Origin of the sequence: Frankia sp. AvcI1 (assembly GCF_001420875.1) — a bacterium.
Taxonomy (GTDB): Bacteria; Actinomycetota; Actinomycetes; order Frankiales; family Frankiaceae; genus Frankia; species Frankia alni.
Genome location: NZ_LJFZ01000015.1, coordinates 56,300 through 166,257, shown reverse-complemented (window position 1 = coordinate 166,257; position 109,958 = coordinate 56,300). Strand labels below are relative to the sequence as shown.

Sequence of the window (109,958 nt, the reverse complement as noted above, 5' to 3'; positions counted from 1 at the left end):
CACGACGGCTCCGGACGGCCGGATGGACCCGGGTACCGGCGCGGCAGGCGGCGCGGCGCTGCCGGGCCGCCCCGGGAGCGAGTCCGACACCGCCCCGCCACGGTTGCCTCCGGCTGGTCGACGGGCGCCCCGACCACCGACCTCTCCTACGCCGCGCGTCGCGGGCCGGCCAGCGCGCCCGCCGCCCGCGGCCTGGCGCCCGGGACCGGCCAGGAGCAGGACCGAGACCGGGAGCAGGACCGGGAGCAGGACCGGGAGCATCTGCCCGATCCCGGCCACGGCGTCGCGGCGGAACACGTCGCCCCCGAGCGGGACGCGGCCACCGGCCAGGTTCCGTCCCGCCGGCGACGGAGCGGCCCGTGACCCCCGAGGGGGAGGGCGGCTCGGGTCCCCGGCACCGCCGGGGAGGCACCGGCCCCCGGGCGGGCCGTGGCAGTCGTGGTCGCGATCCGTGGCAGGACAACGCCGGCGACCCGGACCACCGGGCGGACGAGTGGCCCGACGGCGCCGGCCAGCCCCACCTCGACCCCGACCGCTCCTATCCGGGCAGCGACCAGCGGTACCCGGGCGGCGGCCGATCCTTCCCGGGAGACGGCCGCTCCCATCCCGACCCTGGTGGGCCGCACCCGGACNGCGACGAGCNATACCCGAGCCTCGACCAGCGGTATCTCGATCCAGCCGATCGGTACCCCNGTCCCGACGGCCAGCCCGGCATCCCGGACGACATTTACCGGGATCGGCACGACGGCTACCGCCGCCGGGACGGCGACTACACGCATCAGTCCTATGGCGACGGACCGTACTCAGAACGGCCGAACGCAGGTGGGCCGCACGGAGATGAGCCGTACGCCGGCGATTCCTACGTCGACGCTTCCTACGTCGACGACTCGTACGCCGATGGTGCGTACGCCGAAGGGCCGCCTACGGACGGGCAGTACCCCGGGCGGGCACGGCGGGCGGCCTACCCCGAGCGTCGATTCGGCGATCACGACCCTGCCGGGCGGTTCGACGCGCCCCGCGGCGGCGACGACCGATGGGCCGACCCCCGGGACGGCGCCGCGGCGCGCCCGGTCCCATCCCCCGGTTCCCCGCGGGCCGCGGCTGCGGAGGCGACCCGGAAGTTGCCGTCCTCGCCGCGGACACCACCGCCTCCCCCCGGGGTGCCCCCCCCGTCCGAGCGAGGTCCTGGCTCCGCGGCACCTGGGCGGGTCCAGCCCGCCGCGCCCGTCGACGGGACGCGAACCACCAGGCTGCCCACCCCGCCCAGCCCGCAGCCGGCAGGTCCGATGCCCGGACGAAGGCCGCAGGCGGAACCCGGCCCGCCGCCCGCACAGGTCGGCCGACTCACCGGTCCAGGCTCCGCTGGTCCAGGTCCCGCCGGTTCAGGTCCCGCCGGACCGGGTTCCATCGATGCGGGTTCCATCGATGCGGGTTCCGCCGGTTCGGACTTCACCGGGCGTGGGTCGCGGGAGCAGCAGCCGGATCCCGACGACCGCCCCCGGCGCTTCGCCGGCGAACGGCGCCGGCCGTCGCTCGGCGAGTCCCGGCCGACGGTCGCGCTTCCGCGCAGCAACGTCCGGCGCATCCCCCCGGAGTCGCACCAGCACGGCCGCGCACGGGACGGCGGCCGCGGACGGGACACCGCCCTGCCTCCCGAGGCTCGGGACGGCCGCGCAGGCCGGGACCCCCGCTCCCGTGACCGTCGCGACGAAACCCGCCGCGGCGAAGCCCGCCGCGGCGCTGAGCGCGACGGCGCCCTCGGCGGTTGGCGCGACGATCCGGTCGCCGACCCGCGGGCCGGCGGCCGTGTCGGCGAGGTCAGCGACGGCGGCGGCCGCGGGGACGGCGGCAACGTGGGCTACGGCGGCGGCGTCGGGCAGGACGACCTCAGGGACGTCCGCGCCGCCCGCCCCCGCACCCCGACCCCCCGCGAGACGGGCGGACGGACCGCCCGGCGCGACCCGTCCCGTCGACGGAACCCGCGCCCCGCCGATGCGGCGGCCACCACCGCGCTCGCGAAGCCGTCCACCGCGAAAGCGGCGACCCCACCACCCCCGAGCGCCCAGTCCACCAGGGCGCCGTCGACGCGGGCACAGCCGACGCGGGCACAGCCGACGACCGCCCGTCGGGGGAAGTCCGGCGCGGGGAAGTCCGGGCCGAGCCTCGGCCAGGCCAGCGGGATCATGGCGATCGGCACGATCGTCTCCCGGGCGTCCGGCTTCCTGCGTACGGTCGCGATCGCCGCCGCGCTGGGCACCAGCGGGGTCAGCCAGGCCTACAACGTCGCCAACACCACCCCGAACGTCCTCTACGACCTGCTCCTCGGCGGCATCCTGACCAGCGTCATCGTCCCGGTGATGGTGCGCGCGGCCAAGGAGGACCCGGACGGCGGGGACAGGTTCGCCTCCTCGCTGCTGACCATCATGATCCTCGGGCTGGGCGCGGCGGTGGCGGTCGGCATGCTGGTCGCGCCCTGGATCACCGACGCCTACCTGCACGCGGGGTCGGCGGAGCGCGCGCTGGGCACCGAGATGCTGCGCTGGTTCCTCCCCCAGATCGTCTTCTACGGGGTGGGCGCGACGATCGGCGCGATCCTCAACGTCAGGCAGTCCTTCGCCGCGCCGATGTTCGCGCCGATCCTGAACAACCTGATCGTCATCGCGACGTGCGTGGCCTTCGTCTACGTCGTGTCGGGACCGCACCCACCCGGGGTGGACGGGCCGAAGGCCATCAGCAACGCGCAGATCACCGTGCTCGCCGGCGGGACAACGCTGGGCGTGGTCGCCATGACGCTCGCCCTGCTGCCGTCGCTGCGCAAGGTCGGTTTCCGGTACCGCCCGCGGCTGGACCTGCGCCATCCCGAACTGCGCTCGGCGGCCCGGCTGGCCGGCTGGACGCTGCTGTTCGTCATCGTCAGCCAGATCGGCTATCTGGTGATCGTCAATCTGTCGACGGCGTCGACCGCCTACACGATCTACACCTACGGCTACCAGATCTTCCAGCTTCCCTACGCGATCATCGGCGTCTCGGTGATCACGGCGCTGCTGCCGCGGATGAGCGGGCACGCCGCCCAGGGCCGCCGGGATCTGGTCCGGGCGGACATCTCGACCGCGACCCGGGTCGCGGTCACGGCCATCGTGCCGGCGGCCCTGTTCATCCTCGCCCTGGGGCGCCCGATCGCCGTCGCGGTCTTCTACCACGGCGCGGTCCGGTACCACGCCGCGGTGGACATCGGCGACACGCTCAGCGCCTTCGCGCTGGCGCTGGTGCCGTTCTCGCTGTTCCAGGTGCAGTTGCGGGCCTTCTACGCCTACCAGGACAGCCGGACGCCGGCGCTGGTCAACATGGGCGTCGTCGCGGTGAACGTGCTGGGCGCGGTGGTGCTCACCGTGCTGGTGCCCGAGCAGCACCGCGCGCCGGCGCTGGCTCTCGCCTTCGCCTTCGCCTACCTGGTCGGGCTCGCGGCCACGACGATCCTGCTGCGCCGACGGCTGGGCGGCGTCGACGGCAACCGCACCGCCCGGGTGATCACCCAGGTCGCGGTGGCCGCGGGTTTCGGCGCCGTCATCGCGTCCCTGCTGGCCCGAGGAATCCGAGCGGTGATCGGGACGGGCTGGCTCAGTTCCGGGATCGCGGTGGTGATCGCGGCCGTCGTGGGCGGCGCGCTGTTCATCGCGGTCGCCAGACGGATGAACGTGCACGAGGTCAACGCGCTGACCGAGGTCGTCAACGGCCGCCTGCGTCGCGGGCGGGGCAGGCCCGGCGGGCCGACCGCCGCGCCGACAGCCGCCGGCCGGACCGGGCGGCCGGCCCGCGCGGACCGGACCGACCGGACCGACCGCGCGGGCCGCCGGGAGCCGTCGTCGCGGACCGGGGCACGCGCCCCCACGCCACCGCGGCGGGACGACCCGGACGACCGGTCGGGACCTGCGACGGGCACGCGCCGGAACGGGCGGACGCCGCGGCGGCGCTGACCGCGCGGAGCCCGCGCCGGCCCGGCCCGGCCCGCGCCGGCCCGGCCCGGGCCGGCGCAGACGGCCGACCGACACCCGCGGCGGGCACCAACGGGCCAGCCCGACCCGGCGAATTCCTGCTGACCACGGTCGGGCAATGCCCGTGTGGGCGAGGCCGGCAGTACCCGCCGACCCTTTCGTCAACCTAACGCGGTGTAGTCGAGTAACACCCAGGGATTACACTACTGATACGTAGGTATACGGCGGATATTCGCCGCGACGCGCATGGCTGGACGAGAGCCCGACGACCGCCGGCGGCTCCGTCGTCGTCGGGGGAAACGTCCTTCNGGCCCCCGTGGGGGCCTATCCGGACCCGGCCGGGCCGGCGGCCCCGAAGGCCGACCAGAGGCGACTTGGCGGCCATCGTCACAGCCGGTACACAAGGGCGGGTTGTCCCAAGACATTCGCGAGATCCTCCGGCCATCCTCGTACACTGGACACGCTGTGCGCGGGCCCCGCCCAACGTCGCCGGTGAACCAGGCGCAGCCTCCGCTCGTCACGTCGTTCACCGTGGCGACAAGCTCCGGGCGACGAAGGATTTCGGGGTCTCCNCCCACGGTCACGGCACACTGGGNGGACCCCTGCCCGGGTGAGGTAGGGAAGCCCGACGGCGGATCGTCCCCGTCTGGCCCGTGGACGACGGAGGCGCTGTGGTCGACGGAAGTAACCGACCGCAGGCTGAGGACGTCGACGACGTGACGCTGACCGCCGCCGATGCTCGGAGCTCCGCGACCCCCGCCGGCACCACGGTCCTCGCCGAGACCGTCCTCGACCGCCGCTACCGCCTGCTTTCCGCGCTCACCAGTCGCGGGCCGGTCACCCTCTGGCGCGGCGACGACAACGTGCTCGCCCGGCCGGTCGCGGTACGCATCGTCGAGCACGGCCCGACGAGCCCGGGCGACAACGGCGCCGCCGCGGACCCGAACCGGGAACAGGCCGCCCGGCGCCTGCTCGCCGCGGCCATCAACTCCGGCCGGCTCGTGCACCCGGGTGCCGCCTCCACCTACGACGCCACGACGACGACCACCGGATCACGCCGCATCTCCTACGTCGTCTCCGAGTGGGTCGACGGCAGGACGCTGCGCCAGCTCACGGCCCAGGGGGCGCTGCGCCCCGAGCAGGCCGGCGCCGTGGTGCTCGCCGCGGCCAGGGTCATCGCCGCGGCCCACGAGCGGGGCATCCATCACGGCGATCTCAACCCCGGTGACGTCATCGTCTCCAGCCACGGCACCGTGAAGATCATCGATCTGGAGATCGGCGGCGTGCTCGCCGAGCTGGAGCGGTCGGGGACGCCCGCAGAGCTCGACGGCCCCGACCGCGCCGGGACCGGCGATGACGGGGAGGACGCCGAGGCCACCAGGGTGGTGGGCACGGCTGCGGGAGACGACGCCGCGGCCGATCTGCGGGCGCTCGGCGGCCTGCTGTACGCGGGGCTCACCGGCCACTGGCCCCTCGGTGGGGACCGCGGCCTGNCCACCGCGCCGACCTCGGGCGGGCGGCTGCGCACCCCCCGGCAGGTCACCTCGTCGGTGCCGCGCGACCTGGACGCCATCACCATGGCCACCCTCGGCGACGAGCGTGCCGGCACCCCCATCGCCACGGCGGCGGAGCTCGTCGACGAGCTGGAGTCGATCAACCCGGTCGACGCCGTGCTCGACACCGGCCTGATGAGCCTGGGTGAGTACGCCGCCAGCACCGAGGCGATGGACGTCAACCGCCTCGATTCCACCGACTACGGGACCACCGCGGACTACGGGNCCAGCGCCGACTACGGGGCCACCGCCGACTATCCCGCCCCGGGCCGCTACGCCGACACCGGCGGCTACCCCGCCGGGGCCCAGGAGGGTCGCAACGCCCGGTACGGCCCGCAGGCAGGCGGCGCCGGTCGGGGCGGCGGCTTCGACACGCGTGGCGGCTACGACGACCGCGACCGCGACAGTCGCGGCTACCCCGAGGGCCGCGCCGGCTATCCGCCGTCGGACCGTCGTCCGTCCGGCCCGGGGCGGGAACGCGGCCAGGAGAGGTCCTCGTGGGGCCGCATGGTGCCGTGGATCGCTCTCGTCGTCGTCGCCGTCGTCGCCGTGGTGGCGGTGATCGTGTCGCAGAGCGGCGGGCACGGGGGCGGCGCCTCGCCCACCGCGACCGCTCCGGCCCAGGCACTTCCGAGCGGCACCGTCCTGAGGCCGGTCAGGGTCAACTCCTTCGATCCCCCCGCGGACAACGGCGACGGCAGTGAGAGGGACAGCGAGGTCGGGAACGTCGTCGACGGCAACCCGTCCACGGTCTGNCACACCGAGGGCTACACAACCAGCAACTTCGGTGGTCTGAAGTCAGGCGTCGGTCTGCAGCTGAACTTCGACAAGCCCATCAGCCCCACGTCGGTGACGGTGCAGGTGGCCGGCGGGCCGGTGTCGTTCGACCTGCGCAGCGCCGCCTCCCCGGCCGACTCGATCGAGGGCTACCAGACCGTGGTGTCCAAGGCCGGNGCCGTCGGCCCGGTCAGCCTGGCCATGCCCTCCGACCTGACCCAGGCCCAGTACTGGGTCCTGTGGGTGACCTCGCTGCCGCGGATCTCCCCGACTCCCGCTGACGGCAAGCCGTACCGCGGCGCCATAGCCGAGGTCACCTTCCGCTACTGACCGCGCACGTGCAGCCCGAAACCCGTGCGACCCGCGGGTTCCAGCCCCTCCTTCAGGTGCAGCGAGCCGAGGTCGTAGTCGCCGAAGTTCTGCGGCCGGAACGCGATCGGCTCGGTGNACTCCAGGGTGAGCAGGCGCTGCTCCCAGGCCCTGGCGACGTCCGGGTAGTCCTCGCCGGTCATCCGGTCGGTGCCGTACAGCACGAACGGCGGCANCACCTCGATGCCCGGGTAGTAGAGGATGCCGTGCTGGATCGGGAACAGCAGGTCGTCGATGGGCCCGTTGATCCCGCGAGCGGCGTAGTGCGACTGCGGGCCGCCGGTGGTCACCGACAGCAGGGCCCTGNGGCCCGCGAGGGTGCCCTCGCCGAAACGCTCGCCGTACCTGGTGTCGCTGTGCTCGCCGACGCCGTAGGCGAAGTGGTAGGTGAACACCCGGTCCACCCAGCCCTTGAGGATCGCGGGCATCGTGTACCACCACAGCGGAAACTGGAAGATGATCGTGTCAGCCCACCGCAGCTTCTCCTGCTCGGCGAGAACATCCGGGGTGAGTGTCCCGGCGTCGAAGGCCCGNCCCGAGTCCAGGGCGACCTTCAGCGGGCGGGAGGCGTCGGGGCCGTAGTCCGCGGCGTCCACGACCGCCTTCCAGTTCATCGCGTACAGATCGCTGACCCGCACCTCGTGCCCGTCGGTCGCCAGGGTGGACACCGCGAGGTCCTTCAGCGAGCCGTTGAGNGACGTCGGCTCCGGGTGGGCGTAGACGATCAGGGTCTTCACGGGAACTCCTTCGGATCGGGTGCAGTCGATCGTGGGCGCCGCGGCGCCCGGCGTTCAGGGGCGCCTCGTCCGTCGGACGGGACTTCCTGGTAGCGACAGGACCACCTGCACGGACACCACCGAGGCCATACTCGGAGGCATGGACGATCTTGCGGGCTTCCTGCGGACCCGGCGTTCCCGGGTCGACCCGGCGGTCGTCGGCATCCCCACCGACCGCCGCCGCCGGGTCGAGGGGCTGCGCCGCGAGGAGATCGCGCTGCTGTCCGGAGTCAGCGTCGACTACTACGTACGCCTGGAGCAGGGCCGCGCGACCCAGCCCTCCGAGCAGGTCCTCGACGCGCTCGCCCGCGTCCTCGGCCTCGACGAGACCGAACGCGGCCACCTCCACCGGCTCGCCCGACAGCGCCGGCGCCGCGCGAAGGCGCCGAGCGGGCGAGTCCGGCCGGAGCTGGCGCGCGTCCTCGACCTGATCACCGACGCACCCGCACTGATCATGGATGACCGCCTGGACGTGCTCGCCGGGAACCGCCTCGCCGGGCTCCTGTTCGGCCGGCCGATACCGGGCCTGAACACCGCCCGGCACATCTTCCTCGACGAGGCCGAGCGCGGCCTCTACGCGGACTGGGAGAACTGCACCCTCGACGTCGTCGGGCACCTGCGCCTGGCCGCCGGCAGGTACCCCGAGGACCCCCGCCTGGCCTCGCTCATCGGCGAGCTGGCGATGGGCAGCGAGCGCTTCCGCCGCCTCTGGGCCCGCGCGGACGTGCGCGCCCGCACACACGGACGCAAGGCGTACCGGCACCCGGTGGTCGGACTGCTGGAACTACACCAGGAGAACTTCGCCCTGCCAGACGCGTCAGGCCTGGAGCTGCTGGTGCTGTCCGCGGCCCCCGACAGCCCCGCCGAGGACGGGCTGCGCCTGCTCGCAGGCCTGGATGCGGACACGGCGGTGGATCCGCGCCGGAAGGCCGTGGGGTAGGGCCATCCTGAGGCCGTGAGGCCGTGGGTTGAGGCCGTGAGGCCTGTTGAGGCCGTGGGGCCGTGGGTTGAGGCCGTGGGGCCGTGGGTTGAGGCCGTGGGGCCGGATGTCGAGGGCGCGGGCGGTGCGGCGATGATGGGTGTGGCCGGGCAGCACCCAGGGTGACGATGTCTCGGCTCGACGTCGGGTTCGGCCGGGCGCTCTGGCGTCCGCCCGGCCGTGGTGCTGACGGGCGGGGCGGGAACCGCTTTTCGCGGACGGTGCTCGGCTGGTCGATGTGCCTGTCCGCACGGCGAAAAGTCGCTGTTCGTGGGGTCGGGCGCGCCTCGCCCTGTTCCTCGGTCACCCGCCGCTCGGGAACCCCGGGGCGCCGCCCACCGTCTCAGAGGTAGGACACCACGATGCGGCGGCCACCTCGAAGCGGCCGCCGGACGCCCGCAGTCGGTCCGCCGGCCGCAGTCCCCACCACGCGGCCCACAGCGCCCGGACCCGCCGGAGGAGGTGATCGACAATGACGACCGACCCGCCGGACGACCGTCACCGGCCCGCCCACGCGCGCCCCGCCTTCCCACTCGGCCGCCGGTCCCGCGGGCACGACCACCATCCCGACGTGGAGCTGCTCGACGCCGTCGCCGGTGGTGAGCCGGTCACCCGCTCGACTCGTGACCACGTCGAGACCTGCCCGGTGTGCCGGGAGTCGATCGCCGCGCTCCGCAAGGTCCGCGCCGACCTGTCCCGGCTGGCCGCGATGACGATGCCGGGCGACGTCGCCGAGCGCATCCAGGCGGCGCTGGCCGCGCGGATGCCTCCCCAGCCCCACCCGCCGCACGATCCCGCGGCCCGCCCCGGTGCCGAGGCGACCACGACCGACGCGCCCGCGCCACGCCCGGCCCCCGACGCGGGCCGCTCCCCCACCGGCCCGACGGCCGCGGCGCCGACCGGCGCTCCTCCAACCGGCGCTTCCCAGACCGGCGCCGCCCAGACCGGCACCCCTCAGACCGGCGCGCGGACCCGGGGCGGTGGGCCCACCGGCGACACAGGCGGCGGCGGGCGCGAAATCCGACCCGTCCGGGGTCCGGCGCGGATCGGCCCCGGCCGGCGGCCCGCGGCCCGCCCGGAGCGGCGACCAGCGCCGGGCGTGGGGGCGGCCCCGGGGTGGGACTGGGTGTCGATCGCGGCCGTCTGCGCGGCGTTCGTCACCTTCGGTGCGGCGGTCCTCGCCTTCTACGGACTTCGGGTGGTGGCCGCCGACCATCCGGTCGCGGCATCGAGCGTCGCGCAGGGCCGGCATGCGACCGCCGCGGCCGCCGGAGCCGGGCCGGGCCGGCTGACCATGATGGCGGATTCGCGGACGACCGTCGCCCCGGCTGATGTCGGCCAGCACGGCAGGGAGCTGCTCACGGGCCAGATCGCGGGTTCGGTGGCGCTGCCCCTGCCGCTGACCGGCCCGACGGGGGGCGCCGAGGCGGATGCCGCGGCGACGGGCGCCGTGCCGCTCCAGGCGGTCGCCCCGGCCGCCGCACGCCACCCCGCCGCCGTGGTGGCGGCACCGCCGGCCACGGCCGGCCAACGGCTGCGCACCCTGCTCGACACCCCGGACCTGCGCTCCTGCTACCAGAGCCTCATCGCCCAGTCGGGCGGCGAGATCCTCGCGGTCGACCTCGTCCGGTACGACGGGCAGCCGGCGCTGCTGGTCGTGCTGTCGATCCCCATGCAACCGGCGGCGGCACGGGTGCTCGTCGTCGACGCGCACTGCGGCGTCGTCAGCGTCTCCGCCGCACTGTGGTACAGCGCGACCACGTTGCGCAGGTAGCGTGACCAGCAACACCGGTGGTCACTGGCTGCTCGGCACCGGCGGGCACACGATGGAATCAGACGCCCTCGAAGACCGTTGTCGCTCTCGGACACCGTCTTCACGGATCAGACCTACGACCAGGGATCGCGAAGCACCACCGAGGCCGATGGGCACCGGCGGGGTCCACCCCGGCTGACGGGGAATCGCGCAGCGTGAAAGGAGCGGGTGTGACAGCCCAGCAGCAGGTCCAGGACGTCACCGGTCACGGTGATCGACCGGCAGACGACGTGCGCGATGTCATCATCGTCGGCTCGGGGCCGGCGGGCTACACGGCCGCCATCTACACCGCCCGGGCCAACCTGCGGCCCCTCGTCTTCGAGGGCGCGGTCNCCGCCGGCGGCGCGCTCATGAACACCACCGAGGTCGAGAACTTCCCCGGCTTCCCCGAGGGCGTGCAGGGCCCGGAGCTGATGGAGAAGCTGCGCCAGCAGGCGGAGCGCTTCGGCGCCGAGCTGGTCGCCGACGACGTGACCGAGCTCGACCTCACCGCCAACCCGAAGGTCGTCCGGGTCGAGGACCAGACGTTCCTCGCCCGTACCGTCATCGTCGCCACCGGCTCGGCCTACCGCAAGCTCGGCGTCGAGCATGAGGAGCGGCTACTCGGGCGCGGGGTGTCGGCGTGCGCGACCTGTGACGGCTTCTTCTTCCGCGACCACGACATCGCCGTCGTCGGCGGCGGTGACTCGGCGATGGAGGAAGCGACGTTCCTGACCCGGTTCGCCCGGTCGGTCACTCTGATCCACCGGCGGGACAAGCTGCGGGCCAGCGCGATCATGCAGGAGCGGGCCTTCTCCAACGACAAGATCCGGTTCCGGTGGAACGCCGACGTCGCCGAGATCCTCGGCGAGGACAAGCTCACCGGCGTCCGGCTGCGGGACACGGTCACCGGGGAGACCGACGAACTCGAAGTCACCGGCCTGTTCGTCGCGATCGGCCACGAGCCGCGCACCGAGCTGCTCCGCGGCCAGCTCGAACTGGACGACGCCGGTTACGTCAAGGTCGCGCATCCCACCACGAAGACGAACCTCGACGGCGTGTTCGCCTGTGGCGACGTGGTCGACCACACCTACCGGCAGGCCATCACCGCCGCCGGCACGGGGTGTGCCGCCGCCCTCGACGCGGAGCGCTTCATCGCCGCCGGCGAGGGTCCCGGCGAGACGACCACCGAGGCCCCGCGGGTCTCCACCCCGGCGCCGCAGCCGGCCTGACGCCGCCCCCGCGGGTCGGACCCCACGACCACTCACTTCCAGCCGCCACCACATCCAGCAGGGAGAACAGCAATGGCAGGCACCACCCCCGTGACCGACAGCACCTTCACCGCCGAGGTCCTCCAGAGCGACGTACCGGTCCTCGTGGACTTCTGGGCCGAGTGGTGCGGCCCGTGCAAGATGGTCGGGCCGGTCCTCGAGGAGATCGCCAAGGAGCACGGCGAGAAGCTGCGGATCGTCAAGCTGAACATCGACGAGAACCCGGAGACGGCGCGGAACTACCAGATCATGTCGATCCCGACCATGGCGGTCTTCGTCAAGGGCGAGGTGGACAAGAGCATCGTCGGCGCGAAGCCGAAGGCCGCTCTGCTGCGCGACCTCTCCGCGTACATCTGATCGTTTCCTGACCACCGGCCCTTCTCCGCGGCCACGCGGTGCGCTCACCCTGGCGGGTGGGCGCCCTGCGGGCCGCCCCCGACGGCCCGCCGCGCGTTCCCGCCGGCGGGCCGTCTGCGTGTCCGGGGGACGGCGCCTGGCCGGCGGGACCGGCGGGGGGTCGGCGGCGGGAATGGGGATTTCACAGCACAGCGTGGCCGAGTCGGTCACGCTGGGTCAATGACGGAGGATCCCGTTCGCGGCCAGTCGGGACCACGCGGGCATGCCCTAGGCTTGAGATTCAGCAATCGGCAGTCGCGAAACAGTTCGTCGACGCGGCGGCCCCGACCACCGGGTTCCGCCGGGGAACACGTTGGGGGCAGGCAAGCTGAAAGGTACACGTTTGTGAAGCTGTTGCGGCTGGGAGACCAAGATTCCGCCGTCGCCGAGGTTCGGGCGGCCCTGACCTATCTCGGTTTTCTTCCCGTGACCCCCCGGCAGAGCGGGGAACGGGGCGAGGCAGCGCCGGCCGTGGCCCGTCCCGGGGAGTCGAAGGGGGTCGGGCTGCCCGCCGCGGCCGCCGACCCGGCCGCCGCGGTGGGCGTGCACAGCCCGGCTGAGGAACCGGCCGGCGGCGCGGGCGGTGCGGCGCCCGCTCCCCCCGACCGGTTCGATCGCGACCTCGACAATGCGCTGCGGGCCTTCCAGCAGAGTCGTGGGCTGTCCGTCGACGGGATACTCGGTCCGAATACGGCGCGGGCGCTCGAGGAGGNCCGGCACAATCTCGGCGACAGGTTGCTCTATTTCAGCGCCGCGCACCCCTTCGTCGGCGACGACGTGGCCGCGCTGCAGGAGCGCCTGTTCAACATGGGCTTCGACATCGGCCGGACCGACGGCATCTTCGGCCCCCGCACCGAGAGCGCGGTGCGCGACTTCCAGCGCAACCGCGGCCTGGATCCGGACGGCCGCTGCGGCCCGCGGACGCTGCGTGAGCTCAAGCGGCTGCGCCGCACCGTGACCGGTGGTCGTCCCGATGTGCTGCGCGAATCCGTCCGCCTGCTCGCCCGCGGCACCTCACTGCTGGGGGTGGTTGTCGCCCTCGATCCCGGGCACGGTGGCGACGACCTCGGCATCGTCAGCGGCGGCCTGTGCGAGCGGGACCTGATGGCCGATCTCGCCGCCCGGCTCACCACCCGCCTGCTCGACTCGGGCCTGGAGTCCCACCTCATCCACGGCCCGGACGAGTCGCCGAGCGAGGAGGAACGCGCCGCCCGCGCGAACGAGCTGGAAGCCGACCTCCTGATCTCCCTGCACGCGGAAGGCAGCACCTCCCGCCACGCGCAGGGGGTATCGGCCTACTACTACGGAAACGCCCGCGGATCCTCGGCCGTCGGTGAGCGCTTCGCCCAGCTCGTCCAGCGCGAGATCGTCTCCCGTACCGACATGCTGGACTGCCGCACCCATCCGAAGGTCTGGGATCTGCTCCGCCGCACCCGGATGCCGACGGTCCGGCTCGACCTCGGCTACCTGACCAACGATCACGACGCCCGCGCGCTCGGTTCGACCGATTTCCGGGCCGCGGTCGCCGAGGCGGTTCTCGCGGCGACGCAGCGGCTGTTCCTCCCGCCGGAGCTGGACGCCCCGACGGGCCAGCTCCACGTCCCCCGGCTTGCCGGTCGCGCCTGACGGGTCCGCCGGCCCCTCGTCGACGGGGATGGAGAAGCGCCGGCCCNCCGGCCCGCCGCCACCCGGCTCCGGACACACTCCGGGTGCGAGAGGGGTTTCACGTGAAACGGAAGCGGTGCGTCGAGGGTTGATCCGCGCCGGTCGGCCTAGGCTGAGGCCAACACGGCCGCCGTCCCCGCAACCGCTGCGGACGGCGGCCCGGTGGCCGACCGCGGGAGTGCCCTTTCGATGAGCCGTCGCATCGCGAACATCACCTTGGACAACATCGACGACATGCCGCTGCCCTGCCGCCGCTGCGTGTTCTGGGAGCTCGATCCGGTCGCGCGCAGTCGCGCGGAGGAGACCGGAGCCACCGACCTGGAGAAGGAGGCCTGGGTTTCCGCGNCGCTTCTCGAATGGGGAAGCTGCGGGAAAATCGTCTATATCGATGACGTCCCGGCCGGCTTCGTCATGTTCGCNCCGCCCGCGTACGTGCCGCGCTCGGTCGCCTTCCCCACCAGCCCAGTGTCACCGGACGCGGTCCTGCTGATGACGGCGCTCATCGTGGAGGAGTTCGCCGGCCAGGGCCTTGGACGCATCCTCATCCAGTCCGTCACCAAGGAGATCCTGCGGCGGGGGNTCAAGGCGGNGGAGGCGTTCGGTGACCTGCAGGACTCGGGCACCCGGTGCGTGGTGCCGGCCGACTACCTGCTGGCCGTCGGATTCAAGACGGTCCGTCCCCATCACCGGTGGCCTCGGTTGCGTCTCGAGGTGAAGAACACGGTGAGCTGGCGCGAGGACGTCGAGGTCGCGCTGGAACGNCTGCTCGGTTCGATGACGCCGGAGGGCGTGCTCCGCAAGGTCGGCCAAGCCGGCAACCCCGCCTGACCGCCGCCGGGACGCCGCGCCCCCGCGTCCCGTACCGGCGGTCCTCGCCACTTCCCGCGTATCCTCCCGCCGGGCCGTCAGCGCGATTCTCCAGGAACCGGCGGTCCTCGCGCTTCCCGCGCGTCCCCCGTCGGGCGACATAGCGGGATCAAACCCGGTTCGCCGCCACCGCCACCGCCGGTACCGCGGCGTCGAACGGCACCGCGACGACGCGTTCCCGTCGGGTCGGCCGGCCCAGCCGCGCCCGACCAGGCCGCGCCTCGGACCGGTTCGTAGGCAGGCGCGGGCGTCATGGGCCCGCCGTCGTGGCGAGGACGCGACGACGGCGACGCGGCCGGGACGACTAACGCGGCGAAGNGGCGTCCGACGCGGTCGCGGGGGACATCACCGCGACGATCCGCTCCAGGTCCTCAAGCGAGCCGAACTCAACCGTGATCTTTCCCTTGGTGCGACCCATGTCGACCTTCACCCGCGTCTCGAAGCGGTCCGAAAGCTGGTCGGCGAGTCGCGACAGGGTGGGTGGGGTCGAGCGTGGGCCGCGCGGAGCGCGCTTGCGCGGCGTGTCCTCGTCCAGCGCGACGATCTCCTCGACGGCCCGGACGGACAGCCCCTCCGCGACGATGCGGGTGGCGAGCCGGTCCTGGGCCTCGGGATCCCGCAGCGAGAGCAGCGCCCGCGCATGCCCCGCCGAGAGCACGCCGGCCGCGACGCGCCGCTGCACCGCCGGCGACAGGCCGAGCAGGCGGATGGTGTTGGTGACGTGCGAGCGGGACCGGCCGAGCCGGCCGGCGAGCTCCTCGTGGGTCGCCCCGAAGTCCTTGAGGAGCTGTTCGTACGCCGCCGCCTCCTCCAGCGGGTTGAGCTGCTGGCGGTGCAGGTTCTCCAGCAGGGCATCGCGCAGCATGGCGTCGTCGGCGGTCTCCCGCACGATCGCGGGGATGCGGGTCAGCTCGGCGAGCTGGGACGCCCGCCAGCGCCGCTCTCCCATCACGAGCTCGTACTGCTCCCGCGCCACCTGCCGGACCACGACCGGCTGAAGCAGGCCGACCTCGCGCAGGCTCGCCGCGAGTTCCTCCAGCGCGTCCTCGTCGAAGTGCGTCCGAGGCTGGCGCGGGTTCGGGACGATCCACCCGACCTCCAGCTCGCGGAAGGTGGCGCCGTGGACGGGCAGCGGACCGGTGCTGTCCCCACCCCGCAGGCCGAAGGCGCCGAGGGGCCCGCCCCCGCCGTCGGGACGGCCTCCGTCGGCCGCGAGGCGAACGGCGTCGGGCCCGTCCGCGGGCGGGGGGGCGACGGGGATGAGCGCCCCGAGCCCGCGCCCCAGTCCGCTGCGGCGCGCGCTCACCTGACCGCACCGTTCGGCTCGAAGCCCCGCTCGGCGAGCTCACGGGCCGCGGCCAGGTAGGACAGGGAGCCGCGGGAGGTCGGGTCGTAGGTCAGCGCCGACTGCCCGTAGCTCGGGGCCTCCGCGAGCCGGACGTTACGGGGGATCGTCGTGCCCAGCACCCGGTCCCCGAAGTGCTCCTTGACCTCGTGCACGACCTGATCGGCCAGCCTGGTGCGCGAGTCATACATGGTCAACAGAATCGTCGACAGGCGCAGGTCCTGGTTGAGGTGGGCCTGGACGANCTCCACGTTGCGCAACAGCATGCCGAGTCCCTCCAGCGCGTAGTACTCGCACTGGATCGGGATGAGCAGCTCCCGCGCCGCCACCAGCGCGTTGACGGTCAACAGGCCCAGCGACGGAGGACAGTCGATGAGGACGTAGTCGACCTCACGCTGCATGCTCTGGATGGCCCGGTGCAGGCGGTTCTCCCGCGCCACGAGCGAGACGAGCTCGATCTCGGCACCGGCCAGGTCGATCGTCGCCGGGGCACAGAACAGCGCGGGTGCCTCGGCCGAGGCCACGATGACCTCGTCAAGCGGACGGTCCCCGAGCAGCACCTCGTAGATGGAGGGGACGCCGGAGTGGTGGTCGATGCCGAGCGCCGTCGACGCGTTTCCCTGCGGATCGAGATCGATCACCAGGACACGGATGCCGTGCGACGCCAGGGCCGCGNCCAGGTTGACCGTCGTCGTCGTCTTGCCCACGCCGCCCTTCTGGTTGGCCACCGAGATGATGCGCCGCCGAGTGGGACGGGGGAATGGTTGTCGTCGTTCTGCCGCCAAGGCTTCCACTGCTGCTGCCGCCGCCGCTCCGATCGGGGTCGACCGGTCGAGCGGGTCCAGCGGGGGAATGACGGAGTCGTGACCCCGATATCCCCCGCCCACGGATCCGCCTCGGCCCGTCGACGCTGTTTCACGTGGAACGAGACTGCCCACGCGTCGGCTGGTCACGATCGACCTCCCGTGATCGTCGTGAGTCCCGCGCCGTTCGTCTGACCTGTCTGCCATCGTGCCGCTCACCGTCGCCGCGCCCTTTCCTGCCTTCGGCCCGGGAGAGCTGGGATGACCGCACGGCTCGGAGGACGCGAGTGGGTTCGTCCACCCGTCCCTCTCCACACACCACGACATCCACGGGATGCCACCCCTGGGTTCNGAGACTGCCGCGCGCGTCCNGCAACTCCTCCAGGATCCGCGAACCGCGCATCGCCAGCATGACACCACCCGGTTGCAGCATCGGAAGGAGGATTGCGCCCAGCCGCTCGAGCGGGGCGACCGCGCGTGCGACGGCAACCCCGAATCTACGACCCTCCGGGCCGATTCCGGCATCCGGCGCGCGGCCACGCAGGACGGAAACCTGCTCCTCCAGACCCACGGCAGCCACAACCTCCTGCAGAAAGCGGCAGCGTCGTTCCATCGGTTCGAGCAGCACGACCCGCACGTCCGGGCGGGCCAGCGCGAGGGGAATTCCCGGCAGACCGGCGCCGCTGCCCACGTCAACGGCGTCGGCACCCTCGGGAACGACCTCGGCGAGAACCCCACAGTTGATCACATGCCGCTCCCACAGCCGGTCGGTCTCCCGCGGACCGATCAGCCCGCGTTCCACTCCCGCGGTCGCCAGCAGCTCGGTGAAACGCTCCGCCGCCGCGAGACGCGGGCCGAACAGCTCGGCCGCGGCCGCCGGTGCCGCTGGCGGGGGACCCACGGGACGCACCGGACGCGAGGGGTCCGAGTCGGTCATCGCACACCCACCCGGGCCAGTCCGGTGGTGCCATCCCCGCCGTCGGCACCATCCCCGCCGTCGGCACCACCGTCGCCGTCTGAGCCACCACCGACAGTGGCGGCGGTGCCGGCGCCGGGTGGGCGGGGCCGGCCGGACCCCGGCCGAGGCAGCCGGCCGGGTGGACCGCCGCCGGGGACCGCGGGTCGGGAGAGGCAGGACGACAGCAGCAGAGGATCGCGCACCCGACAAGCATCCCCGCTGCACCGGGCGGGGCATACGCCGCGGTGCCGTCGGGTCCCGTCGGCCCGCATCAGCCGCCGCTGCGAGCCCGGGGCCACCGCGGGCCGAGGTCACCGCGGGCCGAGGTCACCGACGTAGCGCCGCTCGGGCGTGACGTCGGACGCCGAGCCCCGACACCGATGGTCGGGGTCACCGGCGGAGGCCGGGTCAGTGGTAGGCGACGATGACCCGCCGGGGCGGCGGGGTGCCTGCGGAGNAACGGTCATAGCGGGTCAGCACGCCGGTCAGCCGNAAGGTCCAGTCCTCGGTCGCGCACCAGCCGGCCCGGTGCAACGGCGCGAGCTGACCAGCCAGGCCCGTCCGCTCGATGTCGAAGACGAAGACGAGCAGGTGCCCGGGCGGAACGGGGCGCTGCGCAAGCTGGCGCAGCAGCGCGGGCGCGGCGCCGCCGAAGAAGACGGTGTCCCGTCGGGGGATCCGGGCGGGCGTACCTGCCCCGCCGCTTCCGGCCGCCCGGGCATCCGCCGCACGTCCCGCGGGCCGGTGGCCATCGACGACGCTCACCCCGTCGGCCCCCGAACGGCCGACGAGGACGGCGCGGCGCGGCGCGGGTATCGCCACCCGGGCGCCACCGGCGGACCCTCCACCCGCGGACACCCCGTCCGCGGACACCTCGCCGGCGGACGTCTCAGTCGCGGGACTCTCGCCGGCAGACCTCTCGCCGGCAGACCTCTCGCCGGCAGACCTCTCGCCGGCGGCGGAGTCGGCCGTGCCGCCGGCGCCGCTTCGCCGCGGGCGGCCATCCCCTGCGGGGCCGGGCTGGAGATCGCTGGGCTCGCGCGGCCCGTCGTCGCTGGCCTCCATCGCGTAGAGCCAACCCGGACGGGCCAGTCTGCCGCCGACCGCGACGACGTCACCGGGCCGGGCCACCCGTCGGGTGACGATGGCCGCGTCGACCATCAGGTCCAGGCCGCGCAGGCGGTCCCGGTGTTCCCAGAGTGGACGGCTGCCCGACACCGACGTCTGCATGAGCAGCACCCCGCAGCCGGTGATCGCGACGACCGCCGCGAGGGGGAGCGCTACCGCGGCCCGGGCGAGGNCGACTCGCGAGACCGCGAGTCCAGGCACCGGCGTGGCGCCGACCGGGGGTGAAGGCGGCGGAGAAGCCGGGGACACAGGAGAAGCCGGAGAGGCGGGAGAGGCCGGGGGAGTCGGGACCAGCGTCCCGGAGAGTGCAAGCGTACCGTCGCCTTCCGTCACCACCCTCGGCGAGAAGACGGAATGTGAGCGCTCGGCCACGGATCCCGGCAGGGTGAGGGTTGGGGGACTACCCTTCGAGCGCCCAGCGGCCCGCTGGGGCCCGCCGCGGGGCAGATGGCCTCGCACCGCCGACAGGAGGGACCGAATCACCCGCTCGGCACCCACCACCACCACAACAACGAGCAGTGGCACCACGTACAGGTTGGTCCGGGTCGGTCCGAACGGCCAGTACCGAGCGGCGCTCGCGCCGAGCATCATCAGCTCCGCGCCGCCGAGCGCGGCGAGCAGAGTCCGGCCCTGCCGGTGACGGGCGAGCGCCACGACGCCGGTTCCGCCCGCCACGACGACCGCGACCGCGATCAGGACGGCCGGTGCGGAACCGAACGGCCCGGCGGGCACCGTGCCGTGGACGAGGCTCGGGTCGAAGCGGTCGATTCCCGGCGGCGAGCCGGTGACGGTGGCACGGACCTGATCGGCGACGAACCGCAGTGCCGCCCACGGCCCGCGGCCGGCGAGGAACTGGCGATCCCAGTAGTCGCCATTGCGCTGACTGGACTGGTGGGCGACGAACCCGACGGTGTGCACGGTGCTGAGGGCGAGCGCGGGCAGGCACTCGACCAGCCGCCACCGCCGCGCCGGGCCCCGCCACACGTCGACCGCAACCAGCGGGAGCACCACGAAGATCCCAGGCACGGCGACGAGCGCCAGCACCCCCGCCGCCGTCCGCCGGACCAGGCGGCCACGGTCGGGCCCTCGCGCGGCCCCGGCGGCCGGGACCTCGTCGGGCGGCTCGCGCGGGTCCGAGGTCCAGACGACGACGATGCACACCGCGGCGAGCGCCTCGACCGTGTACGGTTTGAGCTGGGTGGCGAGGTCCAGAAACGTCGTGTTCAGGCACAGCCAGCCGGCGGCGAACACCGCCGAGGTCGTCCCGGCGAACCTGCGGGTGAGCACGACGATCGCGGCCCCGAGCAGGGGCAGCGCGACGAAGCCGGGCAGCCGCAGCGACCACGAGTGCCAACCGAACGCCTCGCCCGCGAGCCGGGTGATCCCGAGCCAGCCGAGCGCGGACGGGGTGTNGGCGACCGTCAGCTCCGACCAGAACGACGCCAGCGGCTCGCTGACGAAGTGCGCCCGCCAGATCTCGTCGTACCAGAGTGGCCTGGTCAGGTAGGCGTGCAACAGGCCCAGGACGCCGGCCAGGCCGAGCGCGACCGCGCCGGCCGCCACCACCGTGGACCGCCCAGGCCGACGACGGCCCGCAGGCGGCACGGCATCCCCCGATCAGCAGCGGCGCCTACCGCCGCACCTCCAGCCCGAATCTAGCGCCCGACACCGACCCCCATCGCGGGGGAGGTCGTTGTGCCCGCCCGGCGAGGTCCGCGCGCAACACTCCGCATGAGACGCCCGCGCGCCGGTCGTCCCCATGCCGGGCGGCCGAGTGCCGGTCGAGCGGGGGCCGGGGCAGCCAGGGGCCGGGTCAGCCGAGCAGGATGACGACCCGCCGGCTCGGCTCCTCGCCCTCGGACTCACTGTGGACGCCGTCGATCTCGGCGATGGCGTCGTGGACGACCTTGCGCTCGAACGGGGTCATCGGGGCGAGCGTCTCGGGCTTGCCCCGTTCGATCGCGCGCTCCGCCGCCGCCGTCGCGATCTTACGGAGTTCGACCCGACGCCGCGCTCGGTGACCGCCGACGTCGAGCATGAGGCGGCTACGGTTCCCGGTCTTCTGCAGGACGGCGAGCCTGGTGAGTTCCTGCAGCGCCTCGAGGGTCTCACCGCCGGTCCCGATCAGCTTGTCGAGCCTCTCGCCGACCACCGCGACGACAGCCCGACCACCCTCGACGTCGAGATCGAGGTCGCCGTCCATGTCGACGATGTCGAGCAGGCCCTCGATGTAGTCGGCGGCGATCTCCCCCTCCTGTTCGAGGTCGACGAGTCGCCGCTCCTGCGGGCTGAGCCCGGCCTCCTCCGGGGAGCCTTGCTCTTCGGAGACTCCAGCTCCATCCACAGCCAGGTCAGGTGCCGAACCGGTCATCAGCGCTTCTCCAGGGGAACAGGGGGCGGCGGAGCAGAGATTACGGGATGCCCCCGCATCGTGACGAAATCAGGGGGACCGGCGAGTTCGCCCGCCGGCCGGGGAAGGGCTCCCCGGGTCAACGCCGCCCGCCGGGCCGCTTGCCCTTGCCTCGCCGCTTGGCGGGACGGGAACCACCGACCTGGCGGCGGACGCCGGCGGGAGCCGGGACGGGGCGGGTCGCCGCGCCGTCGCCCGCCGCGGGCACGGCCGCGGGTTCCGCACCGCTGCCGGCCGCTGCGGCGGCCTTGCCCGGTGAGCTCTTACGGCCGCCCGACGAGGCCTTCCCTCCCGCAGTCTTCCCCCCCGCGGCCGTGGAACGCGCCGCTGCGGGGACGTCATCGGCTCCCCCGGCCGCGCCCGCGACCGGCGGGGCGGCAGGCGGCTGCGAGGGCTTTGCCGCAGCCGACGCGCCGCTGCGGGACCGGGTCCCGGGCGGGGCCGACGACGAGCCTCGCCCTGCCTTCGCCGCACCGCCCTTGACCCCGGCACCCTTCGCCGCGGTCGAACCGCCGCCCGTCGCGGCCATCGCCCCCGCGCCGGAGTCGCCGCTCTTGGCCAGGCTCGGGCCGCCCGCAGCCGCCGGCCGCGCGCGGTTCCTGGACTTGGCACCGGCACGCACGCCGGGCGCCGGACGCGCCGGAGTGGGCGCTGCATCGGCGCCGGTGCGAGCACCGGGGAGCCGGCCACCGGCGGCGAGTGGGCGGACCGGCGGCATCCTCTTGATCACGAAGAACTGCTGGCCCATGCTCCACAGGTTGGTCGTCAGCCAGTAGAGCAGCACCGCGATCGGGAACCGGAAACCGAAGATCGCGAGCATCAGCGGGGAGNCGTAGAGCAGAACCTTCTGGACGATCGCCTGCTGCGGATCCACCGNCCCGGTACGAGNCATGATCTGCCGCTGGGTCATGAAGGTGGTCAGACNCATCAGCACGATCAGCACGACCGCGAGGATCTTGACGTGGGTGCTGTTCACCCCGAGGAAGTGCACGAAGTCGCTGTCGGAACCGAACTCGCTGGCGAGCGAGATCCCGAAGACCTTGGCCGAGGCGATCTGCTCGACCTGGTCCGCGGACAGCCCCACCCGGGGCCGCCAGACAAGGGCGCCGTTCGGGCCCTCGTTCATCGGGGCCAGGTGGGTGAACACGTGGAACAGCGAGATGAACAACGGGATCTGGAGCAGAATCGGCAGGCAGCCGAGAAGCGGGTTGCCGTGCTCCTTCTGCAGCGCCATGATCTCTTGCTGCATGCGGGGCTTGTCGTGNCCGTACTTCTCCCGGATCTCCTTGATCCGAGGCTGCATCATCTGCATCGTCCGCTGCGACTTCACCTGCTTGACGAACAGCGGGAAGATCAGGACACGCACCGCGATGACGAGCAGGACGACCGAGAAGGCCCAGGCGAAGAAGCTGTCGGCGCCGAAGATCGGCGCGAACCCCTTGTGGAAGAAGACGATCGCGTTCGCCGCGAGATGGTAAAGGGGATTCAACAACGTTCGGACTCCTCACGCCCACGGTCCGCGACCGGAACCGACGATCTCGGCCCGCGTCCCCTCGGCCGGAGACGGAAAGCCATGCCTGTGGGCCGGCGCGACCGCACCGGTGATCCGGGCGCGACCGCGCGGTTACCACGCCCGGAGACGGTCGTCACCCCTCTGGGTTTGCGAACGACTCCCGGCCCCGCGCTGGTTCCCGGATCGGCGGTCGTTCCGGGATCCGTCCCGATACCCGGCGGCCTGCCGGTGGGCGCAGGCCGATCGGAGGGCACATGCCGGTCGGTGGGCTCGCCGGGGACCGGGTCGTACCCGCCGGCCGAGAGCGGCTGGCAGCGCAGCAGCCGGCCGACGGCCAACGCCCCACCGCGCATGCCGCCATGGCGGCGAACCGCCGTCAGCGCGTAGGCGCTGCACGACGGCTCGAACCGGCACATGCCGGCGTTGCGGCCCGACCAGCCGGCCCGATAGAGCCGCACGAGCCCGGCGAACACCCAGGCCAGCGGCCCTCGGACCGCCCCGTCGGCGGTGCGGGCCACGGTCGGCAGGCGCCTGCGGGCCAGCCCGGAGGCCAGCACAAGATCAAGGACAAGGGCCACGGCCAGCGCCACGAGCAGGAACATCCCGACGGTCATCGGCCGCTTCCCACCACGAGCCGCGCCGGTCGGGCCGGCTGCGCACGCGCGCCGTCGCCCCGACCGTCCGAACCCCGACCATCCGCGGCCGGGCGGGCACGCAGGGCCCGCGCAATCGCGTCGTCCAGGGCCTGACCGAGCCGCTCGGAGCTGGCCGAGGCCGCCTCCGGCAGGGCGCGGACGACGACCATCGTTCCCGGGGGCAGCCGGTCCAACCGGGCCCGCACCTGCTCTCGCAGGCGGCGACGCACCCGGTTGCGCACCACGGCCTTGCCGACCCGGCGTCCGACGACGAAACCCGCGCGTGGGGGCTCCCCACTGGTTGTCCACACGCTGTGGACAACCAGTGGACCGGACCTGGTCCNCCGGCCCGCGGTCCCCACGTGGGCATGCTCGCCCCGGGTCCGCACGCGGGAGACCTCGGGAAGCATGTCAGCCGGGGTACAGCAGGAACCCGCCGTCAGGCGGAGAGCTCGCTGCGGCCCTTGCGACGGCGGGCAGAGACGATGGAACGACCAGCGCGGGTCCGCATGCGCAGCCGGAACCCGTGCGTGCGGGCCCGCCGGCGGTTGTTCGGCTGGAAGGTGCGCTTACTCACGTGAAGACTCCGTCTGCAAGATGGACGCGGGCGGTGATCTCCGCCGCCGAGGGGTGGGCCCCACACGGCCCGCGCAAGCGCATCCCACGACAAACGAAGCGGTCTAACACCGCGGTTCGACCTAGCGTACACATGCCGGTGCCGCGGACGACCCGGCGACCGCACCCCGCCCGCCGTCATCGGCGAGCCCGGCCCGTCCCGCGGCCCCTCCCCGACCGCGACCCAACCTGGGCGACCGACTCGGTCCAGACGCAACCGCAGGCCGCCATCGTCCACCCGAAGCCACCGTGGGACCGACCGCGACCCACGGCAAGCCGGGGCCGGACACCGCGATGACTGCTGGTAAGCAAATGCCACACGGCCGGGTCCGCCGACCCGGCCGGCCCCGCCCGCCGTGCCGGGGCCGGACATTCCCGTCCGGCCCCGGCACGGCGGTGCGGGCGGCGCCTTACGATCCTTGGACGACATCCCGCGCACGCGGGTGCCGGACGGTGCCGGGCAGACCCGCGTCCGGGGGGCGCCGCCGGCCGGGTGCACTCTGGCCTGTGGAAAACGCCTGTGGAGAGGGCGATCGGCGGGGGACGAGGCAGATCCGGACGACGGCCCGCGGTAGGGCGCCGTACCGGGGGTGAGCCGGTTCCGCCACGCCGGAGGCCCTGCCGTGTCCATGCACAGGTTGTGGACGACGATGTGGAGAACCATCGGGACGAGGCGTCCCGGTCGCGGCCGGACCGGGACCACATCAACATCCGCGACGTACCCCCACCCATGGGGCCAGCACCGCCCGCAAACCGTACCGAACTGCCCGAGGAGCCCCCGTGTCCAACCCCCGCGCCGACTCCGTCGCCGGTCTACCTTTCGGGGAGGAACCCGCGGGTGACCCGGACCTGGCCGCGGTCTGGAGCCAGGCCGTCGCCGGGGTCGCCGACGGCACGCTGTCCGCGCAGCAGCGTGCATGGCTGCGGCTGACCCGTCCGCTCGGCCTTGTGCAGGACACGGCCCTGCTCGCCGCCCCGAACGAGTTCACCAAGGAGCTTCTCGACTCGCGGCTGCGGCCGTTCCTGTCCACAGCGTTGTCCACAGCGTATGGACGGGAGATCCGGGTCGCGGTCACCGTCGAGCACCTGCCCGACCCGGAGCCGATGAGCGGTCCGATCAGGATCGTCCGGCCGGGGGAGGGCGACGGCGGCGCGCCGCGGGACGCGGGCGGTTCCCGAGGACGTGGGTCGGGCGGCGCGGCGGCGGACACCGGCCGGCGGGCGGGCGAGGCCGGCGCGCCGGTGAACGGCGAGCTGCCCTTCCCCGACTCCGCCGAGAGCACCCCGCCGATGCGGGTGGGGGCGGGGCTCGGCCGCGACGCCGCGCCGCTGGAGACCGAGCCGGCGCAGGCCCGGCTGAACCCGCGCTACGTCTTCGAGACCTTCGTCATCGGAGACAGCAACCGGTTTCCCCACGCCGCCGCGGTGGCGGTCGCCGAGGCACCGGCGAAGGCGTACAACCCGTTGTTCATCTACGGGGACTCCGGGCTCGGNAAGACCCACCTGCTGCATGCGATCGGCCACTACGCGCTGAAGCTGTACCCGAACACCCGGGTGAAGTACGTGAGCTCGGAGGAGTTCACCAACGACTTCATCAACTCGATCCGGGACGACCGTCAGCAGGCCTTCCAGCGTCGCTACCGGGACATCGACGTCCTGCTCGTGGACGACATCCAGTTCCTGGAGAACAAGGAGCGGACGCAGGAGGAGTTCTTCCACACGTTCAACGTCCTGCACGACGGTGAGAAGCNGATCGTCATCAGCTCCGACCNCTCGCCCAAGCAGCTCTCTGCACTGGAGGACCGGCTGCGCAGCCGGTTCGAGTGGGGCCTGATGACCGACATCACCCCGCCGGACCTCGAGACCCGCATCGCGATCCTGTCGAAGAAGGCCGCCACCGAGCGCCTGCCCGTGCCGCCCGACGTGCTCGAGTACATCGCCACGCACATCGAGCGCAACATCCGCGAGCTCGAGGGGGCGCTGATCCGGGTCGCGGCGTTCGCGAGCCTGAACAAGTCCCACGTCGACCGCACGCTCGCCGAGATCGTGCTGCGCGACCTGATCCCGGACGCCGGGAACCCGGANATCACCGCGGCCGCCATCATGAACGCGACCGCGGCGTACTTCGGCGTCTCCATGGACGACCTGTGCGGCACCTCCCGCAGCCGGGTACTGGTGACGGCCCGGCAGATCGCCATGTACCTGTGCCGCGAACTGACCGACCTGTCGCTCCCCAAGATCGGCCAGCACTTCGGCGGCCGCGACCACACGACCGTCATGCACGCCGACCGCAAGATCCGCGGCTTGATGGCCGAACGGCGCGCGATCTACAACCAGGTCACCGAACTGACCAACCGCATCCGGGTCCAGGCCCGCCAGCCCTGACTCGGGCACCCCCGAGCCCCGGCCCGACTCCCGACTCCCGAGCCCCGACTCAAGCCCCGGCTCCCGGCTCCCGGGCCCCGGCCCGAGCCCCGACCGCAGGCGGACGGGCGGNCACCGACCGCTGCACCCAGACGGCCGTGGCGCCCATGACGTAGCTCGCCGCGCCCCGATGCGGGACCGGGTCGACTCCGGCTGGCCGGACTGCGATGCGTTCCGCCGGTCTGCGACTCGAACCGTCCAGAACGCACCGCAACAGGCGTCGGCCCGGGGCGGCGGGGCCGGGTTCCGGCACTCCCGCGTCGGGGTGGGTGGCAGGGGCGTCGGCCGGCCGGTGGTCGGTCGGGGATCCCGGGGGACGGCTGTCACAGCCTGTGGACGGCCGTCGCGGAGGTCGACACGGCGACGCGTCCTGTAGCACACCCGGCCGGCGGCCTCGAGCCCACGGGGTGGTTCCGCCCACAGCTTGTGGAAAACCTTGTGGACATCCTGGGGGTGGACCGGTGGAGGAAGGCGTGGACAGCCTGTGGATAACTCGGGGACGGCCTGTGGAGGGACAAAGTGGTCCCTGGGGACAGNTGCTCGGCATGTGGATATCCACTGCGGAAACCCACAGCTCCACCCACAGGTTTTGCACCGGCTCCTCAGGCCTCTGACCTGCGAAAACAGCGGTTATCCCCAGCATCCACAGCCCCTACTACCACCACGAACTTCAATTTCTTCTAAGAAGATCAAAAGCTTGAAGTACTAGGGGGTGTGGACAACTTTTCGCGATCTTGAGCGAGCGCGATCTGTGCCACTTCGTGGGCTCCGGGTGAGCGTTCGTGGTGGGGCCGACCGCCCGCCGAGGCCGCCTGNCACTCTGGGATGCTGATCGGTGTTCCCGACGGGCTGACTCCGAACACCGGAGGGGACGAAGGAGGGCTAACCATGAAGTTCCGGGTGGAACGGGACGAATTCACCGAAGCGGTCGCCTGGACCGCCNGCACGCTGCCGAGCCGGCCGACCACGCAGTTGCAGGTGCTGTCGGGCCTCCTTCTCGACGCGACCGGGCCGATGCTCAAGGTCGCCGCCTACGACTACGAGGTGGCCGCCCAGGGCACAGTGCACGCGACGGTGTCGGAGGAGGGCCGCGCCCTCGTCAACGGCAAGCTGCTCGCGGAGATCACCCGGGCGCTGCCGGCCGCGCCGGTGGACCTCGGCATCGACGGCACCCGGCTCGTGATCACCTGTGGTAACGCCCGGTTCGCACTGCCGATGCTGCCGGTGGACGACTACCCGGCACTGCCGGCCATGCCCCCCGTCACCGGCCACATCGAGGGATCTGCCTTCGCGGCCGCGGTCGCGCAGGTGGCGATCGCGGCCGGGCGCGACGACACCCTCCCGGTCCTCACCGGCGTCCGGATCGAGATCGAGGGCGACACCCTCACCCTCGCCGCGACCGACCGCTACCGGCTCGCCGTGCGCTCGCTGAAGTGGCGTCCGGACGACTCCGCCGGCGAGGGGGACGCGGCGGCCCCCGTCACGGTGGCCCTCGTCCCCGCCCGCACGCTGCTGGACACCGCCAAGTCGCTGTCCGGCTCGGGGGTGGAGGTCTCGATCGCGCTGGGGACGGGCCCGTCCGGGGAGACGCTCGCCGGCTTCGCGGGTTCCACCCGGCAGACGACCACCCGGCTGCTCGAGGNCCAGTTCCCGCCCTTCCGCAAGCTGCTTCCGGACAGCTCCCCGCTGATCGCCCAGCTGGAGATCGCACCGTTGCAGGAGGCGGTCAAGCGCGTGGCCCTGGTGGCGGCGAAGACCGCCCCCGTGCAGTTGTCGTTCTCGCCGGACCACCTCGTCCTGGAGGCCGGCACCGGCGGTGAGGCGCAGGCGACGGAGACGCTGCCGGTGACCTACGACGGCCCGGAGCTCTCGGTGGCGTTCAACCCGTCCTACCTGCTCGACGCGCTCGGCGCACTGGAGTCCGACATCGTGCGGATCGGCTTCGCCAGTGCCGAGGACCCGGCCGTCGCCGCGAACAAGCCGGCGATCCTCACCGGCAAGGNCGACGACGACGGCGAGGTGCCCGACTACCGGTACCTGCTCATGCCGATCCGCCTCCACGGGTGACGTGCACCTCACCCACCTGTCCCTTGTCGACTTCCGGTCCTACCCGTCCCTCGACCTGACCCTTGGTCCAGGAGTGGTCACGCTGGTCGGTCGCAACGGCCAGGGGAAGACGAACCTGATCGAGGCGATCGGGTACGTCGCGACGCTGGCCAGCCACCGGGTCTCCGCGGATGCCCCCCTGGTGCGCCAGGGCGCGTCGCACGCCGTGGTGCGGGCGAGGATCGTGCGCGGCGACCGGGCGGCCCTGGTGGAGCTCGAGATCGTGCCGGGGCGGGCGAACCGGGCCCGGCTGAACCGGGCGCCGGTCCCCCGGCCCCGCGACGTTCTCGGGCTGCTGTGCACGGTCCTGTTCGCCCCGGAGGACCTCGCCCTGGTGAAGGGGGACCCGGCGGGGCGCCGGCAGTTCCTCGACGAACTGCTCGTCGCCCGGACCCCGCGGATGGCCGCGGTGCTCGCCGACTACGACCGGGTGCTCAAGCAGCGCTCGACCCTGCTGCGCACGGCCGGGGCGGCCCGGCGGGCCGGCGGCAAGGGTGACCTGCGCACCCTGGACGTCTGGGACGGCTACCTGGCCAGCTACGGCGCCGAGCTGCTCACCGCCCGCCTCGCCCTCGTCGAGGCGCTGCGTCCGGGGGTGGCCGGGGCCTATGCCGCGGTGGCCGGCGCGCAGGCCGCGGTCGGGTTCGAGTACCGGGCCAGCGTGCCGCAGCCGGCGCCGGACCCGGTCCGCCCCGACCGCGAGCGGTGGGAGGAGGCGATCCGGGCCGAGCTGGTGGCGGCCCGCCCGCGGGAGATCGAACGCGGGCAGACCCTGGTCGGGCCGCACCGTGACGACCTGCTGCTGACCGTCGACGGGCTGCCGGCGCGCGGCTACGCCAGTCACGGCGAGTCCTGGTCGCTCGCCCTGGCCCTGCGGCTGGCCTCGTTCGAGCTGTTGCGGGCCGACGACCGCGAGCCCGTCCTGCTCCTTGACGACGTCTTCGCCGAGCTCGACGTCCAGCGCCGGTCCCGGCTCGCCGAACTCGTCGCCCCCGCGGAGCAGGTCCTGGTCACCGCCGCCGTCGAGGCCGATGTGCCGGCCGAGCTGACCGGCACCCGCTACGTCGTCGCGGCGGGAGAGGTGCTCCGTGCCTCCTGAGCCCGACGACCATCAGCCCGACCCGACCCCGACCCCGACGTCGGCGTCGGCGTCGGCGCCCGGCGTCGGCCGTGGCGCCGACCTGGCCCGGGAGATCCTCGCCCAGGCCAAGCGGGACGCCCGCGAGCGGGCTCGAGGCCGGCGCGGCGGGTCCTCCCGCGCCGGCGGATCCTGGTCCGGCTCCCCCGCCGGTGGCCCCGGTGCGGACGGCGGAGCCGGCGCCGGTGGCGGGCCCGGCGGCGGCCCCGCGGCGGCGGACCGCGCCGGGCGGCGGCCCCGGTCCGGCGCGGACGACGGCCAGGTGCCCCAGCGCCCGCGGTTGCCGGGCATCGCCGCCCCCGGCAGGGAGTGGCGCGACCCGGTCTCCTTCGGCACCGCAATCAGTCGGCTGCTCGCCGCGCGCGGCTGGNAGGCACAGGCCGACGACGCCGGCGTGCTCGCCCGGTGGGACGTCATCGTCGGCCCGGACATCGCCGACCACTGCACTCCGGTCTCGCTGCGCGACGGCAACCTCGAACTCGTGGCCGAGTCGACGGCCTGGGCCACCCAGCTACGGATGCTGTCCCGTCAGATCCTCGCCATCCTGCACCGGGAACTCGGTCCGCAGGTCGTCCAGCGGATCACCGTGCGCGGCCCGACGGCCCCCTCGTGGCGGCACGGGCCGATCCGCACCGCCGGGCGCGGCCCGCGCGACACCTACGGCTGAGTCAGGCACCCGGTCACGCGGCCGGCCACCGCGGCCGGTCACGCGGCCGGCCACCGCGGCCGGTCACGCGGCCGGCCACCGCGGCCGGTCACGCGGCCGGCCACCGCGGCCGGTCACGCGGCCGGCCATGGTGACCGGTCATGGCGGCGGGCAATGGCGGGCCGGCCCGGCGACGAGGGCGCCCGGCCTGCGCGGGCTCGCCGGGTGTCCCGCCGGAAGAGACGGACAGACCGGGAGAGCGATCCGGTGCTCACCGATCGCGACGGCCCCGGGCGGTTGGGGTAGCTCCGGGCGTCGCCGGGCGGGCAACACGAGGCGATCATGTGGGTGAAGGTTGATCGCCGCGTCGGGTGACCGTCGTGAAGGCGCGCCAAGGCCCCGGGAGGCATCGGTCCCGTAGGGGGGTTCACCGTCCCGCCGTACGGGGCGCTGCGCAGACGTCAGGGGTCACCCTGCGTCCGCTATAACGGGTCGGCGGGTAGACTGGTGGATACTTCCGCCCAGAACGAGGGGACCCGCCGCGTGGCCTACGATGCAAGTTCGATCAAGGTTCTCGAAGGTCTTGACGCGGTCCNCAAGCGTCCGGGCATGTACATCGGCTCCACCGGGGAGCGCGGTCTGCACCATCTCGTCTACGAGGTGGTCGACAACGCGGTGGACGAGGCGCTGGNCGGCTACTGCGACACGATCACGGTGAGCCTGCTCGCCGACGGTGCGGTCCGCGTCGTCGACAACGGTCGTGNCATCCCCGTGGGCATGCATCCCACCGAGAAGCGGCCCGCGGTCGAGGTCGTGCTGACGACGCTGCACGCGGGCGGGAAGTTCGACGGCAAATCCTACGCGGTCTCGGGCGGTCTGCACGGCGTCGGCGTCAGCGTCGTGAACGCGCTGTCCACCAAGCTGGACGTGGAGATCCAGGTCGATGGGCACGTCTGGTTCCAGCCGTACGTGGGGACCCGCCCGGCGGCGCCCCTGGTGAAGACCGGCACCACGAAGAAGACCGGCACGTCGGTCACCTTCTGGGCGGACCCGACGATCTTCGAGACGACCGAGTACAAGTTCGAGACCCTCTCCCGANGCCTGCAGGAGATGGCCTTCCTCAACAAGGGCCTGTCGATCACGCTGATCGACGAGCGCCCCGAGGAACGCCTCGAGGTCACCTACAAGTACACCAACGGTCTGGTCGACTTCGTCGCCCACCTCAACGCCACCAAGGACGCGATCCACCGCAGCGTGATCTCGCTGGAGTCCAAGGGCGTCGGCATCGAGGCCGAGCTCGCGATGCAGTGGAACGCCGGCTACAGCGAGTCGGTCTACACCTTCGCGAACACGATCAACACGCACGAGGGCGGCACCCACGAGGAGGGCTTCCGCGCCGCGCTGACCAGCGCCGTCAACGCCTACGCCAAGGACCAGAACCTGCTCAAGCCGGTGAAGGCGGGCGCGAAGAGCGGTGACGAGCGGCTGTCGGGCGACGACATCCGCGAGGGCCTGACCGCGATCATCTCGGTGAAGCTCGCGCAGCCCCAGTTCGAGGGCCAGACGAAGACGAAGCTCGGCAACACCGAGGCGAAGAAGTTCGTCCAGGAGATGTGCTACTCGGCGCTGAAGGACTGGTTCGAGGTCAACCGGACCGAGGCGCGGGCCATCGTCAGCAAGTCGCTCGACGCCCAGCGCGCCCGGATCGCGGCCCGCCAGGCCCGGGACCTGACCCGGCGCAAGGGCCTGCTCGGCGGCACCGGCCTGCCCGGCAAGCTCGCCGACTGNCAGTACACCGACCCCGAGCGCTGTGAGCTGTACATCGTCGAGGGCGACTCCGCCGGCGGGTCGGCCAAGGGCGGGCGGGNCTCGAAGTTCCAGGCGATCCTGCCGCTGCGCGGAAAGATCCTCAACGTCGAGAAGGCGCNCATCGACCGCGTCCTGAAGAACACCGAGGTCCAGGCGCTCATCCAGGCCCTGGGCACCGGCATCCACGACGACTTCGACATCGCCAAGCTGCGCTATCACAAGATCGTGCTGATGGCGGACGCCGACGTCGACGGCCAGCACATCCGGACCCTGCTGCTGACCCTGCTGTTCCGGTTCATGCGGCCGCTGGTCGAGGCCGGCCACGTGTTCCTCGCCCAGCCGCCGCTCTACAAGATCAAGTGGGGTCGGGAGGACTGGGAATACGCCTACTCCGACCGCGAGCGCGACGGGCTCGTCCAGCGCGGGGTGGAGGCCGGGCGCAAGCTGCCCAAGGACGCCATCCAGCGGTTCAAGGGCCTCGGCGAGATGAACGCCACCGAGCTGTGGGACACCACCATGGACCCGGACAAGCNCATCCTGCTCCAGGTCACCCTCGATGACGCGGCCGTCGCCGACGAGCTGTTCTCCGTGCTCATGGGCGAGGATGTCGACGCGCGCCGCAGCTTCATCCAGCGCAACGCCAAGGACGTGCGCTTCCTGGACATCTGACGCGGTGGCGCGGTGCCGCGGCGGTCCGGCCCGCGCGGCGGTGCTGCGCTCCGCCCGGCCGGGACGACCCCGGGGCGAATCGTGGCTGGCGCCCCGCCGGTGTCCCGGCCACCCGCCGGGACACCCGTCCCACCTGACGACTGCTCCCACTGCCCTGGAAGGACCCCGTGGTCGACGTCCTACCGCCGCCCCCCGGCGACCGCATAGAACCCATCGGCATCGAAGTCGAGATGCAGCGGTCCTATCTCGACTACGCCATGTCGGTCATCGTCGGCCGCGCGCTGCCGGAGGTCCGGGACGGGCTCAAGCCCGTCCACCGACGGGTCCTCTACGCCATGTACGACGGTGGTTACCGTCCTGACCGCGGGTACTTCAAGTGCTCGCGCGTGGTCGGTGACGTCATGGGTAACTACCATCCCCACGGCGACTCGGCCATCTACGACACCCTCGTCCGGCTCGCGCAGCCCTGGTCGCTGCGCTACCCGCTGGTCGACGGTAACGGCAACTTCGGCTCGCCCGGCAACGACCCGCCCGCCGCCATGCGGTACACCGAGGCGCGGATGGCGGCGCTGGCGATGGAGATGCTGCGCGACATCGACCAGGAGACCGTCGACTTCGCGCCGAACTACGACGGCCGCTCCCAGGAGCCGCTGGTCCTGCCGAGCCGGTTCCCGAACCTGCTCGTCAACGGCGCCGGCGGCATCGCGGTCGGCATGGNGACGAACATCCCGCCGCACAACCTGCGCGAGGTCGCCACCGGCGTCCAGTGGGCGCTCGACCACGCGGAGGCGACCGACGAGGAACTGCTCGAGGCGCTGATCGGCATCATCAAGGGGCCGGACTTCCCGACCTCGGGCCTGATCGTCGGGCGCAGCGNCATCGAGGACGCCTACCGGACCGGCCGCGGCAGCATCCGGATGCGCGCCGTGGTCAACGTCGAGGAGAACAAGGGCCGCACCCAGCTCGTCGTCACCGAGCTGCCCTACCAGGTCAACCCGGACAACCTCGCCGAGAAGATCGCCGAGCTGGTCCGCGACAACAAGGTCACCGGGATTTCGGACGTCCGCGACGAGACCTCGGCCCGCATCGGCNAGCGGCTCGTCATCGACCTCAAGCGCGACGCCGTCGCCAAGGTCGTGCTCAACAACCTGTACAAGCACACCCAGCTCCAGGACACCTTCGGCGTCAACATGCTGGCGATCGTCGACGGGGTGCCGCGCACGCTGCGCCTGGACCAGATGATCCGCTACTACGTCGAGCACCAGGTCGACGTCATCGTCCGGCGCACCCGCTACCAGCTGCGCAAGGCCCGCGAGCGGCTGCACGTCCTCGACGGTCTGCTCATCGCGCTCGACCACCTCGACGAGGTCATCAGCCTCATCCGCAACGCGGAGTCCGCCGACGCCGCCCGCGGCCAGCTGATGGAACGCTTCACGCTGTCGGAGATCCAGGCGACCGCCATCCTCGACATGCAGCTGCGTCGCCTCGCCGCCCTGGAACGCCAGCGGATCATCGACGAGGCCGCCGAGCTGCGGGCGCGGATCTCCGAACTGGAGGCCATCCTCGCCTCCCCGGTCCGGCAGCGGCAGATCATCGGCGAGGAGCTCGCCGAGGTCGTCGAGAAGTTCGGCGACGAGCGGCGGACCCGCCTGGTCCCCTTCGAGGGCGACATGTCCATCGAGGACCTCATCGCCCAGGAGGACGTGGTCGTCACCGTCACGCGCGGCGGCTACGCCAAGCGGACCAAGACCGACCTCTACCGCTCCCAGCGCCGCGGCGGCAAGGGTGTGCAGGGCGCGGNCCTGCGCGAGGACGACATCGTCGAGCACTTCTTCGTCACGACGACGCACCACTGGCTGCTGTTCTTCACCAACAAGGGCCGGGTGTACCGGGCGAAGGCGCACGAGCTGCCCGAGCAGGCCCGCTCCGCCAAGGGCCAGCACGTCGCGAACATCCTCGCGTTCTCCCAGGACGAGCGGATCGCCGAGGTCATCGCCCTGAAGGACTACGAGGTCGCGCCCTACCTCGTCCTGGCCACCAAGCGCGGGCTGTGCAAGAAGACCGCCCTGAGCGACTTCGACTCCAACCGCGCCGGCGGCCTCGTCGCGATCAACCTGCGCGACGACGACGAGCTGATCGCCGCCCGCCTGGTCGCGCCCGGCGACGACCTGCTGCTGGTCAGCCGCAACGCCCAGTCGATCCGCTTCCACGCCGACGACGAGCAGCTACGGCCGATGGGCCGGGCCACCTCCGGCGTGATCGGCATGCGTTTCGACGCCGAGGACGAGCTGCTGTCGATGGACGTCGTCGTGCCGGGCACGACCGCCGACCTGCTGGTGGCCACCTCCGGCGGCTACGCCAAGCGGACCCCGTTGGCCGAGTACCCGGTGCAGGGCCGCGGCGGCAAGGGTGTGCTGACCGCTAAGATCGTCTCCACCCGGGGCGGTCTGGTCGGCGCGCTCGTCGTCGACCCGGACGACCAGCTCTACGCGATCGCCTCCAACGGGGGCGTGCTGCGCACCATCGCCAAGGACGTCCGCCGTGCCCAGCGGCAGACGATGGGGGTCCGCCTCATCGATCTGGAGACCGGTGTGCAGGTGGTCGGGGTGGCGCGCAATGCTGATGCGGAGGACACCGAGGCCCCCACCGACCCCGGGGCCCAGGAGAGCTGAGCCCGGGGCCGGCAGCGGTCCAGGTCCGGGGCGATGGCGGTCCTCGACGTCGGCGCCGTCCCCCGGCGCCGCGGTGACGCCGAAGCGGGGATCCGGCGTGCGCATGGCCCGCGTACGCCGCCAGGAGCGAACCGGGAGTAGACCGTGAGCGACAGTCAGGAAGACCGGCCCGCCCGGTCGGCGGTCCACCGCGGCNCCTCCCCGGCCGCCGGGCCGGGGGGAGCGCGTGACGGCGACCGTTCCCGCCGCCCCGGTGACGGCGGCGACGGGGAGCCGGCCGGCGAGACGCTGAAGACGCCCACCGCCGGCGCCTCCGGCGGTGGAGCTGGCGCCGCCGCGGCGGCCGCCGGCGCCGCCGGCACCCCCCCGCCCGGCGGCGACCGCCCGGCGGCTTCGGGCGGGGCCCGTTCCGGCGGCGCCGGCTCGCTGGACCCGTCGGCGGGCAACCCCTTCTTCCAGCGTTCCGGCCGGTCCGGGGCGGGGCAGTCCCAGCACGGCGAGGACGGCCGTGAGAGCACCTCGGGGGCCGGCGCGGCCGGGTCCTCCCCGTCCGCCTCGCCGCCTGCCTCCCCGCCCGTCTCGTCGAAGCCGGGATCGTCCGCCTCGTCGTCCTCGACCGCTCTGGGGGGCAAGACGTCCGGGATCGCGGGCGGTGACCGGGCGGCGGCTGCGGAACCGGCGCGGTCGTCCGCGGCACCGGCCAGGTCCGCGCCGCCGAAGTCCGCGCCGCCGAAGTCCGCGCCGCCGGCCAGGTCCGTGCCGCCGAAGTCGGCACCGCCGGCCACGTCGGGATCGTCGCCGTCTGCGTCGTCCCCGCCGTCGTCGTCCTCGGTGCCGTCGTCGTCCTCGGCGTCGTCTGCGTCGTCGTCCTCGCTTCCCGCCGTCTCCGCCCCGGCGTCCCGGCCCGCGGCAGCGGCGGACGAGCGGTCCGGCCGATCGCGGGCGACGCCGACCCGCAACGGGGCAGGCGGGGCCCCGGCCGGCATCGGAGGGGCGGCGGTGCCCCCATCCGGGTCGGCTCGTACCGGGAACGCCGGGACCCACGGCGGCGATGCGGGCTCGGCTACCCGCAAACTCGGCTCGCCCGCCGTATCGTCGCCGGCGAAGTCCCTCGGTACGACGCCGCCCGGCGCCCGCCGAAGCACGACGGGCCTGCCCAGTGCCCGCCCCGAACACCCGGTCGAGCGACCCGGTGAGACCGACACGATCTCCCTGGTCCGTCCGCCCAGCATGACGAGGAGCGGTACCACGAAGCCCGAGAGCAACCGTGCCGCGCCGGAACGGGTGCCCGTCCCCGACGCGGTGCGGCCGGCCGCGCCCGCCGCGGGCCGTGGCGCCAACGCGACCGCGGCCTACGAGCGGCCGATAGCCGCGCCGTCGTCCGCGGGCACCACCACCGCCGCAGCGCCGCCGCACGCGATGACCACGACCTCTCCCGGCGCCCTCGACGACCAGCTCGAGGCCGTCCCGGCCGACCGGGCCAGCGCCCCTCGCGGCCCCGGTCGCCCCGGTCCGGGCACGGGATCCGCCCGCCCGCCCGGCGCCGGCCGGCGTGCCAAGCTGCGGCTGTCCAAGGTCAACCCACTGACCGTGACCCGGCTCAGCTTCGCGTTCTCCCTGTGCGTCTTCGTCGTGTTGCTCGTCGCCGTCGCCGTGCTGTGGTTCGTGCTCAACTCGATCGGGGTGTTCAACAGCGTCACCGACGCCGCGGACACCCTGACCGACAGCAGCGCCAGCAACGTCAGGAGCTGGCTGTCGTTCNGCCGCGCGATGGAGATCAGTCTGCTCATCGGCGCGATCAACGTCATCCTGATGACCGCGCTGACCACCCTCGGCGCCCTGCTCTACAACCTCTGCGCCGAGATGATCGGCGGCATCGAACTCACCCTCAGCGACCAGTAGCGCCAACGGACGGCGGCGGCCGCCACCCCGGCCCCGCCGTCCTGTATGGTTGCAGTCGTTGCCGGGACCTATAGCTCAGTCGGTTAGAGCGCTTCCCTGATAAGGAAGAGGCCGGTGGTTCAAGTCCACCTAGGTCCACGCGCTGATTCCTCGTGGTTGCCGCCCTTGAGGCGGCTTCCCCGTTGCCGTGATGCTGGCCGGGGGGACGACCCCCCGAACCCCCCGGGTGTGGCGTGGCAGCCTCTTATGATCCCTTCCCTTCGCTCCGTTGGTCGGGGTGTCGTGGGATGGGGGCGAGCGGATCCGCGGAACGCCGTCGCCTGGAACGGGTGGGACCGCAGCGGCGCTTCCCACCCGTTTCGGCCGCAGTACGCCGGGTCNACCCGGCGAGGCGTCAGTCGATACGCCGCTGCCCGACCGGCGCGCTCGGCTACCCGCGCAGCACCTGGGTACCGCCGGCGAGGCGGTCGTGGATGCCCTGGTCCCGCGGGTCCGAACTGATCGTGACGCCGATCGCGATGTAGGCCACGAAGAGCAGGAGTGGCCCGAGAATCGGGATGATGTTGAAGAGGAGAAACAGCTCGCGGACCGCGGCATTGTTGGGCCCGAGCCGCCCGCCGCCCGGACCGACGACCCGCAGACCCAACGCCTTCTTGCCCGGCGTCGCGCCGAGAGCGACGTCGAAGCCCACGAAGTAGGCGTACGTCAGGACGGCGGTGAGGGCTGTCCAGCCGAGCCCGTAGCCGAGGATGAAGAAGGTCGCGACGTTGACGACGGTGAGGATCAGGTTGTCCACGATGCGGGCGCCGAGCCGTACGCCCAGTCCGGGAAGTGCGGCGCCCTGGGGTTGTCCCGCCCCGTAGCCGGGTGCCTGGGGATACGGGGGATAGCCGGGCGGCTGGCCGTAAGCCGGTCCCTGCCCGTAGGCCGGCCCTTGCCCGCCGTAGGCCGGTCCCTGCCCGCCGTAGGCCGGCCCTTGCCCGTAGGCCGGTCCCTGCCCGCCGTAGGCCGGTCCCGCGCCTTGGTTGTGCTCGTCGCCGTAGGGACCGTTGGTCGTCATGAGCGCTCCTGCTCTCGTCGAGGCTGCCAATGTAAACGGTAGAGATGCGCCGAACTCGCCGCGTGGGCAACAGGTTGTAGTCGCCTGTTTGACACCCTGCTGGAAGCGGGGTGNGGGACACCGACATGCTTCAGGTGATTTGGTATCGGCTACGAGTGTGTCGGGCGTCGCGGGCGCCTGCTGGTTTTCCGCAGGCGAACGGCGAAGGCGATGCGCTCCCACCCTGCGTCTGGCCAGACGTGTGCGTGCTGACAACTCGACCGAGCAAACAGGGCCAGCGGGGTGGCATGAGTTCGGTGCGCGGCCTGTGGACACCGTCGGCGCGGGTCGCCTCGTGGGCTGCCTTGGACCGCGAACCGTGACGNAAAACCCGAAGCGGAAGGGAAGCGGAAATCGCCATGCCGGGCGGGTCCGCCGGACCTGGTTCGCCGCAGTCGGACGCTCCGCCGGTCATCCGACGCTGTCGGCCTGTTCACCGGTGCTGCACGCGATTGCCGCGGTCAGCGTGTCCGGCGGCGGGCAGGAAAACCATGGTCGGGCGGGCCGCCGCCGTCGCGGTGGGGAGGAGAACGGCGGGGAAGGGCGGTGTCCGCCATCATTTTCTGGCGTTCCTGAGAATCGTCCCCGCCCGCGAGGTGCGGGATTTCCGTGCGCACCCGGTCGCCATAGTCGGGCGGGCCGGACGCGGCGGGGCGCCCAGCGTCGGACCTGACCGGGGATCGCCCCTGCGGGGGTGGAAGAACGATCCGGCCATCACCCGCGAGCGACGCCAGGTCCGTCATGACCGGGAACAGGCCGCGGCCCACCGTGAACGCGATGTCCCGGCACGTCCGGCGCCCGTCGATCCGGGCCAGCAGGTCGGCCTGCGCTCCGCCCGCCGTCCCGTGTCGTGCCGAAGCCGTGGCCAGCCGTGGGCGGACCTGGGGTTCCAGGCCCAGGTCGGCGCGCCAGCGAGAGGCACTCGCCAGCCGTCGGCTCGTCTCCCGGATGGCCCGCTCGACCTCGATTCCCGGCTCCACGGGCAGCAGCGGAGGTAGGAAACCGGAGCCGGCGGGCTCCGTGGTCACCCTCGCGATCTGGGTCAGGGCCAGCGCGAACAGGGCGTCCATCGTGGCCATCCGGGTCACCACCTGGACGCCCGCGCTGCCCAGCAGCCGGCGTTCTACCAGCGCCGTCGGCAGCCGGCCGCTCGGCGCGGCCGCGGCGAACACCGCGGTCCACTCCTCGTCGGAGATGCGCCCGGACCGCAGCAGCAGCGATTCGAGTCCGGGTGCCGCCGAGGTGGTGGCGGTCGTGAGCAGNCCCTCCCGAAGGACGACCTTCCCGTTCGCCTCGCCCAGCACCACGACCGCGCCCGAGAACTCCTCCCGGGCCTGCTGCCGAAGNGCATCCAGCAGGAGGTCGACGCGGGCCGGCGTTTCCTCCACCGGCCGTGTATCCGCCTCCTCCCTGTGGGGTGGGCCATCGGTAGAAGAAACGGGACCTTGTATGTTCTTCGTCTCATCCGGCATGGTGGGTCCTCGANGTGACAATCCGTTCGCGCACGGGTACGTTCACCTCGTCCACACGATATGCCCGCCGACGTGCACGCGAATGCTAAAAGGCCTGCCGAGTAATTTCGTCATGCTGTGTCAACGGGTTGAAGGGTACCTCATGGACATCGAGACCGCGCTCAAGGAAGCGATGACAATCGACGGCGCGATCGGTGCTTCGCTCGTCGATTACGAGAGNGGAATGATGCTCGGTTCCGCCGGNGGCGGCCGGACACTCGATCTCGAGGCGGCCTCGGCCGGCAACACCGACGTCGTGCGCGCCAAGGCCCGCACCCTCGACGCGTTGGGGATCAAGGAGGGGATCGAGGACATCCTCATCACCCTCGATCGGCAGTACCACCTGATCCGGCTGCTTCACCGGGGCGGCAGCCCGCTGTTCTTCTACCTGGCCCTGGACCGGCCCCGGGCGAACCTCGCGCTCGCGCGGCACAGCCTGCGCGCCATCGCCCGCGGCCTCGACCTCTGACGGCGCCGACCCTCTGACGGCGCCGCCCCTCCTACAGCGCCGGCGGCGTCGGCAGACGCCGAGATGTGAGACCTGTCGGCCCGCGCGGACATCCGTGCGGGAGAAATGAGGCATCGATGAGCACCAGCACGATCACCGATGGGGTACTCGCCGAGCTCCACGCCCTGCGGGACCAGGTTCCGGGCGTCACCAGCAGCGCCGTCGCCTCCGCCGACGGACTGCTCGTCGCCGCCGACGCCGACGGCGTGCGATCCGAGGTGCTCGCGGCCATGGCCGCCGCCGCCCTCGGGCTCGGCCGCTCCACCGGCCAGGAGGCCGGGATGGGACCGCTGCGCGAGGTGATCACCCGTTGTCAGGGCGGGCACATCATCGTCTACGCGATCGGGGAGACCAGGCTGCTCGTCGTCCTGGGCGACGAGGGTCTCGACCTCGAACGGCTGCACCTGCAGTCGCGGCCCGCCGTGACGCGTCTCGCCGGGCTGCTTGCCGCCTGAGACCGCCCGGGGTGCCGGCTGTGCGGGCCGGCGCCGGCGCCCCGGGCGGCGGGCTCACCCGGCCGCCCCTCGTGTCGCCCAGCCTGTGGATAACCGGAGTCGGCACACACGGGCCGATGCGCTCCGGTGGTTCATGTGTTCGAATGCCCCCGTGCAGCCGTGTTCCCTGTGTGGCCATGTGTGGTCGGAGCACCACGGCGCCGGGCAACTGTCTCCCTGGGTGACCTGTGTGTCCGGATCGGTGAGCTGTTTCTGTCGGCGGACGGTCGAGGAGGNCCACCGCGAGATGGGTGGCACCGCCGGGCCGACGTGCGTCACCTGTGGGCAGTGTCCCGCCGAGGACACCCAGTGCCGTCAGTGCCGGGAGGAGCGGCAGCGCCGCGCGGAGGAGGAGTTCGCCGTCTGGTGGGAGCAACTCGGCCGCAGCCGTCGGACCGGCCGCCGCCCGTCCCGCTGACGGTCTCGCCGCCGCTCCCTCTGCGGTCCCGCCGGTCCACGCTGCTGGCCCGCCGCCGGCCACCGACATGCCGGGCGTCGTCGCGTGAACCGCTCCACCCGCCCGACGGTGCGATATTCGCCCGGGGAGCGTCGATCCGTCGCGCGGGCGACGGGAGCGTTCTGCCAAGCTCGTAGGCACAGCATGTCGAGGATCGACGGCGGCCCGGTTCGGCCTGGCGGACGGCGGGTGGGCCGGCCGGCACCGTGCCGCCGCCCGCGCGGGCGCGCCGGCGGTCGGACGGAAGGAGAAGCCCGCCATGGCCTCGCGTACCGCGCGATCGAATGAGGCAAACGAGAAGCGGGATCTGCGGGTCCGGGTCCTGGGGGAGCCGGTCGACGCCTATCCCGAGGTCCCGCCCGAGGTGGCGCGGGGCACCATCCGGCGCATCACGGTCGTCGGGGAGCCCGTCCTGCACCGGCCCTGCCGGAAGATCACGGAGTTCGGCACCCCGGAACTCGCCGCTCTCATCGACGACATGTTCGCCACGATGTACGGCGCCGAGGGGGTCGGGCTCGCCGCGAACCAGATCGACGTCGACGCCGCGCTGTTCGTCTACGACTGCACGGACGAGGACGGCGTCCGGCACGTGGGGCACCTCGCCAATCNGGAGCTGGAGGAGTCCGATCCCGCCGAGCGTCGGCTGGTCAAGGGCGAGGAGGGCTGCCTGTCCGTGCCGGGCGCCTACATGGAGGTCGCCCGGCTCGAACGCGCCGCCGTCCGGGGCCAGGACGCCACCGGTGCCCCCCTGCGGTTGGAGGGCACCGGCTACTTCGCCCGCTGCCTGCAGCACGAGACCGATCATCTGTACGGCGGCCTCTACCTCGACCGGCTGTCCAGCCGGGGACGCAAGAAGGCGCTCAAGGAGATGGAGGAGCGGGCCGAGGAGATCTTCGCCCGCCGCACCGAGGTGGCCGGGACCCTCGGCAAGTAGCCGCCGGCGATCCGTCGGCGGCGGCTACCTCGTCGTCGGCGACCAGCGCGTCGTCGGTGGCTGCCGGCGCCAGGGCGGCCGCGACACCGGTCGGCGGGCTGGTGGATCAGTCCCGCCCGGCCGGCCCGTCGTGGCGGCCGGGCCGGACTGCCGGCGGTATCACCCCGCCGATCGGATCAGCCCTGCCGGCGGGTGGCGAAGCGCCGCGGGTTGCGGCCCGCGCCCGTCGCCCCGGCCGCACCGGGCAGCCGCGGCGCACCCGGCCCGGACCGGGGACCCCCACCGTCCTCACCGTGTCCTCGCCGCTCCCGCCGGGAACGACGATCCTGCGCCGGTACGCCAGCAGCGTCGGGGATCGGCGACCTGGCCGGGCCGCCGACAAGCGGTGCGGCCAGGTCGGTGAGCGGGGACGTGGCCAGGTCGGCGAGCGGGGAGGTGGCCGGGCCGACGGGCGGGGACACGGCCGGGTCGGCCTCGGGCGCGGTCGCTGCTCCCCCGGCCGCCCGGCGGGGGTCGGCGGGAGCGGTGTCGCGCGGGTGCGGCTTTCGGGATCGGGAACGAGCAGCCATCTGTGCTCCTTTCGGGCAGGGCGATCTCGCGGCGCCACCCCCACGGACACCCCATTCCCGGAATCACGCGAGAAACGACGTGAGAATCGCCGGGTAAACGCCGACCAGTCGCCGACAACGGCACTGATGGGCAGTGGGCGCGCGAGGAGAAGGTTCTGCGAGCGGACGAACCAGCAGGACTACCAGGCGTTATGGCGTCTAGCGTGGCCGGAGGTCCGGCGCCACGAGGCCATCGCCCATGTCGGCTGGGGAAGAGGAGAGAATTCGGCCACCCCGCCGCGACGGCGGGTGCACCGGGGCGTTCACACGCCTACTCAGATGCCCATGAACGCAGGTTAGTTCATCGCGGGCGGGCGGGCAAACACTTTGCGCCTGCCGGTCGCGGCGCCGGCGCGACACGGCTGGTCGGCGGCGTCCGATCTCTTCTCCCTCGCGCTGGTCGGCCGGCGACCGGCCCACGAAGACGGCGGTCGGCGACTCCGGGGCACTAAGTTCAAGTACCGGCCGGATCGGGCGGTACCCGCGCCAGCCGGCGGAAGCGGGCCGGCGGCACGACGACCCAGAGAAGGGAGCCGGCGGTGGACGCGGCATTGCGGCAGGTGGCCGAGGGGGCGACGGGCTTCATGCCCCCGCAGGAGGGGTTGGCGCTGTACACGGCGGCCACGGCGATCCCGGCCGGCGGGCTGATCTGCGAGGTCGGNACCTACTGCNGCAAGTCCACCCTCTACCTGGCCGCCGCCGCCCGGGCGGCGGGCGGCACCGTGGTCACCGTGGACCATCACCGCGGCTCGGAGGAGAACCAGGCCGGCTGGGAGTACCACGACACGACCCTGGTCGATCCGCGCACAGGCCGCCTCGACACGCTGCCGTTCCTGCGTCGGACGCTGGAACAGGCCCAGGTCGAGGACGTGGTGACGGCGATCGTCGGGCGGTCCGAACAGGTGGGGCGGTGGTGGTCGACCCCGGTAGCGCTGCTCTTCCTCGACGGCGGGCACACGGAGGAGCAGGCCCAGGCCGACTACTCCGCGTGGGGGCGCCACGTGGCTCCCGGCGGCCTGCTGGCCATCCACGACGTGTTCCCCGACCCCGCCGACGGCGGCCAGGCGCCGTACCACGTCCTGCTGCGCGCGCTCGACGAGGGCTTCCGCGAGCAGTCGCGGACCGGGTCGCTGCGGGTGCTACGCCGCGTCGACTGACTGGCAGCCGCACGCCGGCCCCGTGGCCGCCATGGCCGCCGTGGCCGCCGTGGCCGGCACCGGCCCGCCTTCCGGTGCTGCCGGTGATGCGGAGCCGGGCGCCCCCAGTGGGTCGCTGTCGGACGCCGGACGCTGCTGGGGCGGGCGCGCCTCCCCCCGGGAGCGGTCGGCGCCGGCGCCGGCGTCGGCGCGGCGCACGAGCGGTCGGTGCAGCCCGGCCGGCAGGTCGTCCCCTCGGAACAGCGTCTCGGTGACCCCCCCGGCCAGCGTGTCGGCCGCGAGGATCACCGCTGCCGCGGTCCACGTCGAACGTTCGACCGGCCAGAACGTGCGGTTGGCGAACTGCCAGCCCGTCCAGTAGCCGCCGTCGTCGTGCCGCAGGTGCTGCATGTCCGCGACCAGCTTGGCCGCGGCGGCCGTCTCGCCGACCAGGTGCAGCGCGATCGCGAGTTCACAGGTCTCCGCGCCGGTCACCCAGGGCTCGTCGTCGACGCAGCGGATCCCCAGGCCGTCGACGACGAAGTCGTCCCAGCGAGCGGCGAGCCGGGCCCGGCCGGCGGAGCGGCGCAGCACCCCGCCGATCACCGGGTAGTACCAGTCCATCNACCAGCGGTCCCGCGGCGCGAAGTACTCGGGATGCGCGACCAGCGCGTGATGCAGCGCGCCGGTCGCCCGCTCCCAGGCCGGCGGCACCTCGCCGACGAGCGCGGCGAGCGCCATCCCGCACCGCAGGCTGTGCAGGGTGCTGGAGCAGCCGGTGAGCAGCGACTCGGGGTAGTCGACGCCGTCCGACCCCCGCGCCCACCAGATCTGGCCGCTGGGGGCCTGCATGTCCACGACGAGGTCGAGCGCCCGGCGCACGACCGGCCAGATCCCGGCGGCGAAGGCGCGGTCCCCGGTGAGCAGCCAGCGGTGCCAGGCGGCCGTCGCCACGTAGGCGCACTGGTTGCTGTCGGCGAAGTCCTCCTTGACCGCACCGGCCACGTGGCTGGTCGCCCACGAGCCGTCGGCCCGCTGGTTGCGGCGCAGCCAGGCCCAGGCGGCGTCGGCCGCGTCGACGAGGCCGCCGAGGTCGAGCGCCATGGCGCATTCGAGATGGTCCCAGGGATCGGTGTGGCCGCCGGGATACCAGGGGATGGCGCCGTCCGGTTCCTGGACGGCGGCGATCGCGGTCGCGGTCGCGGTGAGCGCCTCGGGGGTCAACACCGGTGCAGACTCAACCGACCGCACGCGCTACCTCCGGTTTTCGTAGGTACAGGACGATGCTTTTGCCGATGACCGGATTGAGGATCCGATCGGCGAGCCGCGTCACCAGGGGACGGCGCATCATGTCCCACACCAGCAGCCGGTGGTAAAGCCGCGTCGCCGGATGGTCGTCGTCATGGACACCGACGAGACACCGCAGCCACCAGTACGGCGCGTGCAGGGCGTGGGCGAAGTGGGTGCCGATCGGCTCCAGCCCGACGGCGGTCAGCCGCTCGCGCAGCTCGGACTGCCGGTAGATGCGGATGTGGCCGCCCTCGACGGTGTGATACGCCGTCGACAGGCTCCAGCACACCTGCTCGGGCAGGCGGTTCGGGACGGTGACCGCGACCCAGCCGCCGGGCCGCAGCACGCGGGCGATCTCCGCCATCGCCGCCGTGTCGGCGGGCAGGTGCTCGAGGACCTCGGCGATGATGACCCGGTCGAAGGTGGCGTCCGCGAACGGCAGGGCGAGCGCGTCGCCGCGCACTCCGGCCGCCCGCGCCGCGGCCGGCGCCTGCCCCTCCAGGGCCATCGCGGCGAGCATCGCGTTCACGCCGCCGACCTCGTCGAGGGAGTAGTCCAGCGCGACGACGTCGGCGCCGCGCCGGAACGCCTCGAAGGAGTGGCGCCCGGCACCGCAGCCCAGGTCGAGCAGCCGGCAGCCCGCGGGTACGGGAAAACGATCGAAGTCGACGGTGAGCATGCGGCGCGGGCTCAGCCGGCGAGCGTCGGCGACGCCGACGGGCTTGCAGCGTCCGGGGCCGCCGCCTGGACGGGGGTGACGTCGGGGGTGACGTCGGCGGCGGCGAGCCCGGCCGACCCTGCCGGCCAGGAGGCGGGTGTCGGCGGCGCCCACGACCACGACGAGCCCGGGTAGGGCGAGGTCGGCGTTCCGCCCACCGCCGCGATCCGTTCGGCGTACCAGGCCGCGGTCGCGGCGCTCGCCGCCCGCCAGGAGAACCGCTCCTCCACCCGGCGGCGGCCGGCCGCCCCCATCCGGGCGCGGCGCGCCGGGTCGTCGAGCAGCGCGCGGATGGCCCCGGCCAGCGCGTCCGGATCGCCCGGCGGGACCAGCAGGGCCGCCTCGCCGTCGGCGCCGGCCACCTCGGGCAACGCCCCGGCGGTCGTCGCGACCAGNGGGAGGCCGCAGGCCATCTCCTCCACCGCGGGCAGGCTGAACCCCTCGTACAGAGAGGGGACGACCGCGACCTCGGCGGAGCGCAGCAGCTCGATCAGCTCCTGCTCCGGCACGTTGGATCGGAACGTCACCGCATCGCCCAGGCCCAGCTCGGTCACCCGGCGCTGGGCCTGCCCGCCCTCGCGGACCTTGCCGATGCAGACCAGGTGCGCGCCACGCTCGGAGCGCAGCTTGGCCAGCGCCTCCAGCAGCACCCCCAGGCCCTTGAGNGGCACATCCGCGCTGGTCACGACCACGATGCGACCCGCGACGGTCGGCGCGGGGGCGTTGGTCGAGGTGGGCGCGGGCGTGAAGACGTCGGCGTCGACCCCGAGGGGCACCGTGTGCATGACCTCCGACGGCAGCTCCATGTCGGTGATGATCTCGCGGCGCGAACTCTCGGACGGGATGACGATGCCGTCCAGCCGCCGCGCCACCCGGGCCTNCATCGGCAGGAACGAGTACCACCGCCGCAGCCCCACCCGGGCGGTGAAGCTCGACGCCGCGGCCAGGCTCAGCCGACGGTCGACGGTGATCGGATGGTGCACGGTGCTCACCACCGGGATCCGGTGGGGCCGCAGCGCCGCCCGCAGCGCCAGCAGTCCGTAGCCGAGCCCCTGGTTGTCATGAACGATGTCGAACGGCGGCCGCCCGCCGGCCGCTCGGGGCCGCAGCGCCTGGTAGGCGCGCAGGCTGAACGACAGCGGCTCGGAGAACTGGCCGGTGCGCATCATCCCGAACTCGACGACGTCGGGCAGCGCGCGCAACTCCGCCAGGCCCGGCCAGCGAAACGGGTCCGAGTCGCGGTAGAGGTCCAGGCTCGGCAGCTCGGTGAGGCCGACCCCGTCGTCGAGGTCGGGGTACGGCGGCCCGCTCAGCACCTGCACGTGGTGCCCCAGGGCGACCAGTTCGCGGGACAGATGTCGGACGTACACACCCTGACCACCGCAGGTGGGCAGGCTCCGGTACGACAACAACGCAATCCGCAACTGTGCGCCCTCCGTCCGTTTCGGGCCAGTCCTGGTCCCTCGACGTCGAGGGTGGCGCCGCTTCTTTCGCACATTAGGACATTCGGATCCGATCTTCACTGTGTTCGGATGTGACGCCAGCGGCCGGCCGGGTCGCGGACCGGCCGGCCGCTGGCGTGCGTCGACCTGCGGATCCGTCGGGTCCACACGTCCGAGGGACGCGCGGACCCGACGGGCCGTGGGGCCGTGGGGCCGCCTGTGGATCACTAGCCGCCTGTGGATGACCGACCGCCTGTGGATGGCGGCTCGGTTCGGGTCGGCTCGGTCAGTCGTTGTCCACAAGGACGACCTCGGCGGGAATGTTGCCCTTCGTGGCCCGGGAATACGGGCACATCGCGTGTGCCGCCTCGAGCAGTTCCTGGGCGGTGGCCCGCTCGAGCCCGGGGATCTGCGCCTCGATCCTCGCGCCCAGGCCGATGGCGCCGTCGTCGTCCCGGATCAGGTCGATGGTCACCGACACCGCCGAGTCGGTGACGTCGGCCTTCTTGCCGCGCGCGACGGCCTTGAGCGCGCTGTGGAAGCAGGCCGCGTAGCCGGTGGCGAACAGCTGCTCCGGGTTGGTGCCCGGCCCGTCGTCGCCGCCGACCCCCTTCGGGATGGACAGCTGGAGGTCCACCCGGTTGTCGCTGGATGCCACCCGCCCCTCGCGGCCGCCCCATGCGGTCGAGGTCGCCGAGTAGATCGTGGTCGCCATGCTGCCTCCGTGTGATGCTGGGCGTCGCCGTGCGGATACCGTCCGACGGCGACGTGGGCTGTCGGCGCTCCGTGGAGCCTGTCAGATTTACGCAACCAAGCTGGTGCCCTAAATATTCGCGGTCCACACCCCCGTTTCGCGCTTAGCCTGAGCGGATGGTGCAGCAGGAGACGGGGCAGCTCGACCGGCCGCGGCGGGGACGCCCCCGTGACGCGACGATCGACACCCGCGTGCTCTCCGCCGCCGTGGACGAACTCGCCGAGCACGGCGTCGGCGGGTTCAGCGTGAACCGGGTCGCGGCCCGCGCCGGCGTCGCCAAGCGAGGCATCTACGTGCGCTGGCCGGCCCGCGACGACCTCGTCCTGCACGCGCTCGGGACCCTGGCGGCCGGGCTCGTGCCCCCGCGCACCGGATCGCTGCGCTCCGACCTCATGCACCTCGCGCCCCTCGTCGACGCGGTGTTCACCGAGCCGCGGCTGTCGATCCTCGCCCGGTGCATGGCCGAACTGCGCCGCTTCCCCGCGATGTACGCGGCGTTCCGGCGCGAGTCGGTCGACCGCTGCGCGGCCGCCATCGAGGACGCCCTGCACGACGCCGTCACCCGGGGCGAGGCCCGGGCCGACCTCGACACCGACCTCGCCGCGGGGGCGTTCCTGGGCGCCCTGCTGGCCCGGCACGCCTTCGGCGGCGCCCGCCAGCCCCTCGACGACCCCGCCTTCCACGGCCGTCTCGTCGACTTCTGCGTCGCGGCCGTCCAGCGGGTCACCGCGGCGCCCGCCAGCCCCTCCACCTGACTGAGCCCCTCCCCCTGAGCCCCGACCGGCCGGGCGCCGTTCGCCGACAGATCCCCGACCCGTCCGCGGGGCATCGTGCGTGCACCGTTCGCGGGGCAGTATCCGTGCCCCGNTCGCGGGGCGGCATCCGTGCCCCGTTCGCGGGCACGGCGTCGACTGAGNGCCGTCCGTCCGACCTCCATCCACCCGTCCGTTCCGTCGGGTGCTCCCCCGGCACGAGGCACGGTGGATCACGGGGGCACGGNGGTGGTCACCGTGCGGCCCACGCCTCGTTGTCCACAGCGGTCTCCCTTGGAGGACAGCGTTCGCCNCCGAGCGGCGCCCGCGGGCGGGCACCGTGCTGTCCACAGCTCGACAGTGCCCATCCGGCGCGCGAGCATGCCGACCCCATGCCGCTCGGTGGGCCGTCCACAGACGAGCGGTGACCCTCGACGTCGATCGCGACCCTGGACATGCGCTGTCCACAGGCGCTGTCGGTGTCCGCACGGGGGGTGTGTGCGTTCCACCCGTGCGGCGGTGCACTGTCCGGCGCCGGGATGGTCGCTCATGAGCAGCGTCCACCATCACGGTGCCCGGCGATGGTGGGCGCCCNGATCGCTCGGTGTCTTCGGCCAGGCTCGCGAGGCCTGCCACGATCAGCTTCCTGACCAGGGTCTTTGTGGGTTCTCCACAGGGGAAAGGCCGGCCGTGCCGGTCGTGGGGACGTTCCTTGACGGTCACCGCCGACCGCCTGCCGTGCCGCCTGTGGACAACGCTCGGTGCGTCCGCCGTGCTGCCCGTTGAGGAGCACGGCGGACGCACACGATGACCACCAGTGGTCACCGTGGCCGAGGATTCGGCGCTGTCCACAGGGGCGCGGGTTCGCGCGGCGAACGGCGCCTGACGGTCGTCCCCCGACGTTCCGGTCCAGCTCGACGAGGCTTCGGCGCGGGCACCGTGCCAGCCGCGGTCGCTGACCAACCACGACCTGCGTGGTGCCGACCCCGGAGCCGTGGGCGCCCGCCCGCACGGCACCCGTCCACAGCAGGCGAGCGTCGATCCGCCCGGTCCCCGGGCGGTCATGGTTACTTCCGTGGACGGTCACCCGCGTCGATGCCCGACACCCGCCAGTCGAGAAATCCACACCTCATCCATGGGCACCGTGGACGGATTGGCGCCGCAGCGGGCATCCGACCCAGCCGTCACCGCCAGGTCGGCGACGGTGTCCACAGGTGCGGCCGGGGCGGGATGGCCGCGAATCGTCCGCGGGCACCGTGCGGCGCAACGCCGGGTCGGCCCGAGGCCCATCCATGACCNCCCCGAGTGCGCCCGCCGAGGCCCGCGGGCGCGGGCACGATCTCGGGACGCCGGGCGAGCGCACGGGGCCGCCGGTTGGTGTCCGAGAGCCCCGGGAGAGCCCCGGGAGGGCCGCGCCGCGGTCGTCCCCAGCTCGCCGGTGGGCATCGCCAGCTCTCGGGTGGGCATCGTCGCTTCCCGGTGCCCCCCGGGGACGACGCCGAGAATGGCGAGGCCGGACGCACACCATCCACAACCGTCGTCGGTGCCCCCGGACAACCTGCACGGATGCCAGCGCACCGCCCATGAGCACCGTGCTGTGCACGGGCTCCCCCGCGGCGACCGCCGTCGCCGGCAAGTCCCCGTGCGCGGGCACCGTGTTCCCCCAGCGATGNCCGGCAGGGAGAGCGTCGTCGCGGACCGGTCCGCGTGCGCGGGCATCGTGGCTCCTCACCGCCGGCCGCGACGGATGGTCGCGTGAGCATGCCGACCCGACAGGGGGGACCGCGCTGTCCCCAGGGGTGACGGTGACCGTCCCTCAGGGGTGCCGGTGACCGTCGGCGCCTCCTGTCTCCGGGGTCGCGCTCCACCGGGCGGCCCGGTGCCCGGTGGGAGCCCCGCGCGTTCGGTGCAGGGGTGGTGTCGGGATCCGCGGGCGCCCGCAGGACCGGCGACGGGCAGCGGTCCCGCTCATCGGTACGCGGGGAGGGCACCCGTGCGGACNGGTCACGCTACGGCCAAGACCGCGCATCAAGCCACGCACGGCCCCGTTGACCAGGGACTATTCCGGTCATGCACAGGGGGTGGGCGGCCGGCGCCGGCCGCCGGCGGGGCCCCACGACCCACTCTCGCCCGGCACGTCACGCGTCCTGTGGAAAACTCCCCGTCCCTCCCGACCAGCCTCACCGTGGGGCAGTGTGCTCGGCACCCTGCCCATGGATGAGCAGCGTGGGTGACGGTCGGGCCTTGTCCACAGGCCGAGCGAACACGTGGCGAAGGGCCGCCCCACGGTCGCCCTCCCTGGGCTCCCGTCCTGCTCGACGGGGCTTCGCGCCGGGCATCGTGCGCGGCTGGACGCTGACCACGACGGGGTCGTGCGCCCGGGCGGACGGGGCGTCAGCGATCCGGCGGGTAGCCGTCCACAGCAGTGGGAGCCCGGCACCGGCCGTCCTCCCGACCGGTCATGGTCACTTCCGCGAACGGTTGCCCGGGTTGGAGCCCGAAGCCCNCCGGCCCGGACATCCACAGCTCATCCGTGGGCACCGTGAGCTGGAACGGTGCGGCGGCGACGGCCATCTGCCGGGGTGCCGCCACCGTGCCCAGACGGTGTCCACAGGCGCGGCCGGTCTCGGCACCCCGAGCCCCCTGCGGGCTTGTCCCCAGCCCTGCGGTGGGCATCGTCTGCGCGCTCCCGCCGCCAGGGTGGTCACCGTTGCGCCGGGGTACGCGCCGGTTCGGCGCGGGATGCTCTTCGGGGTTGGGCGCGCTGGTCATCAGGCGGACGCCGCTCCCGCATGGAAACCGTGCGCCGATGCAACCGTGACCCTCAGCGGGGCACCCCGGGGTTATCCACAGGGCCTACCTGCGGGCGGGCGCGCCGAGGGGGCAGATGTCGGCGACCGCCGGCGGATGCGCGGCGAAGCGCTGCGCGACCCATGCCACGAGGTCGTTCATCGANGCGCCGAGGATCGAGCCATGGTCAGCCTGTGGGTAGCGCCGGTAGTCCACCGTCGTGCCCTTGCCGCACAGCCGGCTGACCACAGTGTCGGTGACCGGCCGGCGAATGATCGCGTCGCGGTCACCCTGAAGGATGAGCGTGGGAGCCATTCGTCGCAGGATGTCGTCCCGTTGCCGTGCGAATCCCGCGGCGAACGGCGGGTGCGTGAGCGGATCCGTGGTGAAGGCCGTGTGGATCGACGAGCCGACGCTCGCCCTGGTCACCTCGCCGGCGCATCGCGTCCGGGCGACCGCCAGCAGCCGCCGGCCGGTCGGGGTGAGGTAGCGGTCCAGGTCGATCCGCGGATCGTCGACGACCAGGCCGATCATCGCGAGCAGCAGGTATCCGACGCCGTCTGGGCCGCGCTGCAGCGTGGTGAGCGAGGCGGGCAGGTCCGCCAGCGGTGCGGTCGCGACCACACCGCGGATGCGCAGCTCCGGGGCATAGCCGGCGGCCAGCGCCCCGGCGGCGAGGACCGCCTGCCCGCCCTGTGAATAACCCCAGAGGACGACGTCGCGGCCGGCTCCCGTCTCGGGGAGGGAACGGGCAGCGCGGGCGGCGTCGAGCACCGCCCGCCCCTCGGGGCCGGCGATGTAGATCGCATGCTCGCCGGGGACACCCAACCCGGCGTAGTCGGTCAGCGCGACGACGTATCCGGCCTGGACCAGCGGGAACGTCCAGGCGGCCGCGGCCAGCGGCGGACGGGCGCGCGAAGGCGCACAGGAATCCCTGATGCCGGTCGTACCGTGGCCGAACGACACAACCTTGCGGCCACCGGCGGGCACCGGAACATCTGTGCCCGGAGCGAGAATGATGCCGGAGACCGCGGCTGCGCCCGTGCCGGTCGGCCGGGACGAGTAGGTGACCCGCCAGGCGCGGATACCGGCCGGGACCGGTGTGACGACCTCCCGGGAGAGCAGCTCGCCGGCGGCACGCTGCGGCCGGGTCGGCCGGCCGGACGCCCGCGCGTCGTCGCGGGTCGCGACGCCTTGTTCGCTGTCGCGGGTCGCGACGCTCTGTTCGCTGTCGCGGGTCGCGACGCTCTGCTCGCCGGTGACGTCGCCCCGCCGGCCGCAGCCGGCCAGCGGGATCAGCCCCAGCACGACAAGCAGCACCAGAAGTGGCACCCGGACCATCCCGGGACCGGACCGGCGCCCGGGCCCTCGCCGCGCGGCCGGGCCGGCGGCGCCTGGCCCGGCCGGGGAACGGTGGCGGTGCTCCCGGCCGTCCGATCGGGTCGCGCACGGACCGGCAGAAGTCGGCGCATCATCGTCCGGATCGGGCTGCGGGAATTGCACGAATGAAGACTATGGTTCCTGTTCTGGCAAACAAGTGGCGGTCCGAGCCGTCATGGTCCCGATGGTCGACGCGGGTTCGTTCCCCGTCCCGCTCCGCCCCGCCGNGTCGGCCGGAGCCACCCGAACGGATCAGTCGCGGACCGTTCGGACGGCGTGATCCGGCGCCTTCCGCCGGGTTCCCACGCGAGGCCGATCTGTGCGCTTGATGTGGACCGCAACTGTGGACCTCCTGTGGATCGAGGCAGATCCCCGCAGGTGCCGGTCGTGGCGGCGCGGGCGCTCGATACCCTTACGGTGTCCGCAGGCGGGCTGGTGCGGTGGGGTGGACGTCACCGTCATCTCAACGGACGCGTCCGACCCGTCGCCCGAAGCCGTCGGAGGCCCGCGATTGTGACCACGTTCGCGTCGAACACGTTCGCGTCGAGCACGCTCGCCCTGGGCCCCAGCGCGATCAGTGCTGACAGCCTCATCAAGGCGGGGTTGGCCGTCGTCCTGCTGATCGTCTTCGCGGAATCCGGGCTGTTGATCGGGTTCTTTCTCCCCGGGGACTCCCTGCTGTTCACCATGGGGATGCTGATCGCCAGGGACGAGGTCTCCACGCCGTTGCCGGTCGCGATGATCCTGATCGGGCTGGNGGCTGTCGCGGGCGACCAGGCGGGGTATCTGATCGGCCGAAAGGCCGGCCCGGCGCTGTTCCGGCGTCCCGACTCCCGGCTGTTCAAACAGGAGTACGTCGAGCAGGCGGAGGCGTTCTTCGCGAAGAACGGCCCGCGCTCCATCGTGCTTGCCCGGTTCGTTCCGATCGTGCGGACCTTCACCCCGGTCATCGCCGGGGCGAGCCGGATGAACTACCGGATCTTCACCATCTACAACATCATCGGCGGGTTGCTCTGGGGCTGTGGAGTGACTCTGCTCGGTTTCTATCTCGGAAAGATAGATTTCATTCGCAACAACATCGAGGCCATGCTCGTTCTGGTCGTCCTGGTCTCGGTGGTACCGATCATCATCGAATACCTCCGGAGCCGGCGGAAGCGCGCGCGGGGGATCGCCGGGTCCGCCGGGTCTGCCGCCGCCGGGTCTGCCGCCGCCGGCCCGACGGCCGGGGCTCCGACGCCGGCCGGGGATCCGACGGCGAGTCAGGCCCGCTACGGCGGTCTGCCGGCCGACGGCGGCGACGAGGACGGCTGGCGCCAGGGTGAGGAGCAGGGCACGGATCCCTCCGTCACCATGCGTCTGCGCCGTGGCGGCGGTGGAGGTGGCGGTGGCCGTCACTCGGCGGCCCATCGCCGCGAGACCGCCCGGGACTGAGCCCGGCAGCCGGTTCACAGGGAAGATGCCGCGGCGGTTCACGGAAAACGGCCTGGCCAGATGGGTCCCGACGGGCTCCGCGCCGATACGGGGGGAGTCGACGGGACGCCCGCCGGGACCTGTCAACCGTATCGGGTCATCGGGGCATTGTCGCCCCGCTGATCGCGCACCGAAGTACGGAAATGCAGGTAGCGTGTGCCATGTCGGTAAAATGTGACGATCATCTCACTCGAAGCGGGTGGCCGGTCGGTCTGCGGGCGCCCGAGGCCACGCCTGCCTCGCTGCGTCCGCTGGCGCTGCGCCGCGCCGCTCGGGCCGAGCCCCGCATCGGGCCGCGGTCCTGATCACAGCGCGTCGAGCCCGCGCTCGCCCGTGCGCACCCGGGCCAACGTCTCGACGGGCAGCACCCAGATCTTCCCGGCCCCGCTCGCCGTCGAACCGGCCGAGCGAAGGATCACGCTCACCACGTCCTCGGCGTCGGAATCGGCGACGACACACTCGATTCGCACGGCGCTCACCGACTCGTCGTGGAACGTCCGTCCGCGGTATGTCTCGGTGCGCCACAGTTCGGTGCCGAATCCGGTTACCTGGCTGAGGGTCATACCATGGATACCGTAGGTGCCGAGGGCGGCTCGCACGTCGTCGACGCGGTGTGGGCGCAGGATCGCGGTGACCAGTTTCACGGCGTTTTCTCGTCCTCGCTTCCTGAGTGAGGTTTCGTCGCGGGGAAGCGTAGAGCCGACAGGTGACGGTTTCGTCTCGAGAACGTGATCGGATCGGGAACGTGATCGGATCGGGATCGTCATCGGATCGGGAACGTCATCGGATGGTGCAACGAAAGGAACAGTAGATGTCCCTGCTCGACCGCGGAACTCCCCCCNACCCGTATGACGTGCTTCCGGTGCGCCCATCCTTCGATGTGACCAGCACGGATCTCGTCGACGGCGGCGTCCTGCCGCTTGACCACGTGTACACGGACGCCGGCGGCGCGAACCTCTCCCCGCAGCTGTCGTGGTCCGGCCATCCCGCCGGGACGGAGAGCTTCGTCGTCACCGCCTACGATCCGGATGCGCCGACCGGTAGCGGCTTCTGGCACTGGGTGCTGGTCGACATTNCCGGCTCGGTGACCCAGCTGCCGCGCGGCGCGGGCGGCGGNGCGTTCACCGGCCTGCCGGGCGGGGCCTACCACGTCCGCACCGACTGGGGTACCAAGGAGTACGGCGGCGCCGCGCCTCCGCAGGGCGACGTGCCGCACCGCTACGTCTTCACCGTCCACGCGGTCGACGNGCCCAAGCTCGGGATCAACGACGAGGTCTCGCCGGCGGTCGTCGGCTTCAACCTCGCCTTCCACACCCTCGCCCGGGCCGTGCTGCGGGTGACCTACCAGCACTGAGTATCGGCCCGCCGGCCCCGCATCCCGCGCCGGTGTGGCGGGCGGCGGCGCGCCGGCGGCGGGCAGCGGTGGGCGGCCGCCCGGCACCACGGTGGGAACTGGAGCACCGTCATTTCCGTCGCGTTTCCGATGCGTTCCCGCTGGAAGCGGACCGTTGGCCGGGGTGCCGGGCCCCGGCCGGCGGTCGGTCATGCCGTCTTTTCCTGGCATACCNCACCCGTGCGGGGGGAGTCTGGAACCGACTCACCCGCGGGAGGAACTGCATGGGCGACGGTAGACAGACGGATGTGAGCGGTGTCGGTGCGGCCGGCGCCTATGACGCCCGCCGGATCTGGGAGGTGGGGGAGCCGATCCACGCGGTCATCTACTTCCACCCCGCGGTCCGCCGCTTCGGGGAGGAGGCCGGCTCCCACGGCTTCTGGATGGGGTACATCGGCATGCGGGCCGCACCGCTCGGGGCCGCGTCCGCGGCGACGATCACTTCGGCGTTCTACAACTTCGCGCCGCGGCGGATCGCACGCTCGGTGCCCGACGTCTGGGCCTACTCCTCGCCGGCCCGGCTGCTCGACGCCCGCCTCGCGGCGATGGACGCCGTCCTGCGCGAGCTGTGGGGGCTGGACACGACGGGCGTGGCGGTGCGGCGCGCCGCGGCGCTCGCCGGCCGGGCGGCGGCGGCCGCGGTCACCGCCGGGCGGCCGCTCGCCGCCGCCAACGCCGCCCTGCCGCTTCCCGCCGAGCCGCACCTGGCGCTCTGGCAGGCACTGACGACGCTGCGGGAGCACCGGGGCGACGGGCACATCGCGGCCCTCGTGCACGCCGAGGTCGGCCCGTGCGAGGCGCTGGTTCTCGCCGCGGCCACCGGGCGCAGCCCCGGCGAGCAGCTACGGATCTCGCGCGGCTGGAACGAACGGGAGTGGGCGGACGCGGTCCACAACCTCGCCGCCCGGGGCTGGCTCACCGCCGACGGCGCGTTGACCGAGCGCGGCGCCCAGGCCCGGGCCGGGATCGAGGACGCCACCGACCAGTTGGCGTCGACCCCCTACCTGGCCCTGAGCGCAGACGAGCTCGGTGACCTGTACGCAACGCTCTACGGGCTCGCCGAGCGGGCGGCGCTGGGTGGCGGGTTCACCTGGCCCAACCCCATCGGGTTGGACTGGCCGCCGTCCTCCGAGCGAGCGATGGCGGATCTGGGCCAGCCGGCGGATCTGCGTCAGCCGGTGGAGCTGGGCTCAACCGAGGGGTAGCCGTAGCCTCCCGTGAACGGCTCCTCGCCGAACGCGTCGCCGTCGAACCCCGCGTCGTCGGCGACGCCTTCGGCGCCGACGCGGCGCAGCCGACCCGGACCGAGATCCGGCGGGTCCAGCTCCGCCGGGTCGAGGTCGTCCGGGGTCAGGTTGGTGTCGTCGACCTCGCCGTGCATCTTCGACCCGTTCAGGACCACCGGGATCTCCAGGTCACCGACCACGTGCTCGACGTAGAAGGCACGGGCGCCGATGAGCCACAGCGCGAAGCCCGGATCGAGCCGCGGCAGCAGGTCGGCGGCGACGTCGGTGAGCCCCAGCGCCTCCTGGGTGTCGGCGATCTGGTCGGACGCCTGCTTGTACAGGATGNGGATCGCGGTCTCGGCGAGCAGGCCCTTGGCGATCTCCACCGAGTCCGGGGAGGCGGACAGCAGGTCGGAGATGCGATGGGCGACGATCGCGTTGGCACAGCCCCACTGGCGGGCGAGCTTCTGCTGCGCCGAGAGCCGGCGGACGAGCCCCGCGAAGCGCATCAGCCGCCAGCACTCGTCGTAGACCACGTAGCGCTGGACGCCGTCCTGGCGCATCAGGGCCGCTTCCATCCACGCCTGCGCACAGGTCATGATCAGCGCGATCATCTCGTCGCTGCCCTGGACCCGCTCCAGGTTGAGCACGGCGATCGGCCGGTCGAAGTCCAGTGGGGAGGTCGTCGGCCCGTCGAACAGGCCGCCGAGCGCGCCGTGGGTGAGCCGGCGCAGCGTCAGGGTGGCGTCCCGGGAGGCGTCGCGCAGCTCGGTAGCCGTCATCGGCAGGTTGACGCAGTCCTCCTCGGCGGGATCGGTCATCGCCTCCAGGACGTGCGGGAGCAGCGGGGTTGCCCAGCGTTCCGGCGAGGTGCCGCTGATCTGCCGGGTGACGACGTCGAGGGCGAGATCCACGGCGGTGTGCTCGGCCGGGGTCAGCGGCACGCCCTTCGCCGTCTCGATCAGCGACGACAGCAGCGACGACCTGGCCCGCTTGACCTCCCGCGCCCAGTCCGCGTCGGCGATGCCCCGGGGGCGCGGCGGCGCGTCCAGCGGGTTGAGCCGGGTCGCCATGCCCGGACCGATGTAGGTGGGCTCGCAGCCGAGCCGGCGGGCCAGCCGGGTGTACTCACCCTTGGGATCACAGGGCACCGCCGCCTGGTAGCCGAACGCCGCGCCGCGGGAGATCAGCGTTTTGAGCAGCGCCGACTTGCGGGAACCGACCGCGCCGAACACGGCGAAGTTCGGGTTCTCGATGACCTGCTGGCGGTAGAGCTCGAAGACGTCGAAGTCGAACGAGTTGCCCGACCAGACGTGCCGACCGATGTACATCCCGGGCGCGGCCAGCCCGGAGTCGACCACGAACGGGTAGATGCCGGCGATCTGCGCCGTCGTCTCCATGTGCGCGGGCAGCCGCATCCGGTGGAAGGCACGCCCGGCGAAGGGGCCGAGCAGCTTCGAGGGCTGCGCGCCGCGGCGCAACGCCGCCTGGGCGCGGCGCATCGCGGCCTTCTCCGCCGCGGCGGCGGCCCGTTCCGCCCGCCGGCCCCGGCGGGGCGAGGGGGGCGGCGGGGGAGTCGCCCGGCGCCGGCGCGGACCGCCCCCCAGGTCGACGAAGCCCTCGGCGTCACGTCCCGGGTCGTGCCCGGCCGCCTCGTACGCCGCGGCCTGGTAGCCGTCCGGGTCGTAGCCGGCCTCGTCGTAGCTGGGCGGGTCGAGGTCGTCGAAGCCGGCATCCTCGAAGCCCGCCTCGTCGTATGCGGGCTGGCCGTCGTACCCAGTCTGGTCGTCGTACCCGGGCCGGCTGTCGTAGCCGGGCTGGCCGTCGTAACCGGGCTGGCCGTCGTGACCGACCTCGTCGCCGACGCCGCCGTATCCGTTCGTCTCGTAGGTGGCCTCGGGGGTGGCCCCCTTGGGGCCGGCCACCGCGGAGGCGAGGTCACCCGTCGGGTACCCGACCGGGATCGGCACGAAGCCGCCACGGCCGCCAGCCGAACTCGCCGGATCGGGACTCGCTCCGTTAGCGTTGACCGCTCCGTTGCCGTTGCCGTTCATCACGCCACTCCCACCGCCAACGGTAGAGCCCCGACGCTGAAGCCCTGGTCCTGTTCTCCGACGAGGCGCACCATCTCCAGCCGGCTGCGTGATGCCAGCGTCTCGGCCTCGCCGCAGGCGTCGGCGAGGCCGTCGAGATCGTCGGCGGAGACCGTGACGAAACCGTGGAAGCGGAACGCCCCGAAACCGGCGATCAGCTCCTGCTCGCGCCGTTCCACCTCGTCGGCCTCGGCCACGTCCCGCTGTGTCGTGACCTTGCCGACCTTGTCCCGCATCTGCTGCTCGCCGAGGTGCGCCATCCGCCGCCGGTTCACCGCCTTCTCCGCCTTCCGGCCGGGCAGCGGCTCCACGACCAGTGACACCGTGCGCCGGCAGGTGGTCTCCATCAGCAGCGGGGCGAGGAAGGCTGCGGGCGAGGGCACCCGGGGCCAGCCGTTGATCCAGTAGGTGGTGTGGAAGCCCGAGTCCGTGCGGTAGTGATCCCATGCGGTGACGGTCCGCACTGGCCCGGCGACCGCAGGATCGATGCCGGACGCCAGGCCCTTCAGTCCGCCGGCGAGGTCGGTGCTCGCGCCGCCGCGAGCATCGATCATCTCGATCGAGTACGGATCGTAGGTCGTGCGGATGACCGCGGCCAGCGCCCGCGGGGGCAGCCANCCAACCGTGTTGATCGACGCTCGGGCGAGCGCCGCCTCCATCGTGCGCAGCTCGCCGAGCAGGACCGCGCAGGCCGCCTGGTCGCCGCCGCCGGCCCGCTGGATCGCCCGGCGGGCGTCCTTGGCGCGCAGTTGGAACGACAGGTACGTCTCGTGCCGCTGGGCGACGGGACCGGCGGCGTCGATGACCTGCTGGTAGGCGTCCGCGGCCCAGGAGTCGTCGTGATGGCCGCGGACCCGCCAGTGGCGTTGGAGCTGGTCCCCGGAGTCGGGCAGGGTGCGCTCCAGCCACTGGATGCGGGACAGCTTGCCGCCGCCGGCCGTCAACCCGGCCAGCAGCTCACCCCAGGCGTCGACCCGGGCCTGCTGGTCACCGGACTCCAACAGGGCGAACTGGCTGCCCTGCACCTGCAGGACGGCGGTGTAGGTCTGCTTCTTGGCGTCCTTCACCACCGCCACGTACCGCCCGCCGCCGACCGGGACGGACAACATCACCAGGGAGGACAGCGGCCCGGGAAGGACCGTGCGGCTGAGCTGGTCCTCCCCGGCGCCGAGCCGGAAGAACGCGCCACGGAACACCGTCTCGCCCGTCACCTTCTGCATCGTGAAGCCGAAAAGGATCGGCACCCACTGGTCGAGGTTACGATCCTCCACCCGGACGAAGGCGACGAACAGCAGGGCCACCGCGAGCAGCACCCAGATCGGAATGGTTACCAACGGTGACCGGAGGGCGCCGAGGACGCAGAGCATCACGCCGATCATCAGAGCGAGCTGCGGCCAGCGCATGCCGAGCATGACGCCGCCGCGTTCGAGCGGTCCGAACCGATAGCTGCGTTCCGCGACCATCTATTACCTCACTCGCCGATTGATCCTTTGCGCGGTGCCGGCCGCCCGCCCGGTGCGGCCTGTTCGCGTGCCGTGCTCACTGACCGCCGGTGCGGGACGGGGGCAGTTTCGGTGCGACAACCGCGGCCGGTCGGGCTGCCGGCGCGACCGGCGGCCGGGCCTGGCTCGTCCGCGGGGACGCGCCGTTCCTGGCCGGCGCGACGCGGGTGGCAGTCCGGGTCGCACCGTTGGCGCCGGCGCCGGCGCCGACCGGGACGGCAGTCCGGCTGGGGCCGCCCGTCCGGGCCGGCTGCCGCACGGCCGCGCCTGCGCCGGAGCCGCCGGTCCGGGGCCTGCCGCCGGAGCCCCGCACTGACGCGGTCGCGGCACCGGCCCGGGAGGACCCGCCCACGGGCGCGCCGATTCCGCCGCGTCCGGTCCGTAGCGCGGCCGGGCGAGCGAGTCCGGGCTCGACCCCGATGCCGCCGGTGTCTCCGAGGACGCCTCGATTACGCGTCTGCAGCCGAGCNCCAATGCCGCGGAAGGTCTCCCGGGACGTCGATCCGAGCAGTGCGCCCGCTCCCTGGCCAAAGGACGCGGCGCTGCGCCGGCCGGCCGAGCCGACGGCGCGCATCAGATGAACGTCGGCGAATCCCATCAGGTGCATGAGGACGAACGGGGCGAACACCGCGGCAATCATGACCACGGTCCCGCCGAGGATCGTCAGGGTCTGATCGACCGTGGACCCCGTCGAGTCGCTGGCCATCCCGGCGCCGAGCGTGAAAATGGCATAGATGACTGGCTTCGCGAAGATCAGGGCCAGGAGAAGTTCGGTGGCACGCTTGAGCCAGGCGCTCGTCGACATCGTCGGCTGTCCGGCGAGGTAGAGCGGGATGAAGACCGCCATCACGATGATCGCGACCTTGCGGATGTAGAGCACCACGAACAGCGCGAACGAGAACATCGCGACGAGCAGCGACAGCACGAGGTCGAGGGCGAAATTGCCCTGTTCGGGTAGCGCTCGTACCTGGGCCACGAGGTCGGATCCCAGCGGTTTCCCGTTGCCGAAGGCGTCGGCGATTCCATCCGAGGCGGTCAGAATCATCTGAAGCAGGGCAAGCGCGATGAACGAGCCCAGGATCGAGGTACCGGTCGCCGCGAGCGCCCGAACGAAGATGTGCGGGTCACCCCGCACCGCCCCCATGATGCAGGCGCAGAGGAAGAGGCCGGTGACGATCAGCACCGCGACCCCGAACGCGATGTTGTAGTTCTCGACGACGTAGTCGGCCTTCAGGTCGATGGTCGTCTTCTGCGCCGCGAAACTGAACACAGAACTCGACAGGTCCGCGGCCATCCCACAGAACGCCGTCCCCATCGAATCGAAGTAGGCATCCACACTCCCCGAAATCNCACCCTTAATGGCGCTTAGGGGATTTGGGTTGAAGGCCAGAATTATCGTGCCGTCGCCTAGGTTGCCAGTCGTCATGCGCCCGCTCCGATCAGAAGAAAATTCTGGAATTCCTCGGACCGTTGCTCGGCCGGGTCTGGGCCATCTGGGCCATCATTGGAATCGGAAAGTTTCCAATCCGATCCGTTCCAATTCACGCTACACAGGTCGGTTNCCCAGAAGTCGCGCGGCTTGAAGTTCGGCGATCCGTCAAGGGTGCCGGCGTTTGTGTTGAGNCATACACGAATTTTAGCTTCGTCGGGACTGAAGTTATCAACTNCATAACCAAGAACTCGGTATCTGAACAAGAAGTTGGGGGNGTTGATGGAGGGTACTCCAAAATTCTTTGCAGTACCATTGTTCGATTCAATAAGCCGTTGGCTGATGTGATCGGCGACCGAAGGTTGCGTCGATACGGACCTAAAGACTTCCTTCAGCCGCGCCGGCTCGCGGTTCAACGGATCCAGATAACCTGCAACGTAGTTGGCACAGGCACTCACTGCGCCCGGCTTGTTGTGGGGATAGCCAACCGGGATGCCGAATTCATTGATGCGGGTGGGGAGGCCGGGGATCTGGCTGGTGCTGGCCGAGTCCGCGGGTTTCCCCTCGGCGGAGTCTGGTTTTGGGACCAGGGTGGGGGTGGGTGCTATTGCCGCCGGGCTCGGGGTGGGCGTCGTACTGGGTGCGGGCGCGACTGAGGCGGTGTCTGGGCTCNCGCCCTTGTCCGGGATGACATAGCGTCCGATCACCAATCCGCCGATCACGCTCACCGTGCCAGTGGCTACGATGATGATGATCAGGCGTCTGGCCACACTCTCCATCAGGCCCGGCAACGCCCACTCCCCTCACAAGACGGCACGGTCATCATCGCAATGTCCGCCCGCCGGTACCCGGGGAACCGGTCAGAAGAGCGTTGACGATGGGTCATGGACCACGCCGGGGTCAACGGCGACGGTGACAACGACGGCGGGTGGGCGATGCCCCCCGGGGTTGGGCGCGGGTGCGGTGGCGGTTGCGCCCGTCGCCAGGAAGAAGTTGATGAAGGCCGCGGCGGCGCCGACGAGGAATGCGAGCCCGAAGCCGGCGATGACGCCGCTCTTTCCGACCGTCGAAGCCCGTTCGAGTCCCATCCGCTCGCCGAGTGCCCAGGCGATCCCGCCGAGTAGCACGGCGGCGACGGCAGCGATCACCGCATAGGCGGCCAGGCCGTTGACCAGGTCTTTCAGTGCGTTGATGCCGGGCGCTTTGGTGTCGTCCGGGTTCACCTTCACGTCGGCCAGGATGACGGTCGCCTTGGCGGCGGCGTCCAGGATCATCGCGGTTCCTTTCTCACGGGCGGGGTCCGCCCGGACGATCCGGTCCGGCGATCCTTGAGGGTGCCGTTGGTGACCGTAGGTCGCCGAATGATACGCCTGGCGGCGTGGGGTGATCCGCGGTAGTGCTCGTCGTGCCGCTGGTNGCGTCGGCCTCGGCACGTGCGGTGACCGGGCCGATGGCTTCGGGTGAGGTCCGCGCCAGCCGCTCGCCAGCCGCCGCAGGGGCCGCTACCTCGGCCTTTGCCAGAGCGAACAGGCTTTCCACGGTGGCCNCGGCCAGTCGCATGTAGGCACGGCGAGTACGTCGGCGCAGCCGTGGGATGCGGACCGGCGTATGCCGACTCGGGTCCAGTCGGGCGTCATACGGGATGCGCACGAGGGAGTCGACCTGTCGGCCGAGCCGTGCCGCGGCCGCTCGGGTGCGGGGCGACGGCCGGCCGCGGCGCGGCGCGACGATCGCCGCGACGATCGGCGGCCCCCCGTCGCGGGCCGCCCGCCGACCCGGCCCCTCACGGAATGCCCGCAACCGCATGAGGGTCGCTTCCAGGTCGGCCGCCGTGGCGAGCGTCGTCAGGACGACGAGATCGGCGGCCTCCACCGCGGCCTCGGTGAGTGGAGCCCCGGTCGGCGCGTCGACCAGGACCAGCGGGTAGGAGTGCGCGAGCAGGCCCAACGCCGAGCGCAGTCCGGTCGGGCTGACCGGTTGGGCGTCCGACGGGACCGCGGGCGCGTCCTGTCGCAGCGGGCCGTCGTCGGCGGCTGGCGAGCCGGCGGTGGCTGGCGAGCCGGCGGTGATCTGGCCGGCGTCCGGCCGGACCGGCAGCACGTCCAGGTCCCGAGCGCCCCCGGAACGGCGGCCGCTGACCATCAGGCGCAGCTGCGCGGCGGATCCGTCGGCGGCCTGGTGCCGGACGACGTCCGTGACCGTGGTCGTCCCCGCGGAGCCGACCCGACTGGTCAGCGGGTCGCCGCGGGGCTCGTCCTCGTCGCCGTCCGAGGCCGCTGCCGTGCCCCCGGCCGTGCTCTCCCCGGGCCACAGGTCGACGGCGAGTACCGGATGCGCTCGCNCCCCCGNCAGGGTCAGGCCGATCACACCGGTGAGCGTCGTCGTCCCCGAGTACGGGAACAGCGACGTCACGGTGACCCGCCAGGAGCCCGGCAGCGGGATGCGGGCCCGGTCGCGGACCGAAAGCCGGACCGGGATCTCCTCCCGTGGCTGCAGGCCGTCCGCGCCGCGGCGCGACTCCTGCCACGGCCTGAGCGGACCGTCCGGTTCCGGTCGGCGGGCCGAGCCCGGCCCGTCCGCCACCGGTACGGCCGCCTCGCGGGAGGGACGAGGAGGGCGCCCGGTCCGCGGCGCAGGCGCCGGTTCCGCTGCGGGCGTCGGCGCCAGCGCCGGGGTGCGGGCGGACCCCGTGGACGGGGCCGGCTTCGAGGAACCCGGGTGGCTGGTTGGCGTGGCGGGTGCCGCGGGGCCGCCCTCCGCCGCTCGCGCCCGGGGCGGGATGGGCGGCGAGGCCTGACGGGGCGCGGTCGGCGTCCGGCTCGGGGTCGACGACGCCGATCGGCTCGGTGGACTCGTGCGACTGGGCGCGGGCGTGGGCGTGCGGCTGGGGATCGGGCCCGGGGCGGCGGGCAGACGGCTGGGCGTCGGCGGGGCCGAGCGGGCGACGGGTCCGGTGGCGGCGATGGTTCGCTCGGTCGGAGCCGGCCTGGTGACGGGGACGGGCGGGGCGGCGGCCGCCGGGCCGGAGCCGGGCACTGCGGTGGGGGCGGCCACCTCGATCGGGCCGGTCACGGCGATGGAATCGGTCACGGCGACGGAATCGGTCCCGGGGATGGAGTCGCCCACGGAGATCGAGTCGGTCACCACGATCGGGCCGGTCGCGGGCGTCGGCACGGCGGTGACGGCTCGATCGCCCTGCTCCGGGGGTGCCGCATCGGGGGCCCCCGGGAGTCTCCCGACCGAGACCGGGCGGGTGGCCGCCCGCGGTGGAGCCGAAGCCCTGGGCGGTCGGCTGCGGGGGGGCGTCGCGCCGACAGGTGCGTCGGGCAGGGGCGGCGACCCGGTGGTGTGCGGGGGGATCGCGGTGGGCCCGGGACCTGCGGCGAGTGCGTCGGTGGGGGCGGCTGCGGAGCCGTGACCGGCCCCCGGGCCGGAGCCCGCGGTCCGTGTGCCTGTGCCTGTGCCGGTGCCGACGGCATGGTCGGGACCGTCTGCCGGGGACGGGGCGGCTAGATCCCGCGACGACTCCGGGGCCGCGCCGTCGGCGCCGGCGGGCGGCGCCGGGCGGCGGGAAGGGTCTGCCTGGTTGCGCGGCGCGATGGCGGCCGGCCGGCCGGCACGGCGCGTCCGGCTGCCGCGCGCACGCCGGAGCTCCTCGGCCGGCTCGGCGCCCGGCGCGGGCTGGCTGCCGCGCCCGGCACCCGGCGGTTCCGCCGGGGATGTGGCGTCAGCGGCGCCTGCACGGTCCGCACCCGGTTCGGTCGCGGATGTCGCATCATCGAGGTGGAAGGCCTCGCTCTGCCACGCCTCGTCGGGTGGCTGCGGCGAGTCCGGCCCGCTGCGCCGCCGATGCCGCCGGCGCCCTGAACGCGCGTAGGGAGGTGACTCGGCGTCCTCGGCGGTCGACGACTCGTCGCGCCCGTACTGGTCGTCTCGGTCAGGCANCCGGTTGGAACGGGAGGCCGACGTGGGGATGCGGGCTCCTATGAGCGAAACGGGCCGCGCGTCGCCTTCCTCACCGTACGGTGCCTGTGGCACATCGCTCACGCGCCGTCGCCCTCCCGGCTCTCTACAGGTTAGCTAGTGCCAGTTAAGGTTACTTACGGTTACTTGCCTTCGGCTGCGGTCGGATCGATGTAACACGAGCCATTCGAGTATGACAAGCTCTGGTTGAGGCTACCCACAACGGATGGGTCGGTGTACCTTCCGGAACCGGAGATGTGCGATCCGCCATTACCGAGGCGAACCGGTGGCGGGTTCGGCGGAAGATCCGCGCCGGGGGCCGGCGGGGGCGGCCAGGTTCACGCGGCGCGAATCGTGCGGCAGAGCGAAAGGAGCGTCGGTGGCGCAGGACGGCTTCCCGATGGCGACGCCCCGGCCTTCCGCCCGTCCGGGGCGCTCGGGCGTCCCGCAGGGTGCCCCCCTGTCGGGCCGGACGGCGCCGGCCGGATCGCCTGCCCTGCGCTTCGCCCCTACCGGGTCGAGCCGGCCCCGGGCGAGCTCCGGCGGCCCGGCGGGCATGCCGTCCGCGACCGCCCCGGGCACGCCGGCCGGCGCATCCTCCGCCGCGACGCCTCCGGTCGCGCCGCTCGCGCCGCCGCCGCTGTCCCCGCCGGAGACCAGGCCGTCGGTGTCCGGCGGCAGCACCGGCGGGGCCGCCAGGCTGGGTGCCGTCGGGGCTGCCACGAGTGGTGGGGGTACGGCGCCCGCGGCCGGCGGACCCGCGGTCCGGCCCGCCGACGACGACGATGTGCTCACCGTCGACGAGCTGGTCGCCTGGCTGCGCCTGTCCGAGAGCACGGTCCTCAAGCTGCTGTCCGAACGGGCGATTCCGGCCCGCAAGGTCGGCCACCAGTGGCGGGTGCGCCGCGGCCGCGTGCGGGACTGGCTGGACGGCCGGGAATGACCGGCGGCGTGGCAGGGGCGGGTGCGAGGAGCGCCGTTGGCGGTGCCCCCGAGCCCGGCGGTGTGCCGGCGGTCGGGCGCCACGGCGGCTCGGCGTAGCGGCGTCCGGACGTGCCAGTGAGCCAGGTCAGTTCGGCGCCGCCGCGCCGTGCCCGGCTGTTCCCGCCGGCGCTGCCGGCGCTGCCTGTGTCACTGGCGCTGCTGGTGGTGCCGGTGTTGCTGGTGGTGCTGGCGGGCTGCGGGGCGTTGGACCGGGTCGCGGACCCGACACCGAGTCCGGCGGTGACCACCGGCCCGCCGGCGGGTGCCAGCCAGGCCCCGGGGCCCCCACTGGCCACCGCGACCGCCCCGGCGACCGGCGAGGTGGACCGCACGAACCCGGCCGCGGTCGCGGCCGACTGCTTCACCCGCTGGCAGTCGTTCGACGCCCGGACCGATGCGGGCCCGTCGGCCGGCGTCGAGCGGGCCCGGGACTGCCTCACCGAGGACTTCGCGGCTTCGCTCGGGGCGGGCTCCGCCGGTGCCGCTGACGGCGGCGCAGACGGGCGGGCCTGGGAGGATCTGCGGGCCCACGGCGCCCACTCGCAGGTGTCGGTGCTGGCGACCACGCCCCTGGGCGGCATCGACACCACCGCCACGGGCCGCGTCGTGCTCCAGCTCAACGTGCGTCGCGAGAGCACGACGGGCAACGAGGCCCCGGTGGCGACCGTGTCCACCCCGGCCCTGACGTTGCTGCGCCAGGCCGACGGGACGTGGCGGGTCGCCGGCGCGGACCTCGCCAGCGTCGCCGGCGACGCGCCGGGGCGATGAGGTCGGATGGCCCGCCGCTTCCCGCCCAGCCGATCCGGGTGGCTGGTGTGGTTGGGCACCGGCTCGGCGATCGTCATCGGTGGGATCATCCTGTTGATCTCGGTCCTGATCATGACCCTCGCCGGGCCGTTCGTCGGTGATCACGGCCGGGGCAACAAGTCGATCGAGAACGCCGACGGCATCCCGGCGGAGTACGTGCAGCTGATCACGGATGCGGCGAACGCCGCCGGCTGCGAAGAGGTGACGCCGGCCCTGCTGGCCGCCCAGCTCCACCAGGAGTCCGGGTTCAACCCGCAGGCCCGCTCGCCCGTCGGGGCGATGGGGATCGCCCAGTTCATGCCCGCGACCTGGGCCAGCCACGGCCAGGGCGACGTGTGGAATCCCGCCGACGCGATCCCGGCCGCGGCCCGTTACGACTGCGCGGTGGCGGCGTCGGTCGCCTCCGTGCCCGGCGACGGGCAGGAGAAGATGCTGGCCGCCTACAACGCCGGCGCCGGGGCGGTGCTCGCGTTCGCGGGCATCCCCCCCTACACCGAGACCCGCAACTACGTGCGCACGATCCTCGCTCAGACGCAGGTCTACGGTGACTCTCTCGAGTTCGGCGTGGAGATCCCCGCCGGCACGATCGCCCCCGTGGTCGCGTTCATGGAGTCACAGATCGGTAAGCCCTACGTCTGGGGGGCGGTCGGGCCGGACTCCTGGGACTGCTCCTCGCTCGTGCAGGCCGCGTACCGGAACATCGGCATCGAGCTGCCCCGGGTGACCACCGACCAGCTCCGGTTCGGCCCGGTGGTCGCCGGAGTCGACCCACAGCCCGGGGACCTGCTGTTCACGCCGGGCACCGACGGCACCGCCGACGCTCCCGGCCACGTTGGCATGTACATCGGTGACGGCCGGGTCATCGCGGCCAAGGGGGCGCGCTGGGGAGTCGTGGAGTCCGACATCTCGGACTGGACCGGTACCGTCGCCGTGACCAGGCCGTTGGCCAAGGACCTCCGTTAGCCCGACCAGCCGCCCGATGTCGCGGGCGGCCGGTCGCAGCGGCGACGGCTCACGCGGTGGCCTCGGACACGAAGTCCGACAGCCCGTTGGNCACCCCGCCCAGCACGCCCACGGTGTTGTGCACCACGTCAGCGGCGTCACTCGGGGCGGTCACCGCGAAGAACAGGATGAACAACCCGATACCCCACGGCCAGATCAGTCTCTTCATGCAGGACCTCGCAGCACAGCCAGCCGATAAGGCCGGACGGACACCAACGTCGATAAGTCACCGACAGCATATGTGTACTCACCTTGCGTAGCCGTCGCAAGGGGAATCGCCGAGGGACGGGCGGCGCCCCGGCGGGCNGCCACCTCTCCACCCGGCCCGGGTGAGGCGCAGCCCCGGCCGTCCTCGGACGCGCCGGCGGACACCGCCGCGGACACGGCGTACCCCTCGGCGGGACACTGAACGGACAGTGAGATGACCATCTGTAGCCACTTGGCGACGTGAATGGGATGGGCTCTAATGATGCAAGCCACCCCGGGCCGGCTGACGTCGACTCCTGGCACGGGGTGGCTACCAGTTGTGATTGNTCATTGCCCCGGTCAGGCCGGCGTGATGCCCTGCGCGAAGCGGAACAGGTCGTCGGGGTCGTAGGCCCGCTTCACCTGCCGCAGCCGATCCAGGTTCGCCCCGTAGTACGCCTGCGCCCAGCCGGCGAGCTCGGGGTCGATGTAGTTCTGGTAGGCGGACCGGGAGACGAACGGCGCCGTCGCCTCGACGGTGGACCGCAGCCAGCGGCGGTTGGCCTCCTTCGCGGCCGGCGTGGCGTTCGGGGCGTAGCCGGCGACGTACTGGGCGCTGGCGATCGCGCCGCGGTGGACGAACGCCGTGTCGCCCGGGGCGACCCGGTTGATCGCTCCGCCCCAGGAGTCGAGGATCACCCCGCCCGAGCCGGCCCCCGCGGTCCGCTGGCGCTGCTCGACCGCGCCCAGCATCACCTCGACGCCGCGCGACGGCATCGGCTCCAGCAGGAACGCCGACGCGGCCCGCTGGGCGACCCGTGGCAGCGTGCCACCCGGCGACCGGCCGCGCAGGTGGCAGGCCTCGACCGCGCGGCCGGCGCAGCCGCCCTCGATGAGCATCGCCTCCAGGTGACCCCGGGTGGTGACGTAGGTCCCGGTGGGCCGGTGGCCGGCCGCGGCGACCAGGTCGGCGAGCCGCGCGCGCAGGCCGGCCACCGCGTCGTCGCCGGCACCGCCCGAGAGCACCCCGCTCACCCGCAGCGTCGGGGTGCCGCCGACACCGGCCGAGGGCGCGGAATAGGCGACACACGTCGACCACAGGCTCTCCGGCGCACCGCCGGGAGCGGAGATCCAGTCCTGCCACGCGGACACCACGTCGGCGGCGCCATCCCAGGCCCAGCGGTAGGTGAACAGCACCAGCGGCGTCGCCCGGTGGGTGGCGAAGGTGAACGAGGTGACGATGCCGACGTTGCCGCCGCCCGCGCCGCGCAGCGCCCAGAACAGGTCCGGCTCGTGGTCCGCGTCGGTGTGCACGACCTCCCCGGAGGCGAGCACCACCTCGGCGGAGACCATCCGGTCGCAGGTCAGGCCGTAGCGCCGGCCGAGCACGCCGATCCCGCCGCCCAGGGCGAGCCCGGCGATGCCCACGGTCGGGCACGAACCCGCCGGCAGCGCCAGCCCCGCCCGGGCGAGACCGGAGTACACGTCGACGAGCAGGGCGCCCGCCCCGATTCGCGCGACCTGGCCGGGCGCCGCGGTCACCGCGGCCATCGGGGTGACGTCCACGACCAGGCCGGTCGTCGTCGAATAGCCGCCGTAGCTGTGCCCACCGGCGCGGGCGGTCAGCGGCAGCCCCGTCCGACGGGCGAACTCCACGCAGGCCTGGACGTCGGCTGCGGAGGTGACCTGGGCGACCGCCTGTGGTCGGATCGTGTCGAAGGCCGGGTCGAACAGCACGCTGGCCGTGGCGTATCGAGGGTCCGTCGGGCGCAGCAGCGGGCCGGTCAGGCGTGCGTCGAGGGCCTGCCAGTCGACGGCGGAGGGGGCGGGGCTGGTGTCCCCTCGGCACCCGGCGAGCAGCGTGCTGCCGAACTCGGCGCCGGCGAGCGCCAGCCCGCCGCCGCCCGCGGCCCGTAACACCGACCGGCGGTCGGGTCCGCCCACGCGTCCTCCCAGAGAGCCGTCCACAAGACCGGCCTGGCAGGACTGACCGGGCCCGCGAGGCTGGCTGGCGGGCGGGCCTGACCGGCAGGCAGGTCTACCGGCGAAGGTATGCCAATCCAGATCGCGACGGCGCTGTGGCGGCACGAGTGGGCTGCCGACGGTCGGCCCAGGCCCACGTGCGGACACCGAGCCGAGCGCCCAGGCCCGGAAACTCGGACCCGGACGGCCGCCGCGGCGCGCCGNGACACGAGGGGACGGCCCGGCGCGGTGCGGGTCGTCATGCGGGCGGCCGCAGGGCGGTCGTCATGAATCCGTCTCGCCCGACCCGTCGCACGGTCCCGTCGGAGCAGGCGAGGTAGACCGTGCCGGTCGGGTCGACGGCCACCCCGNCCGGATCGCTCAGCCGGGTCTGGGTGGCCAGCGCCCCGTCGTGGTCGCCGGCGGAGTAGGAGGCGGTGCCGGCCACGGTGGTGATGATTCCGTGCCCGTCCACCCGGCGGATGACGTCGTTGCCCGCGTCGGCGATGTACAGCGAGCCGTCGGGGCCGAGCGCGAGGCCCGTGGGGTCGTCCAGCAGGGCCGCGGTGGCGGCCCTGCCGTCGCCCCGGTTGCCGTAGGTGCCGGGCCGGCCGGCGACCAGGGTGATGCGTCCCGACCGGTCGATCCGCCGCACGGTGTCCTCGCCCCTGTCGGCGACGTACAGGCTCCCGTCGTCGCCGAGGGCCAGGCCGCTGGGCTGGTACAGCGTCGCGTTGACGGCCGGGCCGCCGTCGCCGGCCGAGCCGTACTCGGTCGCCTTGCCCGCGACCGTGGTGATCCGGCCCTTCTCGACGCGCCGGACCCGGTATCCCTCCGCCACGTACAGCACCCCGTCGTCGTCTACGGCGACGNCGCTCGGATCGTCCAGATGTGCCTTGGTGGCGTCGCCGACGTCCGCGGTGAACCCGTCGGCATAGTCCGGACCGGCCCCGGCCACCGTGGTGATGACCCGGTCCCGGCCGATCCGCCGGATCCGCCCGGCGTCGCGCTCGGCCAGGTAGACCGCGCCGTCGCGCCCGACCGCCACCCCGGCCGGGTCCTGTAGGTCGGCGGCGAGGGACGGGCCGCCGTCACCGATCACCGGTGATGGGGACGGCGACGGTGATGGTGCGTCGCCGGTCGGCGTCGGCCGCGGCCCGCTGCCGCCGATGCGGTCGGCGCGGCCGGCGGAGGTGAGCCGGACGACCTGGCCCTGCCCGGTGCCGACGCCGGGGTCGGTGAGGTAGAGCGACCCGTCGGCGCCGAGGGTGAGGCCGCCGGCGTCGGACAGCCCGGCGAGGGTGACCGGCGCGCCGGCGTAGGCGGGACGCCGGTCGCCGTCCCCGCCGCCGAACGCCCCGAGGCCGACGAGCAGCCCGGCCGCCACGGCAAGCGCACCCACCGCCGCCACCGAGATGACCACCAGCCGCCGACGGCCACCCCCTCGCGCCCGCCGTCGGCCCTGTCCGCCTCGCGCGGGGGCGCCGGTGCGGTGCAGATCGGCTGCGGCATCGCCGTGGGGGTGGGGGGGACTGCCGGAAAGCGGGGCGGTGCCGGAAAGCGGCGCGGCGGCGGGACGTGGAGTGGTGGGGTGGTGGCCCGCTGCGGAGAGCACGTCGTCGGGGAGGCGGACCGGGATGCCGCTCGCGGCCAGCCAGCCGGGGCCGAGCGTGGCGGTCATCGCGGCGGCCAGGCGCACCGCGAAGTCGAGGGCGGATGNCGGGCGCCACGAGGGTTCCTTCGCCATGGCCGAGGCGATCACGTCGGCGACCGGCCCCGGCGCCTCGGTGAGGGGCAGCGGCGCCACCGACAGGTGGTGGTGCAGCAGCGCGGCGACCGGCAGGTCCGGCGGGAAGGGCGAGCGGCGCGCGAACAGCTCGTACAGGACCACGGCGAGGGAGTAGAGGTCGGTGCCCGGACCGAGCCGCCCACCGGTGATCTGCTCCGGCGCCATGTACCGCGGGGTGCCGACCAGCCCGGTCGTGGTCGCCGCGGTCGCCTCGACGATCTTGGCGATGCCGAAGTCGGTGACCTTGGGGACGCCGTCCCCGGTGAACAGCAGGTTGTCCGGCTTCACATCGCGGTGCAGCACGCCCCGCCCGTGCGCGGCGGCCAGGGCCACCGCCGCCGCGACGCCGATCGCGCCCACCTGCGCCGGACCGGTCGACAGCCGGCTCCGACGGCGCAGGCTGCCGCCGGTGAGCTGCTCCATCACGAGCAGGCACAGCCCGTCGCACTCGACGTAGTCGTAGATGCGCACGACGTGGGGATGGTCCAACCCGGCCAGCACCCGCGCCTCGGCGAGGAACCGGGCCCGCAGATCGTCGGCACCGCTGGCACCGGCGGCACCGCTGGCACCGCTGGTGCCGCCCGGGTCCAGCAGCACCTTCACCGCGACGATGCGGTCGATGAGCCGGTGCCGGCCGGCGAGCACCGCGCCGAAGCCACCGCGGCCCAGCTCGCCGCCCAGTTCATAGCCGGGCAGTGCGGCGGCCACGCGGCCGGTGTCCACCTGTTCCGTCATCGGGTCCGGGACGGGCGGACCCCGCCGTGCACGGTGGGAAGGAAACGCCGCTCCGTCATGGTGGGCATCTGTCGATTTCCTTCCGCAGAATTCGGAGCACGTCCCGTCTCCGGGCGGGCCCGGCCGGGCGATGGCCCCNGACGGCCGGCTCAGCCCGGCTGGGCGATCGTCGCGATCGTGCCGGNCGGGTCGATGCGCCGGACCCGGTCGTTGCCGTTGTCCGCGACGTACACGGCGCCGCTGCCGTCGACCACCACCGAGCTCGGGTTCTTGAACTGGGCGGCCGTCGCCGGGCCGCCGTCGCCGCCGGAGCCCTCGGTGCCGGTGCCCGCGATGGTGGTGATGATGCCGTTCGGGTCGATCTTCCGGACCCGGTTGTTGTTGTAGTCGGCGATGTAGAAGGTCTCCCCGTCCGGCCCGATCGCCAGGGATGGTTTGTTCAGCTTGGCCGACCGGGCCGGGCCGCCGTCGCCGGTGTAGCCGGCCTCACCGGTGCCGGCGATCGTGCTGATGATGCCGTCCGGGGTGACCTTCTGGATGGTCTCGCTGGTGAGATCGACGAAGTAGAGCGTGCCGTCGTCGGTCATCGTGATGTCGTTCGGGCCGTCGATCCTCGCCTGGGTTGCCGCGCCGCCGGCACCGGTGTAGCCGGCGACGCCGGTGCCCACGTACGTCGTGATGATCCCCGCCGGGTCGATCTTCCGGATGCGGTGGTTGTCGTAGTCGGAGAAGTACACGCTGCCGTCGGGTCCGGTGGTCACCTTCTCGGCGCTGTTGAGCTGGGCCGCGGTGGCCGGGCCGCCGTCGCCGCTGTAACCCGCGGTGCCGGTGCCGGCGACCGTGGAGATCACCCCGGCGGGCGTGACCTTGCGGATGCGGTTGTTCTTCGCGTCTCCGATGTAGATGTTTCCGGCCTTGTCCCGGGCGGTGGAGCCCGGACCGTCAAGCTGGGCCGCGGTGGCCGGGCCGCCGTCGCCGCTGTAACCCGCGGTGCCGGTGCCGGCGACCGTGGAGATCACCCCGGCGGGCGTGACCTTGCGGATGCGGTTGTTCTTCGCGTCTCCGATGTAGATGTTTCCGGCCTTGTCCCGGGCGGTGGAGCCCGGACCGTCAAGCTGGGCCGCGGTGGCCGGGCCGCCGTCGCCGGCGATCCCGCCCGCGCCGGTGCCCGCGAAGTCGTCCGCGGCACCGGTCGGGGTGANCTTCTGGATTCGGTCCGTGGCCAGGCTGGACACGAGCAGCGACCCGTCGGGTTCGAGGGCGAGGCTGTACGGGCTGAGCCCCTGCACGGACAGCGCCTGCCCGCGGTACGCGGAGGCGACCCGAGGGGCGGCCGAGTCGACCGGGTCGTCGCCTCCGCCGCCGGAGGTCGCCACGGCCAGGACGATGCCGACGGTGGCCGCCACGACGAAGGCGAAGACGATGCCGCCGATGATCCAGGAGGCGCGGATGCGCGTGCCCGCGGTCTGGTGGTGCCCGGCCTGCCGGGTCGGGTCGAGCGGCATGCCGCCCGGGCGCGGGCCGAACTGCGCGCCGCCCGGTCCGCCGGCCCCGGGCGTGCCGCCGTAACCACCGCCCAGGGGGCGTGGCGGCGGCGTGTACGGCGCGGGCGTGTTCCCCGGCGGGTATCCGCCCCACCCGCCTGGTCCGGGCCCCTGGTTGCCCCGCACCGTGGGGGCGCCGGTGAACCCGGGGCCGCCGGGGTCACCGAGCCCTCCGGGGCCACCGCCGGAACCCGGCTGGCCGCCGAAGCCGGCCGGGGCGCCGGGAGGCCTCTGGTGGCCGCCGGGCCTCTGGTAGCCGCCCATCCCCGGCCCGCCCATCCCCGGTCCACCAGCCCCAGCCCCGAAAGGCCCAGCTCCGGAAGGCCCAGCGCCAGATCCGGCGAGCCCCGGTCCAGGCACGCCAGGTCCAGGCCGGGCTCCGCTGCCGCTGGGTCCGCCCGGGCCGCCGGGTCCGCCGGGGCCGCTGGGTCCGCCGGCCCGGCCCGGGCCACCGGCGCTGCCGGGGTGGCCGAACGCGCCCGGACCCGCCGGGTAGCCGGGGCGGGCCGGGCCGGATCCGCGGGCGGGTCCGCCCGGGTAGCCCGGCGCGCCCGAGAGCGGCGGTCGCGGGGTGGTCGAGACCCCGAGCGCCGCCTCGCGGATCTCGTCGTCCACCCGGACCTTGATCTCCGACCGGGACAGCCAGTTCGGCCCGAAGGCCCGGCTGCCGGCGCGGGCGAGTTCGAGGGCGAAGTCGGTCGCGTCCGCGAACCGGGCGTTCGGGTCCTTCGCCAGCGCCCGCATGATCACGGTGGAGATCGGCGGCGGAACCGTGGTGAGCGGCTCCGGCATGATGGTCAGGTGGTGGTGGGTGAGCGGCTGCACCGCCATCTGGCGGCCGAACAGGGGCCGGCCGGCGATCATCTCGTAGAGCACCCCGGAGAGGGCGTAGAGGTCGGTCGACGGGAACAGTCGTACGCCCATGATCTGTTCGGGGGCCATGTACCGCGGGGTGCCGAGGATCGCGCTGGCGGTCGTCTCCGCCCCGTCGAAGATCTTGGCGATGCCGAAGTCGGTGACCTTGAGCAGGCCGTCCCCGGCGAACATGATGTTGTCCGGCTTGACGTCGCGGTGCAGCACGCCCTGCGTGTGCGCGTTGGCCAGGGCCGCGGCGGCCGCCAGGCCGATCGAGCAGGTCGTCTCCGGGGACACCGGACCCGCGCTGATCCGCTGCTTGAGGGTGCCGCCGGAGAGCAGCTCCATCACCAGCAGGCAGGTGCCCTCGTGCTCCACGTAGTCGTGGATGCGCACGATGTGCGGGTGGTCCAGTTCGGCCAGCACCCGGGCCTCGGCCAGGAAACGGGCGCGCAGATCGGCGTCGTCGGAGGTGTCCAGCAGGATCTTGATGGCGACCTTGCGGCCGATGAGCCGATGCTGGCCGGCGAGCACGAGCCCGTAGCCGCCCCGGCCCAGGTCGCCCTCGACGGTGTAACCCGGAAGCGCCGCCTCCACGAGTGATCTGTCAATCAACAAGGTTCAGATCCGTCCGTTAACGCCGTCGGGCAGCCCGCCGCACCGCCGTCCCCGTCCCGACCGCGGCATCCTGGCCTGCAATGACGCCTTCGTCGGGTTCCTGGCGATCCTACGACCACGACCTTCCCATTCGGCCGCCCGTCCGGGGGCGCCCTGTGACGTCGGATCGGCGACATGTGCATGCTGCTGGGGCCGACGAGTGTCGGCGCCGCCACGGTCCGGATGATGCGACAGGTGTCGGGATGACGGGCAGGAGTCCGGATGACGTGCCACGGACACCGATGGTGGTTGTGGCGGCAACGTGTTGAACCTGCGAGGAAGGGCGTCCCACGTCATGTCGACAACCGAGCCCGCCGCTCTGGCAGCTCCGCCCGACATCACCGCGACGGAGGAATGGACGGCGCTGAGGGCGCATCTGCGCGAGTTGTCCGAGGTGTCCCTGCGGGATCTGTTCGACGCCGATCCCACCCGGGGTGAGGCGTTCACCGCCGAAACGGACGGCCTCTATCTCGACTACTCCAAGAACCGGCTGACGGCGCGCACCGTCGAGCTGCTCGTGGCGCTCGCCCGGCGGGCCGGGCTCGCCGAGCGCATCGAGGCCATGTTCCGCGGCGAGCGGATCAACGTCACCGAGAACCGGCCGGTGCTGCACGTGGCGCTGCGGGCCCCGGCGGGAACCCGCATCGAGGTCGACGGCGTGGACGTGGTGCCCGAGGTGCACCGGGTGCTCGACCGGATGTCCGCGTTCGCGGACACGGTGCGTTCGGGGACGTGGCGTGGGGCGACCGGCGAGCGGATCACCACCGTCGTCAACATCGGCATCGGNGGCTNCGATCTGGGCCCGGCCATGGCCTACGAGGCGCTGCGCGACTACTCCGACCGGGGGATCGCGGTCCGCTTCGTCTCCAACGTCGACCCGACCGACGTCTGGGAGGCGACGGTCGACCTCGACCCGGCGCGAACCCTGTTCATCGTCGCGTCGAAGACGTTCACCACCCTGGAGACGCTCGCCAACGCGCGGGCCGCCCGTTCCTGGCTGACGGCGGCCCTCGGGGAGGACGCGGTTTCCCGGCATTTCGTCGCGGTCTCGACGAATGCCGAGAAGGTTGCGGAGTTCGGCATCGACACCGAGAACATGTTCGAGTTCTGGGACTGGGTGGGCGGCCGGTACTCGGTCGGCTCGGCGATCGGACTCTCCGTGATGATCGCGATCGGGCCGGCGGCCTTCCGGGAGTTCCTGGCCGGGTTCGCCGCACTGGACACGCACTTCCGGACCGCGCCGTTCGAGCGAAACCTGCCCGTGCTGCTCGGGCTGATCGGCGTGTGGTACCGCGACTTCCACGGATTCGCCGCGCACGCCGTGCTGCCCTACAGCCAGTNCCTCGACCGTTTTCCCGCCTATCTGCAGCAGCTCGACATGGAGAGCAACGGCAAGAGCGTCGATCTCGCCGGCCGGCCCGTGGGGACACAGACCGGCCCGGTGGTCTGGGGTACGCCGGGGACGAACGGTCAGCACGCCTACTACCAGCTCCTGCACCAAGGGACGACGATCGTCCCGGCCGACTTCCTCGGCTTCGTCCAGCCGAACCACCCCGGCGTGGGACCGGCGGACGGTCCGGACCAGCACGCGCTGCTGCTGGCCAACTTCCTCGCCCAGACCGAGGCCCTCGCCTTCGGCAAGACCGCCGAGGAGGTGGCGGCCGAAGGGGTGGNGCCGGAACTCGTTGCGCACCGGACGTTCCCGGGCGACCGGCCGACCAACACCCTGCTCGCCCCGAAGCTGACCCCGTTCGTGCTCGGGCAGCTCATCGCGTTGTACGAGCACAAGGTGTTCACCCAGGGGACGGTCTGGGGCATCAACAGCTTCGACCAGTGGGGCGTCGAGCTCGGCAAGGTGCTCGCCGGGCGGATCGTGCCCGAGCTGACGGGCCCGAACTCCCCGGCGCCCCGTCATGACAGCTCCACGAACGCGTTGATCAGGCGGCTGCGCGGCGCCTGAGGGCCGCCGGACAGGCACCGGGCCGACCTCGCCATGTTACTCTCCGTAACAGTTCCGGGGGGGTCGGCCCCGCACGGTGACGAGAATTTCGGGGGGCGGGCAGCATGCGGGTCGACGCCGGAGCCCTGACCATGTCCGTGCGGCGGTCGGGCGAGGACGTGGTCATCGAGCTCGCCGGCGAGCTCGACACCGCCGGCCGGCTGNGGTTCCGGGAGCAGATCGGCGAGCTGCTGGGCCGGGGCGGGGGGACGGTGACCGTGGACGTCGCGGGCCTGCGCTCGATCGACATCCCGGGGCTCGCCGCCCTGCTCCGGGCCGATCTGCTGCTCCGCCGCGTGCACTGCGAGCTGCGGATCTCCTCGCCGACCCCGGCGTTCGCCGCTCTGGTGCACGAGACCGGCCTGGACGGTCGCCTACGCGTCGGCGAGGCCGCTCGCCGACACTGAGCGGCCCGGCCCGGCCCGGCGCGGGCTGAATGGCTACTGCCGCCGTCAGCCCGCCAGCGATGGGGGGCTCGCGGGAGCCGGCTGGGGGCGGTCCAGCGGGTGGGTGTGGGCGGCCGAAACCGCGGCGGAGCTCGCCACGGCGGCCGCCATGCTGGAGTCCAGGGCAGGCGCCAGGGCGGACGTCGCGGTGATCCGCGGGGCGCGGGCGCCGTCGTCCGCCATCACTGTCCGTAGCGTGAAGCGCAGGGGAGCGGTGGGGACGTCATCTGTCCGGAAGTGGCCCACAAGTGCCGAATGTGCCGGGAGCCCGGCGCCGGCGGGGCCGTCGGTGCCGCCCGCGGTCGCGGACCCGACCACGGTGGCGGCCTCCTCGGCCACCCGGGACAGCATGCTGCGTGAACCGATCAGTTTCTTCTCGATCCCACCCATCATCAGCATTCCAGCCATGACGAGAAGCGGAAATCCGAGCACCATCAGCAGGACGGGTGGTGTGAGACTCACCGAAAGACCCCCAGGCCGACTTACGGATCCGACCGACGCCGCCGGCGCCGTACCGTATGCCTTCCCATCGACCCCGGTTGCTCACATCCGGGCGGCCATCTCACCCGACCCGGGTATCCCCCGGGGTGGGGTGGAAGGTCACCGATCTGTCCACCCCCGGTACTGTTCCCGCGGACGGTTCGCTCGTACGCTTCGAACAACATGTCTGTGCGGCCCGTACCGTTGCCCGCCTACAGCGGCCGTCCCTGGGTCGGTGATGCGGACCTGCTGGCGCGGCTTCACCTGCTCACCGAGCAGGTCGACTACGCCCTCGCCGAGATCGTCCTGCGCCGCGCCGCCTACCGGCGGGCCTGCGAGGAGGAGGCCGACTGGCAGTGGTCGCCGTCCGGCGTCGAGGCGCTGAGCCGGCCGGCGGTCGCCGAGGCGCTCGCCCGGCAGCTCGCCGCGGTCGACCGGCTGCGGCTGTGGGCCCAGGAGCTGCACTGGTTGCAGGAGCAGGCCCGGCTGCGCGGCCTGCTGCGCTGAGCGCGGGACGCGCCCGCGCCCTCGGGTCCCCGGCTTCTCAGCCGGACAGCGACGACGGCCGGTCGAGGGTCTCGAACAGGCGGCGCCCGAGATTCGCCGCCGCGACGTTGCCGCGGTGCAGGTACCGGGCGATGCCGGCCTCCATGCTCTCCGCGGCGTCGTCCTTGCGCCCGGCCCGGTAGAGCACCTCCGCCCGCGACAGCAGCGCGTGGCCCTGTCCGTCGATGTCGTCGGTGCGCCCGGCGAGGTCGACGGCGGTGTCGGCGAAGCGCAGCGCCTCCGCGTCCCGGCCGCGCAGGGACAGCAGCCGGGCGTGCACCCCGCACCAGCCGGCCTGGGCGGGTAGCTGGTCGGCCGCGGCGGCGTCCCGGCAGCGGGTCACGTACTTGCCGGCGTCGTCGACCTTGCCGAGGCGCACCAGCACGTCCGCCAGCGCCGCGGCGCGGTTGGCCAGCAGCGCCCGCTCCCCCATCCGGGACAGGGCCCGGCAACTGCGGCGCAGCTCCCGCTCGGCGACGGTCAGCTCGTCGGCGAGCAGGGCCACCCGGGCGACGACGAACCCGCCGTGGAGCGGATCGGCCCGCGGGGCCCGCAGGTCGTGGACGATCTCCTCGGCGGCCTTGAGGTGGATGCGCGCGCCCTCCAGGTCGCCCGACATCGCGGTGAGGACGGCGAGCTGGGCGAGCAGGGCGCGGCGCAGCGCCCGGTCGTCCCCGGCCGCGTCGAGGGCCTCCCCGGCGCGCGCCAGGCTGCTCGCGACCGGCCGCGGCCCCCAGCTCGTCAGCAGCGTGAGTTCGCGGCGCAGCGACTGCGCCGCCCGCGGCACCCCGGACTCCTCGGCGTGGCGCACGGCGTTCTCCATCGCCCGCTCGGCCGCGGCGAACTGGCCGGCGGCCAGATAGGCGTTGGCCTGGCTGCGGCAGGCCAACGCCGCGCCGACGTCGTCGCCGGAGCGGACGAAGTTGGCCAACGACGCGGCGGCCTCGGTCAGCGTGGTGGCGACCAGGCCCTCCGGGTCGGTGGAGAACAGCACCCGCAGGTGGGCGAGCCGCGCGTGCGCCCGCAGCCCGTCCTCCCCGGCGCGCCGGGCCCGCTCGGTGACCTGGCGCAGGATGCGTTCGGCGTCGGAGAACCGGCCGAACGAGTACAGCGCCCAGCCGAGGTCGATCTCGGCGCGCAGCCGCAGNGGGTCGGTCTCGGGCAGCAGGGTGATGGCTCGCTTGAGCAGCTGGGCGGCGCCGGTCTCGTCGCCCTGACGCACCCGGTCGGCGGCCTCGATGAGGCAGGTCGCCGCGGACCGGCCCAGCTCGATGGTCTCCGCGTCCCGCTGGCCGATCTCCACTCGGTAGCGGAACGCCTGCTCCAGGTGGTAGCCGACGAGCTCGTCGTGCTCGCCCGGGCCGCCGACGAGGCGGGCCTGCAGCCAGTGGGCGAACTGCTGGTGCAGGTCGGCGCGGCGGCGCTTGGCGGTGGACTCGTAGGCGCAGTCGCGCAGCAGCACGTGCAGGAACCGGAAGGCCTCGACGCCCGGCAGATCCGAGCGGTCGGGGTGGACCAGCTCCTTGCGGACCAGGTTCAGGCAGTGCACGGCGACCATCGACCGCTCGGCCGGATCGGACAGGTCGATGACGGCGTCGAGGTAGAAACGCTCCCCGACGACGGCGGCACGTTCCAGCACGCGGCGCTCGGGCGGGTCGAGGCGGTCGAGCCGGGCGGCGAGCAGCGAGGAGATCGTCGGCGGCACCGTCACGTTGCGCAGGCTGCCGGTGGCGATCCACCTGCTGCCCTCCCGGCGCAACAGCCCGTCGTCGACGAGGGCGGCGACCATCTGCTCGACGAACAGCGGGTTGCCGGCAGCCGAGGTGGTGATCCGGGTGACCAGCGCCGGGTCGAGGTCGTCGGAGCCCATGAGGCTGTGGATGAGGCGCTGGCAGCGGGCCTCCGTCAGCGGGGCGAGCAGCATCGAGGTGGCGTTGAACTTGCCGCCGCCCCAGTCGCGGCGGTCCTCCAGCAGCTCCTGGCGGGCCAGGCAGAGCAGCATGATCGGTGCGTCGCGGGACCAGTCGGCGATGTTCTCGATCAGGTCGAGCAGCGTCTGCTCGGCCCAGTGGACGTCGTCGAACCACAGGATCAGCGGCCGGCGCGCCGCCAGGGCCTGGAAGAACGAGCGGACCGCCCAGAAGCTCTCCTGCGGGCCCAGCTCGGCGCCGCCGAGCCCCACCAGCGGGGCGAGCGCCTCGACGATCTCGGCGGCCTGCCCGACGCCGTCGAGCAGCTCGCGCAGCCGGCGGCGGCCGTCCGGGGCGGACTCGTCGGCGGTCAGTCCGGTGGCCTGGCGCACCATCTCCATCAGGGGCCAGTAGGCGATGCCCTCGCCGTAGGACAGGCAGCGGCCGGTGAGGACGGTGGCCCGGGTGGCCATGGACGTGCAGAACTCGCCGACCATCCGGGACTTGCCGATGCCCGCCGAGCCGAGCACGGTGAACAGGTGGCAGGCGCGTTCCTCGACGACCGCCTCGAACGCGTCCTGCAGGCGGCGGCGCTCCCGGTTGCGGCCGATCACCGGCGCGGTGAAGCCGTGGATCTGCGCCCGGCTGCCGGGGCCCGCCGTCGGGTCGACCAGGNCGGTGAGCCGGTGCACCCGCAGGGGGTCCCGCTTGCCCTGCACGACCAGCGGTCCGAGCGGGGTCACCGTGACGCTGTGGCGGATGAACCGGTGGGTGGTGTCGCCGATGAGGATCTCGTCCGGTGGCGCGGCGCTCTCCAGCCGGGCGGCGACGTTGACCGCGTCCCCGGTGACGCCGCCACCGGCGACGGTGACCTCGCCGGTGTTGATCCCGATCCGCACCCGCAGCCGCAGGCCCCACTTCTCCTGCAGATCGGCGTTGAGCGCCTCCATGGCGGCCCGGATGTCCAGCGCCGAGCGCACGGCGCGCAGCGCGTCGTCCTCGTGCAGCACCGGGATGCCGAAGACGGCGAAGACGGCGTCGCCGATGAACTTCTCGACCGAGCCGCCGTGGTTGTAGATCACCTCGCGCACGGTGGTGAAGAACCGCCACATCACCTGCTGCAGCGGTTCCGAGTCGATCTTCTCGCCGATGTCCGTCGACCGGGCGATGTCCACGAACATGATCGTTACAGTCTTGCGCGCCCCGCTTCCGGCGGTGGGCAGGGGGTTCCCACACCCGGAACAGAAGCGCGCCCGCTCGGGGTTGTCCTCCGCGCATGTCGGGCACGGCACCATGTGCCGGATGGTAGGCCGATCTCGGGCCGGCGCGGTGGGGGATGCGCCTACCCGACGCGTCGGAGGTGATCCGTCCCACACCGGTGCCACACTTCCGTCCCGTCCGTGCGGTGGGACCGTGGGGCGCGGCGACCGGTCCGGACCGCGGGGGCCGCCGGCCGCCGGGCGCGATGCCTCGATCATGAGGACAGGTCCCGTCCCACCGCGAACAGCCCCGCGGCCAGGGCAAGGATCCCCCAGCCGACGGCACTCACCAGGGCGGNGGTCTCGAGTTCGGAGGTCGGNCAGGCCAGCACGCCCAGCGGGGCGGTGACCGGCCCGCGGAAGCGGGTGGCGTCCAGCAGCGGTTCGAACGCGCCGCAGCCGCCCAGGGCGAGCAGCGCGCCCGTCGACCCGCGCAGCAGGGTGCCGACGCCCACTCCGACGGCGCCCGCCGCGCACACGGTGACGGCGACGACCCCGTAGGCCGCGGCGACGTCGGCCGGCCGGTCGAGATGCATGCCGGGCCCGCCGTGGCGGACGGCGCCGACGACGAGCCAGCCGGCGAACAGCGCCGCGCTCAGGACCAGGCCGACCGCGGCGACGGTGAGGTACTGGGCGATCGTGATCCGGCGGCGCCCCGGAACGGCGAGGAACGCCAGGGCCGCCGTCCGGTGGCGGTACTCCTGCGCGACGATGAGGACACCGAACGCCATCACCGTGTAGGCGGTGAACAGCCCCGAGCGCGACCGCAGCCCGTTCCAGGCCGCCTGCGCGTTCTGGCCGGCCCACAGCATCGGCGGCACGTGCAGGATCACCATCGCCGTCAGGGCGACCGGCTGCCAGCGGCTGCTCGCGACCTTGAACAGCTCGGTACGCACCAGCAGGCCCACCCCGGCCTGTCGTCCGGGCATCTCAGCGGGCACCCTGCGGTGACACCGCCGGGCCGGGTCCCGCCGACCCGGCGGCNTCGCCGGGGTGGGTCAGCGCGAAGTAGATCTCCTCCAGGTCTTGGCCGTGCGTGTGCAGTTCGACGAGCGCGATCCCGTGCCGGGCGGCGATCCGGCCGACCTGCTCGGCCGTCCCGGCAGGCAGCCGCAGCTCGTCGCGCTCGACGCCGCTGGGGACCAGACCCTGCTCCGCGAGCAGGCCGGCCAGGCGCGCCGCCTCGGGGGTGCGCACCTCGACGTGCCCGCCGCCCAGCCGGTCCACGGGCGCGTCGAGCACGACGCGACCCCGGCTGATGATCACGATGTGGTCGACGGTCTGGCTGACCTCGGCGAGGACGTGGCTGGACAGCAGCGCGGTGCGCCCCTGCGCCGCCCACGACCGCAGGAACCCCCGTAACCACCGGACGCCCTGCGGGTCCAGGCCGCCGGTCGGCTCGTCGAGGATGAGCAGCGCGGGATCGCCGAGCAGGGCCGCGGCGAGCGCCAGGCGGCCCCGCATGCCGAGGGAGAACCCGCCGGTCGGACGGTCCGCGGCGGCGTCCAGGCCGACCGTCGCCAGGACCTCGTCCACCCGGCGCCGGCCGACGCGCAGCGGCATCGCCAGGGCGCGCAGGTGGTCACGGGCGCTGCGGCCGGGATGCGACGCGTTGTCCAGCACCGCNCCGACCCTGCGAGCGGGATGATCGAGGTCACGGTAGGCGCGACCGAACACCAGGGCCGCACCGGAGGTCGGGGCCACCAGGCCCAGCAGGGCGCGCAGCGTCGTCGTCTTCCCGGAGCCGTTCGGGCCGAGGAAGNCGGTGACGTCGCCCTCGCGAACCGCGAAGCTGATCGTCCGCACGGCGTGGTGCGACCCGTATCGCTTGGTCAGGCGGTCTACCTGGACGACGGCGGTGACGGGAGCCTCCCGGCGGATCGTCCGATCGCGGCGGTCTCTACGGTAACCGCTCGCTGCCCCTGCCCTACCGTTGGGCTGCCCCGGAACGGGTGGATCCGGGCGGGGCGGGTACGTGCCGCGGGATGGACGCCAGCAGCTCGACGAGCTGGTTCCGCTGCGCCGCGGTGAGATGCCGGGTGAAGCCGGCCACCGTCTCCGCCCGCCGCCGGCGGCCGACGGCGAGCGCCTCCCGGCCCGCCGGGGTGAGCGCCAGCAGCACCGCCCGCCGGTCGGTGGGATGCGAGCGGCGCGCCACCAGACCGTCCGACTCCAGACCGTCCACCGTCTCGGTCATCGTCCGGGGCGCCACCGCGACCGCGTCCGCGAGGTCGCGCAGCCGGCACGGACCGGTGTCCGCAAGCAGCTGCAGGACCTTGAACCGGCGCAGGGTCAGCCCGACGCTCGCCCGCAACGCCTCGTCGACCGCGTGCCGCACCTGGTGGCCGGCGGNCAGCAACAGGNTCACGACCTCGTCGCCGGTGTCCGNTGGCGGCATCCGGGCGTCCTCCTCGTCTACGGTGGCGGTGGCGTTATCTTAGGCTGGTACTCCTCATAGTGAGGGTACCTCGTCAATGAAGGAGTCCCCGTGGATGCCCTCGCCTGCCTCATGACGCGTCGCACCGCGACCCGACTCGTCGAACCCGGGCCGACGACCGAGCAGCTCGCCGTCCTGCTCAGCGCCGCCACCACGGCGCCCGACCACAAGATGCTGCGGCCGTGGCGGTTCGTCGTCGTGCGCGGCGACGCGCGCTCCACCCTCGCCGGCGCCATCGCCGCGGCGGCGCAGGCCGTCGGCACCCTGCCCGAACCGGTCGTGCGCAAGGCCGCCGGCAAGGCCACCCGCTCCCCGGCGCTCATCGCCGTCGTCGCGGCCCGCGTCGAGTCGAAGGTGCCCGTCGCCGAGCAGGACGCCTCCGCCGCCGCCGCGGCGCAGAACATCTGCCTGGCCGCCCACGCCCTGGGCCTCGCCTCGGCCTGGAAGTCGGTCCCGCTGCCGGACAGTGCGCAGGTCCGGGCGGCCTTCGGGCTGGCCGAGGGCGAGGAGCTGGTCGGCTGGGTCGAGCTCGGCACGCAGGCCGAGGCCGTGCCGCTGCCTCCCCGGCCCGCGGTCCCGCTCGACCAGGTCGCCGCCGAGCTGGCCGTGGACGGGGCCCTGCGGCCCGTCGTCGCGGCCGTCCCCGACCAGGCCGCGGCGACTGCCGGGGCGGCGCGGCCGATCGGTTCGGCGAGCCCTGGCCCGGTCGGGTAGATGGCCGCGATCCGCGTGCCGCGCCCCGCCGACCAGCGGACGGTCGTCGCCGTCGTCTTCGTGGCGACGATGTTTCTCGCGATCATGGACGCGACGATCGTCAACGTGGCGCTGCCGTCGATCGCCACCGATCTGGGAACCGGCACCGACTCCATCGACACGGTCGTGACCAGCTACCTGGTCAGCCTCGCGGTGGTCATCCCAGCGTCGGGCTGGCTCGCGGACCGTTTCGGCGCCCGGCGGGTCTTCCTCGCCGCCCTGACCGTGTTCACCGTTGCGTCCGCGCTGTGCGCCACCGCGGGCGACGTCGGGCAGCTCGTCGGCTGGCGGATCCTGCAGGGCGTCGGCGGCGGCCTGCTCACCCCGGTGGGCACGACGAAGCTCTACCGGGTCTACCCGCCGCAGCAGCGCGCCCGCGCGGCCCGCGTCATGATGATCCCGACCGCGGTCGCCCCGGCGCTCGGCCCGGTGCTCGGCGGCCTGCTCACCGACGGCCTGTCGTGGCACTGGGTGTTCCTCGTCAACGTGCCGCTCGGGCTGGCCACGCTGCTGTACGGGCTGGTGTTCCTCGCCGACGTCCCCGCGACGGCGGCGCGCGGGTTCGACCTCGTCGGCTTCCTGCTCGCCGCGGGTGGGCTGGCCGGCATCCTGTACGCCGTGTCGACCGGCCCGTCCCACGGATGGGGATCGCCCGCGGTGCTCCTCACCGGCGCCGCCGGCCTGGTGGCGACCGCCGCGATGATCTACTGGGAGACGCGGGTGCCGCACCCCGTCCTCGCCCTGGAGATCATGAAGAACCGGATCTTCCGGATGAGCAACCTCGTCATGACCTTCGGCGTGATGGCCTTCATGGCCCTGCTCTACCTGGTGCCGCTGCTCGCCCAGGCGATCGAGGGCNCCAGCTCCACCAGGGCCGGGCTCCTGGTCTTTCCCGAGGCCGTCGGCGTCATGATCGGTTCGCAGGTCGCCGGCTCGCTCTACCCTCGGATCGGGCCACGGCGACTGCTCGCCGGCGGTCTGGCCGCGGCCGCCGTGACCATCGGGCTGTTCGCCGCGGTGACCATCTCGGCGTCGCCGTGGACGCTGCGCACGCTGATGTTCCTCGCCGGTTTCGCCATGTCGTTCGTCTTCCTGTCGACCCAGACGGCAGCCTTCGCGACCATCACCCCGATGCGCACNGGCGACGCCTCGGCGCTGTTCAACGCCCAGCGGCAGCTCGCCTCCGCGTTCGGCGTCGCGCTCGTGGCCACCGTTCTGGCGCTGCCCGACGCGGGCTCCGCCGCAGCCGGCGCGTTCGCGCGACGTTGGGTCTTCCTCGTCCCCGCGACGCTCGCGTTGGTGGGTGCGGTGCTTGCGTTGTTCATCCGTGACGCGGATGCCTCCGCGACGATGCGCAGCGTTGCCCAACGGGTTCCCACCTCGCCGGGAACGGGCCCGGACGGCCCAGTTCCCGCCAAGTTGCCCCGGCGGGAGCGGGAGGCTACCTAAGCTGGACCGGGGGCCTTGGTCGGCCGGGCCCGAAACCGGGTATGACTCGGCTCCCGACCTGCGACGGGAGGTTCGCCGTGAGTGGTGCGCAAGCACCGGGACGGCACGGGTCCGCCCGCCCGCGTCCGGGGTACGGCCGTCGGCCGCCACCCCGTTCGAGCTCGGGTCGGCTCGGTCTGGCCGTGATGGGCGGCCTGCTGCTCGCGGTTGTGGTCGGCTGCTCGGAGTCCTCCGGCTCGACGGGTGAGGGCGTCGCAGCCCGGTCGGACACCTCGGTCACGGCCAGCCCCTTCCCACCGGACCGGGGCACGTCGGCCGCGTCCACCGCGACCCCGGCGGCTGCCGGGGGCGCCACCGAGACGGCGAGCGCCGCGCCCGACGGCGTCACGTCCGGCGGTGGTTCGTCCGGCGCGTCCGGGGCTGCGGGCTCGGCTGGGGCCGGGGGCGCGGCTGGTTCTGGAGGTTCGGCTGGTTCTGGGGGCGCGGGTTCGGCCGGTGCGGGTGCGGGTGCGGCGCCGGCGGCGCCCGGGGCGAGCCCCGCCCCCGGCGCGGCCGGCGGGGGCGGCGGTGCTGCCGCGGCGACGATGGTCCCGACTCCGCAGCCGTCGGCGGTGTTCCTCGGTGAGGCGTGCGCGCCCGGCCGCAACAAGGCCCCGGCGACGGCCGTCAACGGTCTGGTGCTCTACTGCGTCCCGGATGATGGTGCAGGGTCCTCCGCCGGTGGTGCAGGGACCTCCGCCGGTGGTGCAGGGACCTCCGCCGGTGGTGCCGGGTCCTCCGCCGGTGGCCGGTGGTCCACCGAGCCGCCGACGTCGTCGGTCCAGCCGCCGCCGGAGGAGGGCGGGTCGTGCCAGCAGGCGGACGTCGGCCGGGTCCTGCGAGACTCCGCCGGGCGGCCCGTGTCCTGCCTGCGGGACCCGAACGGCCTACTGAGCTGGTCGGNCGTCTCCTGAGCTNGTCGGACGTCTCCTGAGCGGCTGGGCTTCCTGAGCGGCTGAGGCCTTCTGAGCGGCCGGGGCCTCCTGGGCGGCTGAGCTGGTCGGACGTCTCCTGCGACCGCGGCGGGGCCGGGTCGGCTCGCGCTCAGCGCCGGTGGCGGGCCCGGCGGGTGGTGAGGGCCTCCGCCAGCGACCAGGCGCCGGGCAGCACTAGCGCGGCGAACACGGTCGCCCACGCCCAGGGATGGTCGGCGAGGTAGGGAACCGCGTCGTCCTCCAGCCAGTCGAACAGCCGGTCGTGCAGCACCGGGAACACCCCCGCCGCCGCGATCACCGCGATCAGTCCGGCGGCGAGCACGGCCAGCCCGCCGGGCACCCGTCGCCAGCTCGTCAGTCCGACCATCAGCAGCCCGAGCAGGGCGATGAGGAGGCCCAGTCCCCCGACCGCGCCGGAACTGACCAGACCACCGGCGACCCCCAGGAGCACCAGCGCCGCCCCCAGCCCGATCACCACCCGCCGCCGACCGTGGGAGACGTCCCGGACCAGCTCGTAGGCCAGCCGCGCCGCCGTGCGCACCACGAACGCCGCCGGTCGCAGGGGCCGCGGCAGGATCCGCATCGTGGCAGTCCAGGCGGCGATCACGGCGATGATCTGGACCAGGGCGGTGACGAGGATCGGGCCCTGTGCCCGGTCGGTGATGCGTTCCGCCGGGACCTGGCAGGCCCGTAGAACGCCGTCCACCTCTCGCGGCGCGAGCATTCCCGGTGCCACCGGCACCCCGCTGAGGCCCGGCGGCCGTGGCGGGGCTGACGGCCGCTGCGGGGGCGACGGCCCTGAGGCGGCGGGCATGGCGGGTGGCGGCTCCTGCGTGGTTGCCGGCGCCGCCATGGCCCGCCGCCCTGTTGGAGACTGTTTCTCTGCCGTGGCCCGCTGTTCTGCCGTGGCCGTCTCTGCCGTGGCCGTCTCTGGTGTGGCCTGCTCTGCGGTGGTCCGCTGCGAGGCCGCGACCCGGGCGGCTGCGGCCGCCGCCAGCGAGATCACCTCCGCTCCGGTGGAGGCACCCGCCCTCGTTCCGTCGGTGCTTCCGGCCGGGGAGGGGCTGGTCGGTGGGGGGCTGGCGGGTGGGGGGCTGGCCGGTTCGGGGGCGAGAGCGAGGTCGACGGCGGCGAGGAAGTCGGCGGTGGGTCGCGGATCGAGGCCGGAGTCGTTGTCCTGGCGGACGGCCCGGGCAAGGCCGACGAGCTCCTTGGCCGCGATGTCCCGCTGGAGGCCGGCGGCCACCCAGGTGGCCGTGACCGGCAGGCTGGGCGGAACCGGCGCGTCCGGATCGGTGAGGAAGGCCAGTTCGTCGAGCGCGTCCTGGGGGACGGGGGTGCCCGCGACCTCGGCGAGGTCGTCGACGAGCGCGACCAGCCAGCCCCGCCGGGCGAGCGTCGCGGTGCCGGCGAGCCGCCCCTCGCCGGCACCGCCGCCCGGGTCGGCCGGGGGCCCGGGGGGGACGGCGAGGTCCCGGCGCAGCACGAGGCGGCGCGGGTCGAGCAGGATGCGCACGAGCCAGCCGGCGCCGTCGAGCCGACCCCACATCCAGTCGTTGGCCCGCCACGAAGATTTCGCGAAGGCGCCGAAGTTGCCCAGTTGCAGGCCCGTGACCTTGTCTTCGGCGAGGCGGCGGGTGGGATCGAGGGCGGTCGGAAGGTCGGCGCTGATCTGGACGAGCTCGACCGGCTGGTCCAGCACGACGCCGGTCGTGGCGCGTTCGACCAGGTGCAGATCGAGCAGGGCGATCAGTGCGTCCGCACCGGTCGTCGGCAGGTAGTGGACGAAGTCGGTGAGCGTGCGGGCGGCGAGCGCCCGGCGCTGCCCGACGCTGAGCCCCGCCGGCTGGATCCTGGACCCCGCGGGGGGTGGCGTGTGCGGGGTCCAGCGACGGACGAGGGCGGCGATCTCGCCACGCAGCTCGGCGACGACCGGAGCGAGGGACGCCCACCCGGACCCCGGCTGGGCCGAGCCGCCGGGATCCGCTGGACCGCCGTGACCCGCCGGACCGCCGTGACCCGCCGGACCGCTCGGACCTGCTGCCTCTGCTGCATCGGCCGTTCCTGCGGGATCGGAGCGCAGCCACCGGCGGGTCGCCTCCTCGAGGACGTCGAGCAGCGGGGCCCCGGGCATCGCGGCGAGGGTCTCGCTGACCGTCGTGAACACCCCCGGGCGCGGCGATGAGGTGTAGAGCGATGCGGGCCCGCGCGCGTCCGCGATTCTCGACGCGGCCGCGCCCCCCTCTCCGCGGCCGGGTCCGGTGGGACTCGGCGGGCTGCCGCCGGACGCGGCCAGGGCGGCGTCGTGGACGGCGGCGGCGAGCTGGGCGAGGCGGGCCCGCTCGACCGGCTCGGGGCACAGCACGTACCCCTCGTTGATCATGGAGACGAGAATGCCCCGGACACCGTCGAGCGCGGGCTGGCCGAGCCGCCACAGCTCGTCGAGGTCCCCGACGCCCGGTAGCCGGCCGGGCAACGTCGTCAGGACGGCGCCGACGGCGGCGTTGGTCATCTGGGCCCGGCCCGCGGCGTCGGTGCGCAGCGCATCGGCGTCCGGCGGGCGCGGGAGGTCCGAGCGGTCGGTGAGCACGCGCAGCAGCGCCTCGATGACCGGCACCGCGATCTGTTCGGCCACCGCGCGCCGGTAGGCGTCGTAGACGCTGTCGTCGGCCAGCCGGGCCGAGCCCGCCGGAGCCAGCCGCAGCAGGCGCCGGCGGCCGGCCCGAGCTCCGCGGACGGCCTCGTTGTGCTCGCGCAGTGCGGCGAGGTCCGTGCCGATCGACTGGTTCAGGGCCGCGCCGAGCGCCCCCAGCAGGGTGCCGCTCACGGACGGCAGCGGCGGCGCCGGCGGGGCGTCGCTCGCCCGCTCCAGCTCGTGCCGTGTTCCGCGGAACAGTCGTGCTCCGCGGGCCGGTCGCGTCCCGCGGGCCGGTCGTGTTCCGCGGGCCGGTCGTGTTCCGCGGAACAGTCCAGGTCTGCGTGTCTCGTGCGTTCCGGGAGGCTGGTGCGTTCCGGGGAGCTGGTGCGTTCCGGGATGCTGGTGCGCCCCGGCTGTCTGGTGCACCGCGGTGAGCTGGCCCGTTCCGGGGGCGTGCCGACCGCCGGGGTGAGCGTCGGGCGTCGACGAGGTCGGGCGGGGGGACGGCACGACGTAGGTCAGCACCCGGCGGACCTGGCGTTCGGCGGGGCGGTCGAAGACGGCCGCCAGCGCCGGGCCGATCGGCCGGTTCACGAGGATCCCGCCGTCGGAGGCGTGGAAGGAGCGGGCGGCGTTGACGAAGCGCGCCATGTCGGGGTGGGCGTCGTCGACGGCGTGACCGACCGGCACGTAGGCCGGCTCGAACGCGCCCGGGAACGCGGAACTGGCCCGGGCGGAGAGCGCCAGGCGGGGGATCGCCGCGGGATCGGTGAGGTCCGGGGTGCCGAACACGAACAGGCCCCGGTAGTCGACGTCGTACATCGTGCCGCCGAGGGAGTCGGTGTGTTCGGCGACCTCGCCCCGAAGGATCGTCGTCGTCACGAACACCGAGGTCGGCCGGGCGGCGGCGGACTGCTGCGGCGCGGCCGTCCCGGCCACGGCGGCGAGGGCGGTGTGCAGGGCGGGCAGCACGGCGGCGTCCCCCCGCAGCAGCGACGGGNACGCCTTCTCGTTCGGGGTGCGCATGAGCGTGTCCAGCGAGCCCAGCGACAGCCACAGCTCGCGCAGTGGGGAGAGGTCGCCGTCACGGGCGTTCGCGAAGCCGAGCATGGTCGCGTTGATCCCACCGGCGGAGGCGCCGGCGAGCACGTCCACGCTGAGCTCGACATCCAGAATGGCCGCGAGCCGTGCGTACCGGGCGGCGACCGCGGCGTCGGCATCGTCGGCGCGGCTGCGCCCGGGGCTGGTGGCCAGGTTGATCTCGGTGGCGACTCCACCCATCCACACGGCGAGGCTGGCACCACCGGTCATGACGACCGCAAGCCGCACTTCCTGGGTCGCCTCGTCACGCATGGTGGCAAGGGTAGACGTGCCGGACATCGCCCGATCCGTGCTTGTCGCGGTCGGTGCGAATTGGTGGGGCCGTCTACCGCGTCGCCCTACTTGTCAACGGGTTACTCGCGGGTAGCATGGGAACACCGTACTCACGAGTAGCAAGCCGGTCCCGGCCGTGCGCGCCGCCCGGCGCTCCCGGAAAGGAGNCGTTCATGGGCCACTACCGGAGCAACCTGCGGGATCTCGAGTTCAACCTTTTCGAGGTGTTCGGCGTCGATCGCACGCTCGGCACCGCTCCGTTCGAGGAGATGGACNCCGAGACCGCGCACGAGGTGCTCGCCGAGCTGGAGCACCTGGCCACCGGCCCGGTCNCGGAGTCGTTCGCCGACGCGGACCGTCATCCGCCGACGCTCGACCCGGCCACCGGCACGGTCACCCTGCCCGAGTCCTTCAAACGTTCCTACCTGACGGTCCAGGACGGCGAGTGGTGGCGGCTGTTCGTCCCGACGGACCTCGGCGGGCTCGGCGCCTCGCCGACGGTCGCGTGGGCCGCCGCGGAGCTGNTGCTCGNGGCGAACCCGGNCGTGTTCATGTACATGGCCGGCCCGACCTTCGCGGCGATCCTGCACCGGCTGGGCAACGAGTGGNAGCGCACGCTCGCCGGTTACGCCATCGAGCGGCACTGGGGCGCGACGATGGTGCTCACCGAGCCGGACGCCGGGTCCGACGTCGGCGCCGGCCGGACCCGGGCGGTCGAGCAGCCCGACGGGACCTGGCACATCGAGGGCGTCAAGCGCTTCATCACCAGCGGCGACTGGGATGTTCCGGAGAACATCATCCACCTCGTGCTCGCCCGGCCGGAGGGGCACGGCCCGGGCACCAAGGGCCTGTCGATGTTCGTCGTGCCGAAGTTCATGCCGGATCCGGCGACCGGAGAGCCCGGTGAGCGCAACGGCGTGTACGTCACCAACATCGAGAAGAAGATGGGCCTGAAGGTCTCCGCGACCTGCGAGCTGAGCTTCGGCGAGNGGACCCCGGCGGTCGGCTGGCTGGTCGGCGACGTGCACGAGGGCATCGCGCAGATGTTCCAGGTCATCGAGTACGCCNGGATGATGGTCGGCACGAAGGCCATCGCCACGCTGTCGTCGGGCTACCTCAACGCGCTCGACTTCGCCCGGACCCGGGTACAGGGCGCCNATCTCACCCGGTCCACCGACAAGACCGCACCCCGCGTGGAGATCATCAACCATCCCGACGTCCGCCGGATGCTCATGCTGCAGAAGGCCTACGCCGAGGGCATGCGTTCGCTGGTGCTGTACACGGCGACGTTCCAGGACCGGGTGGCCCAGGCGGCGGCGCGCGGCGGGAACGACGAGCTCGCGGTCCGGATCAACGACCTGCTGTTGCCGATCGTCAAGGGCGTCGGCTCCGAGCGGTCCTACGAGCTGCTCTCGACCTCGTTGCAGATCTTCGGGGGCTCCGGCTACCTGCAGGACTACCCGATCGAGCAGTACATCCGGGACGCCAAGATCGACACTCTCTACGAGGGCACCACCTCGATCCAGGGTCAGGACCTGTTCTTCCGGAAGATCGTCCGGGATCGCGGGCAGGCGCTGACCGCCGTGCTGGGGGAGATCCAGACCTTCGTGAAGGCGGAGGCCGGCAACGGCGCGCTGCAGTACGAGCGGGAGGTGCTCGGGGCGGCGCTGGACGACGTCCAGGCGATGGTGGGTTCGATGGTCGGCTACCTCNCCGCCGCCGCCGACGACGCCCGGCAGGTCTACAAGGTGGGCCTGAACTCCACCCGCCTGCTGCTCAGCATCGGCGACGTGCTCATCGGCTGGCTGCTGCTGCGGGGTGCCGAGGCGGCGCTGCGCGCTCTCGACGAGGCGGGCACCGGCCAGGGCCCGGCCGGCGGCCACCAGGGCACGGCCTTCTACCAGGGCAAGGTTGCTGCCGGTCGGTGGTTCGCGGCGAACGTGCTGCCCGAGCTCAAGGCGCGCCGGGCCGTGGCCGAGTCGACGGGGCTCGGGCTCATGGATCTCCCGGCGGAGGCGTTCTGATCCCCGGTCCTCCACCGGGCCCGGTCATCTGGGGGTTGCCACGGATCGCGGAAGGTCTCACGCGATCCGTGGCAATTGCTGTCTCGGCGAGGTTGTATTGGGCGGATCCGCGGGTAGATGGGGCGGCATGGGAATCCCGTTGAGCCTCGCCTTCTTCGCCCTCGGCGCCATCCTCGCCTTCGCCGTCCGCTCCGATCCCTCCGGCCTCGACCTCGACATGGTCGGCCTCATCATGATGCTCGTCAGCGCAGTCGGTCTCGGTATCACGCTGTACCAGAGCCAGTGGCGCCGCAAGATCGTCGAGGAGTCGGTGGAGAGCGGCGTGCCGACGCCGATCTCGGTCGACGACACGGTCCTGGTCGACCCGGTCACCCCGGTCGAGGCGCCGCGCCGGCGTGAGCCGGGCCTGACGCTCGAGGAGGACCGCAAGCTGAACTCCGCGCGCCACCCGGAGGCGGACCCCGAGCCGCAGCCTGTCGTGCACGTGGGCACCGAGGAGCGTTCCGCGTCGCGGCGGTGAGCTCCCACCCTCTGCCGGCCCGTCTGCCTGGCCGGCCGTCCGGCCGCCCGTCGCCGCCCGACCCGCCTCCCCGAACGACCCGTGAACCCGGGTTCGGGGAACCGGGCTCCGGGCGGCCTGGTCGTCCGGGTCTGCGTCAGGACGTGCGCAGCGGGGGGAAGGCCTGATCCAGCTCGTTGCGCATGTCCCGCTTCAGCAGGTCGTCGGTGTCCGAGGAGGACTGCCCCTCCAGGAGGAACCGGGCCACCCGGAGCGTGAGGTCGACCCGTTCGGCCAGGTTCAGCGTGNCGGTGAACCGGCCGCTGGAGTTGGCGGAGGTCAGAACCTTGGCGACGAACTCGTCCGCGGCCTGAAGTGCCTCCACTCGCGTCATGGTTCCACCTCTTTGTGCCGGAAGCCGGTCAGAGGCGCAACCGTACCAGGGGGCCGACTGTGCGCCGTTGTGCGCCCCTCTCGCGTGCTTTGTGGCGAGCTGGTGGATCCGATGAGTCGATCACGACCAGGCGAGGGCGNGCGTGGGATCCGTCAGCACCGCGCCGACATCCGACAGCACCGCCGCACCCAGTTCCCCGTCGACGATGCGGTGATCGAAGGACAGGGCGAGCTGCACCACCGTACGGACCGTGAGCTGACCGTCGTGGACCCAGGGCGTGGGACGGATCGAACCCAGAGCAAGGATGGCGGCCTCCGGCGGGTTCAGGATCGGTGTTCCGACGTCGACGCCGAGCACCCCCACGTTGGTGATGGTGATGGTCCCGCCGCGAAGATCCGCCGGGTCGAGCCGGTCCGCCCGCGCCGAGCCGGTGAGCCCCGCCAGCGCCCGCGCGAGGCCGACGAGATCGAGTCGGCCGGCGTCGGGGATGTTCGGCACGACGAGCCCGCGCGGCCCCGCCACGGCGATGCCCAGGTTCACCCGGTCTGGGACCTGGATCTCCGCCCGACCCGCGCCGCCGTCCTCGACCCAGNGGGAATTGATCATCGGATGCCGACGCACGGCGACGAGCAGGGCCTTGGCGACGAACAGCAGCGGGGTGACCTTGATGCCGTCGAACTCCGGCAGCGCCGCCACGCGCTCGCGGGNGGCCATGGTGGCGGTCACGTCGACGCTGAGGAACTCGGTGACGTGCGGCGCGGCGGTGACGCTGGCCACCATGGCCTGCGCCATCGAGCGCCGCACCCCGACGACGGGCACGTGCCAGGCGCCGGTCGCGGGGGAGAAGGCCGCGTCGGCCGGGACCGCGCCGATCCGCCGGTGGCCGGGCGGCGCCGCCTTCGGCCCGGCGGGCAGGTCCGAGACGGTGCGCCAGTCCGGCGCGGTGGGCAGTCCCGGTGCGGTGGGCGCGTTCGGTGCGGTCGGCGACGCCGGGGTCGCCGTGGGTGCCCCTTGGGCGGTGGTGCGCACGGCGGCCTGGACGTCGTCCCGGCTGATCGTGCCGTCGGGGCCGGTGCCGGCGATCCCGGCGAGGTCGACACCGAGGTCGCGAGCCAGCTTGCGGACGGGTGGCTTGGCGAGCACCGAGGGCTTGGCGAGCGCGGCGGGCGTGGCGAGTGCCGCGGGCACGCCGGGCGTGGTGGGCGCAGCGGGCGTGGTGGGCGTGGCGAGAGCCGGGGGGGTGGTGAGCACCGCGTCGTCCACCCGTGGTGGTCCGCCTGCGCGGGCGGGTCCCGGGGCGGCCTGGCGGCGGGGGCTGCGGCGACGTTGCTGACCCTGGCGCGGCCCGTAGCCGACGAGCACCGGCATGCGTTCGCCGGCACCGCCGTCGCGGGAGGCCGGCAGCCGTCCACCGCCCGCCGCGCCGCCGGTGGATCCGGAGGCGGCCGCCGCCGGTTCGGGGGCCGCGTCCACGGGCTCGGGCTGCCCGCTATCGGCCGTCCGGACCGTCAGCAGCGGTGCGCCGACGGCCAGGGTGCTGCCCGCCTCGCCGTGGATCTCCACCAGGATCCCGGCAAACGGACTCGGGATCTCGACGACCGCCTTGGCGGTCTCGACCTCCACGAGCGGCTGGTTCACCGTGACGGAGTCGCCGACCTGGACGAGCCAGCGGACGATGTCCGCGTCGGTCAGACCCTCGCCCAGGTCAGGGAGCCGGAACTGTCGCTGCGCCACGAGGAACCCCAGTTCGGATAGTGCGGGCGGGTCAGTAGCCGAAGGATCGGTCCACCGCGTCGAGGATGCGGTCGACGTCGGGCAGGTAGTGGTCCTCGAGGCGGGCGGGCGGGNAGGGGGNGTCGAACCCGGTGACCCGCAGCACCGGCGCCTCCAGCGAGTAGAACGCCTGCTCGGTGACGCGGGCGGCGACCTCCGCGGAGACCGAGACGTTCGACGGCGCCTCGTGCACCACGACCAGCCGCCCGGTCCGCCGCACGGAGGCGAGCACCGGCTCGAGGTCGAGGGGGGACAACGAGCGCAGGTCGACGACCTCCAGCGACCGGCCGTCGTCGGCCGCGCTGACCTCGGCGGCATCCAGGCAGGTCCNCACCGTCGGGCCGTAGCCGACCAGGGTCGCGTCGGTGCCCGCGCGCACCACCACGCTGCTGTGCAGGCCGAGGGTCCCGTCCGGGGACACCTCGCCCGGTGGACGGGGGTCCACCACCGCCTTCTCCCAGTACCGTCGCTTCGGCTCCAGGAAGATGACCGGGTCGTCGGAGCGGATCNCCTGCTGGATCATCTGGTGGGCGTCGACCGGGTTCGAGCAGGCGACGACCTTCAGCCCCGCGGTGTGGCAGAAGTACGCCTCCGGAGACTCGCTGTGGTGTTCGACGGCGCCGATGCCGCCGCCGAACGGGATGCGGATCGTCACCGGCAGCCTGATCCGCCCGCCGGAGCGATAGTGCAGCTTCGCGAGCTGGCTGACGATCTGGTCGAACGCGGGATAGACGAAGCCGTCGAACTGGATCTCGCAGACGGGCCGGTAGCCGCGCATGGCCAGCCCGATCGCGGTCCCGACGATCGCCGACTCGGCCAGCGGCGTGTCGATGACCCGGGCCTCGCCGAACTCCTTCTGCAGGCCGTCGGTCACCCGGAAGACGCCGCCGAGGGTGCCCACGTCCTCGCCCATCACGACCACCTTGGGGTCCGCCGCCATCGCCGAGCGCAGGCCCAGGTTCAACGCCCTCGCGAGCGTGATCGGCGCGGGGGCGGCGGGCTCGTCGGTCCGCTCCCCCCCGACCTCGGCGGGCTGCTCGCCGGTGATGACAGCCCCGCTGGTCACCACGCCTCCCCGGACATGTGCGTTCCCTCTGGTGCGTGCGTTCCCTCTGGTCCGTGCGTATCGCCCGCCACGAGTCCACCCTTCATGTCGAGCCCATCCCTCACTCCGAGCCCATCCCTCACTCCGAGCCCATCCCGCGTGCGAGCCCTTCCCGCGTGCCGAGCCCGTCCCGCGTGCCGAGCCGATCCTGCCGGTCGGGCCGGTCGTCCGTCCCTCCGTCACTCGGATCGAGCGTCGCGGCGAACGCCGAACGCTGCTGCGCCACCAGCCCATTCTCGGTGACCTGCACATGGTCGAACAGGCTGGTCGGATCCGGGTCGAGCATCGCCGTGCAGCGGTTGCGCAGCTCATGGGCGAAGGCGTCGGCCTCGAGGGCCAGATGTCGGTCACGCTCCTCACCGAGCAGGCCACAGGCCGCGAGATGGGCCCGCATCCGGTCCAGGGGATCACGCCGACTCCACGCCTCGAGCTCGACCGGCGACCTGTAACGGGTGGGGTCGTCGGCGGTCGTGTGCGCGCCCATCCGGTACGTCACCGCCTCGACGAGCACCGGCCCGCGGCCGGCCCGCGCGGTCGCCAGCGCCCACCGGGACACGGCGAGGCACGCCAGCACGTCGTTGCCGTCGACGCGCACGCTGGGGAAGCCGAATCCCGCCGCCCGGTGGAAGATCTCGGTCCGGGTCTGCCGGCGGGTCGGCTCCGAGATGGCCCACTGGTTGTTCTGGCAGAAGAACACCAGCGGGGCGCGGTACACGCTCGCCCAGCCGAACGCCTCGTTGACGTCGCCCTCGCTGGACGCACCGTCGCCGAAGTAGGCGATCGCGGCGCCGGCCGAGCGGTCCCAGGCCATCCCCATCGCGTAGCCGGTGGCGTGCAGCGTCTGTGAACCGACGACGATCGAGTAGAGGGCGAAGCCATGCGTGGCCGGATCCCAGCCACCGAGGTTGACGCCGCGGAAGATGGCCAGGACCGCCGCCGGGTCGACGCCGCGGCACCAGGCCACCCCGTGCTCGCGGTAGGACGGGAAGGCCATGTCGTCGGGTCCGAGCGCCCGCCCGGACCCGACCTGCGCGGCTTCCTGGCCGCGCAGGCTCGCCCACAACCCGAGCTCGCCCTGGCGCTGCAGGCTGGTTGCCTCCTCGTCCATGCGCCGGACCAGCACCATGTCCCGGTACAGGCCGAACAGCTCGTCGTCGGTGAGGTCGGCGACGTACGCGGGCAGGTCNATGTCGACGGCGGTGAGCTCCCCGTCAAGCGACCCGGCTTCCGGGCCCNCTGCCGACGGTGCGTCTGCCAGCCGGTCGAGCGCCGCGGCGGGCGGCGCGTCCGGTTCGGGAGTCCTGGCCCGGGACGCGACGGTGATCCGATGACCGGTCGGAGTGAGTAGCTGCATGAGCTCCGTCACACTCGGCAACGATAGACCTCAGACGGAGGCCGGCAACCCGATCTGCGAGTCCGCCGCGCGGATGGTCCGGCCGCCCCGCTCAGTGCCGGGGTTCCGGGTCGGTACGGTGTCGCGGTGACGAGTGCGCAGGACGTGCCCCGCCCGCCGGCCCGCCGCGACATCGGGAAGGTCGGCGTCTGGAGCGGGCAGTTCGACTTCTCTCCGGCCGGCGTCGTCCGGGAGGCCATCGCCGAGCTGGACGAGCTCGGCTACCCCACCCTGTGGACGGGTGAGGTCAAGGGCCGGGAGGTCCTGGTCACCGCGAGNCTCGCCCTCGCAGCCACCTCGCGGATCACGATCGCGACCGGGATCGCGCAGATCCTCGCCCGCAATCCGCTGACGATGACCGCCGCCCAGCTCGCCCTCGCGGAGGCGTTCCCCGGCCGCTTCCTGCTCGGGCTGGGCGTCTCCCACGCCGAGCTGATGCACATCCGAGGCGCCCCCTACACCCGCCCGCTCGCGCAGATGGCGGCCTACCTCGACGAGATGGACCTGATGGCCGCCGAGCAGTACCGGGCGGTGGCGCCGGTCGAGCCCCCGCCGCGGGTCCTCGCCGCGCTGGGGCCGAAGATGCTGGGTCTCGCCNGCGATCGCGCCGACGGCGCGCACACCTACTTCGTCCCGCCGGAGCACACCGCGGCGGCTCGCGAGATCCTCGGCCCGGACAAGCTGCTCGTCCCCGAGCAGGCGTTCGTCCTGCACGACGACCCCGAACAGGCCCGGGAGCTGGCACGCCGGCACACCGGGTCCTACCTGCGGCTGCCGAACTACACCTCGAACCTGCGCCGGTTCGGGTTCGACGACGACGATCTCGCCGGCGCGGGCTCCGACCGCCTGGTCGACACGATCGTCCCCTGGGGCGACGCCGACGTCCTGCTCGGCCGGATCTCCGAGCATCTCGACGCCGGGGCCGACCAGGTCGCCGTGCAGGTCCTGGACTTCGACCGGCGCGGGCTACCCCGTCGGCAGTGGCGCGAGCTGGCCCCGGCGCTGTCGACCCTGTGACTGCTGCCAGCCTCCGACTACCACCAGCCTCCGACCGCTGCCGGTGGTGTGACCGCCGTCAGCTCCCGGTCTCGGCTGGTTACCCTGTCCCGGCTGTCGGTCCNGTGACGTCCGCTGGCCCGGCGCGGCGAGGTCGGCGAGGCTTGCCGGACGGGGTCGTCGGACGGAGGAACGCGGCATGGGCGGGCGTGGGGCGTTCGCGCGGCGGTTGACCGGGCACCGGTCGGGAGCCGCGGGGCTGGCCCTCGGCACGGCCGGAGTCCTGCTGGTCGGGCTCGTCGCCTGCTCGATGCCCTACGGCCACGACGCGGATCGGACTCCCGCGCCGAGCGGGGCGACGGCCGCGGCCGCCCGTCCGGGTGGGAGCGGTTCTCCGGCGGCCTCGGGGGCGACGGCCGGGGGCAGCGGTTCGGCCGGCGGCTCCGGCCCGGTCGGCAACGGCCCGCGCCGGCCGACGGGGCAGCCCATCACGATCGCGTTCGGCGGTGACATCCACTTCGCCGGCACGCCCGGCCAGCGTCTCGCGGCCGATCCGGCCACGGCGATCGGGCCGATCTCGGCGACGCTGTCCGCCGCGGACCTCGCCGTCGCGAACCTGGAAACCGCGGTGACCGACGGCGGCACCCCGGCGCCGAAGGAGTTCACCTTCCGTGCCCCGCCCACCGCGTTCGACGCGGTGCGCGCCGCCGGCATCGACGTCGTGACCATGGCGAACAACCACGGCATGGACTACGGCCTGGCCGGGCTGCNGGACTCGCTGCGCAACGCCCGTAACGCCCATTTCCCGGTCATCGGCATCGGCGAGGACGACACAAGCGCCTTCACCCCGTACACGACGACGGTGAAGGGGCAGCGTATCGCCGTCATCGGGGCGACCCAGGTACTCGACGACCAGCTCGTCCCCGCCTGGACCGCCGGGCCGCACAAGCCCGGCCTCGCCTCGGCGAAGGAGGTCGACAAACTGGTCGCCGCCGTGCGGGCGGCGCGGGCGCGGGCCGACACGGTCGTCGTGTTCCTGCACTGGGGGGTCGAACAGCAGCAGTGCCCGAGCGACGCGCAGCGATCCCTGGTCCCCCGGCTCACCGCGGCCGGGGCGGACGTCGTCGTCGGCAGCCACGCCCACGTCCTGCTCGGGGCGGGGTGGACCAGCGACGGCGTCTACGTCGACTACGGCCTGGGAAACTTCGTCTTCTACTCCTCCGGGACCGGCCGCAACACCGAGTCCGGGGTGCTGCGCCTGACCGTGGCCGNCCGGGCGGTCACCGACGCAACCTGGGTGCCCGCCCGGATCGTGGGGGGCGCGCCGCGGCCNCTGAGCGGCGGCGCCGGCAGTCAGGCACTCGCCGCCTGGAACGCCCTGCGCGCCTGCACCGGCCTCGCGGCCACCGCCCCCTGAGGCTTCGCCCCTCGTCGGNTCGCCCGTCAATGGCTCGCCGATCGATGGCTCGCCGATCGATGGCCCGACCCGAGCTGGATCGAGTCCTGCCAGTTCGGTCCGTGCTGGTTCAGGAAGCGGCCGAGGCTGCGGCACAGCCGGCGCACGTGCCGTAGATCTCGACGGTGTGCTCGACGTCGACAAAGCCCTCGGCGTCGGCGATGGCGGCGGTCCACGCCTCGATCTCCGGACCGGCGATCTCCACGGTCCGCCCNCAGAGCCGGCAGACGAGGTGGTGGTGGTGCGCCTCGGTGGCGCAGCGCCGGTAGACCGTCTCGCCATCGTCGCGGCGGATCATGTCGACCTCACCGCGGTCCACCAGCACCTGGAGATGGCGGTACACGGTGGTCAACCCGACCCCGGCGCCCCGTGAGCGCAGTAGGGCATGCAGCTCCTGAGCGCTGGTGAAGGCGTCGGTCTCGGTGAGGGCGGCGCACACCGCGTCGCCCTGCCGGGTGGCGCGCACCGCCGTGCCGCGGCCGGGTGCGCCGCGCGCCGCCGCGCCGCCACGGCCGGTCACGGGTGCCGCCGGATCCCGCCGCGAGGACGGGTCCGCGTCAGCCGAGCTGGACTCGTCCCTCGTGATGTTCACCGCCACTCCCTTCGCCACGTCCGTGCTCTGGTCCGGGACGCCCTTGAGGTCCCGGACGCCCTTGAGATCCGAGACGCTCCGAGGTCCGAGACGCCTCCGAGGTCCGGGAGGTCCCGAGGCCCAAGGCGTTCCGAGGTTGAGGCGCCGTCAACCCCGGCCGAGCCGCGACGTTCCTCGCGGCTCGGGTCGAGGGTCGAGGGACTCACCGTCTCATTTTCTCACCTTCGCGCGCTGTCAGGGCCGTCCGGCCGACCCTGATGGCACTCCGATGGCAATATTATTGACAATGAAATCCGTTTCCGAAAGAGTGGATCACGGCGGGAACAGGCTCGCCACCACCCATGGAGGTTTCAATGTCACTGACGGTCACTCCACAGCTCGTCGAGGCAGCCAGCGCCGGCGAACTGACCGACGAGGCGTTCCTGGACTGCGTCCGCACCTCGCTGCCGTTCGCCTACGAGCTGGTCGAGCGGCTCGCGGCCGAGCTCGGGCCGGNCCGCGCCGCAGGGTCGGACTTCACCGCCTTCGACGGCACGCCCCCCACCGACTCGGCGGGCGGCCAACTACTGCGGGCGATGGCCAGCACCTCCATCNGCTCGGCGTTGGAGCGGCATTTCGGCGTGGCCCTGGTGTTCCAGAACTGCCACCGGGTCGGGATGTTCGGCCTCGACGCGGTCGGTGGGGAGCAGTACCGGCAGTTCGTCTCCCGCGAGGCGCAGGTTCTCCATCAGAAGCCCGAGCTGGTCAACTGCTGAGCTCCCCCGGCGCCTGCCGGCCACTGTCCGCGGCATAACCTTTGCGCTGCGTCGGGGTGTCAGGGCCGGATGGGCGGAGGAGGATCGGCATGGCGCGGCAGGGCGGCCGGCCGGGTTGGCTGCGCGAGCCAGACCCGTTGCAGAATCCGGTCGGGAGCCGGCTTGCCATCCTGGGCGTGATCGCGCTGATCATCGGTGGCACGGTGGCCATCGCGAGCGGAGACGAGCAGCCCGCGTCCGGTCTGCCCGCCGGGGGCCCGCACGCGAGTACCACCGCTGCCGTCCCGTCGGCTCCGGTCCTGTCCGCGCCGGTCCCGTCGGCCTCCGTCTCCGCCGTCCCGGTGTCCACCGAGAACGACGCCGCGGAGCTGGCGTCCTGGTACCACGGGAGTGAGGGCCTACGGATCCGGGTGGCCACCGACGTGGCCACCGTCCGTTCCCAGCTCGCCGCGCAGAACGGCGCCGCCCTGAAACCCGCGTGTGCCACGCTCGGGACCGACATCGCGGCGGCGATCACCGCCCCGGTACCACCCACCACTGCGGCGCGGGCCCGCTATGACGCAGGAGGCCGCGGCTATACCGCGGCAGCGGCCTCCTGCGCCCAGCTGTTCGACGGCACCCGCATCGAGGTCGGCATCCTGCAGCAGCGCATCGTCACCTCGCTGGCCGACGGTGACCGCGAGTGGGCGGCGCTGGCGGCGATCATCGGCCAGCCGATGGCGACGGCGGCCCCCGCCGCTCCGTGACCGGGCAGCGGTCGAGCTCGTGCAGCGTCCCGGTCAGCGGGAACGAGCGGACGCCGCGGTTGCACCACCCGCCGCCGCGCAGGGTGGCGAGCTCCGCCGCCGTACCCCGGCGGTCGTAGGCGAGGACGAACAGCAGGACGCGCTGCGGGGGATGCTGGCGGGTCCGCACGGCTCGCTCCGCCCCGCCGCGACCGATCCCGGTCAGGAACGTCGTCGCCGAGCGCGGTACCCGTGCGCCTGGCCGCCGCGGGCCGTCGGCGCTGAGCTCCATCCCGTACAGCCAGCCCGCCCGGGCGAGGCGGCCGCCGACGATGACGGCGTCACCCGGCCGGTACTGCTCCCGCACGGCCAGCGTGGCATCCACCATGCCCTCGATCGGGCGCACCTCGTGACGCTCCCGCCACAGGGTGCCGATCCCGGCGGCCGCGCAGACCGGCGTCGCCGCGATGCCCGCGAGGCAGAGCACGCTGGCCGCGCTGATGACGTGACCGCGCCTGCCCCTGCCGCCGCCATCTCCACCGACGCGGTGCCGACGGGCCGCGGCTGCCAGCTCGCCCGCGCCGACCGCCGCGACGATGGTCAGCAGCGGGACCAGGAACAGGTTCGGCCGGCATGCCCCGAAGGGCCAGTAACGCCCGCCGCTCGCCGCGAGCTGGAGAAGCTCGGCGCCGATCAGGCTCCACAGCAGCGTCGCGCCGTCGGCCCGGCGGCGCAGCGTCCGGGCGCCCGCGAGCATGGCGACGGCCGTCGCGGTCCCCACGGCGATCGTGGCGAGTCGGTGACCCTCGAGCAGGGAGTGCACCAGATTGGGGTCGTAGCGATCGATGCCGGGTGGCGCGCCGCCCAGCACCGCGATCACCTGGTCGGCGGTGAAGCGCAGCCCGCCGAGAACGCCTCGCCCGGCGAGGAACTGATCGTCCCAGAAATGGCTCGCGCGCTGGCTGGACTGGTGGGAGACGAACAGCAGCGTGTGCCCGGCGGCCAGCAGCAGCGCCGGCGCGGCGCGCCAGCTGGTCCGGCGGTCGCGGACGAGGTCGCCCACGGCCAGCGGCACCAGCAGGAACACGGCGGGCAGCGAGACCGCGGCCAGGGCGCCGGCGACGGTCCGTTTCCGCAGCGGCGCGCCGGGCGACGTCCACAGGGCGAAGATCGCGAGGGAGACGACCGCCTCGAGGACGTAGGGCTTGAGCTGGGTGCCGGAGTCGACGACGGTGCCGCTCAGCGCCACCGCGACCGCGCCGCCCGCCGCCGGCAGGACGCCGGTGAAGCGCCGCGCGGACAGGAACGTAGCCACCGCCAGCACCGGCAGCCAGACTCCGGCCGTCACGGTGCGCAGCGCCCAGGCGTGCCAGCCCAGCACGTCGCCGGTCACCCGGGTCAGCGCGATCGACCCCAGCGACGACGGCGCGTTCGCCGACCTGAGCTCCGACCAGAACGTTGGCCACGGCTCGCCCGCGAAGTGNNGGCGCCACAGCTCGTCGTACCAGAGCGGCCGCCCGATCCGAGCGTGCAGCGCGATCTCCACCGCGACGGCGGCGACGGCGAGCAGGAGTGCGACCCGCAGGTCGCGGCGCATGTTATCCACAGGTTGTCCACAAGACCCCGCCTGCCTGTGGACAACCTCGTCGATGGTGTCGATAGGACTAGTTCTGCTTGTACCGGGCCAGGAACCGGTCGATCCGCCCGACGGCGTCGGTGAGATCGTCCACCGAGGGCAGCGTGACGATCCGGACGTGGTCGGGATGCGGCCAGTTGAAGCCCGTGCCCTGAACGAGAAGTATCTTCTCGGCTGCCAGCAGGTCGAAGACGAACCGCTCGTCGTCCACGATCGGGTAGACCTCGGGATCGAGCCTCGGGAACGCGTACAGNGCGCCTCGCGGTGGCACGCAGGACACCCCAGGGATGTCGTTGAGCAGCTTCACGACCGTGTCCCGCTGTTCCCGCAGCCGGCCGCCGGGCAGGACGAGATCGCCCGCACCGCCGTCCTCGGCGAGGGCGGCGAGNGTCGCGAACTGCCCGGGCACGTTCGCGCACAGCCGCATGTTCGCGAGGATGTTCAGCCCCTCGATGTAGGACGAGGCGTGTCCGCGCGGGCCCGACAGGACCATCCAGCCGGAGCGGAACCCCGCCAGCCGGTAGGCCTTCGACAGGCCGTTGAAGGTCATACAGACCAGGTCCGGGGCCAGCGACGCGGTCGCGACGTGCTCGGCGTCGTCGTAGAGGATCCGGTCGTAGATCTCGTCGGACAGCAGCATCAGATGATGGCGCCGCGCGACCTCGACGATGTCCTCCAGCACCCGCCGCTCGTAGACGGCGCCGGTGGGGTTGTTCGGGTTGATGATGACGATCGCCCTGGTCCGCGGAGTGACCTTGCGGGCGATGTCCGCCACGTCCGGCGCCCACCCGGCGGTCTCGTCACAGAGGTAGTGCACCGGCCGCCCGCCGCAGAGGCTCACCACGGCCGTCCACAGCGGGTAGTCGGGCGCCGGTAGCAGCACCTCGTCGCCGTTGTTGAGCAGCGCCTGNAACGACATCATGATCATCTCGGAGACGCCGTTGCCCAGATACACGCTCTCGGGCGTGATTCCGGCGATGCCCTTGCGGTTGTGGTAGCCAACGACCGCCTCGCGCGCGGCGCGCAGTCCCTTGGAGTCGCTGTACCCCTGTGCGCCCGCCAGGTTTGCCACGACGGCCTCAAGTACCTCCGGCGGTGCGGAGAAGCCGAACGGCGCCGGGTTGCCGATGTTCAGCTTGAGGATGCGCGCGCCCGCGGCTTCCAGCCGGGTCGCTTCGTCGAGGACAGGCCCACGGACGTCGTAACAGACGTCGGCGAGCTTGTCGGACTGGGTGAACTCCATCTACCCAGAGTAGGTGGGGCGTCCAGCGGATTTCCGGCGGCCCGCGGCCGCGACGGCCAGTTCACCCCACGGGAGTGACCGCAACACCAGCGAGACCATGAAGAACGCGGCGACGGACAGGACGATCGCGCCGCCGGCCGCGACGTTCCACTGCTCGCTGACAGCAAGTCCGATCACCCCGGAGGCGACGCCGAGACCCATGGCCACGGCGGTCATCGTGGAGGTCCGCGAGCACCAGAGCCGGGCCGTCGCTGCCGGACCCACGATCAGAGCGACCGCCATGATCGTGCCGACCGCGGGCAGGGAGGTCACCACCGTCGCCTCGAGCGCCAGCAGCAGGACAAGATCAAGCCGGCGGGCCGGATAGCCCGCGGCGGCGAGGGCGTCCGGATCGAAGGCGGCGAGGTGCAGCTCCTTGCGCAGCGCCGCCAGCCCCCCCAGCACGACCGCTGTCGTCGCCGCGCTGACGACCAGATCGCTCGACTGGACGGTGAGCACCGAACCGACCAGGAAGGCGGTGAGGTCCCGGCTGAAGCCCTCCTGNGTCGACATCAGCGCCATTCCCAGGGCGAAGCCGCCGGAGAGCACTACGGCGGTGACGCTGGTGGTCTCCCGCCCGTGCTCGGCGCCGCGCGGGCCCGTCAGCGCCGCCACGACACCCACGAGAAGCACGCCGAAGACCCCCGCGCCGAGGACGAGACCCAGGCCGAGCAGCGTCGCGATCACCACCCCGGGGAAGGTCGCGTGGGTCAACGCCATGGTCAGGAAGCTCAGCCGGCGCAGCACGACATGGACGCCGACCGCCCCGCAGAGCACCCCGACGATCACGACCTCCAGCAGCGCGCGCCGCACGTAGCCGTCGCCGAGGGAGGAGAACAGGATCATCGCCGCACCAGCCGCCGGGTGGCCTGGCCGAGCGCCGCCAGGGCGTAGAACGCGACGAGGACGAGCACGATGGTGGCCCCGGCGGCGAGCCGCAGGTCATGACCAACCGACGCCTCGTAGCTGGTGGCGAGCCCCAGCCAGGCGCCGANCATGCCGAGGAGCACCGCCACGGCGACGATGACGCCGAGCCGCGCGNACAGNAGCCGCGCCGCCGCGGCCGGCACGACGAGCATCGCGATCACGAGCACGGTGCCGACAGCCTGGACCGAGGCGACCACGACCAGCGCGATCATCATGTTGCTGACCAGGTCGAGCGCGGTGATCCGGTAGCCCGCCGCCCGGGCCCACTCGGGGTCGAAGGCCCGCAGCAGCAGCTCCTTGCCCAGCCCGAGCAGGACCAGGCCGGCCAGCGCGGTCACCACCGCGGTGACCACGATGTCCGTGATGTCGATGGTCAGCACGTGGCCGAACAGGAAGGCGGTGAGATCGGCGGTGTACGAGTGCTGCCGCGAGATGAGGATCACCCCCACCGCGAAGAAGGCCGTCAGCAGCACGGCCAGGGTCGCGTCCTCGTTTACCCGCCGGGTCGCCGCGATCGCCGTGAACAGGGCGGCGGCGGCCACCGCNCAGACGAGCGCACCCGGCACGATGCCGGACCGGCCCGAGACCAGAAACCCGACGACGACCCCGGGAAAGACGGTGTGGGTGACGGCGTCGGTCAGGAACGCCAGTCGTCGTAGCAGCACATACACGCCGACCGCGCCGCAGAGTGCACCGAGGAGCAGCGCCTCGATGAGAGCCCGGGTCATGTACGGCCGGTCAAACGGGGTGATCAGAATGTCGATCATGAGCGGGCGACGATCAGCCCGCGATCGCCCAGCTCCAGTGCCGCCCCGCCATAGGCGGCGCGCAGCAGATCGGGGGTGAGCACGTCCCCCGGCGGCCCGAAGCCGAACTGATGCCGGTTGAGCAGGCAAATGCCGTCGCAGGTCAACTGTGCAAGGCCCAGGTCGTGGGTGGACACGACGACCGCGGCGCCGCCGGCGGCGAGAGTCTTGATCGTGGCCAGCAGAGCCTCCTGGGAGACCGCGTCGACCCCGTTGAAGGGCTCGTCGAGCAGCAGCGCCTGTGGTTGTGCCGCGATCGCCCGCGCGAGCAGCACCCGCTGGCGCTGCCCCCCGGACAGCGTGCCGAACCGGTCCGCCGCCCGGTGCGCGAGGCCCACCGCCGCCAGCGCCTCGGCGGCCGCGTCCCGATCAGCCCGCCCGGGCGGCCGCAGCCAGCCGATCCGCCGGTAGCGGCCCATCAGGACGACCTGCGCCACCGAGACCGGGAAGTCCGGGTCGAGCGTGTCCGCCTGCGGCACGTAGGCGACCAGCCGGCGCGCCTGCGCGGGTGGCAGGCCGAGGACGGTGATCGAACCCGACGCGACCGGCACCAGGCCGAGCAGCGCCTTGATCAGGGTCGACTTGCCGGCACCGTTCGGCCCGACGAGCGCGACGATCTCCCCTTGGCGCACCGTGCCGTGGACCTGCTC

The 109,958-nt window shown here is 73.2% G+C and carries 63 protein-coding genes, 1 tRNA gene and 98 pseudogenes (1 of these 162 cut by a window edge); 87 read left to right on the top strand and 75 right to left on the bottom strand.

Annotation, left to right across the window (positions count from 1 at the left end; genetic code table 11):
• From UK94_RS17105 to UK94_RS55505, 4 genes and pseudogenes are all read left to right on the top strand, one after another.
• Positions 1–363: pseudogene (locus UK94_RS17105) on the top strand (hypothetical protein); the annotation flags it as partial.
• Positions 364–1,286: 923 nt separating this feature from the next.
• A complete protein-coding gene (gene murJ, locus UK94_RS17100; RefSeq protein WP_235488330.1) occupies positions 1,287–3,974 on the top strand; it encodes a murein biosynthesis integral membrane protein MurJ in 2,688 nt (895 codons plus the stop codon).
• Between the two features lie 689 nt (positions 3,975–4,663).
• Positions 4,664–5,485: pseudogene (locus UK94_RS55510) on the top strand (serine/threonine protein kinase); the annotation flags it as partial.
• A 1-nt stretch (position 5,486) separates the two neighbouring features.
• Positions 5,487–5,770: pseudogene (locus UK94_RS55505) on the top strand (serine/threonine protein kinase); the annotation flags it as partial.
• A 1,000-nt stretch (positions 5,771–6,770) separates the two neighbouring features.
• On the opposite strand, the pseudogene UK94_RS55490 reads toward UK94_RS55505, so the two are convergent.
• From UK94_RS55490 to UK94_RS55475, 4 pseudogenes are all read right to left on the bottom strand, one after another.
• Positions 6,771–6,866: pseudogene (locus tag UK94_RS55490) on the bottom strand (flavodoxin family protein); the annotation flags it as partial.
• A 1-nt stretch (position 6,867) separates the two neighbouring features.
• Positions 6,868–6,997: pseudogene (locus UK94_RS55485) on the bottom strand (NAD(P)H-dependent oxidoreductase); the annotation flags it as partial.
• Between the two features lies 1 nt (position 6,998).
• Positions 6,999–7,224 (bottom strand): annotated as a pseudogene (locus tag UK94_RS55480) (NAD(P)H-dependent oxidoreductase); the annotation flags it as partial.
• A gap of 1 nt (position 7,225) precedes the next feature.
• Positions 7,226–7,386: pseudogene (locus tag UK94_RS55475) on the bottom strand (flavodoxin family protein); the annotation flags it as partial.
• Positions 7,387–7,567: 181 nt separating this feature from the next.
• Between UK94_RS55475 and UK94_RS17085 the strand changes: the two are divergent.
• The 11 genes and pseudogenes from UK94_RS17085 to UK94_RS55445 form a co-directional block, all read left to right on the top strand.
• Positions 7,568–8,407 carry a helix-turn-helix transcriptional regulator gene (locus UK94_RS17085; RefSeq protein ID WP_055750639.1) on the top strand — a complete coding sequence of 280 codons (840 nt, stop codon included), beginning with the start codon at positions 7,568–7,570 and terminating at the stop codon, positions 8,405–8,407.
• Between the two features lie 511 nt (positions 8,408–8,918).
• Positions 8,919–10,220, top strand: a complete 1,302-nt coding sequence (locus tag UK94_RS17080) for a hypothetical protein (RefSeq protein ID WP_235488328.1) — start codon at positions 8,919–8,921, stop codon at positions 10,218–10,220.
• A gap of 209 nt (positions 10,221–10,429) precedes the next feature.
• Positions 10,430–10,591 (top strand): annotated as a pseudogene (locus UK94_RS55470) (FAD-binding protein); the annotation flags it as partial.
• 1 nt (position 10,592) lies between these two features.
• The coding region (gene trxB, locus UK94_RS17075; RefSeq protein WP_235488326.1) for a thioredoxin-disulfide reductase at positions 10,593–11,470 on the top strand (878 nt) is incomplete at its 5' end.
• 72 nt (positions 11,471–11,542) lie between these two features.
• Positions 11,543–11,866: a thioredoxin gene (gene trxA / locus UK94_RS17070; protein WP_011607908.1), complete on the top strand. Its 324-nt coding sequence runs from the start codon at positions 11,543–11,545 to the stop codon at positions 11,864–11,866.
• A 384-nt stretch (positions 11,867–12,250) separates the two neighbouring features.
• Positions 12,251–12,617 (top strand): annotated as a pseudogene (locus UK94_RS55465) (peptidoglycan-binding domain-containing protein); the annotation flags it as partial.
• Position 12,618: 1 nt separating this feature from the next.
• On the top strand, positions 12,619–13,531 hold a 913-nt coding region (locus UK94_RS17065), incomplete at its 5' end, for an N-acetylmuramoyl-L-alanine amidase (RefSeq protein ID WP_235488324.1).
• A gap of 228 nt (positions 13,532–13,759) precedes the next feature.
• Positions 13,760–13,915 (top strand): annotated as a pseudogene (locus UK94_RS55460) (GNAT family N-acetyltransferase); the annotation flags it as partial.
• 1 nt (position 13,916) lies between these two features.
• Positions 13,917–13,989 (top strand): annotated as a pseudogene (locus UK94_RS55455) (GNAT family N-acetyltransferase); the annotation flags it as partial.
• A gap of 1 nt (position 13,990) precedes the next feature.
• A pseudogene (locus tag UK94_RS55450) lies at positions 13,991–14,149 on the top strand (GNAT family N-acetyltransferase); the annotation flags it as partial.
• 11 nt (positions 14,150–14,160) lie between these two features.
• Positions 14,161–14,331: pseudogene (locus tag UK94_RS55445) on the top strand (GNAT family N-acetyltransferase); the annotation flags it as partial.
• Positions 14,332–14,756: 425 nt separating this feature from the next.
• Here UK94_RS55445 and UK94_RS17055 read toward each other — a convergent pair.
• The 16 genes and pseudogenes from UK94_RS17055 to rpmH all read right to left on the bottom strand — a co-directional run.
• Positions 14,757–15,743: ParB/RepB/Spo0J family partition protein (locus tag UK94_RS17055; protein WP_235488323.1), on the bottom strand; the 987-nt coding region annotated here is incomplete at its 3' end.
• Positions 15,740–16,026 (bottom strand): annotated as a pseudogene (locus tag UK94_RS55440) (ParA family protein); the annotation flags it as partial. The gene UK94_RS17055 and the pseudogene UK94_RS55440, both read right to left, overlap by 4 nt.
• A 1-nt stretch (position 16,027) precedes the next feature.
• A pseudogene (locus tag UK94_RS55435) lies at positions 16,028–16,457 on the bottom strand (AAA family ATPase); the annotation flags it as partial.
• 1 nt (position 16,458) lies between these two features.
• Positions 16,459–16,792 (bottom strand): AAA family ATPase (locus UK94_RS55430; RefSeq protein WP_313949530.1); only part of this gene is annotated, 334 nt, incomplete at its 3' end.
• Positions 16,698–16,936 (bottom strand): annotated as a pseudogene (locus tag UK94_RS55425) (16S rRNA (guanine(527)-N(7))-methyltransferase RsmG); the annotation flags it as partial. The pseudogene UK94_RS55425 and the gene UK94_RS55430, both read right to left, overlap by 95 nt.
• Positions 16,937–16,957: 21 nt before the next feature.
• Positions 16,958–17,522 (bottom strand): 16S rRNA (guanine(527)-N(7))-methyltransferase RsmG (rsmG, locus tag UK94_RS17045; RefSeq protein ID WP_235488321.1); only part of this gene is annotated, 565 nt, incomplete at its 3' end.
• A gap of 514 nt (positions 17,523–18,036) precedes the next feature.
• Positions 18,037–18,843: pseudogene (locus UK94_RS55420) on the bottom strand (hypothetical protein); the annotation flags it as partial.
• A 1,641-nt stretch (positions 18,844–20,484) separates the two neighbouring features.
• A complete protein-coding gene (locus UK94_RS17035; RefSeq protein WP_011607915.1) occupies positions 20,485–21,042 on the bottom strand; it encodes a R3H domain-containing nucleic acid-binding protein in 558 nt (185 codons plus the stop codon).
• A 118-nt stretch (positions 21,043–21,160) separates the two neighbouring features.
• Positions 21,161–21,911 (bottom strand): annotated as a pseudogene (locus UK94_RS55415) (hypothetical protein); the annotation flags it as partial.
• 1 nt (position 21,912) lies between these two features.
• Positions 21,913–21,957 (bottom strand): annotated as a pseudogene (locus tag UK94_RS55410) (hypothetical protein); the annotation flags it as partial.
• 49 nt (positions 21,958–22,006) lie between these two features.
• Positions 22,007–22,345, bottom strand: a pseudogene (locus UK94_RS55400) (YidC/Oxa1 family membrane protein insertase); the annotation flags it as partial.
• Position 22,346: 1 nt separating this feature from the next.
• The coding region (locus UK94_RS55395) for a YidC/Oxa1 family membrane protein insertase (RefSeq protein WP_235488319.1) at positions 22,347–22,573 on the bottom strand (227 nt) is incomplete at its 3' end.
• Entirely contained in the window at positions 22,567–23,208 is a 642-nt protein-coding gene (gene yidD, locus UK94_RS17025; RefSeq protein ID WP_083866963.1) for a membrane protein insertion efficiency factor YidD, read from the bottom strand. The genes yidD and UK94_RS55395, both read right to left, overlap by 7 nt.
• Positions 23,205–23,572 (bottom strand): annotated as a pseudogene (rnpA, locus tag UK94_RS17020) (ribonuclease P protein component); the annotation flags it as partial. The pseudogene rnpA and the gene yidD, both read right to left, overlap by 4 nt.
• Position 23,573: 1 nt before the next feature.
• The coding region (locus UK94_RS74175; protein ID WP_268761412.1) for a hypothetical protein at positions 23,574–23,639 on the bottom strand (66 nt) is incomplete at its 3' end.
• Between the two features lie 29 nt (positions 23,640–23,668).
• Positions 23,669–23,806 carry a 50S ribosomal protein L34 gene (rpmH, locus tag UK94_RS55390; protein WP_009741462.1) on the bottom strand — a complete coding sequence of 46 codons (138 nt, stop codon included), beginning with the start codon at positions 23,804–23,806 and terminating at the stop codon, positions 23,669–23,671.
• Positions 23,807–24,624: 818 nt separating this feature from the next.
• Between rpmH and UK94_RS55385 the strand changes: the two are divergent.
• The 28 genes and pseudogenes from UK94_RS55385 to UK94_RS16975 form a co-directional block, all read left to right on the top strand.
• Positions 24,625–25,337: pseudogene (locus UK94_RS55385) on the top strand (DnaA/Hda family protein); the annotation flags it as partial.
• A 1-nt stretch (position 25,338) separates the two neighbouring features.
• Positions 25,339–25,594, top strand: a pseudogene (locus UK94_RS55380) (DnaA/Hda family protein); the annotation flags it as partial.
• Between the two features lie 22 nt (positions 25,595–25,616).
• Positions 25,617–25,928 (top strand): annotated as a pseudogene (locus tag UK94_RS55370) (DnaA/Hda family protein); the annotation flags it as partial.
• A gap of 1 nt (position 25,929) precedes the next feature.
• On the top strand, positions 25,930–26,229 hold a 300-nt coding region (locus UK94_RS55365), incomplete at its 5' end, for a helix-turn-helix domain-containing protein (protein WP_313949526.1).
• Between the two features lie 864 nt (positions 26,230–27,093).
• Positions 27,094–27,210: pseudogene (locus UK94_RS74170) on the top strand (hypothetical protein); the annotation flags it as partial.
• Between the two features lies 1 nt (position 27,211).
• Positions 27,212–27,910: pseudogene (dnaN, locus tag UK94_RS55360) on the top strand (DNA polymerase III subunit beta); the annotation flags it as partial.
• Position 27,911: 1 nt separating this feature from the next.
• A pseudogene (locus tag UK94_RS55355) lies at positions 27,912–28,270 on the top strand (DNA polymerase III subunit beta); the annotation flags it as partial.
• Position 28,271: 1 nt separating this feature from the next.
• Positions 28,272–28,335: hypothetical protein (locus UK94_RS74165; RefSeq protein ID WP_268761411.1), on the top strand; the 64-nt coding region annotated here is incomplete at its 5' end.
• A 1-nt stretch (position 28,336) separates the two neighbouring features.
• Positions 28,337–29,473 (top strand): DNA replication/repair protein RecF, encoded by a 1,137-nt coding sequence (recF, locus tag UK94_RS17005; RefSeq protein WP_011601273.1) that lies wholly within the window; start codon positions 28,337–28,339, stop codon positions 29,471–29,473.
• Positions 29,463–29,882 (top strand): annotated as a pseudogene (locus UK94_RS76165) (hypothetical protein); the annotation flags it as partial. The gene recF and the pseudogene UK94_RS76165, both read left to right, overlap by 11 nt.
• 1 nt (position 29,883) lies before the next feature.
• Positions 29,884–30,179: DciA family protein (locus tag UK94_RS55350; RefSeq protein WP_235488317.1), on the top strand; the 296-nt coding region annotated here is incomplete at its 5' end.
• 522 nt (positions 30,180–30,701) lie between these two features.
• Positions 30,702–30,753 (top strand): annotated as a pseudogene (locus tag UK94_RS74155) (hypothetical protein); the annotation flags it as partial.
• Between the two features lies 1 nt (position 30,754).
• A pseudogene (locus UK94_RS55345) lies at positions 30,755–30,849 on the top strand (hypothetical protein); the annotation flags it as partial.
• Position 30,850: 1 nt separating this feature from the next.
• Positions 30,851–30,921, top strand: a pseudogene (locus UK94_RS55340) (hypothetical protein); the annotation flags it as partial.
• A gap of 1 nt (position 30,922) precedes the next feature.
• Positions 30,923–31,256, top strand: a pseudogene (locus UK94_RS55335) (ATP-binding protein); the annotation flags it as partial.
• A gap of 1 nt (position 31,257) precedes the next feature.
• Positions 31,258–31,945: pseudogene (locus tag UK94_RS55330) on the top strand (DNA topoisomerase IV subunit B); the annotation flags it as partial.
• Between the two features lies 1 nt (position 31,946).
• Positions 31,947–32,025: pseudogene (locus UK94_RS55325) on the top strand (hypothetical protein); the annotation flags it as partial.
• Position 32,026: 1 nt separating this feature from the next.
• Positions 32,027–32,085 (top strand): annotated as a pseudogene (locus tag UK94_RS55320) (hypothetical protein); the annotation flags it as partial.
• A 1-nt stretch (position 32,086) separates the two neighbouring features.
• Positions 32,087–32,499: pseudogene (locus UK94_RS55315) on the top strand (toprim domain-containing protein); the annotation flags it as partial.
• 1 nt (position 32,500) lies between these two features.
• Positions 32,501–32,636, top strand: a 136-nt coding sequence (locus UK94_RS55310) for a hypothetical protein (RefSeq protein ID WP_235488353.1), incomplete at its 5' end; no start/stop codon positions are given.
• Positions 32,637–32,803: 167 nt separating this feature from the next.
• Positions 32,804–33,353: pseudogene (locus UK94_RS55305) on the top strand (DNA gyrase subunit A); the annotation flags it as partial.
• 1 nt (position 33,354) lies between these two features.
• Positions 33,355–33,512: pseudogene (locus tag UK94_RS55300) on the top strand (hypothetical protein); the annotation flags it as partial.
• A 1-nt stretch (position 33,513) separates the two neighbouring features.
• A pseudogene (locus UK94_RS55295) lies at positions 33,514–33,727 on the top strand (DNA gyrase subunit A); the annotation flags it as partial.
• Between the two features lies 1 nt (position 33,728).
• Positions 33,729–34,436 (top strand): annotated as a pseudogene (locus tag UK94_RS55290) (DNA gyrase subunit A); the annotation flags it as partial.
• Between the two features lies 1 nt (position 34,437).
• Positions 34,438–35,308: DNA gyrase C-terminal beta-propeller domain-containing protein (locus UK94_RS55285; protein ID WP_313949525.1), on the top strand; the 871-nt coding region annotated here is incomplete at its 5' end.
• A gap of 1,230 nt (positions 35,309–36,538) precedes the next feature.
• Positions 36,539–37,069, top strand: a pseudogene (locus UK94_RS76160) (DUF3566 domain-containing protein); the annotation flags it as partial.
• A gap of 1 nt (position 37,070) precedes the next feature.
• Positions 37,071–37,210, top strand: a 140-nt coding sequence (locus UK94_RS55275; RefSeq protein WP_235488351.1) for a DUF3566 domain-containing protein, incomplete at its 5' end; no start/stop codon positions are given.
• A gap of 64 nt (positions 37,211–37,274) precedes the next feature.
• A tRNA-Ile gene (locus UK94_RS16975) sits at positions 37,275–37,348 on the top strand.
• Between the two features lie 292 nt (positions 37,349–37,640).
• Here the strand turns inward: UK94_RS16975 and UK94_RS16970 are convergent.
• Complete coding sequence (locus tag UK94_RS16970; RefSeq protein WP_011601281.1) at positions 37,641–38,270, bottom strand: RDD family protein; 630 nt, start codon at positions 38,268–38,270, stop codon at positions 37,641–37,643.
• A gap of 1,755 nt (positions 38,271–40,025) precedes the next feature.
• Between UK94_RS16970 and UK94_RS16960 the strand changes: the two genes are divergently transcribed.
• From UK94_RS16960 to UK94_RS55265, 4 genes and pseudogenes are all read left to right on the top strand, one after another.
• Positions 40,026–40,289 (top strand): hypothetical protein (locus tag UK94_RS16960; protein WP_235488315.1); only part of this gene is annotated, 264 nt, incomplete at its 5' end.
• A 116-nt stretch (positions 40,290–40,405) separates the two neighbouring features.
• Positions 40,406–40,783: a roadblock/LC7 domain-containing protein gene (locus UK94_RS16955; RefSeq protein ID WP_011601284.1), complete on the top strand. Its 378-nt coding sequence runs from the start codon at positions 40,406–40,408 to the stop codon at positions 40,781–40,783.
• 755 nt (positions 40,784–41,538) lie between these two features.
• A pseudogene (locus tag UK94_RS55270) lies at positions 41,539–41,887 on the top strand (peptide deformylase); the annotation flags it as partial.
• A gap of 1 nt (position 41,888) precedes the next feature.
• Positions 41,889–42,213 (top strand): peptide deformylase (locus tag UK94_RS55265; protein WP_235488313.1); only part of this gene is annotated, 325 nt, incomplete at its 5' end.
• A gap of 176 nt (positions 42,214–42,389) precedes the next feature.
• On the opposite strand, the gene UK94_RS16940 is transcribed toward UK94_RS55265, so the two are convergent.
• Positions 42,390–42,782, bottom strand: a complete 393-nt coding sequence (locus tag UK94_RS16940; protein WP_011601288.1) for a hypothetical protein — start codon at positions 42,780–42,782, stop codon at positions 42,390–42,392.
• Positions 42,783–43,360: 578 nt separating this feature from the next.
• Between UK94_RS16940 and UK94_RS76155 the strand changes: the two are divergent.
• Positions 43,361–43,482: pseudogene (locus UK94_RS76155) on the top strand (class I SAM-dependent methyltransferase); the annotation flags it as partial.
• A gap of 11 nt (positions 43,483–43,493) precedes the next feature.
• A partial coding sequence (locus UK94_RS16935; protein ID WP_268761405.1) for a class I SAM-dependent methyltransferase occupies positions 43,494–43,978 on the top strand: 485 nt, incomplete at its 5' end.
• On the opposite strand, the pseudogene UK94_RS55260 reads toward UK94_RS16935, so the two are convergent.
• The 8 genes and pseudogenes from UK94_RS55260 to UK94_RS16915 form a co-directional block, all read right to left on the bottom strand.
• A pseudogene (locus UK94_RS55260) lies at positions 43,961–44,582 on the bottom strand (hypothetical protein); the annotation flags it as partial. The gene UK94_RS16935 and the pseudogene UK94_RS55260 sit on opposite strands and share 18 nt — an antisense overlap.
• A gap of 1 nt (position 44,583) precedes the next feature.
• Positions 44,584–45,208: pseudogene (locus tag UK94_RS55255) on the bottom strand (hypothetical protein); the annotation flags it as partial.
• The gene (locus UK94_RS16925) at positions 45,195–45,926 is read right to left on the bottom strand and encodes a class I SAM-dependent methyltransferase (RefSeq protein WP_011601292.1); all 732 of its coding nucleotides are present in this window, start codon (positions 45,924–45,926) and stop codon (positions 45,195–45,197) included. The gene UK94_RS16925 and the pseudogene UK94_RS55255, both read right to left, overlap by 14 nt.
• An 11-nt stretch (positions 45,927–45,937) precedes the next feature.
• A pseudogene (locus tag UK94_RS55250) lies at positions 45,938–46,360 on the bottom strand (glycosyltransferase); the annotation flags it as partial.
• Between the two features lies 1 nt (position 46,361).
• Positions 46,362–46,630 (bottom strand): annotated as a pseudogene (locus tag UK94_RS55245) (glycosyltransferase); the annotation flags it as partial.
• Position 46,631: 1 nt separating this feature from the next.
• Positions 46,632–46,845, bottom strand: a pseudogene (locus UK94_RS55240) (glycosyltransferase family 1 protein); the annotation flags it as partial.
• Position 46,846: 1 nt separating this feature from the next.
• A partial coding sequence (locus tag UK94_RS55235) for a glycosyltransferase (protein ID WP_235488312.1) occupies positions 46,847–47,389 on the bottom strand: 543 nt, incomplete at its 3' end.
• Between the two features lie 304 nt (positions 47,390–47,693).
• Positions 47,694–48,122, bottom strand: coding sequence for an organic hydroperoxide resistance protein (locus UK94_RS16915; RefSeq protein ID WP_041938594.1), 429 nt, complete (start codon positions 48,120–48,122; stop codon positions 47,694–47,696).
• Between the two features lie 158 nt (positions 48,123–48,280).
• Here UK94_RS16915 and UK94_RS16910 point away from each other — a divergent pair, with 158 nt between their 5' ends.
• Positions 48,281–48,916 (top strand): TetR/AcrR family transcriptional regulator, encoded by a 636-nt coding sequence (locus UK94_RS16910; protein WP_235488311.1) that lies wholly within the window; start codon positions 48,281–48,283, stop codon positions 48,914–48,916.
• 2,853 nt (positions 48,917–51,769) lie between these two features.
• On the opposite strand, the pseudogene UK94_RS74150 reads toward UK94_RS16910, so the two are convergent.
• Positions 51,770–51,868: pseudogene (locus UK94_RS74150) on the bottom strand (hypothetical protein); the annotation flags it as partial.
• 1 nt (position 51,869) lies between these two features.
• A partial coding sequence (locus UK94_RS16900; protein WP_235488310.1) for a lipase family protein occupies positions 51,870–53,044 on the bottom strand: 1,175 nt, incomplete at its 3' end.
• A gap of 552 nt (positions 53,045–53,596) precedes the next feature.
• On the opposite strand from UK94_RS16900, the pseudogene UK94_RS55230 reads away from it, so the two are divergent.
• Both UK94_RS55230 and UK94_RS16895 read left to right on the top strand, forming a co-directional pair.
• Positions 53,597–53,840, top strand: a pseudogene (locus tag UK94_RS55230) (DedA family protein); the annotation flags it as partial.
• A 1-nt stretch (position 53,841) separates the two neighbouring features.
• Positions 53,842–54,514: VTT domain-containing protein (locus UK94_RS16895; protein ID WP_235488309.1), on the top strand; the 673-nt coding region annotated here is incomplete at its 5' end.
• Positions 54,515–54,858: 344 nt separating this feature from the next.
• Here UK94_RS16895 and UK94_RS16890 read toward each other — a convergent pair.
• On the bottom strand, positions 54,859–55,197 hold the full coding sequence (locus tag UK94_RS16890) for a P-II family nitrogen regulator (RefSeq protein WP_011601300.1): 339 nt from the start codon (positions 55,195–55,197) through the stop codon (positions 54,859–54,861).
• Between the two features lie 198 nt (positions 55,198–55,395).
• Between UK94_RS16890 and UK94_RS55225 the strand changes: the two are divergent.
• The 4 genes and pseudogenes from UK94_RS55225 to UK94_RS16880 form a co-directional block, all read left to right on the top strand.
• Positions 55,396–55,628, top strand: a pseudogene (locus UK94_RS55225) (YbhB/YbcL family Raf kinase inhibitor-like protein); the annotation flags it as partial.
• Between the two features lie 42 nt (positions 55,629–55,670).
• Positions 55,671–55,800: pseudogene (locus UK94_RS55215) on the top strand (YbhB/YbcL family Raf kinase inhibitor-like protein); the annotation flags it as partial.
• Position 55,801: 1 nt separating this feature from the next.
• Positions 55,802–55,907 (top strand): annotated as a pseudogene (locus UK94_RS55210) (YbhB/YbcL family Raf kinase inhibitor-like protein); the annotation flags it as partial.
• A 263-nt stretch (positions 55,908–56,170) separates the two neighbouring features.
• Positions 56,171–57,151, top strand: a complete 981-nt coding sequence (locus UK94_RS16880; RefSeq protein WP_011601302.1) for a hypothetical protein — start codon at positions 56,171–56,173, stop codon at positions 57,149–57,151.
• Here the strand turns inward: UK94_RS16880 and UK94_RS55205 are convergent.
• The 7 genes and pseudogenes from UK94_RS55205 to UK94_RS55185 all read right to left on the bottom strand — a co-directional run.
• Positions 57,118–57,517, bottom strand: a pseudogene (locus UK94_RS55205) (conjugal transfer protein TraC); the annotation flags it as partial. The gene UK94_RS16880 and the pseudogene UK94_RS55205 sit on opposite strands and share 34 nt — an antisense overlap.
• A 1-nt stretch (position 57,518) precedes the next feature.
• A pseudogene (locus tag UK94_RS55200) lies at positions 57,519–58,779 on the bottom strand (conjugal transfer protein TraC); the annotation flags it as partial.
• Positions 58,780–59,225: 446 nt separating this feature from the next.
• Positions 59,226–59,882: pseudogene (locus tag UK94_RS76150) on the bottom strand (SCO6880 family protein); the annotation flags it as partial.
• A gap of 1 nt (position 59,883) precedes the next feature.
• A partial coding sequence (locus UK94_RS76145; RefSeq protein WP_313949524.1) for an SCO6880 family protein occupies positions 59,884–60,728 on the bottom strand: 845 nt, incomplete at its 3' end.
• A gap of 1,746 nt (positions 60,729–62,474) precedes the next feature.
• Positions 62,475–62,654, bottom strand: a pseudogene (locus UK94_RS55190) (hypothetical protein); the annotation flags it as partial.
• Between the two features lie 402 nt (positions 62,655–63,056).
• Positions 63,057–63,470 carry a DUF6112 family protein gene (locus tag UK94_RS16855; RefSeq protein WP_011601307.1) on the bottom strand — a complete coding sequence of 138 codons (414 nt, stop codon included), beginning with the start codon at positions 63,468–63,470 and terminating at the stop codon, positions 63,057–63,059.
• Positions 63,471–64,545: 1,075 nt separating this feature from the next.
• Positions 64,546–64,779 (bottom strand): hypothetical protein (locus tag UK94_RS55185; protein ID WP_235488308.1); only part of this gene is annotated, 234 nt, incomplete at its 3' end.
• A gap of 271 nt (positions 64,780–65,050) precedes the next feature.
• Between UK94_RS55185 and UK94_RS16845 the strand changes: the two genes are divergently transcribed.
• The 4 genes from UK94_RS16845 (at position 65,051) to UK94_RS16825 (ending at position 68,913) form a co-directional block, all read left to right on the top strand.
• Entirely contained in the window at positions 65,051–65,614 is a 564-nt protein-coding gene (locus UK94_RS16845) for a hypothetical protein (protein WP_157734312.1), read from the top strand.
• 924 nt (positions 65,615–66,538) lie between these two features.
• Entirely contained in the window at positions 66,539–67,102 is a 564-nt protein-coding gene (locus tag UK94_RS55180; RefSeq protein WP_235488307.1) for a helix-turn-helix domain-containing protein, read from the top strand.
• Between the two features lie 116 nt (positions 67,103–67,218).
• Positions 67,219–67,911 carry a hypothetical protein gene (locus tag UK94_RS16830; RefSeq protein WP_231861436.1) on the top strand — a complete coding sequence of 231 codons (693 nt, stop codon included), beginning with the start codon at positions 67,219–67,221 and terminating at the stop codon, positions 67,909–67,911.
• Positions 67,912–67,917: 6 nt separating this feature from the next.
• On the top strand, positions 67,918–68,913 hold the full coding sequence (locus UK94_RS16825; RefSeq protein WP_011601313.1) for an NlpC/P60 family protein: 996 nt from the start codon (positions 67,918–67,920) through the stop codon (positions 68,911–68,913).
• Positions 68,914–69,498: 585 nt separating this feature from the next.
• Here UK94_RS16825 and UK94_RS16820 read toward each other — a convergent pair.
• From UK94_RS16820 to UK94_RS55155, 4 genes and pseudogenes are all read right to left on the bottom strand, one after another.
• A complete protein-coding gene (locus UK94_RS16820) occupies positions 69,499–71,082 on the bottom strand; it encodes an FAD-binding oxidoreductase (RefSeq protein WP_055750608.1) in 1,584 nt (527 codons plus the stop codon).
• A gap of 1,738 nt (positions 71,083–72,820) precedes the next feature.
• Positions 72,821–73,624 (bottom strand): serine/threonine-protein kinase (locus UK94_RS55165; RefSeq protein WP_235488306.1); only part of this gene is annotated, 804 nt, incomplete at its 3' end.
• 185 nt (positions 73,625–73,809) lie between these two features.
• Positions 73,810–74,825 (bottom strand): annotated as a pseudogene (locus UK94_RS55160) (SMP-30/gluconolactonase/LRE family protein); the annotation flags it as partial.
• A gap of 1 nt (position 74,826) precedes the next feature.
• A partial coding sequence (locus UK94_RS55155) for a serine/threonine-protein kinase (protein WP_235488305.1) occupies positions 74,827–76,641 on the bottom strand: 1,815 nt, incomplete at its 3' end.
• A gap of 334 nt (positions 76,642–76,975) precedes the next feature.
• Between UK94_RS55155 and pgi (UK94_RS55150) the strand changes: the two are divergent.
• The 6 genes and pseudogenes from pgi (UK94_RS55150) to UK94_RS16800 form a co-directional block, all read left to right on the top strand.
• Positions 76,976–77,466: pseudogene (gene pgi / locus UK94_RS55150) on the top strand (glucose-6-phosphate isomerase); the annotation flags it as partial.
• A gap of 6 nt (positions 77,467–77,472) precedes the next feature.
• Positions 77,473–78,020: pseudogene (gene pgi, locus UK94_RS55145) on the top strand (glucose-6-phosphate isomerase); the annotation flags it as partial.
• A 1-nt stretch (position 78,021) separates the two neighbouring features.
• Positions 78,022–78,353 (top strand): annotated as a pseudogene (gene pgi, locus UK94_RS55140) (glucose-6-phosphate isomerase); the annotation flags it as partial.
• 1 nt (position 78,354) lies between these two features.
• A pseudogene (gene pgi / locus UK94_RS55135) lies at positions 78,355–78,640 on the top strand (glucose-6-phosphate isomerase); the annotation flags it as partial.
• 104 nt (positions 78,641–78,744) lie between these two features.
• Positions 78,745–78,843: pseudogene (locus tag UK94_RS55130) on the top strand (anti-anti-sigma factor); the annotation flags it as partial.
• A 1-nt stretch (position 78,844) separates the two neighbouring features.
• A partial coding sequence (locus UK94_RS16800) for an STAS domain-containing protein (protein WP_235488304.1) occupies positions 78,845–79,086 on the top strand: 242 nt, incomplete at its 5' end.
• Between the two features lie 45 nt (positions 79,087–79,131).
• Here the strand turns inward: UK94_RS16800 and UK94_RS16795 are convergent.
• Positions 79,132–79,587 carry a hypothetical protein gene (locus tag UK94_RS16795; protein WP_011601323.1) on the bottom strand — a complete coding sequence of 152 codons (456 nt, stop codon included), beginning with the start codon at positions 79,585–79,587 and terminating at the stop codon, positions 79,132–79,134.
• Positions 79,588–79,788: 201 nt separating this feature from the next.
• Between UK94_RS16795 and UK94_RS16790 the strand changes: the two genes are divergently transcribed.
• Complete coding sequence (locus tag UK94_RS16790) at positions 79,789–80,112, top strand: hypothetical protein (RefSeq protein ID WP_095212794.1); 324 nt, start codon at positions 79,789–79,791, stop codon at positions 80,110–80,112.
• Between the two features lie 37 nt (positions 80,113–80,149).
• Here the strand turns inward: UK94_RS16790 and UK94_RS55125 are convergent.
• The 7 genes and pseudogenes from UK94_RS55125 to UK94_RS16770 form a co-directional block, all read right to left on the bottom strand.
• Positions 80,150–81,298 (bottom strand): annotated as a pseudogene (locus UK94_RS55125) (guanylate cyclase); the annotation flags it as partial.
• Between the two features lies 1 nt (position 81,299).
• A pseudogene (locus UK94_RS55120) lies at positions 81,300–82,736 on the bottom strand (AAA family ATPase); the annotation flags it as partial.
• 1 nt (position 82,737) lies between these two features.
• On the bottom strand, positions 82,738–83,356 hold a 619-nt coding region (locus UK94_RS55115), incomplete at its 3' end, for an adenylate/guanylate cyclase domain-containing protein (RefSeq protein WP_313949523.1).
• Positions 83,357–84,305: 949 nt separating this feature from the next.
• Positions 84,306–84,946 (bottom strand): annotated as a pseudogene (locus UK94_RS16775) (ATP-binding cassette domain-containing protein); the annotation flags it as partial.
• Position 84,947: 1 nt separating this feature from the next.
• Positions 84,948–85,082 (bottom strand): annotated as a pseudogene (locus UK94_RS55110) (ATP-binding cassette domain-containing protein); the annotation flags it as partial.
• 1 nt (position 85,083) lies between these two features.
• Positions 85,084–85,126 (bottom strand): hypothetical protein (locus UK94_RS74145; RefSeq protein ID WP_268761410.1); only part of this gene is annotated, 43 nt, incomplete at its 3' end.
• Positions 85,127–85,247: 121 nt separating this feature from the next.
• Positions 85,248–85,658 (bottom strand): MarR family transcriptional regulator, encoded by a 411-nt coding sequence (locus UK94_RS16770; RefSeq protein WP_235488348.1) that lies wholly within the window; start codon positions 85,656–85,658, stop codon positions 85,248–85,250.
• 150 nt (positions 85,659–85,808) lie between these two features.
• Between UK94_RS16770 and UK94_RS16765 the strand changes: the two genes are divergently transcribed.
• The 4 genes and pseudogenes from UK94_RS16765 to UK94_RS55095 form a co-directional block, all read left to right on the top strand.
• A complete protein-coding gene (locus UK94_RS16765; RefSeq protein ID WP_011601330.1) occupies positions 85,809–86,471 on the top strand; it encodes a nitroreductase in 663 nt (220 codons plus the stop codon).
• A pseudogene (locus UK94_RS55105) lies at positions 86,472–87,368 on the top strand (DHA2 family efflux MFS transporter permease subunit); the annotation flags it as partial.
• Position 87,369: 1 nt separating this feature from the next.
• Positions 87,370–87,649, top strand: a pseudogene (locus UK94_RS55100) (MFS transporter); the annotation flags it as partial.
• Between the two features lies 1 nt (position 87,650).
• Positions 87,651–87,959 (top strand): annotated as a pseudogene (locus UK94_RS55095) (MFS transporter); the annotation flags it as partial.
• Positions 87,960–89,042: 1,083 nt separating this feature from the next.
• Here the strand turns inward: UK94_RS55095 and UK94_RS16750 are convergent.
• Together UK94_RS16750 and UK94_RS55090 are read right to left on the bottom strand one after the other, a co-directional pair.
• Positions 89,043–92,571, bottom strand: a pseudogene (locus UK94_RS16750) (patatin-like protein); the annotation flags it as partial.
• 1 nt (position 92,572) lies between these two features.
• The coding region (locus UK94_RS55090; protein ID WP_268761409.1) for a patatin-like phospholipase family protein at positions 92,573–92,924 on the bottom strand (352 nt) is incomplete at its 3' end.
• Between the two features lie 194 nt (positions 92,925–93,118).
• Here UK94_RS55090 and UK94_RS55085 point away from each other — a divergent pair.
• From UK94_RS55085 to UK94_RS16740, 7 genes and pseudogenes are all read left to right on the top strand, one after another.
• Positions 93,119–93,220, top strand: a pseudogene (locus UK94_RS55085) (acyl-CoA dehydrogenase N-terminal domain-containing protein); the annotation flags it as partial.
• A gap of 58 nt (positions 93,221–93,278) precedes the next feature.
• A pseudogene (locus UK94_RS55080) lies at positions 93,279–93,469 on the top strand (acyl-CoA dehydrogenase); the annotation flags it as partial.
• Between the two features lie 85 nt (positions 93,470–93,554).
• Positions 93,555–93,934, top strand: a pseudogene (locus tag UK94_RS55075) (acyl-CoA dehydrogenase family protein); the annotation flags it as partial.
• 79 nt (positions 93,935–94,013) lie between these two features.
• A pseudogene (locus tag UK94_RS55070) lies at positions 94,014–94,102 on the top strand (hypothetical protein); the annotation flags it as partial.
• Position 94,103: 1 nt separating this feature from the next.
• A pseudogene (locus tag UK94_RS55065) lies at positions 94,104–94,657 on the top strand (acyl-CoA dehydrogenase); the annotation flags it as partial.
• Between the two features lies 1 nt (position 94,658).
• Positions 94,659–94,969, top strand: a 311-nt coding sequence (locus UK94_RS55060; RefSeq protein ID WP_235488302.1) for an acyl-CoA dehydrogenase C-terminal domain-containing protein, incomplete at its 5' end; no start/stop codon positions are given.
• A 127-nt stretch (positions 94,970–95,096) separates the two neighbouring features.
• Positions 95,097–95,489, top strand: a complete 393-nt coding sequence (locus UK94_RS16740; protein WP_041938603.1) for a DUF6458 family protein — start codon at positions 95,097–95,099, stop codon at positions 95,487–95,489.
• Positions 95,490–96,002: 513 nt separating this feature from the next.
• Here the strand turns inward: UK94_RS16740 and UK94_RS55055 are convergent.
• The 8 genes and pseudogenes from UK94_RS55055 to UK94_RS16720 all read right to left on the bottom strand — a co-directional run.
• Positions 96,003–96,454: pseudogene (locus UK94_RS55055) on the bottom strand (2-oxo acid dehydrogenase subunit E2); the annotation flags it as partial.
• 1 nt (position 96,455) lies between these two features.
• Positions 96,456–96,569: pseudogene (locus UK94_RS55050) on the bottom strand (2-oxo acid dehydrogenase subunit E2); the annotation flags it as partial.
• A gap of 1 nt (position 96,570) precedes the next feature.
• Positions 96,571–97,596: biotin/lipoyl-containing protein (locus tag UK94_RS55045; RefSeq protein ID WP_235488297.1), on the bottom strand; the 1,026-nt coding region annotated here is incomplete at its 3' end.
• Between the two features lie 31 nt (positions 97,597–97,627).
• A pseudogene (locus UK94_RS74140) lies at positions 97,628–97,709 on the bottom strand (hypothetical protein); the annotation flags it as partial.
• Positions 97,710–97,717: 8 nt separating this feature from the next.
• Positions 97,718–97,965 (bottom strand): annotated as a pseudogene (locus tag UK94_RS55040) (transketolase C-terminal domain-containing protein); the annotation flags it as partial.
• A 1-nt stretch (position 97,966) separates the two neighbouring features.
• Positions 97,967–98,144: pseudogene (locus tag UK94_RS55035) on the bottom strand (alpha-ketoacid dehydrogenase subunit beta); the annotation flags it as partial.
• A 1-nt stretch (position 98,145) separates the two neighbouring features.
• Positions 98,146–98,701 (bottom strand): annotated as a pseudogene (locus UK94_RS55030) (alpha-ketoacid dehydrogenase subunit beta); the annotation flags it as partial.
• A 118-nt stretch (positions 98,702–98,819) separates the two neighbouring features.
• On the bottom strand, positions 98,820–99,866 hold the full coding sequence (locus tag UK94_RS16720) for a thiamine pyrophosphate-dependent dehydrogenase E1 component subunit alpha (RefSeq protein WP_313949529.1): 1,047 nt from the start codon (positions 99,864–99,866) through the stop codon (positions 98,820–98,822).
• 372 nt (positions 99,867–100,238) lie between these two features.
• On the opposite strand from UK94_RS16720, the pseudogene UK94_RS55025 reads away from it, so the two are divergent.
• The 5 pseudogenes from UK94_RS55025 to UK94_RS55005 all read left to right on the top strand — a co-directional run.
• Positions 100,239–100,411: pseudogene (locus UK94_RS55025) on the top strand (LLM class F420-dependent oxidoreductase); the annotation flags it as partial.
• Position 100,412: 1 nt separating this feature from the next.
• Positions 100,413–100,730 (top strand): annotated as a pseudogene (locus tag UK94_RS55020) (LLM class flavin-dependent oxidoreductase); the annotation flags it as partial.
• A 1-nt stretch (position 100,731) separates the two neighbouring features.
• Positions 100,732–101,150: pseudogene (locus UK94_RS55015) on the top strand (LLM class F420-dependent oxidoreductase); the annotation flags it as partial.
• 178 nt (positions 101,151–101,328) lie between these two features.
• Positions 101,329–101,899: pseudogene (locus UK94_RS55010) on the top strand (CapA family protein); the annotation flags it as partial.
• A gap of 1 nt (position 101,900) precedes the next feature.
• Positions 101,901–102,400, top strand: a pseudogene (locus UK94_RS55005) (CapA family protein); the annotation flags it as partial.
• A 255-nt stretch (positions 102,401–102,655) separates the two neighbouring features.
• Here the strand turns inward: UK94_RS55005 and UK94_RS55000 are convergent.
• Both UK94_RS55000 and UK94_RS54995 read right to left on the bottom strand, forming a co-directional pair.
• Positions 102,656–102,799, bottom strand: a pseudogene (locus UK94_RS55000) (transcriptional repressor); the annotation flags it as partial.
• A 1-nt stretch (position 102,800) separates the two neighbouring features.
• Positions 102,801–103,024 (bottom strand): transcriptional repressor (locus UK94_RS54995; RefSeq protein ID WP_313949528.1); only part of this gene is annotated, 224 nt, incomplete at its 3' end.
• 506 nt (positions 103,025–103,530) lie between these two features.
• Between UK94_RS54995 and UK94_RS54990 the strand changes: the two are divergent.
• The 4 genes and pseudogenes from UK94_RS54990 to UK94_RS16695 form a co-directional block, all read left to right on the top strand.
• A pseudogene (locus UK94_RS54990) lies at positions 103,531–103,672 on the top strand (hypothetical protein); the annotation flags it as partial.
• Position 103,673: 1 nt separating this feature from the next.
• Positions 103,674–103,770, top strand: a pseudogene (locus tag UK94_RS54985) (hypothetical protein); the annotation flags it as partial.
• A gap of 1 nt (position 103,771) precedes the next feature.
• A partial coding sequence (locus tag UK94_RS54980) for an SCO5389 family protein (protein ID WP_235488340.1) occupies positions 103,772–103,932 on the top strand: 161 nt, incomplete at its 5' end.
• 89 nt (positions 103,933–104,021) lie between these two features.
• Positions 104,022–104,678, top strand: coding sequence for a hypothetical protein (locus tag UK94_RS16695; RefSeq protein ID WP_041938606.1), 657 nt, complete (start codon positions 104,022–104,024; stop codon positions 104,676–104,678).
• Positions 104,679–106,321: 1,643 nt separating this feature from the next.
• Here the strand turns inward: UK94_RS16695 and UK94_RS54975 are convergent.
• From UK94_RS54975 to UK94_RS16670, 11 genes and pseudogenes are all read right to left on the bottom strand, one after another.
• Positions 106,322–106,546, bottom strand: a pseudogene (locus tag UK94_RS54975) (aminotransferase); the annotation flags it as partial.
• A 1-nt stretch (position 106,547) separates the two neighbouring features.
• Positions 106,548–106,681, bottom strand: a pseudogene (locus UK94_RS54970) (aminotransferase); the annotation flags it as partial.
• Between the two features lies 1 nt (position 106,682).
• Positions 106,683–107,203: pseudogene (locus tag UK94_RS54965) on the bottom strand (aminotransferase class I/II-fold pyridoxal phosphate-dependent enzyme); the annotation flags it as partial.
• A gap of 1 nt (position 107,204) precedes the next feature.
• Positions 107,205–107,536 (bottom strand): annotated as a pseudogene (locus tag UK94_RS54960) (aminotransferase); the annotation flags it as partial.
• Positions 107,537–108,079: pseudogene (locus tag UK94_RS54955) on the bottom strand (metal ABC transporter permease); the annotation flags it as partial.
• 1 nt (position 108,080) lies between these two features.
• Positions 108,081–108,421 (bottom strand): metal ABC transporter permease (locus UK94_RS54950; protein WP_235488295.1); only part of this gene is annotated, 341 nt, incomplete at its 3' end.
• A pseudogene (locus tag UK94_RS54945) lies at positions 108,418–108,569 on the bottom strand (metal ABC transporter permease); the annotation flags it as partial. The pseudogene UK94_RS54945 and the gene UK94_RS54950, both read right to left, overlap by 4 nt.
• Before the next feature lies 1 nt (position 108,570).
• Positions 108,571–108,616 (bottom strand): annotated as a pseudogene (locus UK94_RS54940) (hypothetical protein); the annotation flags it as partial.
• Between the two features lie 6 nt (positions 108,617–108,622).
• Positions 108,623–109,047: pseudogene (locus tag UK94_RS54935) on the bottom strand (metal ABC transporter permease); the annotation flags it as partial.
• 1 nt (position 109,048) lies between these two features.
• On the bottom strand, positions 109,049–109,269 hold a 221-nt coding region (locus UK94_RS54930), incomplete at its 3' end, for a metal ABC transporter permease (RefSeq protein ID WP_235488292.1).
• On the bottom strand, positions 109,266–109,958 hold the 3' portion of the coding sequence (locus tag UK94_RS16670; RefSeq protein WP_011601349.1) for a metal ABC transporter ATP-binding protein. The gene runs 66 nt beyond the window's last position; the window shows 693 of its 759 coding nt (coding positions 67–759); the start codon falls outside the window, past its right edge; its stop codon occupies positions 109,266–109,268. The genes UK94_RS16670 and UK94_RS54930, both read right to left, overlap by 4 nt.

Excerpts from the sequence above, each read along its gene's own strand:
- murJ (WP_235488330.1), top strand. The coding sequence starts at position 1,287 with ATGCCCGGACGAAGGCCGCAGGCGGAACCCGGCCCGCCGCCCGCACAG.
- UK94_RS17085 (WP_055750639.1), top strand. The coding sequence starts at position 7,568 with ATGGACGATCTTGCGGGCTTCCTGCGGACCCGGCGTTCCCGGGTCGAC.
- UK94_RS17080 (WP_235488328.1), top strand. The coding sequence starts at position 8,919 with ATGACGACCGACCCGCCGGACGACCGTCACCGGCCCGCCCACGCGCGC.
- trxA (WP_011607908.1), top strand. The coding sequence starts at position 11,543 with ATGGCAGGCACCACCCCCGTGACCGACAGCACCTTCACCGCCGAGGTC.
- UK94_RS17035 (WP_011607915.1), bottom strand. The coding sequence starts at position 21,042 with ATGACCGGTTCGGCACCTGACCTGGCTGTGGATGGAGCTGGAGTCTCC.
- yidD (WP_083866963.1), bottom strand. The coding sequence starts at position 23,208 with ATGACCGTCGGGATGTTCCTGCTCGTGGCGCTGGCCGTGGCCCTTGTC.
- UK94_RS16970 (WP_011601281.1), bottom strand. The coding sequence starts at position 38,270 with ATGACGACCAACGGTCCCTACGGCGACGAGCACAACCAAGGCGCGGGA.
- UK94_RS16955 (WP_011601284.1), top strand. The coding sequence starts at position 40,406 with ATGAGCACCAGCACGATCACCGATGGGGTACTCGCCGAGCTCCACGCC.
- UK94_RS16940 (WP_011601288.1), bottom strand. The coding sequence starts at position 42,782 with ATGGCTGCTCGTTCCCGATCCCGAAAGCCGCACCCGCGCGACACCGCT.
- UK94_RS16925 (WP_011601292.1), bottom strand. The coding sequence starts at position 45,926 with ATGCTCACCGTCGACTTCGATCGTTTTCCCGTACCCGCGGGCTGCCGG.
- UK94_RS16915 (WP_041938594.1), bottom strand. The coding sequence starts at position 48,122 with ATGGCGACCACGATCTACTCGGCGACCTCGACCGCATGGGGCGGCCGC.
- UK94_RS16880 (WP_011601302.1), top strand. The coding sequence starts at position 56,171 with ATGGGCGACGGTAGACAGACGGATGTGAGCGGTGTCGGTGCGGCCGGC.
- UK94_RS16855 (WP_011601307.1), bottom strand. The coding sequence starts at position 63,470 with ATGATCCTGGACGCCGCCGCCAAGGCGACCGTCATCCTGGCCGACGTG.
- UK94_RS16825 (WP_011601313.1), top strand. The coding sequence starts at position 67,918 with ATGGCCCGCCGCTTCCCGCCCAGCCGATCCGGGTGGCTGGTGTGGTTG.
- UK94_RS16790 (WP_095212794.1), top strand. The coding sequence starts at position 79,789 with ATGTCTGTGCGGCCCGTACCGTTGCCCGCCTACAGCGGCCGTCCCTGG.
- UK94_RS16740 (WP_041938603.1), top strand. The coding sequence starts at position 95,097 with ATGGGAATCCCGTTGAGCCTCGCCTTCTTCGCCCTCGGCGCCATCCTC.
- UK94_RS16720 (WP_313949529.1), bottom strand. The coding sequence starts at position 99,866 with ATGGTGCTGGTCCGGCGCATGGACGAGGAGGCAACCAGCCTGCAGCGC.
- UK94_RS16695 (WP_041938606.1), top strand. The coding sequence starts at position 104,022 with ATGGCGCGGCAGGGCGGCCGGCCGGGTTGGCTGCGCGAGCCAGACCCG.